At 33.7% G+C, this 115,343-nt stretch carries 112 protein-coding genes, 1 tRNA gene and 1 pseudogene; 42 read left to right on the top strand and 72 right to left on the bottom strand.

Annotated features, from left to right (window positions below):
• Positions 1 to 100 precede the first annotated feature (100 nt).
• From PSU83_RS10160 to PSU83_RS10125, 8 genes are all read left to right on the top strand, one after another.
• Positions 101 to 511, top strand: coding sequence for a BrxA/BrxB family bacilliredoxin (locus PSU83_RS10160; RefSeq protein ID WP_300589310.1), 411 nt, complete (start codon positions 101 to 103; stop codon positions 509 to 511).
• Between the two features lie 213 nt (positions 512 to 724).
• Complete coding sequence (locus PSU83_RS10155; protein ID WP_300589309.1) at positions 725 to 2,083, top strand: rhodanese-related sulfurtransferase; 1,359 nt, start codon at positions 725 to 727, stop codon at positions 2,081 to 2,083.
• 158 nt (positions 2,084 to 2,241) lie between these two features.
• Complete coding sequence (ricT, locus tag PSU83_RS10150; RefSeq protein WP_300589308.1) at positions 2,242 to 3,543, top strand: regulatory iron-sulfur-containing complex subunit RicT; 1,302 nt, start codon at positions 2,242 to 2,244, stop codon at positions 3,541 to 3,543.
• Positions 3,527 to 4,012, top strand: a complete 486-nt coding sequence (locus PSU83_RS10145) for a gliding motility lipoprotein GldH (RefSeq protein ID WP_300589307.1) — start codon at positions 3,527 to 3,529, stop codon at positions 4,010 to 4,012. Before ricT ends, PSU83_RS10145 begins: the two co-directional genes overlap by 17 nt.
• Before the next feature lie 5 nt (positions 4,013 to 4,017).
• The gene (locus tag PSU83_RS10140) at positions 4,018 to 6,327 is read left to right on the top strand and encodes a PBP1A family penicillin-binding protein (protein ID WP_300589306.1); all 2,310 of its coding nucleotides are present in this window, start codon (positions 4,018 to 4,020) and stop codon (positions 6,325 to 6,327) included.
• Positions 6,328 to 6,472: 145 nt separating this feature from the next.
• Positions 6,473 to 7,171, top strand: coding sequence for a CoA transferase subunit A (locus PSU83_RS10135; protein ID WP_300589305.1), 699 nt, complete (start codon positions 6,473 to 6,475; stop codon positions 7,169 to 7,171).
• A 66-nt stretch (positions 7,172 to 7,237) separates the two neighbouring features.
• Positions 7,238 to 7,894 carry a 3-oxoacid CoA-transferase subunit B gene (locus PSU83_RS10130; protein ID WP_300589303.1) on the top strand — a complete coding sequence of 219 codons (657 nt, stop codon included), beginning with the start codon at positions 7,238 to 7,240 and terminating at the stop codon, positions 7,892 to 7,894.
• Positions 7,895 to 7,991: 97 nt separating this feature from the next.
• On the top strand, positions 7,992 to 10,466 hold the full coding sequence (locus tag PSU83_RS10125; RefSeq protein ID WP_300589302.1) for a T9SS type A sorting domain-containing protein: 2,475 nt from the start codon (positions 7,992 to 7,994) through the stop codon (positions 10,464 to 10,466).
• Here PSU83_RS10125 and PSU83_RS10120 read toward each other — a convergent pair whose 3' ends face one another.
• Both PSU83_RS10120 and PSU83_RS10115 read right to left on the bottom strand, forming a co-directional pair.
• Positions 10,467 to 10,865 (bottom strand): hypothetical protein, encoded by a 399-nt coding sequence (locus tag PSU83_RS10120; RefSeq protein ID WP_300589301.1) that lies wholly within the window; start codon positions 10,863 to 10,865, stop codon positions 10,467 to 10,469.
• A gap of 19 nt (positions 10,866 to 10,884) precedes the next feature.
• Entirely contained in the window at positions 10,885 to 12,324 is a 1,440-nt protein-coding gene (locus tag PSU83_RS10115; protein WP_300589300.1) for a nucleoside recognition domain-containing protein, read from the bottom strand.
• A gap of 194 nt (positions 12,325 to 12,518) precedes the next feature.
• Between PSU83_RS10115 and PSU83_RS10110 the strand changes: the two genes are divergently transcribed.
• Complete coding sequence (locus PSU83_RS10110; RefSeq protein WP_300589298.1) at positions 12,519 to 15,467, top strand: S8 family serine peptidase; 2,949 nt, start codon at positions 12,519 to 12,521, stop codon at positions 15,465 to 15,467.
• Between the two features lie 54 nt (positions 15,468 to 15,521).
• Here the strand turns inward: PSU83_RS10110 and PSU83_RS10105 are convergent, their stop codons facing one another.
• The 11 genes from PSU83_RS10105 to hemA all read right to left on the bottom strand — a co-directional run bounded on the left by PSU83_RS10105 (position 15,522) and on the right by hemA (position 24,381).
• Positions 15,522 to 16,235 (bottom strand): 3'-5' exonuclease, encoded by a 714-nt coding sequence (locus PSU83_RS10105; protein WP_300589297.1) that lies wholly within the window; start codon positions 16,233 to 16,235, stop codon positions 15,522 to 15,524.
• Positions 16,236 to 16,301: 66 nt separating this feature from the next.
• A complete protein-coding gene (locus tag PSU83_RS10100; RefSeq protein WP_300589295.1) occupies positions 16,302 to 16,772 on the bottom strand; it encodes a methylated-DNA--[protein]-cysteine S-methyltransferase in 471 nt (156 codons plus the stop codon).
• Positions 16,772 to 17,149: a hypothetical protein gene (locus PSU83_RS10095; RefSeq protein ID WP_300589294.1), complete on the bottom strand. Its 378-nt coding sequence runs from the start codon at positions 17,147 to 17,149 to the stop codon at positions 16,772 to 16,774. Before PSU83_RS10095 ends, PSU83_RS10100 begins: the two co-directional genes overlap by 1 nt.
• A gap of 58 nt (positions 17,150 to 17,207) precedes the next feature.
• Positions 17,208 to 17,579, bottom strand: coding sequence for a c-type cytochrome (locus PSU83_RS10090; RefSeq protein WP_300589388.1), 372 nt, complete (start codon positions 17,577 to 17,579; stop codon positions 17,208 to 17,210).
• Between the two features lie 2 nt (positions 17,580 to 17,581).
• Positions 17,582 to 18,088, bottom strand: coding sequence for a DinB family protein (locus PSU83_RS10085; RefSeq protein ID WP_300589293.1), 507 nt, complete (start codon positions 18,086 to 18,088; stop codon positions 17,582 to 17,584).
• Positions 18,089 to 18,252: 164 nt separating this feature from the next.
• Complete coding sequence (gene hemB, locus PSU83_RS10080; RefSeq protein ID WP_300589292.1) at positions 18,253 to 19,248, bottom strand: porphobilinogen synthase; 996 nt, start codon at positions 19,246 to 19,248, stop codon at positions 18,253 to 18,255.
• A gap of 75 nt (positions 19,249 to 19,323) precedes the next feature.
• Positions 19,324 to 20,250 carry an oxygen-dependent coproporphyrinogen oxidase gene (gene hemF / locus PSU83_RS10075; protein WP_300589291.1) on the bottom strand — a complete coding sequence of 309 codons (927 nt, stop codon included), beginning with the start codon at positions 20,248 to 20,250 and terminating at the stop codon, positions 19,324 to 19,326.
• Positions 20,251 to 20,370: 120 nt separating this feature from the next.
• Complete coding sequence (hemE, locus tag PSU83_RS10070; RefSeq protein WP_300589289.1) at positions 20,371 to 21,396, bottom strand: uroporphyrinogen decarboxylase; 1,026 nt, start codon at positions 21,394 to 21,396, stop codon at positions 20,371 to 20,373.
• Positions 21,397 to 21,429: 33 nt separating this feature from the next.
• Complete coding sequence (locus tag PSU83_RS10065; RefSeq protein WP_300589288.1) at positions 21,430 to 22,089, bottom strand: uroporphyrinogen-III synthase; 660 nt, start codon at positions 22,087 to 22,089, stop codon at positions 21,430 to 21,432.
• 72 nt (positions 22,090 to 22,161) lie between these two features.
• The gene (hemC, locus tag PSU83_RS10060) at positions 22,162 to 23,088 is read right to left on the bottom strand and encodes a hydroxymethylbilane synthase (RefSeq protein ID WP_300589287.1); all 927 of its coding nucleotides are present in this window, start codon (positions 23,086 to 23,088) and stop codon (positions 22,162 to 22,164) included.
• A gap of 33 nt (positions 23,089 to 23,121) precedes the next feature.
• On the bottom strand, positions 23,122 to 24,381 hold the full coding sequence (hemA, locus tag PSU83_RS10055; RefSeq protein WP_300589286.1) for a glutamyl-tRNA reductase: 1,260 nt from the start codon (positions 24,379 to 24,381) through the stop codon (positions 23,122 to 23,124).
• A 229-nt stretch (positions 24,382 to 24,610) separates the two neighbouring features.
• Here hemA and PSU83_RS10050 point away from each other — a divergent pair, with 229 nt between their 5' ends.
• The 6 genes from PSU83_RS10050 (at position 24,611) to PSU83_RS10025 (ending at position 31,181) form a co-directional block, all read left to right on the top strand.
• A complete protein-coding gene (locus PSU83_RS10050; RefSeq protein WP_300589285.1) occupies positions 24,611 to 25,483 on the top strand; it encodes an AraC family transcriptional regulator in 873 nt (290 codons plus the stop codon).
• A gap of 102 nt (positions 25,484 to 25,585) precedes the next feature.
• Positions 25,586 to 26,602 (top strand): ferrochelatase, encoded by a 1,017-nt coding sequence (hemH, locus tag PSU83_RS10045; RefSeq protein WP_300589284.1) that lies wholly within the window; start codon positions 25,586 to 25,588, stop codon positions 26,600 to 26,602.
• A gap of 57 nt (positions 26,603 to 26,659) precedes the next feature.
• Positions 26,660 to 27,199: a CopD family protein gene (locus PSU83_RS10040; RefSeq protein ID WP_300589283.1), complete on the top strand. Its 540-nt coding sequence runs from the start codon at positions 26,660 to 26,662 to the stop codon at positions 27,197 to 27,199.
• Positions 27,200 to 27,320: 121 nt separating this feature from the next.
• A complete protein-coding gene (locus PSU83_RS10035; RefSeq protein WP_300589387.1) occupies positions 27,321 to 28,733 on the top strand; it encodes an ATP-binding protein in 1,413 nt (470 codons plus the stop codon).
• A 50-nt stretch (positions 28,734 to 28,783) separates the two neighbouring features.
• On the top strand, positions 28,784 to 29,566 hold the full coding sequence (locus tag PSU83_RS10030) for an enoyl-CoA hydratase-related protein (RefSeq protein WP_300589282.1): 783 nt from the start codon (positions 28,784 to 28,786) through the stop codon (positions 29,564 to 29,566).
• A gap of 70 nt (positions 29,567 to 29,636) precedes the next feature.
• On the top strand, positions 29,637 to 31,181 hold the full coding sequence (locus tag PSU83_RS10025) for a hypothetical protein (protein ID WP_300589281.1): 1,545 nt from the start codon (positions 29,637 to 29,639) through the stop codon (positions 31,179 to 31,181).
• A gap of 41 nt (positions 31,182 to 31,222) precedes the next feature.
• Here PSU83_RS10025 and PSU83_RS10020 read toward each other — a convergent pair whose 3' ends face one another.
• From PSU83_RS10020 to PSU83_RS10010, 3 genes are read right to left on the bottom strand one after another with little or no spacing between them, the layout of a single operon-like run.
• The gene (locus PSU83_RS10020) at positions 31,223 to 31,867 is read right to left on the bottom strand and encodes an HD domain-containing protein (protein ID WP_300589279.1); all 645 of its coding nucleotides are present in this window, start codon (positions 31,865 to 31,867) and stop codon (positions 31,223 to 31,225) included.
• A gap of 48 nt (positions 31,868 to 31,915) precedes the next feature.
• The gene (locus tag PSU83_RS10015) at positions 31,916 to 32,917 is read right to left on the bottom strand and encodes an acyl-ACP desaturase (protein ID WP_300589278.1); all 1,002 of its coding nucleotides are present in this window, start codon (positions 32,915 to 32,917) and stop codon (positions 31,916 to 31,918) included.
• Positions 32,918 to 32,927: 10 nt separating this feature from the next.
• Positions 32,928 to 33,662 (bottom strand): lysophospholipid acyltransferase family protein, encoded by a 735-nt coding sequence (locus PSU83_RS10010; protein WP_300589277.1) that lies wholly within the window; start codon positions 33,660 to 33,662, stop codon positions 32,928 to 32,930.
• 245 nt (positions 33,663 to 33,907) lie between these two features.
• Here PSU83_RS10010 and recA point away from each other — a divergent pair, with 245 nt between their 5' ends.
• The 4 genes from recA (at position 33,908) to PSU83_RS09990 (ending at position 37,680) form a co-directional block, all read left to right on the top strand.
• Positions 33,908 to 34,912 (top strand): recombinase RecA, encoded by a 1,005-nt coding sequence (recA, locus tag PSU83_RS10005; RefSeq protein WP_300589276.1) that lies wholly within the window; start codon positions 33,908 to 33,910, stop codon positions 34,910 to 34,912.
• A gap of 90 nt (positions 34,913 to 35,002) precedes the next feature.
• Positions 35,003 to 35,413: a hypothetical protein gene (locus PSU83_RS10000; RefSeq protein WP_300589275.1), complete on the top strand. Its 411-nt coding sequence runs from the start codon at positions 35,003 to 35,005 to the stop codon at positions 35,411 to 35,413.
• A gap of 21 nt (positions 35,414 to 35,434) precedes the next feature.
• On the top strand, positions 35,435 to 35,986 hold the full coding sequence (locus PSU83_RS09995) for a sigma-70 family RNA polymerase sigma factor (protein WP_300589274.1): 552 nt from the start codon (positions 35,435 to 35,437) through the stop codon (positions 35,984 to 35,986).
• Positions 35,983 to 37,680, top strand: a complete 1,698-nt coding sequence (locus PSU83_RS09990; RefSeq protein ID WP_300589273.1) for a hypothetical protein — start codon at positions 35,983 to 35,985, stop codon at positions 37,678 to 37,680. Before PSU83_RS09995 ends, PSU83_RS09990 begins: the two co-directional genes overlap by 4 nt.
• A gap of 87 nt (positions 37,681 to 37,767) precedes the next feature.
• Here the strand turns inward: PSU83_RS09990 and PSU83_RS09985 are convergent, their stop codons facing one another.
• Positions 37,768 to 38,508 carry a lysophospholipid acyltransferase family protein gene (locus tag PSU83_RS09985; RefSeq protein ID WP_300589272.1) on the bottom strand — a complete coding sequence of 247 codons (741 nt, stop codon included), beginning with the start codon at positions 38,506 to 38,508 and terminating at the stop codon, positions 37,768 to 37,770.
• 73 nt (positions 38,509 to 38,581) lie between these two features.
• Between PSU83_RS09985 and trpS the strand changes: the two genes are divergently transcribed.
• Entirely contained in the window at positions 38,582 to 39,559 is a 978-nt protein-coding gene (gene trpS, locus PSU83_RS09980) for a tryptophan--tRNA ligase (protein WP_300589271.1), read from the top strand.
• A 2-nt stretch (positions 39,560 to 39,561) separates the two neighbouring features.
• Here trpS and dprA read toward each other — a convergent pair whose 3' ends face one another.
• On the bottom strand, positions 39,562 to 40,671 hold the full coding sequence (gene dprA, locus PSU83_RS09975) for a DNA-processing protein DprA (protein ID WP_300589270.1): 1,110 nt from the start codon (positions 40,669 to 40,671) through the stop codon (positions 39,562 to 39,564).
• A gap of 102 nt (positions 40,672 to 40,773) precedes the next feature.
• Between dprA and PSU83_RS09970 the strand changes: the two genes are divergently transcribed.
• Positions 40,774 to 41,733 carry an SPOR domain-containing protein gene (locus tag PSU83_RS09970; protein ID WP_300589269.1) on the top strand — a complete coding sequence of 320 codons (960 nt, stop codon included), beginning with the start codon at positions 40,774 to 40,776 and terminating at the stop codon, positions 41,731 to 41,733.
• 57 nt (positions 41,734 to 41,790) lie between these two features.
• The gene (locus PSU83_RS09965) at positions 41,791 to 42,300 is read left to right on the top strand and encodes an acyl-CoA thioesterase (RefSeq protein WP_300589268.1); all 510 of its coding nucleotides are present in this window, start codon (positions 41,791 to 41,793) and stop codon (positions 42,298 to 42,300) included.
• A gap of 33 nt (positions 42,301 to 42,333) precedes the next feature.
• Here PSU83_RS09965 and PSU83_RS09960 read toward each other — a convergent pair whose 3' ends face one another.
• From PSU83_RS09960 to PSU83_RS09865, 20 genes are all read right to left on the bottom strand, one after another.
• Positions 42,334 to 43,599 (bottom strand): peptidoglycan DD-metalloendopeptidase family protein, encoded by a 1,266-nt coding sequence (locus PSU83_RS09960; protein WP_300589267.1) that lies wholly within the window; start codon positions 43,597 to 43,599, stop codon positions 42,334 to 42,336.
• A 21-nt stretch (positions 43,600 to 43,620) separates the two neighbouring features.
• Complete coding sequence (locus PSU83_RS09955; RefSeq protein WP_300589265.1) at positions 43,621 to 44,403, bottom strand: DUF4292 domain-containing protein; 783 nt, start codon at positions 44,401 to 44,403, stop codon at positions 43,621 to 43,623.
• Positions 44,403 to 45,758 (bottom strand): tetratricopeptide repeat protein, encoded by a 1,356-nt coding sequence (locus tag PSU83_RS09950; protein ID WP_300589263.1) that lies wholly within the window; start codon positions 45,756 to 45,758, stop codon positions 44,403 to 44,405. The genes PSU83_RS09955 and PSU83_RS09950 overlap by 1 nt, the downstream gene beginning before the upstream one ends.
• Before the next feature lie 4 nt (positions 45,759 to 45,762).
• A complete protein-coding gene (locus tag PSU83_RS09945) occupies positions 45,763 to 46,773 on the bottom strand; it encodes a sugar phosphate nucleotidyltransferase (protein WP_300589262.1) in 1,011 nt (336 codons plus the stop codon).
• A gap of 76 nt (positions 46,774 to 46,849) precedes the next feature.
• A complete protein-coding gene (gene dut, locus PSU83_RS09940; protein WP_300589261.1) occupies positions 46,850 to 47,284 on the bottom strand; it encodes a dUTP diphosphatase in 435 nt (144 codons plus the stop codon).
• Entirely contained in the window at positions 47,265 to 48,752 is a 1,488-nt protein-coding gene (locus PSU83_RS09935; protein WP_300589260.1) for a polysaccharide biosynthesis C-terminal domain-containing protein, read from the bottom strand. Before PSU83_RS09935 ends, dut begins: the two co-directional genes overlap by 20 nt.
• 42 nt (positions 48,753 to 48,794) lie before the next feature.
• Entirely contained in the window at positions 48,795 to 49,232 is a 438-nt protein-coding gene (locus PSU83_RS09930; RefSeq protein ID WP_363319887.1) for a GNAT family N-acetyltransferase, read from the bottom strand.
• Positions 49,233 to 49,307: 75 nt separating this feature from the next.
• Entirely contained in the window at positions 49,308 to 50,168 is an 861-nt protein-coding gene (gene atpG, locus PSU83_RS09925; protein ID WP_300589259.1) for an ATP synthase F1 subunit gamma, read from the bottom strand.
• Between the two features lie 84 nt (positions 50,169 to 50,252).
• Positions 50,253 to 51,827 carry a F0F1 ATP synthase subunit alpha gene (gene atpA / locus PSU83_RS09920; protein WP_300589258.1) on the bottom strand — a complete coding sequence of 525 codons (1,575 nt, stop codon included), beginning with the start codon at positions 51,825 to 51,827 and terminating at the stop codon, positions 50,253 to 50,255.
• A gap of 18 nt (positions 51,828 to 51,845) precedes the next feature.
• On the bottom strand, positions 51,846 to 52,292 hold the full coding sequence (locus PSU83_RS09915; protein ID WP_300589257.1) for a hypothetical protein: 447 nt from the start codon (positions 52,290 to 52,292) through the stop codon (positions 51,846 to 51,848).
• Between the two features lie 12 nt (positions 52,293 to 52,304).
• Complete coding sequence (gene atpH / locus PSU83_RS09910; protein ID WP_300589385.1) at positions 52,305 to 52,838, bottom strand: ATP synthase F1 subunit delta; 534 nt, start codon at positions 52,836 to 52,838, stop codon at positions 52,305 to 52,307.
• Positions 52,838 to 53,338: a F0F1 ATP synthase subunit B gene (locus PSU83_RS09905; protein ID WP_300589255.1), complete on the bottom strand. Its 501-nt coding sequence runs from the start codon at positions 53,336 to 53,338 to the stop codon at positions 52,838 to 52,840. The genes atpH and PSU83_RS09905 overlap by 1 nt, the downstream gene beginning before the upstream one ends.
• A gap of 82 nt (positions 53,339 to 53,420) precedes the next feature.
• Positions 53,421 to 53,621: an ATP synthase F0 subunit C gene (gene atpE, locus PSU83_RS09900; RefSeq protein WP_300589254.1), complete on the bottom strand. Its 201-nt coding sequence runs from the start codon at positions 53,619 to 53,621 to the stop codon at positions 53,421 to 53,423.
• 31 nt (positions 53,622 to 53,652) lie between these two features.
• Positions 53,653 to 54,804 (bottom strand): F0F1 ATP synthase subunit A, encoded by a 1,152-nt coding sequence (gene atpB, locus PSU83_RS09895; protein WP_300589252.1) that lies wholly within the window; start codon positions 54,802 to 54,804, stop codon positions 53,653 to 53,655.
• 517 nt (positions 54,805 to 55,321) lie between these two features.
• Entirely contained in the window at positions 55,322 to 55,555 is a 234-nt protein-coding gene (locus PSU83_RS09890) for an AtpZ/AtpI family protein (protein WP_300589251.1), read from the bottom strand.
• Positions 55,524 to 55,928, bottom strand: a complete 405-nt coding sequence (locus PSU83_RS09885) for a polymer-forming cytoskeletal protein (RefSeq protein ID WP_300589250.1) — start codon at positions 55,926 to 55,928, stop codon at positions 55,524 to 55,526. Before PSU83_RS09885 ends, PSU83_RS09890 begins: the two co-directional genes overlap by 32 nt.
• Before the next feature lie 5 nt (positions 55,929 to 55,933).
• Positions 55,934 to 58,780 (bottom strand): gliding motility protein, encoded by a 2,847-nt coding sequence (locus tag PSU83_RS09880; RefSeq protein WP_300589249.1) that lies wholly within the window; start codon positions 58,778 to 58,780, stop codon positions 55,934 to 55,936.
• A gap of 218 nt (positions 58,781 to 58,998) precedes the next feature.
• Positions 58,999 to 59,367 carry a PH domain-containing protein gene (locus tag PSU83_RS09875; RefSeq protein ID WP_300589248.1) on the bottom strand — a complete coding sequence of 123 codons (369 nt, stop codon included), beginning with the start codon at positions 59,365 to 59,367 and terminating at the stop codon, positions 58,999 to 59,001.
• A 35-nt stretch (positions 59,368 to 59,402) separates the two neighbouring features.
• On the bottom strand, positions 59,403 to 60,101 hold the full coding sequence (locus tag PSU83_RS09870; RefSeq protein ID WP_300589247.1) for an ABC transporter ATP-binding protein: 699 nt from the start codon (positions 60,099 to 60,101) through the stop codon (positions 59,403 to 59,405).
• A 53-nt stretch (positions 60,102 to 60,154) separates the two neighbouring features.
• Positions 60,155 to 61,624, bottom strand: coding sequence for a DUF5687 family protein (locus tag PSU83_RS09865; protein ID WP_300589246.1), 1,470 nt, complete (start codon positions 61,622 to 61,624; stop codon positions 60,155 to 60,157).
• A 118-nt stretch (positions 61,625 to 61,742) separates the two neighbouring features.
• Here PSU83_RS09865 and PSU83_RS09860 point away from each other — a divergent pair, with 118 nt between their 5' ends.
• Complete coding sequence (locus PSU83_RS09860; RefSeq protein ID WP_300589245.1) at positions 61,743 to 62,798, top strand: ferredoxin--NADP reductase; 1,056 nt, start codon at positions 61,743 to 61,745, stop codon at positions 62,796 to 62,798.
• Between the two features lie 51 nt (positions 62,799 to 62,849).
• On the top strand, positions 62,850 to 63,158 hold the full coding sequence (locus PSU83_RS09855; RefSeq protein WP_300589243.1) for a hypothetical protein: 309 nt from the start codon (positions 62,850 to 62,852) through the stop codon (positions 63,156 to 63,158).
• A gap of 134 nt (positions 63,159 to 63,292) precedes the next feature.
• On the opposite strand, the gene PSU83_RS09850 is transcribed toward PSU83_RS09855, so the two are convergent.
• A complete protein-coding gene (locus PSU83_RS09850; RefSeq protein ID WP_300589384.1) occupies positions 63,293 to 64,282 on the bottom strand; it encodes a glycosyltransferase family 9 protein in 990 nt (329 codons plus the stop codon).
• A 138-nt stretch (positions 64,283 to 64,420) separates the two neighbouring features.
• Positions 64,421 to 65,026 carry a DUF4254 domain-containing protein gene (locus PSU83_RS09845; RefSeq protein ID WP_300589242.1) on the bottom strand — a complete coding sequence of 202 codons (606 nt, stop codon included), beginning with the start codon at positions 65,024 to 65,026 and terminating at the stop codon, positions 64,421 to 64,423.
• A 98-nt stretch (positions 65,027 to 65,124) separates the two neighbouring features.
• On the opposite strand from PSU83_RS09845, the gene upp reads away from it, so the two are divergent.
• Positions 65,125 to 65,778 (top strand): uracil phosphoribosyltransferase, encoded by a 654-nt coding sequence (gene upp / locus PSU83_RS09840; protein ID WP_300589241.1) that lies wholly within the window; start codon positions 65,125 to 65,127, stop codon positions 65,776 to 65,778.
• Here the strand turns inward: upp and PSU83_RS09835 are convergent.
• Positions 65,773 to 66,702 carry a DUF6427 family protein gene (locus PSU83_RS09835; RefSeq protein WP_300589240.1) on the bottom strand — a complete coding sequence of 310 codons (930 nt, stop codon included), beginning with the start codon at positions 66,700 to 66,702 and terminating at the stop codon, positions 65,773 to 65,775. The genes upp and PSU83_RS09835 overlap by 6 nt on opposite strands.
• A gap of 45 nt (positions 66,703 to 66,747) precedes the next feature.
• On the opposite strand from PSU83_RS09835, the gene PSU83_RS09830 reads away from it, so the two are divergent.
• Positions 66,748 to 66,978, top strand: coding sequence for a uracil phosphoribosyltransferase (locus PSU83_RS09830; protein WP_300589238.1), 231 nt, complete (start codon positions 66,748 to 66,750; stop codon positions 66,976 to 66,978).
• Here the strand turns inward: PSU83_RS09830 and purD are convergent.
• Positions 66,970 to 68,244 (bottom strand): phosphoribosylamine--glycine ligase, encoded by a 1,275-nt coding sequence (gene purD, locus PSU83_RS09825; RefSeq protein ID WP_300589237.1) that lies wholly within the window; start codon positions 68,242 to 68,244, stop codon positions 66,970 to 66,972. The two genes, PSU83_RS09830 and purD, sit on opposite strands and share 9 nt — an antisense overlap.
• A 235-nt stretch (positions 68,245 to 68,479) precedes the next feature.
• Here purD and PSU83_RS09820 point away from each other — a divergent pair, with 235 nt between their 5' ends.
• The 4 genes from PSU83_RS09820 to PSU83_RS09805 are packed head-to-tail and all read left to right on the top strand — an operon-like array spanning position 68,480 to position 73,549.
• On the top strand, positions 68,480 to 69,799 hold the full coding sequence (locus tag PSU83_RS09820; protein WP_300589236.1) for a T9SS type A sorting domain-containing protein: 1,320 nt from the start codon (positions 68,480 to 68,482) through the stop codon (positions 69,797 to 69,799).
• Positions 69,800 to 69,859: 60 nt separating this feature from the next.
• Positions 69,860 to 71,173, top strand: coding sequence for a phenylacetate--CoA ligase family protein (locus tag PSU83_RS09815; protein WP_300589235.1), 1,314 nt, complete (start codon positions 69,860 to 69,862; stop codon positions 71,171 to 71,173).
• A 54-nt stretch (positions 71,174 to 71,227) separates the two neighbouring features.
• Positions 71,228 to 72,322 carry a UDP-N-acetylglucosamine 2-epimerase (non-hydrolyzing) gene (gene wecB, locus PSU83_RS09810; protein ID WP_300589234.1) on the top strand — a complete coding sequence of 365 codons (1,095 nt, stop codon included), beginning with the start codon at positions 71,228 to 71,230 and terminating at the stop codon, positions 72,320 to 72,322.
• Between the two features lie 42 nt (positions 72,323 to 72,364).
• Complete coding sequence (locus tag PSU83_RS09805) at positions 72,365 to 73,549, top strand: glycosyltransferase family 4 protein (protein ID WP_300589233.1); 1,185 nt, start codon at positions 72,365 to 72,367, stop codon at positions 73,547 to 73,549.
• Here PSU83_RS09805 and PSU83_RS09800 read toward each other — a convergent pair.
• The 22 genes from PSU83_RS09800 to PSU83_RS09695 form a co-directional block, all read right to left on the bottom strand.
• Positions 73,546 to 74,913, bottom strand: coding sequence for an undecaprenyl-phosphate glucose phosphotransferase (locus tag PSU83_RS09800; protein ID WP_300589232.1), 1,368 nt, complete (start codon positions 74,911 to 74,913; stop codon positions 73,546 to 73,548). The genes PSU83_RS09805 and PSU83_RS09800 overlap by 4 nt on opposite strands.
• Positions 74,914 to 74,920: 7 nt before the next feature.
• The gene (locus PSU83_RS09795; protein WP_300589231.1) at positions 74,921 to 75,904 is read right to left on the bottom strand and encodes a UDP-glucuronic acid decarboxylase family protein; all 984 of its coding nucleotides are present in this window, start codon (positions 75,902 to 75,904) and stop codon (positions 74,921 to 74,923) included.
• 8 nt (positions 75,905 to 75,912) lie between these two features.
• Entirely contained in the window at positions 75,913 to 77,271 is a 1,359-nt protein-coding gene (locus PSU83_RS09790; protein ID WP_300589230.1) for an O-antigen ligase family protein, read from the bottom strand.
• Complete coding sequence (locus PSU83_RS09785; protein WP_300589229.1) at positions 77,204 to 78,319, bottom strand: DUF1972 domain-containing protein; 1,116 nt, start codon at positions 78,317 to 78,319, stop codon at positions 77,204 to 77,206. Before PSU83_RS09785 ends, PSU83_RS09790 begins: the two co-directional genes overlap by 68 nt.
• Positions 78,320 to 78,528: 209 nt before the next feature.
• Positions 78,529 to 79,695: a glycosyltransferase family 4 protein gene (locus tag PSU83_RS09780; RefSeq protein ID WP_300589228.1), complete on the bottom strand. Its 1,167-nt coding sequence runs from the start codon at positions 79,693 to 79,695 to the stop codon at positions 78,529 to 78,531.
• Positions 79,696 to 80,916, bottom strand: a complete 1,221-nt coding sequence (locus PSU83_RS09775; protein ID WP_300589227.1) for a hypothetical protein — start codon at positions 80,914 to 80,916, stop codon at positions 79,696 to 79,698. It lies immediately after the preceding gene.
• Positions 80,916 to 81,593, bottom strand: coding sequence for an acyltransferase (locus tag PSU83_RS09770; protein ID WP_300589225.1), 678 nt, complete (start codon positions 81,591 to 81,593; stop codon positions 80,916 to 80,918). Before PSU83_RS09770 ends, PSU83_RS09775 begins: the two co-directional genes overlap by 1 nt.
• 41 nt (positions 81,594 to 81,634) lie before the next feature.
• Positions 81,635 to 82,900, bottom strand: coding sequence for an oligosaccharide flippase family protein (locus tag PSU83_RS09765; protein WP_300589224.1), 1,266 nt, complete (start codon positions 82,898 to 82,900; stop codon positions 81,635 to 81,637).
• Between the two features lie 87 nt (positions 82,901 to 82,987).
• Positions 82,988 to 83,533: a hypothetical protein gene (locus PSU83_RS09760; protein ID WP_300589223.1), complete on the bottom strand. Its 546-nt coding sequence runs from the start codon at positions 83,531 to 83,533 to the stop codon at positions 82,988 to 82,990.
• A 34-nt stretch (positions 83,534 to 83,567) separates the two neighbouring features.
• Positions 83,568 to 85,415, bottom strand: coding sequence for a glycosyltransferase family 39 protein (locus tag PSU83_RS09755; RefSeq protein ID WP_300589221.1), 1,848 nt, complete (start codon positions 85,413 to 85,415; stop codon positions 83,568 to 83,570).
• Positions 85,416 to 85,417: 2 nt separating this feature from the next.
• Positions 85,418 to 86,131 (bottom strand): glycosyltransferase, encoded by a 714-nt coding sequence (locus tag PSU83_RS09750; protein ID WP_300589220.1) that lies wholly within the window; start codon positions 86,129 to 86,131, stop codon positions 85,418 to 85,420.
• Positions 86,119 to 86,877: a hypothetical protein gene (locus PSU83_RS09745; protein ID WP_300589219.1), complete on the bottom strand. Its 759-nt coding sequence runs from the start codon at positions 86,875 to 86,877 to the stop codon at positions 86,119 to 86,121. Before PSU83_RS09745 ends, PSU83_RS09750 begins: the two co-directional genes overlap by 13 nt.
• A gap of 3 nt (positions 86,878 to 86,880) precedes the next feature.
• Entirely contained in the window at positions 86,881 to 87,735 is an 855-nt protein-coding gene (rfbD, locus tag PSU83_RS09740) for a dTDP-4-dehydrorhamnose reductase (protein ID WP_300589218.1), read from the bottom strand.
• Complete coding sequence (gene rfbC / locus PSU83_RS09735) at positions 87,729 to 88,280, bottom strand: dTDP-4-dehydrorhamnose 3,5-epimerase (protein ID WP_300589217.1); 552 nt, start codon at positions 88,278 to 88,280, stop codon at positions 87,729 to 87,731. The genes rfbD and rfbC overlap by 7 nt, the downstream gene beginning before the upstream one ends.
• A 68-nt stretch (positions 88,281 to 88,348) precedes the next feature.
• Complete coding sequence (rfbA, locus tag PSU83_RS09730; protein WP_300589216.1) at positions 88,349 to 89,221, bottom strand: glucose-1-phosphate thymidylyltransferase RfbA; 873 nt, start codon at positions 89,219 to 89,221, stop codon at positions 88,349 to 88,351.
• A gap of 3 nt (positions 89,222 to 89,224) precedes the next feature.
• Positions 89,225 to 90,205 carry a hypothetical protein gene (locus PSU83_RS09725; protein WP_300589215.1) on the bottom strand — a complete coding sequence of 327 codons (981 nt, stop codon included), beginning with the start codon at positions 90,203 to 90,205 and terminating at the stop codon, positions 89,225 to 89,227.
• Positions 90,206 to 90,214: 9 nt separating this feature from the next.
• Positions 90,215 to 91,909: a hypothetical protein gene (locus tag PSU83_RS09720; RefSeq protein WP_300589214.1), complete on the bottom strand. Its 1,695-nt coding sequence runs from the start codon at positions 91,907 to 91,909 to the stop codon at positions 90,215 to 90,217.
• 41 nt (positions 91,910 to 91,950) lie between these two features.
• A complete protein-coding gene (locus PSU83_RS09715; protein ID WP_300589213.1) occupies positions 91,951 to 92,814 on the bottom strand; it encodes a carboxypeptidase-like regulatory domain-containing protein in 864 nt (287 codons plus the stop codon).
• 2 nt (positions 92,815 to 92,816) lie between these two features.
• Positions 92,817 to 93,692, bottom strand: a complete 876-nt coding sequence (locus tag PSU83_RS09710; RefSeq protein ID WP_300589212.1) for a carboxypeptidase-like regulatory domain-containing protein — start codon at positions 93,690 to 93,692, stop codon at positions 92,817 to 92,819.
• Between the two features lie 21 nt (positions 93,693 to 93,713).
• On the bottom strand, positions 93,714 to 95,225 hold the full coding sequence (locus PSU83_RS09705; protein ID WP_300589211.1) for a GH3 auxin-responsive promoter family protein: 1,512 nt from the start codon (positions 95,223 to 95,225) through the stop codon (positions 93,714 to 93,716).
• A gap of 4 nt (positions 95,226 to 95,229) precedes the next feature.
• Positions 95,230 to 95,595, bottom strand: coding sequence for an SdpI family protein (locus tag PSU83_RS09700; protein ID WP_300589209.1), 366 nt, complete (start codon positions 95,593 to 95,595; stop codon positions 95,230 to 95,232).
• Positions 95,596 to 95,597: 2 nt separating this feature from the next.
• A complete protein-coding gene (locus PSU83_RS09695) occupies positions 95,598 to 96,467 on the bottom strand; it encodes a M23 family metallopeptidase (RefSeq protein WP_300589208.1) in 870 nt (289 codons plus the stop codon).
• Positions 96,468 to 96,605: 138 nt separating this feature from the next.
• On the opposite strand from PSU83_RS09695, the gene PSU83_RS09690 reads away from it, so the two are divergent.
• The gene (locus PSU83_RS09690) at positions 96,606 to 96,815 is read left to right on the top strand and encodes a twin-arginine translocase TatA/TatE family subunit (RefSeq protein ID WP_300589207.1); all 210 of its coding nucleotides are present in this window, start codon (positions 96,606 to 96,608) and stop codon (positions 96,813 to 96,815) included.
• A gap of 56 nt (positions 96,816 to 96,871) precedes the next feature.
• On the opposite strand, the pseudogene PSU83_RS09685 reads toward PSU83_RS09690, so the two are convergent.
• Positions 96,872 to 97,150 (bottom strand): annotated as a pseudogene (locus tag PSU83_RS09685) (S1 RNA-binding domain-containing protein); the annotation flags it as partial.
• A gap of 120 nt (positions 97,151 to 97,270) precedes the next feature.
• On the opposite strand from PSU83_RS09685, the gene PSU83_RS09680 reads away from it, so the two are divergent.
• From PSU83_RS09680 to PSU83_RS09670, 3 genes are read left to right on the top strand one after another with little or no spacing between them, the layout of a single operon-like run.
• Entirely contained in the window at positions 97,271 to 98,236 is a 966-nt protein-coding gene (locus PSU83_RS09680) for a hypothetical protein (RefSeq protein ID WP_300589206.1), read from the top strand.
• Positions 98,237 to 98,241: 5 nt separating this feature from the next.
• Positions 98,242 to 99,336 (top strand): sigma-70 family RNA polymerase sigma factor, encoded by a 1,095-nt coding sequence (locus PSU83_RS09675; RefSeq protein WP_300589205.1) that lies wholly within the window; start codon positions 98,242 to 98,244, stop codon positions 99,334 to 99,336.
• Positions 99,323 to 100,222: a hypothetical protein gene (locus PSU83_RS09670; RefSeq protein ID WP_300589204.1), complete on the top strand. Its 900-nt coding sequence runs from the start codon at positions 99,323 to 99,325 to the stop codon at positions 100,220 to 100,222. Before PSU83_RS09675 ends, PSU83_RS09670 begins: the two co-directional genes overlap by 14 nt.
• A gap of 3 nt (positions 100,223 to 100,225) precedes the next feature.
• Here PSU83_RS09670 and PSU83_RS09665 read toward each other — a convergent pair whose 3' ends face one another.
• From PSU83_RS09665 to rpiB, 4 genes are all read right to left on the bottom strand, one after another.
• Positions 100,226 to 102,361 (bottom strand): Tex family protein, encoded by a 2,136-nt coding sequence (locus PSU83_RS09665; protein WP_300589203.1) that lies wholly within the window; start codon positions 102,359 to 102,361, stop codon positions 100,226 to 100,228.
• Positions 102,362 to 102,370: 9 nt separating this feature from the next.
• Positions 102,371 to 103,192 carry an NAD(P)H-hydrate dehydratase gene (locus PSU83_RS09660; protein WP_300589202.1) on the bottom strand — a complete coding sequence of 274 codons (822 nt, stop codon included), beginning with the start codon at positions 103,190 to 103,192 and terminating at the stop codon, positions 102,371 to 102,373.
• A 10-nt stretch (positions 103,193 to 103,202) separates the two neighbouring features.
• Positions 103,203 to 104,105 carry a cation diffusion facilitator family transporter gene (locus PSU83_RS09655; protein WP_300589201.1) on the bottom strand — a complete coding sequence of 301 codons (903 nt, stop codon included), beginning with the start codon at positions 104,103 to 104,105 and terminating at the stop codon, positions 103,203 to 103,205.
• 336 nt (positions 104,106 to 104,441) lie between these two features.
• Positions 104,442 to 104,873 (bottom strand): ribose 5-phosphate isomerase B, encoded by a 432-nt coding sequence (rpiB, locus tag PSU83_RS09650; RefSeq protein ID WP_300589199.1) that lies wholly within the window; start codon positions 104,871 to 104,873, stop codon positions 104,442 to 104,444.
• Positions 104,874 to 105,626: 753 nt separating this feature from the next.
• Here rpiB and rnr point away from each other — a divergent pair.
• From rnr to PSU83_RS09635, 3 genes are read left to right on the top strand one after another with little or no spacing between them, the layout of a single operon-like run.
• Positions 105,627 to 107,810 (top strand): ribonuclease R, encoded by a 2,184-nt coding sequence (gene rnr, locus PSU83_RS09645; protein ID WP_300589198.1) that lies wholly within the window; start codon positions 105,627 to 105,629, stop codon positions 107,808 to 107,810.
• Positions 107,811 to 107,851: 41 nt separating this feature from the next.
• Complete coding sequence (locus tag PSU83_RS09640) at positions 107,852 to 108,517, top strand: head GIN domain-containing protein (protein ID WP_300589197.1); 666 nt, start codon at positions 107,852 to 107,854, stop codon at positions 108,515 to 108,517.
• A gap of 56 nt (positions 108,518 to 108,573) precedes the next feature.
• A complete protein-coding gene (locus PSU83_RS09635) occupies positions 108,574 to 109,269 on the top strand; it encodes a LysE family transporter (protein ID WP_300589196.1) in 696 nt (231 codons plus the stop codon).
• Between the two features lie 657 nt (positions 109,270 to 109,926).
• Here the strand turns inward: PSU83_RS09635 and PSU83_RS09630 are convergent.
• Together PSU83_RS09630 and folB are read right to left on the bottom strand one after the other, a co-directional pair.
• Positions 109,927 to 109,997 (bottom strand) — tRNA-Cys (locus PSU83_RS09630).
• Between the two features lie 126 nt (positions 109,998 to 110,123).
• Complete coding sequence (folB, locus tag PSU83_RS09625; protein WP_300589195.1) at positions 110,124 to 110,483, bottom strand: dihydroneopterin aldolase; 360 nt, start codon at positions 110,481 to 110,483, stop codon at positions 110,124 to 110,126.
• 148 nt (positions 110,484 to 110,631) lie between these two features.
• On the opposite strand from folB, the gene PSU83_RS09620 reads away from it, so the two are divergent.
• From PSU83_RS09620 to PSU83_RS09605, 4 genes are all read left to right on the top strand, one after another.
• Positions 110,632 to 112,317 (top strand): glutamine--tRNA ligase/YqeY domain fusion protein, encoded by a 1,686-nt coding sequence (locus PSU83_RS09620; RefSeq protein ID WP_300589194.1) that lies wholly within the window; start codon positions 110,632 to 110,634, stop codon positions 112,315 to 112,317.
• A 262-nt stretch (positions 112,318 to 112,579) separates the two neighbouring features.
• Positions 112,580 to 112,909: a YtxH domain-containing protein gene (locus tag PSU83_RS09615; protein WP_300589193.1), complete on the top strand. Its 330-nt coding sequence runs from the start codon at positions 112,580 to 112,582 to the stop codon at positions 112,907 to 112,909.
• Positions 112,909 to 113,259, top strand: a complete 351-nt coding sequence (locus tag PSU83_RS09610) for a competence protein (RefSeq protein WP_300589192.1) — start codon at positions 112,909 to 112,911, stop codon at positions 113,257 to 113,259. The genes PSU83_RS09615 and PSU83_RS09610 overlap by 1 nt, the downstream gene beginning before the upstream one ends.
• Before the next feature lie 2 nt (positions 113,260 to 113,261).
• Positions 113,262 to 113,516: a DUF6327 family protein gene (locus PSU83_RS09605; RefSeq protein ID WP_300589191.1), complete on the top strand. Its 255-nt coding sequence runs from the start codon at positions 113,262 to 113,264 to the stop codon at positions 113,514 to 113,516.
• 30 nt (positions 113,517 to 113,546) lie between these two features.
• Here the strand turns inward: PSU83_RS09605 and PSU83_RS09600 are convergent, their stop codons facing one another.
• On the bottom strand, positions 113,547 to 114,530 hold the full coding sequence (locus tag PSU83_RS09600) for an SPFH domain-containing protein (protein WP_300589190.1): 984 nt from the start codon (positions 114,528 to 114,530) through the stop codon (positions 113,547 to 113,549).
• 78 nt (positions 114,531 to 114,608) lie between these two features.
• Here PSU83_RS09600 and PSU83_RS09595 point away from each other — a divergent pair, with 78 nt between their 5' ends.
• Positions 114,609 to 115,253 (top strand): PorT family protein, encoded by a 645-nt coding sequence (locus tag PSU83_RS09595; RefSeq protein WP_300589189.1) that lies wholly within the window; start codon positions 114,609 to 114,611, stop codon positions 115,251 to 115,253.
• The last annotated feature ends 90 nt before the right edge of the window (positions 115,254 to 115,343 follow it).

Here is a 115,343-nt window from a genome sequence, read left to right as displayed (position 1 = left end):
TCTTTATGATTTCTTTAAAATAAAAGCTTGAAATTCTCATTACCTTTGTGTGGGATTTTTAAATCCTAATTCGTAAATCCTAATTCGTAAATTTAAAAATATGTATCCAGAAGAAATGGTATTACCAATGCGCGCTGAACTTTCAGAAGCTGGTTTTCAAGATTTATATAATGCAGAAGATGTAGAAAGCGCTATAAAAGCAGACGGTACAACACTTGTGGTTGTAAATTCCGTTTGTGGTTGTGCGGCAAGAAACGCACGTCCAGGAGCAAAAATGAGTTTAGACGGAGCAAAAAAACCGGATCATTTAGTAACCGTTTTTGCTGGTGTTGACAAAGATGCTGTTGATGCAGTACGTCAACACATGTTTCCTTTTCCTCCGTCATCACCAAGTATGGCGTTGTTCAAAAATGGAGAATTGGTTCACATGTTAGAACGCCACCACATTGAAGGTCGTCCGGCTGAAATGATTGCCGAAAACTTGAAAGACGCTTACGCAGAATTCTGTTAATCAGAAATAAGATTTTCTAAGGAAACCTTTTGGATTTAGTTCTGAAAGGTTTTTTTATTGGATATAAATTTTAGGGATAAGAGAAGAGTCAAAAGGGATAAGTAGTCTACATATCCCTTTTGCCTAATCCCTTTTAACTTATTTTATTATCTTTACACCCGAATTCTTCCATTTAGAGTTCAAAATTTATTTCTCACTTAAAACGTTTATAGCATGCAACTGTATAACACCTTAAGCGCAGAAGAAAGAGCCGAGCTTATTGACCAAGCGGGCAAGCAACGCCTTACGTTGTCTTTCTATGCGTATGCCAAAATTAAAGATCCAAAACAATTTCGCGACGATTTATTTATCGAATGGAATAAACTCGATGCCTTAGGCCGAACGTATGTTGCAAAGGAAGGGATCAACGCTCAAATAAGTATTCCTGCCGAAAATATGGAAGCTTTTCGTGAAACTTTAGAAATCTACGATTTCATGAAAAATATTCGTTTGAATGTTGCGGTAGAACACGATGATCATTCATTTTTGAAACTGACTATAAAAGTTCGTGACAAAATTGTCGCCGATGGTTTAAACGACGAAACCTTTGATGTTACTAATATCGGCGTTCATTTAAAAGCGAAAGAATTCAACCAAATTTTAGAAGATCCAAACACGATTGTAGTCGATTTTAGAAATCATTACGAAAGTGAAATTGGTCATTTTAAAGGCGCCGCAACACCTGATGTAGAAACTTTTAGAGAAAGTTTGCCGATAATCAACGAGCAATTAAAAGACTTTAAAGAAGATAAAAACTTAGTGATGTATTGCACGGGTGGAATTCGTTGCGAAAAAGCTTCGGCCTATTTCAAACATCAAGGTTTTAAAAATGTATTTCAGTTGGAAGGCGGCATTATCAATTATGCCAAACAAATTCAAGAAGAAAATATAGAAAGCAAATTCATTGGGAAAAATTTCGTTTTTGATCATCGTTTAGGCGAACGAATTACGGACGATATCGTTTCGCAATGCCATCAATGTGGTAAACCCTGTGACAATCACACCAATTGCGAAAATGAAGGCTGCCATTTATTATTCATTCAATGTGACGAATGCAAAGCCGCTATGGAAAACTGTTGTTCTGCTGAATGTCAGGAAATAATTCATATGTCATTGGTGGATCAAGTAACATTGCGTCGCGGAGTGAAAAACGGAAATATGATTTTCAGAAAAGGAAAATCGGATAAACTGTTGTTCAAACATTCGGGGGTACTTTCAGATACATCATTGGCTACAGTCGAAAAACCAAAAGATATTCGTAAAAAAATAAAAGTAAAAAAAGTCTTGATTGGAAAAGCCGAACATTATTATGTAAAAGCACAAATTGGACTTTTTAGCATCGAAAATCAAGATTTAGCTATTGGTGACAAAATACTAATTTCGGGGCCGACCACTGGAAACCAAGAAATTGTTATTGAAAAAATGTTTGTCAACGGCAGTGAAAATTCTCGTGCTAAACCCAGAGATAAAGTCACCATAAATTTGCCTTTCCGAATTCGTTTGTCCGATAAATTGTTTAAAATTATTTCGTAAAATTTTTGCTTTTTGACATAAAATTCCAATTTCGGGTGAAAAATATCACTTTGAATTTGGAGTTTTTTTATTGTAATTTATTTTTTTAAAATACTATCTTTACCAATTAATCGTTTTATGAATTATAAGTTGCTTTTCGCAACACTCTATATATAATTATGGCTTGTCAAAGTTGTTCTACATCTGATGGTGGTGCACCAAAAGGGTGCAAAAATAATGGGACTTGCGGCACCGATAGCTGCAACAAATTAACCGTTTTTGATTGGTTAGCGAACATGAGTTTACCTAATGGTGAAACTCCGTTTGACTGCGTTGAAATACGTTTCAAAAACGGAAGAAAAGAGTTTTTCCGAAACACCGAAAAACTAACATTAAGTATTGGAGATATTGTCGCTACTGAAGCTTCTCCCGGCCATGATGTTGGAATAGTCACGTTGACTGGTGAGTTGGTAAAAATCCAAATGAAGAAAAAAGGGGTAAATCATACTAGTCCAGATGTGGCTAAAATATACCGGAAAGCTTCTCAAAAAGATATTGATATTTGGAGTGAATCCCGAGATAAAGAAGAACCAATGAAGGTGAAAGCCCGTGAATTGGCAATTACTCACAAATTAGAAATGAAAATTTCGGATATCGAATATCAAGGCGATGGTTCTAAAGTGACTTTTTACTATACTGCAAACGATCGAGTGGATTTCCGACTTTTAATCAAGGATTATTCGCGTGTTTTCAATACGAGAATTGAAATGAAACAGGTTGGATTGCGTCAGGAGGCAGCGCGTTTAGGCGGAATTGGTTCTTGTGGACGTGAACTGTGTTGTTCTACTTGGTTAACGGATTTCAGAAGTGTAAATACATCGGCAGCACGGTACCAACAATTGTCTTTGAACCCACAAAAATTAGCCGGACAATGCGGAAAATTAAAGTGTTGTCTGAACTATGAATTAGACACCTACATGGATGCGTTAAAAGGTTTTCCTGATTTTGAAACCAAATTAAAAACAGAAAAAGGCGATGCGATTTGCCAGAAACAAGATATTTTCAAAGGCCTGATGTGGTTCGCTTACACTGATAATTTTGCTAATTGGCATGTGTTGAATATTGAACAAGTCAAAGAAATAATGGCGGAAAACAAACAAAGTAAAAAAGTAAGTTCTCTCGAAGATTTTGCCATTGAGACTGTTGCTGAGCCTGAAAAAGATTTTAATAATGCGATGGGCCAAGAAAGTTTGACTCGATTTGATCAACCCAAAAAGAGTAAAAATAAGAGCCGAAATAAAAGTAAAATTAAAGTCGCTACTCCAATTTCAAACCAAAATCAAGCGCAAACTCCGAACCAAAACCAAGGACAAAACCCAGCGCCAATTCAAGGACAAGTAAAGAATCCAAAACAAAATAACAAACCAAAGCCACAAGATAAAAAACCTATAATTATAAAAAAGAATGAAAATAAAGAATAGCATCCTTTTTATTTTAGTGCTGCTCTTGGTTGTTTCCTGCGATAAAAAAAGAGTTTTTGACCAATATAAATCTGTTGGAAATGCATGGCATAAAGACAGTATAGTGACTTTTGAATTGCCAAAATTGGATCCGAAAAAGTCATTCAATATGTACGTAAATGTTCGAGATAATGATGCTTATCCATTCAATAATTTGTTTTTAATTGTTTCTTTAGAGCAGCCCAATCATAAAGTTAAAGTCGATACATTGGAGTACCAAATGACGGATCCAGATGGCCAACTTCTCGGAGATGGCTTTTCAGATATTAAAGAAAGTAAGCTTTTTTATAAAGACAAAGTAAACTTCACTCAAAAAGGGATTTATAAAATTCACATCAAACAAGCAACCAGACAAACTGGAAAAATTGAAGGTGTAACTACGCTTTCTGGCATTTTAGATGTTGGTTTCAGAATAGAATCTACAGAATAAAAATTATGGCACAAAAAAATAATTCTTCAGTCAAAGACATCAACTACTACAAAAAGCAATTTTGGAAGTTGTTTTTATACGGACTTGGAATACTCATCTTGTTTTTTACCTTGGCTTCGTTCGGTTTTTTTGGAAGCATGCCTTCTTTTGAAGATTTAGAGAATCCAGAATCAAATCTGGCAACTGAAGTAATTTCTTCAGACGGTGTTACCATTGGAAAGTTTTATAACGAAAACAGAACGCCAATTAAGTATGAAGATTTACCGCCTCATTTAGTTAAAGCATTAGTCGCAACTGAAGACGAACGTTTTTACGAACATTCCGGAATTGACGCTAAAAGAACGTTTGGCGCCGCTTTGCAATTAGGTTCTAATGGTGGAGCGAGTACGTTAACACAACAATTAGCTAAATTATTATTCCACGGTGAAGGTTCCAAATTTTTTGTTTATCGTATCATCCAAAAAGTAAAAGAATGGATTATTGCAGTTAAACTAGAACGCCAGTATACTAAAAACGAAATCATTGCCATGTATCTCAATAAGGCCGATTTTGTCAATACCGCAGTTGGAATTCGATCTGCTTCTAAAGTGTATTTCGGAAAAGAACCCCGAGATTTAACCGTTGATGAAGCAGCTATGTTTGTCGGAATGCTTAAAAATCCCTCGCTTTATAATCCATTGCGTCGATTGGAAAAAGTGCGTTTACGAAGAAATACGGTTTTGGAACAAATGGTTCGTAACGGAATTTTAGACCAAGCAACTAAAGACAAACTTGGACAACAACCTATCGTTTTAGATTTTCATCCCGAAAGTCATAAAGAAGGAACGGCGACCTATTTCAGAGAATTTCTTCGGGAATACATGAAAAATTGGGCTAAAGAAAACAAAAAACCAGATGGTAGCGATTACGATATTTATAGTGATGGTTTAAAGATTTATACGACCATCGATTCCAAAATTCAGGAACATGCCGAAGAAGCAGTTGCGGCGCACATGAAAAATTTGCAAAAACAATTCTTCGCAGAACAAAAAGACAACAAAAACGCTCCGTTTTTAAAAATCACTCCTGAAGAAACTACGCGAATCTTAAACAAAGCCATGAAATCTTCGGAACGTTGGCGCGTGATGAAAGATTTAGATAAATCAGAGGAAGAGATTATTGCTTCATTTAGTGTTAAAGCCAAAATGAAAGTTTTTTCTTGGAATGGTGAAATCGACACCTTGATGACGCCTATGGATTCTATTCGGTATTACAAACATTTTCTTCAAACTGGTGTGATGTCAATGGAACCGCAAACCGGACATATCAAGGCTTGGGTTGGCGGAATTGATTATAAGTATTTCCAATACGATCACGTGGGTCAAGGGGCACGTCAGGTTGGTTCCACTTTCAAACCGTTTGTTTATGCAACAGCTATCGAACAATTAGGAATGTCGCCGTGTGATTCGATTATCGATTCTCCGTTTACTATTCCAGTAGGAAGACATCACGTTACCGCTTCTTGGACTCCAAAAAATTCAGACAATAAATACCGCGGAATGGTCACGCTTAAAAAAGCTTTGGCAAATTCCATCAATACGGTTTCAGCAAAATTAATGGACAAAGTGGGTCCGGAAGCGGTTGTTGCGTTGACCAAAAAATTAGGAGTGAAATCAGAAATTCCGGTACAGCCCTCTATTGCATTGGGTGCTGTTGAAATTACGGTTGAAGATATGGTGGCTGCGTACAGTACTTTTGCCAATCAAGGCGTTTATATCAAACCACAATTCATAAGTAGAATTGAAGATAAAAATGGTGTTATACTTTACGAACCGGTTCCAGAAACGCATGATGTTTTGAATAAAGATATTGCCTATGCCGTAATTAAACTTTTAGAAGGTGTGACCGAAGAAGGTTCTGGTGTTCGTTTGAGAACCCAAGGCGGCGGTAGCGGTGACAATCGTTGGACTGGTTATCCCTACATGTTTACTAATCCAATTGCTGGTAAAACTGGAACTTCTCAAAATCAATCCGATGGTTGGTTTATCGGGATGGTGCCCAATTTAGTGACCGGCGTTTGGGTGGGCTGTGAAGACCGTTCGGCACGTTTTAAAGGAATTACTTATGGACAAGGAGCCACTGCTGCACTACCAATTTGGGGTTATATGATGAAGAAATGTTATGAAGATAAAGATTTACTTATCTCCAAAGATCCCTTTGAAAGACCCGAAAACCTTTCCATAAAAGTAGATTGCTGGGCTCCAAGAAAGGTTGAAGTCGATTCCACTGCGGTAACGCCAGAAAACGAACAAGATCCAGAAGAATTTGGACTTTAATATTTAGAATTTCTCTTGAATTTATTTCAGGAGCTATTTCCTGCTATCCGTTGCAATCTTTTTTTAGATTGATGTGTCTTTGCTAACGCGCCGGCCAATCTAAAAAAAGGATTTCCACTACTATCAGGGCTAAAAAAATACAACTATGATTAACAAAAAAGTAAATTCCGTTCAAGAAGCACTTCAAGGTGTTGAAAATAATATGACCATCATGCTTGGTGGCTTTGGCCTTTGCGGTATTCCAGAAAATAGTATCGCTGAATTAGTAAAAAAAGATGTTCAAAACCTAACTTGTATTTCCAATAATGCAGGGGTTGATGATTTTGGTCTTGGATTGCTTTTGCAGAAAAAGCAAATCAAAAAAATGATTTCTTCCTATGTTGGAGAAAACGCTGAGTTCGAACGTCAAATGCTTTCCGGAGAATTAGATGTTGAGTTAACTCCGCAAGGAACTTTAGCTGAGAAATGTCGCGCTGCACAAGCCGGAATTCCAGCATTCTTCACTCCAGCAGGTTTTGGAACTGAAGTCGCCGAAGGAAAAGAAAGCCGCGAATTCAACGGAAAAATGCACATCATGGAATTGGCTTATAAAGCGGACTTTTCTATCGTAAAAGCATGGAAAGGTGATGAAGCTGGGAATCTTATTTTCAAAGGAACAGCGCGTAACTTCAATGCTTGCATGGCCGGTGCCGGAAAAGTTACCATTGCTGAAGTAGAAGAATTATTACCTGTTGGTTCGTTAAATCCAAATGAAATTCACATTCCCGGGATTATGGTACAACGCATATTCAAAGGGGAAAAATTTGAAAAAAGGATTGAGCAACGTACCACTAGAAAAAAGTAATCAGTGTTTAGTGTTCAGTGAAAAACTTAATGAACCTTAATTCCGTAATGGTTTAAAAAAAAAATTATGTTAGGAAAAGAAGAAATCGCAAAACGAATAGCACAAGAAATTCAAGACCGTTATTACGTAAACCTTGGAATCGGAATTCCAACTTTGGTAGCCAACTATGTTCGCAGTGATATTTCAGTTGAATTTCAAAGTGAAAATGGTGTGCTCGGAATGGGCCCATTTCCGTTTGAAGGGGAAGAAGATGCCGATATTATCAACGCAGGAAAGCAAACTATAACCACTTTGCCGGGAGCCAGTTTCTTTGATTCGGCTTTTAGTTTTGGAATGATTCGAAGTCAAAAAGTAGATTTAACGATTCTTGGCGCAATGGAAGTTGCGGAAAACGGTGATATTGCCAACTGGAAAATTCCGGGTAAAATGGTAAAAGGAATGGGTGGCGCGATGGATTTAGTAGCTTCTGCTGAAAACATTATTGTTGCCATGATGCACGTAAACAAAGCCGGCGAAAGCAAAATCCTAAAAAGATGCACTTTGCCTTTAACAGGCGTTGGTTGTGTGAAAAAAGTCGTAACCGAATTGGCTGTTTTAGAAATAACCCCAAAAGGTTTCAAATTACTAGAACGTGCTCCAGGCGTTTCTGTAGAACACATTATAGCTTCCACTGAAGCCGATTTAATTATTGAAGGTGAAATTCCAGAAATGGTTATTGATTAATAGTACTTTAAAATGTACTAAAATCATTAATTTATATCTATACTTCTGCAGTTGCGGCATTATCATTTAATAGTATCTTTACATTAAACACACTGCTATGAAAAAATTGATGATGTTGTTTTTTGTCTTTAACTTCGCTAATGGCATAGCACAGAATGCCGCAGATGTTGACACTTCTTTTGGTGAAATTCCAGGGTTTAACAGCATCATTTATGCAATGGCCAAACAGCCAGACGGAAAGATTCTTGTTGGTGGAAATTTTACAAAATATAAAGGAAAAGTTTGTAATTATTTTGTCCGGCTTCTTGCAAACGGAGATGTTGACCCAAATTTTATTCTCGAAACCAGCTTTTGGTACAAAGTAAATTCTATAGCAATTCAACCTGATGGGAAAATACTGGTTGGTGGCGGATATTCCACCCTTGTTGCTGGTTTGAAAGATGGTGTAATTCGGTTAAATAGTGATGGAAGTACTGATTATACTTTTAGCACAATAAGTGAATTTTCAGGCATTACAGGCGTAAACACTATTCTTATTCAAACAGACGGTAAAATTATTTTAACAGGAAGTTTTTCTACCTATAATTCCATAAGTAGAAAATATATTGTGAGAATTAATTCAGATGGTAGCTTAGACTCTACATTTGATCCGGGTACTGGATTTAATAATCTCGTTACAGATGTTGCACTTCAGACAGACGGTAAAATCATGGCCGTTGGCAACTTTGATAATTATAATGGATACACAAGAAATAGAATAATTAGACTTAATTCTGATGGTTCTGTTGATTTAACATTTTCTATTGGCGTTGGTTTTGGAACAGGTACTCCTAATGCCGTCATAATTCAACCTGATGGAAAAATTGTTATTGCAGGTAATTTTTCAACCTATAAAAATGTAACTCAAAACAACATCGTTCGGTTATCAACAACTGGAGATGTAGATACTTCTTTAAATATCGGAACAGGTTTTTCATACGAGGGTTATTTCGTTACTATTAATGATATAGCCATGGACAGCGCGGGTAATTTTATTATTGGTGGTGCATTTTCAAAATACAATAATATCTCGAAAACAAATTGCGTTAAAATAGGTCCAACTGGCCTATTAGACAATTCATTTACTATTATAGGAGCGCCAAGAATAAATGTTCTATTACTTCAAAATGATCAAAAAGTAATTTTAACCTCAAGTACTCCTAGTAATTCAAGTTATATCTACAATTACATTTCTAGATTCAATGCTAATAGTTCAGTTGATTACACTTTTGACTATGGATCAGGATTTAATAATCCATATGGTTATAGTAGTACAGTAAGTGCAATTCAACCAGATGGGAAAATTATTGTTGGTGGCAATTTTTCTTTATACAAATTACACACCGAACTTGGATTAATAAGATTAAATGCTGATGGGACTAAAGACCCTGCATTTAATGTTAGCTATTTGGATTATTGTCAAATTAGTAAATTATTATTGCAACCCAATGGAAAGATTATCGCTTTGGGAACTTTTCGTTATGCAGGTAGTACTGGAGGATATTTTACTTTTATACGATTTAACACCAACGGCAGTCAGGACATGACCTTCTCTCCTTCTTTCTACGGTAGTGAGATAACTTTACAAGCAGACGGAAAAATTTTAGTTTGTAACGGGAATCAAATAAAACGTCTAAATAGCAATGGAACAATTGACGCCACTTTTAATATTGGGACTGGTTTTTCTGGAAATGTTAGATACGCAGCGATTCAACCCGATGGTAAAATTATAGCGGTTGGAGATTTTACTCTTTTTAACGGTGAGCAATATCAAAGAATTGTTCGTTTATTATCGAACGGGAGCGTAGATACAACTTTCAATGTCGGGGAAGGATTTAATAATTCTACCTGGACTGTATCCTTTCAACCCGATGGGAAGATTTTAGTTGGTGGCGATTTTGGTTCTTATAATCTTATTTCATCGTGGGGAATTGTACGAATTAATACCGATGGAAGTTGTGACACAAGCTTTAATTCAGGTTTCAACATAAATACAGTAAATAGCATCGTAGTTCAATCTGACGGAAAAATAATTGCCGGAGGTTACAGAAGTTATTTTGTCAATGATTATTTAAAAAATCTGGTGCGTTTTAATCCTGATGGAAGTGTTGACACAACTTTTGATATTGGAACTGGATTTGATATGGGAAACAATAATAGTTATATCTCAAAATTAAACCTCCAGTCTGATGGCAAAATTCTTATCAGCGGAAGTTTTGAAAATTACAAATCGGTTGGTTCCTCTACTCTAATAAGATTAAATGGTGGGGATTCCACCTTGTCAAACCAAAATTTCACTACTGATAAATTAGTTTTGTATCCAAATCCAACTCATGATTACATCCACCTAAACATTCCTGGCAATCTTGACGATTTTGATTACGAGATTGCAGATTTAGCCGGAAAAAAACTAATCGGCAACAAAAATGCCAAAAACACCGCTATTGATGTCCAAGCTCTTTCTTCAGGAATTTATGTTATTAAAGTAAAAGCGCAGGATAAAGAATATGTTACAAAGTTTGCAAAAGACTAGTTAAATTTTATTCCCCGAGAGATAGTCCAATAAAACTTCAGAAGCGTTTCCGAAAGTATTGCCTTGTTTTGTGATATTCACGGCTCGCTTTTTATTCAGTTTATACATTAAATCATATTCGGTGGTGAACAATATTGCTGACATAAATGGGTTGTTGATATAAGAACCCAATTTCTCTCGAGCTTCATCAATAGTATGGATCTCAATTTGCTCTTCCTGCTGGAATTTGTATTTCAATTCCATTTTCAAAACAGCATCTTCTATAATCGGACGAACATAAATGTTCATCAAGTCGGTATTCCCAATGGTTTTGGCTAAGGTTAATTTGGCGAACGTTCCATCAGCTAAACTAGTTTTAACGTTGGTATAAAAATCGGAAAATGTTTCTGTGAATGACATTTGAAATTGTATTAAAATTTTAAAAAAACCAAGTTGCGACAAAAATTGCTGTAATCACGCAGATTAAATCCACCAAAAGCATCGTTCCTAAGGCATAACGTGTGTTCTTTATATTTACGGAACCAAAGTAAACGGCAATCACATAAAAAGTACTTTCGGCACTACATTGAAAAATACTACTCAGTCTTGCTGTTAAGGAATCGGCCCCAAACGTATTCATTGAATCAATTAAAAATCCTCTGGATCCCGCAGAACTAAAAGGACGAAGCATCGCTACTGGTAAGGCATCCGTAATTTGTTTATTCACACCCATATTCGAAAAAAAGAATGCTATCCATTCACTAATAATTTCAAATAACCCACTATTTCTAAATAAAGAAATAGCAACCAGCATTCCCATAACATAAGGAAAAATAGTAACTCCTGTTTTTACACCATTATTTGCTCCCACTACAAATGCATCAAAAACGGTAGTTTTAGCTTCGGAAAATTTCTTCTCATGCAGGAATGAAAATATCAAGGTAAAAGCAATAATTCCAATCAGTATCAAAGCAGATAAATTTGTAGTGAAATAGTTTTTACCAATTAAATCCAACTGATTTACATACATCAACATTCCAATAATTCCAGCTATTAACGCCATCAGTACGGCAACCAAAGAAGCACTTTTAAAATTAATTTTTTGTTTAACTCCAACAATTAAAAAAGCGGCAATGGTACCGATAAAAGAAGTAATGATACAGGGCAACATTACATCAGCCGGGTTGCTTGCTCCAGCAGCTGCGCGGTATCCGATAATTGAAGTAGCAATTAATGTAAGACCAGAAGCATGTAAACACATGAACATAATCTGTGCATCACTTGCCTTGTCTTTGTCGGGATTTATTTCCTGCAAACTTTCCATAGCCTTAAGTCCAAATGGAGTTGCTGCAGAGTCTAATCCTAAGAAATTAGCAGCAAAGTTTAAGGTCATATAGGATATAGAGGGATGATTTTTAGGAATACTTGGAAACACTTTTACAAAAACGGGACTCAGAACTTTCGCTAATTTTCCAGAAGCTCCAGAAATTATTAGCAATTCCATTAATCCACAAAAGAAAGCTAAATAAGCAATTAAGGGAATAATTAAATCAAGTAAGCTATTTTTACATGTTGGCAACAATCCATCCGACTTTTGGACGCCAGAATAAATTTTAACAGTCTTTGCTTTATAAACATATGTGGTATCTGCATTGAGTGAATCTCTGTTGATAATCATCGTCTGTTGAGGAGCATTTTTAATACTATCCATAACGAATTTTGGTACTTGCTCCAAATATTTTTCAGAAATTAAAATAGGATCGTCTTTCTTTCCATTCAAAACATTATCAATGGTATAGCTATTTCCAACAAACAAACTGAATAAAACAAATGCTATAGAAGAAACAAAAATAGCCAGCCAAAATCTACTTAAAACCATGAGTTGTTTTTTTGTAAATATAACATTTATCAATTTTGAAATAAAACATTGAGGTCAAATTTTATTTGTCTCATTTATAAAATCTTAAACAATGGTTAATTATTGTGATAATTTGACAATAAAACATAAAAAATATCTCAGGATTTATATATTTGCTAACTTTTATTTACATACAATATATTTTTATTAAAATTATGAAAAAGAATTTCCTATTTGTGCTTTCTGTTCTTTTTGTAGTTAGTTCAATTTCTGGACAAACTAAGGATGATATTAGAAAAATTACTAGTGGTTATGACTTGGCGCTTTTAAAACAAAAAGAAACTTTTTACAAAAAAAGAGCCCGTATAGAAAAAGAAAAAGCAGTGGCTGCTGCCCTAGCGAAAGGTTGGCCCATCCTCACAGTGAAAGAAGATGGAAGTATTTCTGAATTAATGAAACTTTCGCCGGATGGTTTTCCTATTTATTACTCAACCGAAAATGTTAATGCCGCTAAATCAACAAGAGCGAATCATTTAAACACTGGCGGTTCACTTGGACTAAACTTAAACGGTCAAGGAATGACAGCCCGCGTTTGGGATGGTGGAAACGTAAGAACAACACACAATGCTTTTGGTGGAAGAGCTACCGTAGTAGACGATCCTACTAACACTACAACTGTTGCTCATGCTACACATGTTACTGGGACAATGATTGCTGGACCTTCTCCAGCGTCGGTGAAAGGAATGGCCTTTCAGGCGAACGCAAGAACGTTCAATTGGACTGATGATGAATCTGAAGCAATCTCTGAAATACAAGACGGAATGCTACTTTCTAATCACTCGTATGGTGTTCCAATTACCAGCAACGGAACCACTTTGCCCTCATGGATCATTGGCTCTTATACCTATGATGCATATGCTTGGGATGATATTGCGTATAATGCGCCTTATTATCTTGCCGTGATGTCGGCAGGAAATGATGGTAATAATGAAAATAATACTGAACCTCTTGGGTTTGGATTAGACAAACTTGTAGCCAATAAAACAGCCAAAAATATTTTAGTTGTAGCAAGCTGTGAAGATGCCCCAGTGGCGGCTGACGGGTCAGTAAATGTATCAAACATAACTATCAGTTCTTTTAGTAGTCAAGGACCGACTGATGATTACAGAATAAAACCAGACATTACTGGAAATGGATCTAGTGTAACTTCTACGAGTAATACAACTAACTCGGCTACAACAACAATGTCTGGAACTTCGATGGCTTCTCCAAACGTGGCTGGAACTTTAATTTTACTACAACAGCACTATAAAAATGTAACCAATAATTTTATGCGCGCTGCAACTTTAAAAGGTCTGGCATGTAACACGGCTGATGACGCTGGAAATGTTGGCCCTGATCCTAATTTCGGATGGGGATTGTTAAATGCTAAAAAAGCAGCTGAAACGATAACAAACAATGGATTGTCTTCATGGGTTTCAGAAGAAAATTTAAGTAATAATCAGATTTTTACCATGACTGTTAATTCTCCTGGTGGAATTCCTTTATTAGCATCCATTTCTTGGACGGATCTTCCTGGTCAGCCCAATGGTGGTGACTTAGCTGCAAATGATCCAACGCCAGCCTTAGTAAATGATTTAGACATTCGAGTAACTAAAGTCTCAAATTCAACAACTTATTTTCCGTGGAAATTAACTGCTGATCTTACTTCTGGTGCTATACGAAATGAAGATAATAACGTAGATAATATTGAACAAGTAAAAATCGACAATCCAACTGCAGGGCAATATATTATTACGGTAAGACACAAAAGAAATCTTGTATCAGGTAGCCAAAAGTATTCTTTAGTAATAACAGGTTTAACCTCAGCATTTGCCATTACTCCAAATTCTGATGATTTAATAGTTTGTGCTAATCAAAATGCCACTTATACATTTAACTATACGCAGTCGGGAGCGGGAACAACAACATTTTCTGCTGTGGATCTACCAACTGGCGCTACTGCTACGTTTTCTCCTGCAACAATGTCAGCAAGCGGTGCTGTTACAATGATAGTATCGGGTTTAACCAACGTGATTCCTAACGAATATTTTATCGGGATTAAAGGCACAAGTTCATCGGATACAGAAACAAGGTATAGATCGTTAAGAGTCTTTAATTCAACTTTTGATTCTGTAGCTTTACAAACTCCAACTGATGGACAATCAGGCGTGTCAACTTCAGCTAATTTACTTTGGGATGAGATGCCAAATGCATTGAGTTACACTGTACAAATTTCTGAATCTCCTGTTTTTACGAGCTTTGTAACAAATCAGATTGTTTACGGAACTACAATTTATATCTCGGGTTTAAACCAAAGTTCACGTTATTATTGGAGAGTGATCCCATCAAATAATTGTGGAAACGGTAATGCTACAAGTGCTGCCGTTAATACGTTTTCAACTGGTATTTTGATATGTGATCAAACTTTCACAGCAACTGATTTTTCTGACGCAACAATCGCATCAGTATCCAATTCTGGCGCAAGCGTTCCATTAACAATCACGGGCGGTTATTCTATTGGTGATATAAATGTAAACATGAACATTACGCATACTTACGTTCAAGATATGACCATAACTTTGGAAGGTCCAGCCTCAATAGGTAGTCCAATTATAACTTTATTACAAGAACCTTGCGGCGATAATGACAATATTAACTGTACTATGGATGATGATGGCACTGCTCCTGCATGTGTCGGTGCTCCTGCTATTACGGGAAATATCGCTCCTATTGACACTTTAAGTTCGTTAAACACCTTACTTGCTGATGGCCAATGGATATTACGAGTTGACGATCCTTATAATGGTGATGGTGGAACTATAAATTCATTCAGCATTAATTTATGCAGAGTGCAAAATGTGCTGAGCGTAACTAAAAACCCAATCTTAGAGAGCAGCATTTACCCAAATCCAACGAAAGGAATTGTTAATGTTGCTATTCCTGGATTAACTGAAACTGCGACTATAAAACTATATGACTTGCAAGGAAGACAAATTCTTTCAGTGGAAACCAATCAAGTTACTACTTCGTTCGGTATTGAAAATCTTCAGGATGGCATCTATTTAGTAAATATTGAAAACGAACAAGGTTCTGTTTCTAAAAAGATTGTATTAAGAAGGTAAATGAATTTAAAAAAAGTAAAATGCCTTCTCGTTCTAGGATGAGAAGGCATTTTTTTATACATGTATAATCTCATCGTCTACCAATAAATCTTCTCTTCGCAAACGCAGAAAGATTTGAGCCACTGCAATCACATCTTTTTCGCAGTAAATTACAATGCGGTCAATATCTTTTTCTACATAAAAAACATGAGCTACTTGACTTCCGTCGATGTCGCCTTTTGGAGAGGGAATTCCCAAAATTTTAGTTAATAATTTTAACGAAGTATAGTGTTTATAATCTCCGAATTTCCATAATTCTAAAGTATCCAAATGTGGAATTTCCCAAGGTTTTTTACCAAATAAATTTAACTTACTCGGAATCGCTATTTGGTTGATAATCATTCTTCTTGCGATAAACGGAATATCAAATTCCTTAGCATTATGACCGCACAAAACATGTTGTGTCTGATTAAAATGTGCCTCTAATAAGTTAGAAAAATCCTTTAAAATCTTTTTCTCTTCTCCGAAAAAAGACGTTACTCGAAAATTTCTAATATCACTTTTATTGGAAAAATAACCGACCGAAATACAAACAATCTTTCCGAACTCGGCCCAGATTCCAGCACGGTCGTAGAATTCTTCAGGAGTAAATTCATCGCGTCTCTGGTATTGGGTTTTTTGCTCCCAAAGTTGTTTCATATCACCATCAAGAATATTGAAATTTTCTTCTTCTGGAACGGTTTCAATATCCAGAAAAAGAATGTTATTAAGATTTATCTTTTCTATCATTTTGCTAAATTTAAGAAATTACCGACTTAAAAGTAAACAATCTAAATTAAATATGAAAGAAAAAGTTTAAAAAAGTGATTGTTGCTTAGCTGGACATTCGTGTTCTAACAACCATTTCTTGCGCCATAAACCACCGGCATAACCTGTCAACGAACCATCTGTTCCAATTACACGATGACACGGAACCACAATCCAAAGCGGATTTTTTCCGTTGGCGGAAGCCACAGTCCGTATGGCTTTTACATCGCCTAGTTTTTTGGATAAATCGAGATACGAGATGGTTTTACCAAATGGAATGTTCAACAATTCTTGCCAAACTTTTTGCTGAAAATCGGTTCCATCCGGATTTAGTTTGAAAGTGAAATCCATTCGTTGTCCATCAAAATATTGTTGGAGTTGAGGAACGCATTCTTTAAGTTCATTCGGAATTTTTTTAGAAATTTCTCCTTCGCTTAAAATAGAAATTTCTGAAATCCCCTGTTCATCGCCAACAATTTTGGTGATTCCGAGTGACGACTCTATAAAAGCACTATGCATTAGCGTTCTGTTGGTTTTATTAGATATACTTTTTGAATGACTTCTTGATGAACATTCGTTGGTAAATCCCGACCGTTACAATCTTGCCTTCTCAATTCTGAAGCCATATCTTTAAGCCTTTCTGCTCTACTTGCATCGTTTGTCCAACTGTAATTTTGCGGTAATAAATTAATTTTATACGCATCAGGAAAATTTTCATATTCTAATTTTCCTAGCATTTCAATACTAGAGACAACAATTGTATCTGTTTGGGTTGGTGTAAAAAGTGTTTCCGGAATATTGTCTTTTGCACGTTTAAAAGTAGATTTTGTTTGTGAAAATCCCAACATTACAGTTCCAGCTAAAAAAAATGCCGTAAAAATATTTTTTGATTTCATAACTGATTGTATTTCTATAAAGATAAGACATTAAATAGTCCTATAAAAATGACGGTTTTTACTTTGAAAAACTATAAATATAATCTTCTAATGCTTGTAATTGTTCGTCGCTCATACTTTTGGTGATGGCGAAATTCGTTTTCATAATGTCATATTGACTTGGATCAACAATGGGCTCACTTTTCTCCTGAAGAAACAAAACAATACTTCCATTTTTCTCTTTGTAAATTTTAGCTATTTCCTCCAAACTTGGTCCAATTATTTTTTGATCGGGTTTGTGACACGCTGTGCAATTGCCTTCGCCTTCAAAAAGTTCTTTTCCAGAAACTTTTACGGCTGAGGCGTCAACTGTTTGTTCTTCCTTTTCTTTAGTGTCATTTTTACAGGAAATAGAAACTAAAAATACCAATACTAAAAGTGCTTTTTTCATCATTACCAACCTGTATATTTTGGAGGTTTTACTCCATTTAAATTCAAATATACTAAAATTTGACCGCGATGATGTGTGACATGATCTTGCAATAAATTCAAAATTTGATAGCGCGTTTTTGGGCCAGCAAAGAAATCTACGTTTTCGTTTAACTTTTTTGGATCTGTTTTATTGATTATCTCATAAACGGCATCAAATGATTTTTCAAGTTCGGCAATAATTTCAGCTTTTGATAATTTTTGGTCTACCTCTTTTTCTTTTTTTGGAGAATTTGTAAAATAAGTAGAACTCAACCAATCCATATTAGCTTTAATGTGAAGCAATTGTTTTCCAAAAGTCATTTCTCTTTCAGTGGGTTTGAAATCGTATTTATCTTCGGGCATGGCTTGTCCAACTTCAATTAAATAGTCTTTAGAATTTTTCCATTTTTCTAGAAATGTTGGAATTATTTCTTGTGCAAAAATCATATTTACAGTTATTAAAGAACATAGTAGAATTAATTTTTTCATGTGAATATGTGTTGAATTTTAGTAAAATACCTAGCCCAGATAGAAATGGAAATCCTGACATTGCGATGCAAATATTTGATGAGATTACTTCGTTCCTCGCAATGACAGATTGTAATGGATAGCTGGAAATAGCTCCTAATCCTTCGACTGCGCTCAGGATGATTTTATTTATTTAATAAAATTGCTGCTTCTTTAGCAAAATAAGTTGAAATTAGGCTTGCTCCAGCTCTTTTAATGCACATTAATTGTTCCATCATAATTTTGTCGTGATCGAGCCAACCTCTTTCGGCAGCGGCTTTAACCATGGCATATTCGCCTGAAACATGGAAAACGGTTACCGGAACATTCACGGCGTTTTTTACTTCGCGAACAATGTCTAAATAGGCAATTCCAGGTTTTACCATGACCATATCGGCACCTTCTTCGACATCCATTAAGGCTTCTTTGATGGCTTCGAGACGATTAGCATAATCCATTTGGTATGTTTTTTTGTCTTTTGGCACTTCGACGTCGGCCTCTCTTGGCGCACTGTCTAAAGCATCGCGAAAAGGTCCGTAAAATGCGGACGCGTATTTGGCAGAATAACTCATGATTCCCACATTTTGGAAACCTGCAGCATCCAAACCTTGGCGTAAACGCAAAACACGTCCGTCCATCATGTCGCTTGGTGCTACAAAATCGGCTCCAGCTTGTGCATGAGAAACGGCCATTTTTACTAAGGCTTCATTAGTTGAATCGTTTTCTACATCGCCATTTGCAATTATTCCATCGTGGCCGTAAAGTGAATAGGGATCGAGAGCTACATCTGGCATAACAATCATTTCTGGACAAGCAGCTTTAATTGCTTTGATGGCACGTTGCATTAATCCGTCTGAGTTCCAAGCTTCTTTTCCGGTGTTGTCTTTTAAGCTTTCATCGACTTTTACGTAAATGTTTACGGCGCGAATTCCTAAATCGAATAATTCTTTAACTTCTAAAACGGTTAAATCAATCGACCGACGGAAAATTCCGGGCATGGATGAAATTTCTACTTTGTAGTTTTCGCCTTCTGCAATGAACATTGGAAACATAAAGTCACTTGGACTTAATGTGGTTTCGCGCACTAAACTTCTTATGGATTCGTTGACGCGTAAACGTCTGCCTCTTTGTAATGGGAACATATTTTTTATTTTTGAACCATTAAGATATTAAGATTTATTAAGCGTTTGACTTAATTTTTCTTAATATCTTACTGGTTAATTAATCCAATCTATCGGATTTTCTAATACTTTAATTAATTTTTCTTCTTCGCTATTTGGTTCTGGATGATGATCGTAAACCCATTGCACATGCGGTGGCAAACTCATTAGAATACTTTCTATTCTTCCGTTGGTTCGCAATCCGAATAAAGTTCCTTTGTCATGAACCAAGTTAAATTCAACATAACGACCACGACGGATTTCTTGCCACGTTTTTTGTGCTTCGGTATACGGCAAATTTTTTCTTTTTTCTACTATTGGAAGATATGCTTCTAGGAAAGAATTTCCAACTTCTGAAACAAAGTTAAACCAATCGTCCATTTTCATATCATCCGTTTCCTTGCAATAATCGAAAAATAAGCCACCAATTCCGCGAGCTTCATGACGATGTGCGTTCCAAAAATAAGCATCACATTGTTTTTTATATTTTGGATAAAACTCAGAATTATGTTTGTCGCAAGCCTTTTTACACGTTTGATGAAAATGTTTAGCATCTTCTTCAAAAAGATAATACGGCGTTAAATCTTGTCCACCACCAAACCATGAATTTATGACTTTCCGTGAACCTGTGCTGAGCTCTGTCGAAGTATCGTACATTTCAAAATAACGCCAATTGGCATGAACGGTTGGGACCATCGGACTTTTTGGATGAATGACCAAACTCAATCCGCAAGCAAAGAAATCGGCTTCACCAACGTTGAACATCTTTTGCATGGCTTCGGGTAATTTTCCGTGAACTGCAGAAATGTTTACGCCACCTTTTTCAATTACTTTCCCGTTTTCAATAACACGCGTTCTTCCGCCGCCACCTTCTGGTCGTTCCCAAAGATCCTCACGGAATTTGGCTTGACCATCGACTGCTTCTAATCCTGCGACGATTTGGTCTTGAAGGTTTTGAATGTATTTTAGAAATTTATCTTTCATCTTTTTACGCTTTGCGTGAGGGATTGCAGTGGAAATCCTTTTTTTTGATTAACCGTAGCGCTAGCGAAGGTGAATTAAAAAAAAGATTGCAACGGAAAGCCCGACCCGCAGGGTCACGCCCTAATTATTATATTCCTTAACCGCTTCAATAAAGGCTTTAGCATGATCTACAGGAATGTTTGGTAAAATTCCGTGACCGAGGTTTACGATGTAATTGTCTTTTCCGAATTCGTCAATCATTTTGTGTACCATTTTTTTAATCACCGGAATTGGCGACAACAATCTTGATGGATCAAAATTTCCTTGTAACGTGATTTTTCCGCCAGTTAAATAGCGAGCATTTCTTGGTGAACAGGTCCAATCTACTCCAAGTGCTGAAGCTTTTGATTTTGCCATGTCGCCTAAAGCAAACCAACATCCTTTTCCGAAAACAATTACTTTTGTATCGTCTGCTAGTGCTTCTATAATTTGGTTAATGTATTTCCATGAGAATTCTTGGTAATCAACTGGCGATAACATGCCGCCCCAAGAATCAAAAATTTGAATGGCATTACAACCTGCTTTTACTTTTTCTTTTAAATATAAAATCGTGGTATCTGTTATTTTTTGTAATAAAGTATGCGCTGCAATTGGATTTGAAAAACAGAATCCTTTAGCGGTATCAAAACTTTTAGAGCCTTTTCCTTCTACAACATAACAGAAAATCGTCCAAGGGGAACCTGCAAATCCAATCAATGGAACCTCATCGTTCAACATTTCTTTGGTCAATTTGATGGCATCAAAAACGTACCCTAATGTTTCATGAACATCCGGAACAATCACTTGATTTACTTGTTCCATGGTGCGAATTGGCGTTGGAATTATGGGTCCCAAATTGTCTTTTAATTCGACGTGAATTCCCATTGCTCTTGGAATTACCAAAATATCTGAGAACAAAATAGCAGCATCTGGCTTTACAATTCTGATGGGTTGAACCGTAATTTCGGCCGCTAATTCTGGCGTTTCGCAACGTGTGAAAAAATCATATTTGTCTCGTAATGCTCTGAATTCTGGTAAATATCTTCCAGCTTGACGCATCATCCAAACGGGTGGACGTTCAACTATTTCATTGTTTAAGGCACGAAGGAATAAATCGTTTTTGATCATTTTTTTTTGCTTTTAGCTGCTAGCGATTAGCTTTCAGCGTTTATAATAATTTAATACTTCTTCAATCACGTCTTCAATCGAAGGTTGCTCTGCGATTACTATATTTTTTGTGATTTTGTCTAAGGCAGTCGAAGTGGTTGTTCCGATACAAAAACAAATTTCTTTCTTGATGGTATTTTCTTTTAAATAACTTTCAATGCCAGACGGACTGAAAAACAAAATGGCTTCAACAGGTGATTTTATTTTATGAGGCGTTAAAATAGTTTCGTAAACCTGGATTTCGTTAAACTTTATTTTGGCTTCTCTCAAGGCTTTTGGCAAGGTTTCTCTTCTCAAATTTCCACTAAAAAACGTAAAACTTTCTTTGGAATAAACCAACGTGATTATTTCGGCTAAATCCTCAGCATAACCCGTATAAGCAATTACATTAAATCCACTTTCTGACAAGAGAATTTTGGTCTTCAATCCGACACAAAAAATATTTTTCGCCTTTAAATCGTCTGATTTCGGATCTAATAAAAAGCTTTGAACTGCATTTTGACTTGTAAAAATCAAATTGTCGTTAATTTCATTAAATTCAAATGCTTGGCTTTTCGTTTGAATAAAATCAGCTTCAACGACATTGAAATTGGCTTTTACCAAGGCTTGCTTTTGATTGTCCAAAAGGGTTTTTGTGGAAAGAATTTGAATCATTAGAAACTTCTTATTTGGTGAATTAACTACAACGCTCTACAGATGATTTTCATTCATCATGACTAAATAAAATTACTTTTTTAAATCTTTACGAATGGTTTCCATCAAACTTGCGCCGTTATTGTTCAGCACATCTTGGGCACAATTAAATCCTAGTTTTTTCCATTCGGAAATAGGAACTATTTTTTCGATTTCTATTTTTTGCTTTCCATCGATCGATAATAAAATACCTTTAAAATCAATCGTATCTTCGTCCTCATTATATTTTGCCAAAGCTCCGATTGGCGCAGTACATCCGCCTTCGAGGGTTTTTAAAAATTGACGTTCGATATACGTACAAATCTCCGTTTCGATATCATTTAGTTGTGAAACTGCGTCAATGGTAAAATTGTCATTTTCCATTGCAACTATAACCATTGCTCCTTGTGCTGGCGCTGGAATCATCCAATCCAAATTGATAAAATCAGCTGGTTTTAGGTTGATTCGTTCTAAACCTGCTGCTGCAAAAACGGCTCCATCCCAATTGTTATCTTTTAATTTCTGCATTCGCGTGTTTACGTTTCCACGTAAATCGACAACACAATGATTTGGATACTTGTTCCACCATTGCGACTGACGTCTCAGACTTCCCGTTGCAATAATTCCACTGCTATCTAAGAAACTTAAATTCCCTTTATGCACCAGAATATCTGAGGTATTCGCACGTTCTAAAACGGCTGCTTGTACAATTCCTTTTGGCAAAGCCGTTGGGACATCCTTCATAGAATGCACGGCAATATCGACTTTACCATTTATCATAGCAATGTCTAAGGTTTTCGTAAAAATTCCTGTAATTCCAAGCTCGTAGAGCGGTTTGTCAAGAAGAATATCACCATCAGATTTAACAGCAATAATTTCGGTTTTATATCCTAAATCCTGAAGTTTTTTTTGAACGGTGTGTGCCTGCCAAAGTGCCAATTCACTATCACGCGTTCCTATGCGTATTGTTTTTTCAGTCACTTTATTTCTGTTTTTGTGTAGTAAAAGTAACTCTTAAAAGAATGATTTCTCTTGTTCAAGTTGGAATACTTTTTCAATCCATTCAATTCCTTCGTCCATCGAATCACCATCTTTTAGATGATTTACAAAATGGTTGGTAATTTTTTGGATAATTTGGCTGCTTATTAATTCGGCTTGGGCATCGTCAAAATTCGCATTTTTCTTGCGTTGTTTGCTCAACTCACCATCTTTAATTGCGTTTAATTTTTCTTTTAAGGCCTGAATAGTTGGAGCAAACTTTCTGTTTCGGGTCCAAGCCATGAATTCTTCCTTAATTTCCTCAATAATAGTTTCAGCATGAGGAATATGTTGTTTGCGTTTCTCTAAAGTTTCATCAGTCATTTGCGAAAGATGATCCAAGTGAATCAAGGTTACGCCTTCAACGTCAGTAACATTTTCATGAACATTTTTCGGAATTGATAAATCTAAAATCAACAATGGTTTTTTCAGATTTAATATCGCTTTGTCAATGGTTGGATTTAGTGCGCCAGTAGCCACTACAACAATATCAGCTTTTTGTAATTCTAATTGTAAATCGGAATAATCTTTTACGACTAAATCCAATTTTTGAGCTAGCTTTTCTGCCTTGTCTTTGGTGCGATTTATTAAGGTGATTTGCTCGTGTTTCGTATGTTTAACCAAATTTTCACAAGTATTTCTACCTATTTTTCCAGTGCCAAAAAGTAGAATATTTTTGTTGCTAATATCTGCTACATTTTTGATAATGTATTGAACAGAAGCGAATGAAACAGAGGTTGCACCAGAAGAAATATCAGTGTCGGTTTTAATTTTTTTACTAGCTTGGATCACTGAATTGATCAATCGTTCCATGAAGGAATTCACTAAGCCGTTTGATTTACTTTCGTTGAACGCTATTTTTAATTGGCTGATAATTTCGAAATCGCCTAGAATTTGGCTGTCTAAACCTGTCCCAACACGAAACATATGATTCACCGCTTCCTGATTTTTGTAGATGTAAGCCACTTCTTGAAACTCTTCAACCGTTCCCTTACTGTTTTCACAAAGTAATTTTATCAATTCATATGGATGATTGGCAAAACCATAGATTTCAGTACGGTTACATGTTGAAGTAACGATTAAGGATTCTATTCCTTCTGCTTCCGCTTGAATTAAAATTGTCGATTTAGCGGTAGCATCTAAACTAAATTTACCTCTCATTGTAGCATCCGCTTTTTTGTAACTTAAACCTAAAGCGTAAAAAGAAGTGTGCTTCGACATGTTAAAATTTTCCATATAAATACTTTAGTTATAAAGTTCAACAAAATTATTATTATCTACTTTATAAAAGTAACGCTGTAGGGACTTTTTGTGTCGCTGTGAGAATTTTTAATTCAAAATGCTATTGACAACGTAATTTCTATTAAATTTGTACTGAAATCAAGTGCTAACAAATCGATTATGTAGATTGATTCTAAATAAGATTTCGGCCAGAATTCAAAATTATGTACGTAAAAATATCGCTATGGGTTCTCAAGAAGAGATAAAAATTGAAAATGATTTTATTTTAATTCGGTTTCAGAATGACGGAAATGAAACTTTTCATGTAAAGAGACCTGTAAATCAAGGGCTTATTCAGTTTCATTTTGGAATTAAAGGAAAGGCTAAATTTGTCTTCAATGAAGGAAGTTATGCCTTAGAATTGAAAGATGAGAAATCACTTTTATTTTATAATCCACAAAAAGAGTTGCCCTTAAATTTAGAATTAGCACCCAATTCTTGGATTATTTCAGTGATAATCTCTATTCAAAAGTTCCACGGATTGTTCTCTAATGATGCCAATCATATTCCATTCTTAAGCGATGAAAATAAAGATCGTAAATATTACAAGGAGAACGATATCAGTCCGTCGATGGCGATTGTTTTAAGTCAACTATTTCATTATAATCTAAATCCGTCGATTAAAAACCTATATTATAAAGGTAAAGGTTATGAATTATTGAGTTTGTATTTCAATCGTTCTGAAGATCCTGATGCGGAGCAATGTCCGTTTTTGATTGATGAAGAAAACGTTTTGAAAATTAGAAAAGCAAAAGAAATTATCATCAATTATATGGCCGAACCGCCTGGATTGGAAGAACTCGCTGAAAAAGTTGGTTTGAGCTTGAAAAAACTAAAAATGGGTTTCAAGCAAATTTACGGCGATACGGTTTATGGTTATTTATTCGATTATAAAATGGATTATGCAAGACAATTATTAGACAGTGGATCGTACAATGTTACCGAAGTTGGACTAAAAATAGGATACAGCACCGGAAGTCATTTTATTGCAGCATTCAAAAAAAAGTTTGCCACAACTCCAAAAAAATATCTAATGTCGCTTAACCAAAATACCTAATCCAAATGATTTCGTATATCAAACAAGCACTAAATAAGTGTTAATCAAAAACTATAAAAAAGAAGTTTATTTACTTTTATAAAAAAAATTAAAATTGCCAATATGAAAGGAGTATTATTAGTAAATCTGGGTTCTCCAGAAAGTCCGACTGCAAAAGATGTCAAGCCTTATTTAGATGAATTTCTAATGGATAAATACGTAATCGACGTACCATTTTTATTGCGAGCGTTATTAGTCCGTGGAATCATTTTGCAAACCCGCCCAAAAAAATCTGCCGAAGCTTACGCTAGAATTTGGACTGATGAAGGATCGCCTTTAATTGTAATTTCTAAAAAAATGCACAAAAAGGTGCAAGGATTAGTTGATATTCCCGTAGCGTTAGCCATGCGTTATGGAACAATTACCATTATGAAAGGATTGCAAGAACTGCATGATAAAGGCGTAAACGAAGTACTGTTATTTCCTTTATATCCGCAACATGCCATGGCTTCAACCACAACTATTCTTGCTTTGGCAGAAGAATTGCGTGCGAAACACTTTCCAAAAATGAAGTTCACTATTGTTCCTGCATTTTATAACAAACCCGATTATATTCAGGCCTTGGCAAATTCTATCAAAAAGCATTTGGACACTTTTGAATATGATCATTTGTTGTTCTCCTATCATGGAATTCCAAAACGACATATTCGCAAAACGGACATTACCAAATCACATTGTAAAATGGATTTTTCGTGTTGTCATACCCCTTCACCAGCACATGAATTTTGCTATAGCCATCAATGTTATGAAACCACAAAACAAGTGGTGAAATTACTCGGCATTCCCGAAGGCAAATACAGTCAAACATTCCAGTCGAGGTTAGCTGGTGATAAATGGTTAACGCCTTATACCGATGTTGAAGTTAATAAAATGCCCGAAAAAGGGATTAAGAAACTAGCCGTTGTCACTCCAGCTTTCGTTTCAGATTGTTTAGAAACCTTAGAAGAAATTGCTATGGAAGCCAATCACGAATTTAAAGTACATGGTGGCGAAGAATTTATGGCAATTCCGTGTATGAACGACGAGGATGAATGGTGTGGCGTTGTGGCAAATTGGATTAAGGATTATGCAAAAGCTTAAATTTGTTTCAAGTTTCAAGTTAGAGCAACTTGAAACCTGAAACCTGAAACATTTAAAATGGAATTCTACAATTATATAAAATCACTGCATCTCATCTTTGTCATCACTTGGTTTGCAGGTTTGTTTTACATCGTTCGTTTGTTTGTATACCAAATTGAAGCCAACGACAAACCTTCGCCCGAGAAAGAAATTCTGCAAAAGCAATACAAAATAATGACCTATCGGTTATGGTACATCATTACTTGGCCGAGTGCTATTTTGGCGGTTATTTTCGCAATTTGGTTATTGCTTCTAATGCCCGCATGGCTACAAATGCCGTGGATGCATGTCAAATTAGGATTTGTAGTTTTACTAATTGCATACCAAATAAAATGTCATTTAATTTTTAAGGAATTACAAAATGATGTCGTCAACTATTCGTCAAATTTCATGCGATTGTGGAATGAAGGCGCAACGATTATTCTGTTTTCCGTGGTTTTTTTAGTAATTTTAAAAAATGCTTTTAACTGGATTTATGGCGTCATTGGAATTATTTTATTTTCGGTTCTGATAATGTTAGGTTTTAAGTTTTATAAAAGAATTCGTGAAAAGAAATAGGGTTCAACCGCAGTTTTCGTTTGCCATTTCTGAGACTGAGACCGAACAATGAACACTGAATAGTATGTTAAAAGGATTTAAAATGTCAATGCTTTCACTTCGTACTAGGATTTTCCTATCGATGATTATATTGATATTAATCGCTTCTGTTTTGATGGCTTCTATTTCCATTATTCAGTTTAGAAATGAAGCTAAAGATTACCATCAAAAGCGTCTCGACCAAAAAGAATTTGCCATAAAAGAACACATCAATTATGTGCTTTCCAATACCACTTATCCGTTAACAGAGCGAAATCTTCCACTGATTTTTAAGGATAAAATTCACGAATTAGCCGATATTCATAACCTAGAAATCAATATTTATGGACTGAATGGAAAACTGCTAAAATCTTCAAAAGCCTCATTTTCTGTGGATAAGGTAGCGCCTCCAATTCCGAATTATGTCTTAAAACTAGTTCAGTCTTCCGTCGAAAAAAGATATGTGGATATTAAAAGCGCCAATGGTGTAAAAAACCGTTCTTCGTACAGTCAAATCAAAGACGACAAATTCAAGCCTTTGGGAATTTTGAATATTCCATATGTTGAAGACGATAGCTTTTATCAAACTGAATTGCAACAGTTTTTACTTCGATTGAGCCAAGTGTACTCTTTTATGTTGATTATCGCCTTTGCGTTGGCTTATTTTCTTTCGACCTATATTACCAAATCACTAAAAACCATTTCTGATAAAATTAATGAAACAAGCTTAAATCAAAAAAACGAAAAAATTGTTATCGAAGCCAACAGTAAAGAAATCAATTCATTAATCAATGCGTACAACCAAATGGTTGATAAATTGGAAGATAGCGCTATGATGTTGGCGCAAAGCGAAAGAGAACAAGCTTGGCGCGAAATGGCAAAACAAGTGGCACATGAAATCAAAAATCCATTGACACCGATGCGTTTAACGGTTCAAAGTTTCCAGCGAAAATTTGATATTAATGATCCCGAATTAAAACAAAAACTCAACGATTATTCGAAAACGATGATTCAACAAATCGATACAATGAGTGCCGTCGCTTCAGCATTTTCAAACTTTGCATCTATGCCAGCCCAACAAAACGAAACACTAAATGTAGTTCAGGTCGTAGAATTAGCATTGGATATTTTTAATGAAGATTTTATTGTTTTTGAGAGCAGTAAAGAATATGTAATCTCGAAACTAGATCGAACGCAATTGATTCGGATCATTACTAATTTGGTTAAAAATGCAATTCAATCCATTCCAGATGAGCAGTTAGAAAAAACCATTTTGGTTTCCGTAAATGAGGTTGAAGATAATGTAATCATTTCGGTAAAAGATAACGGAATTGGAATTAATCCCGAAAACAGAGAACACATTTTTGAACCTAAATTTACTACCAAAACTAGCGGAATGGGATTAGGTTTAGGAATTATTAAAAATATCATAGAAAATTACAACGGAACTATTACTTTTGAATCTGAACTCGGAAACGGATCAACATTTAGTGTATCGCTTCCAATTGTTAAATAAAACAGAGATTTTACACATTATCACAAATTATTTTACTTAAAAATCAAAATATGAACTTTGAAAATATACTTGTTTCCCAAGAAAACGGCATTGGACAGATAACCATTAATCGTCCGTCAAAATTAAACGCACTTACTACTGCTACTATTCAAGAATTGCACAATGCCCTTGAAAGTCTGGAAAATGACGACACCATCAGAGCCCTAATTATAACTGGCGAAGGTGAAAAAGCATTTGTTGCTGGGGCAGATATTGCTGAATTTGCGAATTTTTCAGTACAAGAAGGAGCACAATTGGCGGTTCAAGGACATGAACTGTTATTCGATTTTATTGAAAATATGAGAACCCCAACTATTGCCGCTATTAATGGTTTTGCACTTGGTGGTGGTTTAGAATTGGCCATGGCGTGTCATTTTAGAGTTGCTTCCGATAATGCAAAAATGGGTTTACCCGAAGTATCTCTTGGTGTAATTCCAGGCTATGGCGGAACACAGCGTTTACCGCAATTAGTCGGAAAAGGCCGCGCAATGGAAATGATAATGACCGCTGGAATGATTTCTGCTGAAGAAGCTTTTCGAATGGGTTTAGTGAATCATGTTGTGCCACAAGCTGAACTTTTGAACTTTACAAAAGGTATCGCGACAAAAATTATGAGAAACTCACCTTACGCAATCGGAAGAGCTATAAAAGCGATCAATGCTAATTTCAAAGATGGCGTGAATGGTTATGAAACCGAAATTAGAAATTTTGGAAAATGTTTTGCCACGGAAGACTTTAAAGAAGGAACTACCGCATTTTTAGAAAAAAGAAAAGCGGAGTTTACAGGGAAATAAACTAAAATCTCACCTTTTATGGTGGGATTTTTTTTCTATATTCGGCGCAACAATAAAAACCAACCAAAACATGAAAAAAATTATTATTTGCTTAGCATTTGCAATGCTATCACTGCATTCTTATGCTCAAGAAATTCCCGTCAAAGTTACTAAAAGTGATGTTTTTAAAGACGAGTACAAAAATTCCTCCATTGAATTGGTTGAAGATGACGGAAATGGCGGCGTTATCATAATACGATCCTACGCTGGAGGTGTTTTTTCCTCTGGTCTTGGCTATTATTTTGAACATTATGATAGCAACTTAAAACTTATCAAAGAATATGAATATGAAGCCAAACAAAAAAAAGAAGATAAAAAAATCTATCGCAGTATTCTTGGTGTCATTCTAAATGGTCAGGAAATTAACATGATTGAATATGTTTATGATAAAAAAGATAAGTCAACTATTTGCAACGCATTAACTTCTAATATCAATAATTTTAATTTCACTTCAAAAGAACTTTTTCGATTGAATTCTAAAGATACTGAAAGCGGAAGTTCTAGTCGTTACGATAGTGATTCAGGCGCACAAATGATTATTAATGAAGACAAATCTGCATTTGCAATTACCGTAGATATTAAAGATAAAAACAACGAAACGCATAAGATTTATTTGTTTGACAAGGCACTGAATCAGAAGATTGATCACACTTTTAAAAGAGATATAAAAGACAAAAAATTTATTTATGAAAATATCGATGTTTCTAAAGATGGAAACACTTTATATCTTTTAGGAAAAGTTAGAACTGATGAAGCAAAAAAGAAAAAAGATGGCGGAAGATATCAATATGAATTGACACGCATTACCAGCACTGACGAAAAAACACAAGTTTTTGATACCGATGATCATTATGCTGCTTCGTTGAAAACAATTGTTTTTCAAGACCGACTGAATTGTATTGGTTTTTATTCCGACCGAAATGACAATCGTTTTAAAGGCATCAGTTATTTCGAATTAGACCCAACAACTCTTGCAATAAAGAAAACAAAATTCAATCCGTTTACTGAACAATTCATAATTGATAAATATGGAAAAGATAAAGACAAGGAATTGAAAAACCTTCGTTTTAAAAAACTAATCATAACAGCTCAAAATGATATAATTTTAAATGCTGAAGAATTTTATATTGTTACTACTTACATGAATACGCCTCAAGGGAGTTATACAAGAACAACCTATCATTATGACGACATTGTAAGCGCCAAAATAAATTCAAATGGAGAAATTGTTTGGGCCAGAAATATAAACAAACGTCAAGATTGGCCAAGTTATAATCCTTATTTCTCGTATACTTCAACTGCAAAAGGGAACAATGCTTATTTCTATATTAATACTGGCGAAAAGGTCAGAAAGATTAGAAAAGACAGAATTGAGTTTAAAGAAGCAAGTCCGAAACGTTCCAATTTAAACGTTATTCAGATAAATGAGAATGGAGATTTTGATTACCGTGAAGTTTTGGATGATGAAGAAAATGAAGTGCCTTTTATGGTTGCTTACGGAGAAATTAGTGGCGATTCTGTTTTCTTCTTAGGACAAAAAGGAAAGAAAAAACAAATTCTCAAATTGACATTATAATAAAGTAGAAAGTCCCGATATTTAAAACATCGGGACTTTTTTTATCGCTCGCCTTCCCATTCTGCATAAAACTGCGAAAGGTAATTTTGCATAAAAATATGTCGGGCTTCGGCTATTCTTTTCCCCGTTGGGGTATTCATTTTGTCTTTCAATAAAAGTAGTTTTTCGTAGAAATGATTGAGCGTTGGGGAATCCGAATTTTTATATTCGTCTTTGCTCATAGTAATCTTTGGCGCAATCTTAGGATGATATATAGTTCTATTTTTGAAACCTCCATAATTGAATGCTCTAGCTATACCAATGGCTCCAATGGCATCTAATCGATCCGCATCCTGCAAAATATCAAGTTCTTTGGAACTGAATTCCTTTTCAAAATTGCCGCCTTTATACGAAATATTTTCAATGATGTTGATTACATGAGCAATCGTCGGTTCATCAACATTTTCACTTTCCAAGAAAGTTCTTGCTATTCTCGGGCCTACAGTTTCATCACCACCGTTGAATTTACTATCTGCAATATCATGAAGTAACGCACCAAGCTGAACTATTGTTATATCGCACGGTTCCCCTTTAGCAATTAGTAATGCGTTTTTATACACGCGTTCAATGTGAAACCAATCGTGCCCACCTTCCGCATTTTCGAGTTTTTTTTTGACAAAAAGTATCGTATTATCTAGTAATGACATTATTTTTCGAATAAAAATCCCTTCAGTAAATGAAAGGATTTTAGTAAATTACTTTATTAAAGCAGGTTGTACCCATTTGAATAATTTTTCTTCGGTTGGAATAACCATCCGCTCTGCAACTTTAGTCATTCTACCAGGCAATTTCATCAAATAATCTCGCGCTTTTTCAGCTTCATCAGTAAGATTAGTAATTTTATCGATTTCCCATTTGACGTTCAATTTTTGAAGAATATCTACGTAATCCATTGCGGTATAAACCCCAATTCGTTGCGCTGAATCTGAAAATTTTTCAAAGGCTGATCCAATACTTTCACCTGATTCTCGAATTAAATTGGCTGGCATCGTAATGTTTTTCTTCATCATATATTGAAACGCCAACATCATTTGACTTGGATCAACACTAAAAATACGATTTACAAATTCGCTATATGCATGATGATGACGCATTTCGTCGCCCGCAATCATTTTACATATTTTTGATAATTTATTGTCGCCATATTTTTTCGCTAATTGCGCTACTCGATTATGGGAAACGTAGGTTGCGAGTTCTTGAAAACTAGTAAAAACAAAATTTTTATAGGGATCGCGGTCGGTTCCCGGATCGAAACCATCGTTTATTAAATGTTGCGTTGTAATTTCAACTTCACGCATATTGACCCGACCAGACAAATACAGATACTTATTCAATAATTCGCCATGACGATTTTCTTCACCTGTCCATTGACGCAACCATCTAGCCCAACCGTTGTCACCACCCGCTTCTGTTTTTTGGTCTACTCCTTCTACATCCATTAACCAGGATTCGTAGGTGGGTAATGCTTCTTCGGTAATGGTATCTCCAACCAAAACTACCCAAAAATCATAAGGCAAGTCTTTGGCAATTTCTCTCAACTCTTTAACTTCATCAAAGAAAGTATCTTTTTCAGAATCGGGTAAAAGATCTGAAGGTTGCCAAATCTTTTCTACTGGAATTAAATAGTCCTTGACAAAACCATCAACGCTTTTTTCCAAAAACTGCATGACTTCTAGACGTATATTTTTTTGTGACATTATATCAAATTTAAATTTTAATAGATCGGGTTACTGCTTTTTCTGTTTTCTCCATTAATTCTTCAAAAGAAAATTCATTTACTGGAATTGCTTCATGAATTATAAATTGTAAATGATTTCCTAAACCCAGAGGGAAAACACCAAATTTAACTATTTTCCACGAATTATTAATAGTTATTGGTACAACAAATGCTGATGGTGCAGATTTGCATAATATCTTTAAACCGCTTTGGGCAAATTCTTTAGGTTTACCGTTCTTACTTCTGGTTCCCTCCGGAAAAATAACTGCGGAACGTTTATACTTCTCGATGTATTCCCCTAAGCCTTTAATAATAGGAATAGCTTGTTTAGGATCGTTTCTATCAATCAGAACGGAACCTCCATGTCTTAAATTATAAGAAACACTTGGAACTCCTTTTCCGAGTTCTTTTTTACTAACAAACTTGGGATGAAATCTTCTCAAATACCAAATAATTCCAACTATGTCATACAAACTCTGATGATTGGCAACAAAAATTATAGGAACATTTATAGGAACTGTATCTCTATTTTCAAAAGAATAACGTGTTCCTAAAAGATTCGTGCATCTAGCCAAAAAAAAGTTCAAATAATCTACACTTTTTTTATGTGCCTGATAACCAAAAACATTCAAGCACACCCATTGTATTGGATGAAAAATCACCAAAAACAAGCCAAAACTGAGATAAAAAATAATTGAAATTGGATACGAAATTATCTTTTCCATAACGTACAAATAGACAACAAAAATAACAAAAAATTAGGGTAAGAAATATAAATCTGAATTAAAAACATTTATAAAATTATAAAAATGTACACTTTTTCTATACCAATTAAAAATTCAGACTTTGTACATTTAATCCATTGATAATGGATCCCGCTGGAGCGAAAGTAATTTGTTCAAAATTACTCTAATTTGTATCTGATAAAATCAAAAAAAGCAGTATTTTTATGCCACAAAATTTATAAAAAATGAGTTCAGAAAAAGAAGCAAAATTAAAAGCATTACAATTAACGCTTGATAAATTAGACAAGGTATACGGAAAAGGAACCGTAATGAAAATGGGCGATAAAGCTGTAGAAGAAGTAGAAATAATTCCCTCAGGTTCGCTCGGTTTAGATTTAGCATTAGGAGTAAATGGGTATCCAAGAGGTAGAGTAATTGAAATATACGGACCTGAATCTTCAGGAAAAACAACATTGACTTTACATGCTATTGCAGAAGCGCAAAAAGCAGGTGGAATTGCAGCTTTTATTGATGCCGAACACGCTTTCGATAGAAATTATGCTCAAAAATTAGGTGTTGATATCGAAAATTTAATCATTTCACAACCGGACAATGGGGAGCAAGCCTTGGAAATCGCTGAAAATCTAATTCGTTCTGGAGCAATAGATATCGTAGTAATTGACTCGGTAGCCGCTTTGACTCCAAAAAGTGAAATTGAAGGTGAAATGGGAGATTCTAAAATGGGATTACACGCTCGTTTGATGTCACAAGCTTTAAGAAAATTAACAGGAACCATTAGCAAAACAAATTGTACCGTTTTCTTCATAAATCAGTTGCGAGAAAAAATCGGGGTTATGTTTGGAAATCCAGAAACGACAACCGGTGGTAATGCCTTGAAATTCTATGCCTCAATTCGTTTAGATATTCGTCGTTCTTCTCAAATTAAAGACGGTGAAAATGTTATCGGAAATCGAACTAAAGTAAAAGTAGTAAAAAACAAAGTAGCACCTCCATTTAAAACTGCTGAATTTGATATTATGTACGGTGAGGGTGTTTCAAAAACGGGAGAAATCCTTGACTTGGCAGTTGAATTTGAAATCATCCGAAAAGCGGGTTCTTGGTTTAGCTATGGCGATACAAAACTTGGGCAGGGACGAGATGCTGTGAAAGTCTTAATTAAAGACAATCCAGAAATGGCAGATGAATTGGAACAAAAAATAAAACAACTCATTAAAGAGAATAATGCTTAAAACTTAAAACCCGAAAATTTTCGGGTTTTTTTATTAAATTAACGCAACCAATTTTATAAAAAAACATCCTACCTCTAAACACAATTAATCATGAAAAAAATAGCATCCCTTTTCGTCCTTTTATTCATCCTAAATTCCTGTTCTCCAAGCGACGGTGTAAATTATTCATTTGAATTAGTAAAAATTGATAGTGTTGAAATTCCAGCTGAATTTGCTTTAGGAGAAACTTATCCAATAACTGTTCACTATAAGTTACCATCTTCTTGCCACTACTTTAATAATTTATATTATGATAGAAATCTAAACGTACGAACTATCGCAATTGAAAGTGCAGTTGAAAATAGAAATAATTGCATAGAAACGCCCAATGCAATAGGTGAACACACTTTCAATTTTCTAGTAACTAGTAATGGCGGCTCCTATATTTTTAAATTTTACCAAGGAAAAAATGAATCTGGAGAAAACCAATTTTTAGAATACGAAGTACCGGTAACCAATTAAATAACAATCAATTTTCAAAAATTGGATTTAAAGCAGCTCATATATGATTGCAAACACAATGATAGAAAAGCACAAGAACAGTTGTACCGATTGTATTCGCCAAAACTGTTTGCTGTATGCTTAAAATATTCACGCAATTATACTGAGGCGCAAGACAATTTACAAGACGGTTTCCTATTGATTTTTAATAAGATTGAGCAATTTTCTTTCAAAGGTTCGTTTGATGGCTGGTTGAAAAGAGTAATGATTAATAATGTTTTACAACAATACAGAACCCAAACTTTTTTGAGTTTGGTAAACGAAGACATTCAGGATGACACTGATTTTGAAATAGATGATGAAGATATCTCACTGGACTATTTGCTAAAAATTATTCAGGAATTACCAGACCGGTATAGATTAGTTTTCAATTTATATGTAAATGATGATTTTTCGCATGCTGAAATTGCCGAAATGCTCTCGATCAACATTGGAACATCTAAATCAAATTTATCGCGCGCCCGAATGATCTTAAAAAACAAAATAGACCAATATAAAAACGAAGAAAATAAAACATTTCCTTCTGCAAAATGAGTGAAAGAAAAAAAATAGATCGGCTTTTTCAAGAAAAGTTTAAGCTTTACGAAGTAACGCCTCCGGAAGTATCTTGGGCTACTATTGAAGCTAAGCTTAATGATAAAAAGAAAAAAAGAGTCATCCCTTTTTGGTGGAAATTGTCTGGAGTTGCAGCATTATTTTTACTTGTATTTGTGGTTTCCAAATCTATTGATAATGGAACTATAAAACGTGAAAATTCTGTTGTAAATCAGCAAAAATCCAACACAAATAATGGAACAAACACTCTTGACTCCAACAAAAAAACCTTAAATATTAACGAGCAAATCAAAGCGGATGATGCAGTAGCAAATGAAAAAACTTTAAATAAAGCTCACAGTGCTGCAACGGATGAAAAAGTATTAAAATACAAAAAGATAATTAGAACTGATAATGCTGTTGTAAATGAAAACAGTTCAGGAAAAGCAGAAAATAATGCTCTAAAACAAGTGTTGAAAAATAATGCTTCCGATGCTGTTACTACAGTTAATAATAATGGTAAAAAGGATGCTATTTCCGAAAGAAAGAACAAAACTAAAAAATACAATACTACTTCTGAATCAAACGTTGCCGAAAGAAAATTACCAAAGCAACGTTCTTCAAAAAACACATTGAGTTCTGATAAAAACAATGAAAATACAACCGAAAATATTCTTGAAAAATCACAAAATACTTTAGTTCAAAATTCTAACAAGAAAAAAGAAAATAATAAATCAACTGCTGAAAAAGATATTGTACAATCGAGTAACTACAATGGTTCTAAATCATCACTTGAAACCAAAAACATCAATCTTGATGCTTTAAAAGGAGATTCTAATTCGAAAATTGTTACACAGGAAACTGTGAAAAAAGTGAACGATACTGCTGCTAAGAACAGTGTCGTTTCCAATGCGTTGGAAGAATTGCTAAATGAAAAAGAAAGCAAATCAAAGCAGGAATCTAAAAGAAACAGGTGGCAGCTAACATCAAACGTTGCGCCTGTTTTTTTAGGTTCAATTGCTAACGGGTCTCCAATTGACTCTACTCTATCTAGAAATTCTAAATCGTTCAATACCAATGTTGGTTTCGGTCTTGGTGTGAGCTATGCGGTAAATAAAAAGCTTTCAGTACGAACCGGATTGAACAAAGTTAATGTGAGTTACAATACCAATAATATTTCATTTTTCACAGCAATTGACGCAAAAAAAATGACAAATGTTAACCCTAGTGCTTCGGGTGCTAACATACAAATACAAAGCAATACTACAGCTGGTTCTCAAATAGGTTCTGAAACCACATTATTACCTTTCGAAAATTCAATTATGCTCCCTAAAAGCGGGTATATAAGACAGGAAATGGGCTATTTGGAAATGCCGGTAGAAATGACCTATAACCTTTTGGATAAGAAATTCGGCATCAAAATAATTGGCGGCTTTAGTACGCTTTTTCTACAAGACAACAACTTAGTAATTATAGCTCAAGGGCGTGACACTTTACTTGGCGAAGCCAACAACTTAAGTGATGTTCACTTTAGTACGAATCTTGGTTTGGGAATGAAATATGCATTTATGAAATCTTTCGAATTCAATGTAGAGCCCACGTTAAAATATCAGTTGAATACTTTTACTGATAACGCCGGAAATTTCAAGCCTTACATTTTTGGAATTTACAGTGGCGTCAGTTATAAATTTTAGTTTGTTACTCTTTTAAAATTAGTTAGGTTGATTGTTATTACTTTCGAGTAATAGCTAGAAAAGAGTTCCAAAATTAGGGACTCTTTTTTATGTATTGTATTTCTGAAGTTGTTTTAAAATAACCTGACGCACTTCTTCTTTAACCGTCCTTTTATAGTCTGGTTTCTGGTTTTTCGTTTCAAAAAAAGGATGAATTTTAACGCGCATTTGTCCCGGACTTCCGCTAAAAAAAGTATAGGAGAAACGTTTTTTATTATCGGCAAACGTAATGGGAACAATTGGAAGTCCGTGGTCAATTGCCAAGCGGAATGCCCCATCTTTAAATTCATCCAAAATTATTGATTCGTCTTCTGGAACGCCGCCTTCGGGAAAAATGCAAATACTATACCCTTGATTAATCTTTTTCTGTGCTCTATCAAAAACTTCTATTCTGCTTTTAGAACTAGTTCGGTCAACCAAAATACAAGTTCTTTTATAAAAAAAACCAAAAAGAGGAATTTTAGCTAATTCTGTTTTTCCAACAAAAACAAAGGGATTCTTCACGCTCGAAAGCATCAACATAATATCGGTCATTGAAGTGTGATTGCAAACAAACATATAGCTTTTACCTGCTACAATTTCTTGGTCGGATTCGACTTTCGGGAAAAAACCCATTCCGAAAAGAATGACTTTGGCCCAAATTCTTGCCATCACAAAAAAGTAAGGATACCATTTTTCTTTAAGAATGGAAATGAAAAGAAACGGAAACATAATAATAATGGGGATACCCATTAAAATATAAAACCAAATGCGATAAAGCGTCCATAAAACAATTTTCAATGCTCTCATGCCGTCAAATGTAATGAAAGCTATGCTAATTTTAATACAAAGCCTTAACTTTGCGATTAGAAAAATAATGAAGATGTCAAAAATACTTACTGGGATTCAAAGTACAGGAACACCACATTTAGGAAATTTATTAGGCGCAATATTGCCTGCAATCGAGCTCTCCAAAGATCCAAAAAACGAATCGTTTCTTTTTATTGCTGATTTACATTCGATAACTCAGATAAAAAACGGCGAAGAACTGCGACAAAACACCTACAGCACTGCTTCCGTTTGGCTTGCTTGCGGATTGGATGTAAGCAAAGTGATTTTTTACCGTCAAAGCGATGTGCCTCAAACTGCAGAATTATCTTGGTACCTAAGTTGCTTTTTTCCTTTTCAGCGATTAACATTAGCGCATTCTTTTAAAGATAAAGCCGACCGACTTGAAGACGTAAATGCTGGTTTGTTCTCGTATCCAATGCTAATGGCGGCAGATATTTTACTGTATGATGCCAATTTTGTTCCGGTTGGAAAGGACCAATTGCAACACATTGAAATCACGCGTGATGTCGCTGCTCGTTTCAATCATCAGATGGGAGAAACCTTTGTAATTCCAGAAGCCAAAATTGAAGAAGGAACGATGTATATTCCGGGAACCGATGGTCAAAAAATGAGTAAATCTCGCGGAAATCTGATCAATATATTTTTAGCAGACAAGCCCTTGCGCAAGCAAATTATGAGTATTGAAACCGATAGTACGGCACTAGAAGACCCCAAAGATCCTACTACTTGCAAAATATTTGGCCTTTATAAATTATTGGCAAATGCGGAACAGATTTCTGAAATGAGAATTAAATATACCAATGTAAATAGAGATTTTGGTTACGGTCATGCTAAGCAAGAATTGTTCGAACTAATCGTTATTAAATTCAAAAATGAGAGAGAAAAATACAATTATTACATGAGCAACTGGCCCGAAGTTGACACTTTATTAAAACAAGGAGCAGCCAAAGCAGGAGTAATTGCTGATAGTGTTTTACAAAAAGTTAGAATGAAATTGGGATTTGAATAAACTTAAACCGCTTCAAATAATTTTCCTGGTAAGGGTCGAATAACACCTTTCAATTCCATATTTAATAGAAGTGTTGAAATTCTAAAAATTGGGAAATCACATTCCAACGCAATGATATCTAATAACTGCTTTCCGTTTTTTTGAAGATAGTCGTATACTTTTTGTTCGTCGGTATCTAAAACTACAAATAATTGTTTCTGAACTGCGTTGTCGTTGCGGTTTTCAGAAGCAATTTCCCAATTCAAGATGTAAACTAAATCGGCTGCAGAAGTCATTAAGTTTGCGCGTTGCGTTTTGATTAGATTAATACAACCTTGACTGAATTTATCGGTAGTTCTTCCCGGCACGGCAAATACATCACGATTGTAATCATTAGCAATCATAGCAGTAATTAATGAACCGCCTTTTTCGGCACTTTCAATCACAATAGTAGCTTCGCTCATGCCCGCTACAATACGATTTCGCTTCACAAAATTTTCTTTTTCGGGATTGGATGTACTCCAGAATTCGGTTAGAAATCCACCATTTTGCTCTATTTTTGCCACATACTTTTTATGTGCTTTAGGATAAATTTGGTTTAATCCGTGTGCCAAAACTCCAATAGTTTGCAATCCATGATCCATCGCTGCCTGATGGGCAACAATATCAACACCATAAGCAAATCCACTAACGATAATTGGATTGAAAATAGCTAAATCTTCAACCATCGTTTTACAAAAAGCCGTTCCATATGAAGTGATTTCACGGGTTCCGACAATGCTGATGACTTTACGATTTTCAAAGTTTAGATTTCCAGATGCAAATAGAACAACTGGACCGTCAATACAATGTTTTAATCGTTCCGGATACGTTTCATCTAGATAAAAAAGAACGTTGATTTTTTCACTTTCAATAAACCGAAGTTCTCTCTCTGCCTTTTCGAAAACAGTTTTATCTTTTAATTTTTTAATCAAATTATCGCCAATTCCGTCAATGGATTTAAGATAATTAGCTTTTGCATTAAAAACACTTTCAGCTGAACCGCAATGATTTATCAGTTTTTTAGCTACAATATCGCCAATTCCTTCTACTCGTGAAAGTGCCAGAATATATAAAAGTTCTCTCTGATTCATATAGGTTATTTACTACGCAAATTAGTAAATTTTTATCGGAATTGTTAATAAATAGTGTGAATAATTTTTTGATACCATTAATGTTTATCTAATTTTGTTGACATGAAGATTGAGCAGTACATTTCCCAATTATTATATCGATATCAGTGTGTTACCGTACCTGGTTTTGGCGCGTTCCTTACTGAATTTCAATCGGCATACTTAGATGAAAACTCCCATTCGTTTTATCCTCCAAAAAAAATGATTTCTTTTAATCCGTTTATTAAAAATAATGACGGGTTATTGGCAAATCATTTGGCTGAAGCCGAAAAAATATCCTACGAAATTGCGGTAAATACTATTCAGAATGAAGTTTCTCATTGGAAGACAAAAATTCAGGAATTTGGAAACTTCTCCATCAAAAACATTGGTCAATTTTCATTAAACTCAGAGCATAATATAGTTTTTGTTCCAACGGATCAAGTCAATTATATGAAAGAATCTTTTGGTTTGAGTTCATTTGTTTCTCCTTCAGTAAAACGCGAAATTTTGCATGAGGTACGTGAGGAAGAATTTGAAGAGGCCGCAGCAGCAACTCCAATTATTTTCATACCGGAAAGAAAAAGAAATTTTTCTCCATTAAAATATGCTGCCATTTTCGCTTTATCCGCGGGAATTATTGGAGCTGCAGGAACATTTGGGTATAAATTCTATGAAAATAAAATCGCTGAAGAAACGCTTTTAGTTGAAACCAATGTTCAGAAAAAAGTAAATCAAAAAATTCAAGAAGCTACTTTTATCATTTCAAATCCATTACCTACGGTTACATTGACGGTTCCGAGTGAAAAAGAGATGCCATATCATGTGGTTGCTGGAGCTTTCAGAATTGAGAGCAATGCTGAAGGTGCCTATCAAACACTGCTTAAGCTAGGTTTTAAAGCGAAAAGGCTGGCGCCAAACAAACATGGATTGTTTCCTGTACTTTACGGAAGTTATTCCAGTTATTCCGAAGCACATCAGGCCATGAAAGACATTCAGAAATTAGACAACAAAGATGCTTGGCTTTTAGTTGAATCCTTATAAAATTATCCTGAGAAATCAGGATTTTTTGTTTTCAGTAATTACCTTTGTAAAAAAAGTATGAGCCCAAAAGCCCCATCCGAATCATTGACCATTTTAACTGATCTAGTTTTACCTAGCGAAACCAATCCATTGAATAATCTTTTTGGCGGAGAATTATTGGCACGAATGGATAGAGCGGCAAGCATCTCTGCCAGAAGACATTCCCGAAGAATTACCGTTACCGCTTCGGTAAACCACGTTGCGTTTAACCGCGCCATTCCATTGGGAAGTGTTGTTACTGTTGAGGCCAAAGTTTCTCGAGCTTTCAATACTTCAATGGAAATTTATATCGACGTGTGGTTGGAAGACAGAGAATCGGGAATCCGAACTAAAGCTAACGAAGCCATTTATACTTTTGTAGCCGTTGACGAAACCGGAAATCCTGTTCAGGTTCCGCAAATCGAGCCACAAACTGATCTAGAAAAAACGAGATTTGAAGCTGCTTTGCGGAGAAAACAACTTAGCTTAGTTTTAGCTGGGAAAATGAATCCACACGATGCAACCGAATTAAAAGCGCTATTTTTATAGCAAGAAGGCAACCAAATTGGTTTCCTTCTTCTTTTACATATTATACAACCAAGTTGCAGGATTATTGTAAGTTGAATTCTGGAGGATTAAGAATTTCAAAACAGTTTTGCCGGTATCACCATTAGTCCTGATTTTACCCAAAACCTGTTTTGTTGAAACTTTGTCTCCTACACTGACGTTTACGCTACTCAGGTTTTGATAGACTGTGAAATAATCTCCATGTTGAATAAATACCGCAATATATAAAGGAGATAACCTAAAGATTTTTGTTACTTCTCCACCAAATACAGCTCTTGCAGAAGCGCCACTTTCAGTCGTGATTTCAACTCCACTATTGTGAATCATAAGCGATTTGTAAATAGGATGCGGTTGATCGCCATAAGGCAATGAAACTGCTCCTTTTTCTACTGGCCAAGGCAATTTGCCCTTGTTAGCTTTAAAGTTATTTGCCACCAACTGACCCTCAGAAGTCAATACAATATTTGTCGAATTCTCAAGAGCTTTTGTTGACTTTGCTGTAGTAGTTTTTGGATTAGCTTTGGCCTTTGCCGCTGCCGTTTTTCTGTTCGATTCAGCAATGGCTTGACGAATTAACTTCTGAATCTGAGCATCAATTTTTCTAGTTTCTTGCTGCTTTTTCTTAATTTCAGCAGTAATTTTGCCTTTGTCTTTTTGAATTTGCATGGCTATTTTTTCTTGGACTTTCTTTTCCTTTTCAAGCTCTTCCTTTTCCTTCTCATTTTCAACAATTAGCTTTTCTTTTTCTGTTTTCTGGATAACAATTTTATTAGTGAATCCAATAAGTTGTTTGGTTTTCCCCTCAATTTCATAACCCTGCATTTTTCTATAACTTGCATATTGCTTCATGTATTGCGCACGCTTATAGGCCTGAAGAAAGTTTTCTGAAGATAGTAGAAACATAGCACGACTTTGCTCAGAACGGCTTTTGTAAGACTTCACAATCATTGCCGCGTAATCTTTTCTCAATTGGTCTAAATCAGTATTAAGTTGGTTGATTTTTACTTGATTGATGTAGATATCGTTGTTCAATAATTTAGTTTGCTTTTCAGTTGTCTTGATTAGTTTTTCTTTCAAACCGATCTTTTCCTTTTGAAGCGCCATTTCTGTTAGCACCGATTTCTCTTTGCTTCTCACAGATTTTAGCAATTGTTCTTTTTCCTGAATTTCCAACTGGATTTTAGCTTTGCGTTCTTCAAGTTGTTCTTGTGTTGGCGGCTGGCTCCACATCTGTATTGTGAAGCAAAAGAATAGCAATAAGGTTAAAATTAATTTTGACATATTTTTAATTTCTCAATTCTGTTATTTTATATAAATTCTATCATATCCACTCGGAACACTGTAAGGAAAATTCAGTTCTTCATTGAATGTCATCGAATTATAATCAATAATGATTGTCGTTTTTTGTTGTTTTTGAAAGGCATTTATCGTCAGGCTTTCAGGAAAAATTCCCAGCGGATAATCTTTAAAACTAGGATAATTTGCCTCAAAACTTCTTTCTTTTTCAGGCTGACTGACTTCTTGTTTTTTTAATAAATATTGTTGTGCTTCAAAGAAAAAAGATTTAATGGTGTTATTGTTTGTAGCATTCAATTTATAAAATTGCTCTGTTTCAGTAAAAACATATTTGTCTTTTGTCATGTCATCAATAGGTTTTCCAATTAGCATGTTCTGAATTTTGTTGAAATCCAAATCGGTTCCAAGCCATTGACTTAATGAAGCATAATCGCCTTCAAAATAATTTCCCCCAATTTTTTCGTAATATTTGACTTGTTTAGGAGTTATCAATGCTTTTGCCATTGTAATTCCAAGAAAACGTACACTAACTAATATTTCTTCGTCTTTTTTTATTTTGATTTCCGCTGAAACACTTTGCGAATCATCATCATGTTTGTACTTCGCGCTTGCTCTAATATACAATGTCGAAAAATTATTTTTGTTATCGTAATGATTTTGAATTATTTTTCCAGATGTTACTATACTATCGTTGACAACATCTAAAGGTGTTGTAGTAGTAACGAGTCCAGCTTTCGATTTGCATGAAACCAAAAATATAACCACCAAAATGTACAATACTTTTTTCATTATTTTTTTTGTTTCTTGATAAGATCATTTGCCTTCTTGAAATACTTTTCCTTCTTCGCGTTATCTCCCAAACCACTATATCCTTCTCCTAATTGAATATTGAAATTGATTTCTAAGGCTTCATCTTCAATTACGAAATCCAATCCAGCTTCTAAAAATGATACTGCCTTTTTAAATGCTTTCAGCTGATTGTTTGCTAATCCGGCGTAATAATAAAACTGTGGTTGTGTTGGAAAAAGTTGCGTCAAATTATCTGCTTTCTTAGCCAAAACATCAAATTGTTGATTTTCTGTGTAGGATTGCATCAATAAAATCTGAGTTTCTACATCATCATCAGTATTTTTTAAATGCATTTCAAAATATTTACTGGCTTGTGGCCAATTCGATTTCGAATAATAAAACTTACCGATTTCTTTGGCAACTCTTACCTCTTTATCTTTGTCAAAATAAGAAATTGCTTTGTCTAAATTGGCTTCATATTTTGGATTTGTTTTGGTGAAAATCAAAAACTCATTCAGCATTCGGTGCTTGATTTTAGAATCGATTTTTTTACTCGGAAAAACAATATTCATCGCTTTAACTGCATTATCACCGTCATTATTATTCAAATGAAATTTAAACAAACTTACTTGAGCCCAATCAGAATTTGGGATTTCCTTTTCTAATTTTTGAGCAACTTCTAAAGCTTTTTCTTCCTGATTACTTTGCGAATACATATAAATCAAAGCAATATAATTCGATTCTTCTTTTGGAAATTTCTTAATTTGGTCTAACAAGTTGAATTTTTCAGACGATTGGTATTTGGCATCTTTTAAAATATCAGCTTTATATAATTCTCGTTTGTCGGACTTCCCGTATTTTTGGTTTAATTCATTTATAAGGGTTAAAGCTTTGTCAAATTGTTGCGTATTCATATACAACGATGTCAAATCTTCTTTGTAATCTTCTTTGAATGTTACGAGTTTCTCCACTATTGGAATGGCTTTATTGAAATCTTTTGTTTCATAACAAACATCATACATCCCAACCCACGCCCATCGGTTTTTAGGATCAATTTTGGTCACTTTCTCAAAGTTAGTGAACGCTTCTGGATATTTTTTCTGCGCTAAATAATTCTTGCCCAATTCGAAATAAATCACTGGATTTTCGGGCTGAATTGCGATTCCTTTTTCCAACGCCGTTATTGCTTTGTCATAGTTTTCGATACTTCGTTGTTGAATTGCTTCGTAAAACAAATCCTCAAATCCATCGTCTAAAGTCACAACATCATTGGGTGTTTCTTTTTGAGCTACAGTGATACTGGGAAGACAGAGTATCCCAAAAAACAACAAACTAAAAACCGTAATTTTTTTCATTTTTTTATTCTAAAACCGAGTAATCTCCAATACTAATACTTGTAAAATCGCCATCAAAACTAACGTGATTTCCAATCATGGCATTATCTAAATGCGCATTTTTAATATGTGTATGTGTTTGAACCAAACTATTTTTTATGATGGTGTTAAAAACGTGCGTTCCGTCACCCAAAGAAACATTTGGTCCCACAACAGCATCAGTCAAAATTACATTTTTGCCAATATAACATGGCGGAATAATAGTTGAATTCTCTAGTTTTACGTCATAATCAACTAAATGTTCGCCATCATTATGCAAAAAGCCCAACATTCTTGAATTGGTTTCAACAGTCACATCTTTGTTTCCGCAGTCCATCCATTCATCGACTTTCCCTGGTACAAATTTCATGCCTTTTGCCATCATTTGCTTAATTCCATCATTAATTTGGTATTCGCCGCCGTGAATTATATTATTATCCAAAACCAACTGAAGTTCTTCTCTTAGAACGGAAATTTCTTTGAAATAGTATATCCCGATAACAGCAAGGTCTGACACAAATTCCTTTGGTTTTTCTACCAATTCTACTATTTCGTTTTTATTGTTTAGATGGATTACCCCAAAAGATTCTGGCTGATCGACTTGTTTTACCCAGATCACACTATCGGCAGTTTTATCCAAATCAAAATCGGCACGAATTAAGGTGTCTGCATAAGCAATTACCGCTGGACCGCTCAGTGAATCTTTAGCACACATAATGGCGTGACCCGTTCCTAACGCTTCATTTTGGTAATATATTTTTCCTTTTGCTCCTAGCTTTTCAGCAATAGCTATTAAATCTTCTTCCACTTTTTGACCAAAACTTTCGTGGATGATAAAGGCAACTTCGTCAATTTTCTGATTTAAAACTCCCGCGATATCTTCAACCAAACGGTGAACTATTGGTTTTCCGGCTACAGGAATTAATGGTTTTGGAATTGTTAATGTATGTGGGCGAAGACGTGAACCGCGTCCCGCCATTGGAACTATTATTTTCATTTTTATGTTTTTAACCGCAAAGTTCGCAAAGGGTTTTCGCAAAGTTCGCAAGGATTATATTTGTCTTTTTATAATATTATTTCACTCCTGTGCTTCCAAAACCGCCTTCTCCTCTTGATGTTTCGGATAATTCCTGAACTTCAACCCATTCAGCTCTTTCGTGTTTGGCAATGATTAGTTGGGCAATTCTTTCACCATTTTCTATGACAAAATTTTCATTGGATAAATTTACTAAAATCACACCAATTTCCCCACGATAATCCGCATCAACTGTGCCTGGAGAATTCAGAACCGTTATCCCTTTTTTGGCGGCCAATCCGCTACGAGGACGAACTTGTGCTTCGTAACCAATTGGTAATTCAATAAAAAGTCCTGTTTTCACAATGGCTCTTTCTAATGGTTTTAGTTCTATAGGCACTGTAAGATTTGCTCTTAAATCCATTCCAGCTGAGGCAATGGTTTCATAATTAGGCAACTCGTGTTGTGATTTATTAATGATTTTTATGGTCATTATATTTTGATTTTCTTTTTATGATTCGGAGTAATGTTTCCTTTTCGCTATAATAAATGAAGTATAAAAATAAGGCTAACAAAGCGAATTTTACAAAATAATTTTCTCTTAAATACGGTATATAAAATGAGATTGCAGAGAACATTATCGTCAATCCCAAATAGCTGAAAATTCTTTTAAAATCATACGGAATTGGATAGTGCTTTTGTCCGAGTTGATAGGAAATTATCATCATAGTTCCATAAGCTGAAAGGGTTGCAATAGCAGATGCATAGTAACTCATTGTCGGAATTAAAAGCCAATTAAGAATTAAGGTGATCGCAGCACCAATTAACGAAATGTATGCGCCCACTTTTGTCTTATCTATTAATTTGTACCAAACAGAAAGATTGGTGTAAATGCCCAGAAAAAAATTAGCCAAAACAATTAACGGGACAACCTTGATGGCGCTCCAATACGTAGCTTTTGGTACTAATGGAATTTTTAAAATATCTATAAAAGCGATAACAAACAAGCAGATGAATGAACCAAAAATTACAAAATATTTAGTGACTGTTGCATAAGTAGCCGGAGCGTTTTCGTTACTGGCGTGACTAAAGAAAAATGGTTCTATTCCTAAGGTATACGCTGTTCTAAACAGCACCATAAACATTCCTATTTTATAACAAGCTGAATAGGCTCCAATTTCTGATAGCGGAATATGCATCCATTGTAAAAGTATTTTGTCAAAGTGCTCGTTAACGGCAAAAGCCAGTCCAGCGATTAAAATGGGAGACCCATATTTCATCATTTTTTTCCAAAGTAGTTTGTCAAACTTCCAAGAAATGCTAGTGTAGTTTGGGAGTAAAACCAGCAATGTGGCTAAACTGGCGGCTAGAGTTGCAATAAATATATATCCAATCTGAAAGTTTTCAAAATAAATAGTGTTAAAAAAACTATCCGGATTATTGGTTGCTAATTTGGGTAAAAAGGCTAAAAAGAAAATGGTCAAGCATAAATTTACGGTAACGTTTCCAATTTTTATGACGGAATATTTTATTGGTTTCTTCTCGGCACGAAGTTTCGAAAATGGAATTATAGCTAAGGCATCCAGCGTTAATATCCAAATGGAATAGGTAATGTAATCGACGCTAATATTTGACCAAGTTGCTAAGGTATTTCGGAATAGTAATCCTAAAACTAAAAATCCAATGGAGGTCCAAAATAGCGAAATGGTTGATGTAGAAATGACACTTTTTTTGTTATCTTCTTTATTGTAGAATCGGAAAAAAGCAGTTTCCATTCCGTAAGAAAGAATCACATTGAAGAAAACCAAATAGGCAAAAATAACAGAGATTTCCCCCATTTTAGATTCATCCGGTAGATAAATAACATAAAGTGGAGTCAGAATAACGCTGATTATCCTGGGTATAACCGTTGCTAATCCGTAAATTAAGGTTTGTTTAAAAAGATTTTTATATAAACTCAAGGGGTGATTTTCTTAATGAAACAAAAATAGCGTTTTCTTTGATTACGAAAATCCATTTTCATTAATAGTTTTTATAAAATGAAATCCTCTTGGAACATAGCCCAAATTATAATAAAAACGATGTACTGGGAAATTTCCAGTGAACGCATCTAAGACAATACACGTACACTTTAACTCTTCAGCTTTGACATCGATATATTCAGAAATTATCTTGCCAATTCCCTTCTTTCTGTGATTGGGATGTACGATGAAATTGTCAATTTCGATATATTTTCCGGTCCACAATTTTGTACCAACCCAAAAGCCGGTCATCCCAAGACAAACTTCATTTTCAAATACAGCCACTTGCTTGTATCCTTTTGGAATCATATCTTCTAAAAAAGACTTATAGGTTTCTAAAGTCATGTTTGGATACAGAAAAGTAATGGTTTCAAATTGAGCCAGCAGTTCTTCTAAAGAATTGAGTTCTTTGGTTTGCATTATAATTTTATATAAATGTATAAAAAAAGAGCCAACAAAATGTTAGCTCTTTTTCAAAATATTCTGAATTAAAAATTATCCTTTCAAAGCTTCTGCTCCACCAACGATCTCTAAGATTTCATTCGTAATTGCAGCCTGACGCGCTTTGTTATATGTTAATTTTAATTGGTTTCTCAATTCGGTGGCGTTATCAGTAGCTTTATGCATGGCTGTCATACGCGCTCCGTGTTCTGAGGCAAATGAATCTCTAATTGCTTTGTACAATTGTGTTTTCAATGATTTTGGAATCAAGGTCAATACGATTTCTTCTTTTGAAGGTTCAAATATATAATCTCCTGTTGAAGCTGGGACGTCTGATGCGATTGGTGCTAACGGTAAAAACTGTTCCACTTGAACGATTTGTGTTGCAGCATTTTTAAATTGGTTATAAATCAATTCAATTTTATCGTATTCACCAGAAGTAAATTTTTCAGTTAATACTTCAGCAATTTCTGAAACTCGTTCAAAAGTAAGTTCGTCAAATATTTCGCTTTTGTTCTCAATAACGGTATTCGTTTTTCTTAAAATGTCGTTCCCTTTTTTTCCAATCGCAAAAATATCAACTTGTTTTCCCGCGTAACTATCCGCAACTTCTTTAGATCGCTTGATAACGTTGGTGTTGAATGCGCCTGCCAAACCTCTATTAGAAGTTATCGCTACAATCAAAACCTTTTTCACTTCACGTTGTGCTGTAAATTCTCCACCTGCATCACCATCTAAAGTAGCGCTTACATTCTGCAGCAGTTCAGTTAATTTTTCGGCATAAGGGCGCATCGCTGTAATAGCATCCTGAGCTTTTTTCAGCTTTGCAGCAGAAACCATTTTCATTGCCGATGTAATTTGCATCGTTGATGAAACTGAACTAATCCGATTACGTATTTCCTTTAAGTTTGCCATTTGTATTATTTTAAATTATAAATTCTGAATTATAAATTAGAGTTACCCTTTAAAATTTATAATTCAAAATTTAAAATAATTTTTTTAGTAATTCGCTGAAAGTTCTTTAGCTACTCTTTCTAAAACGTCAGTAATAGTATCATCTAATTTACCGGCTTTCAAAGCATCTAAAACATCTCTATGCTTGTTGTTTAAGTAATCGATGAAGCTTCTTTCGAATTCTTTTACTTTGTTTACAGGTACATTTCTTAACAGGTTTTTAGAACCTGCATAGATAATTGCGACCTGATCTTCAACAGTATACGGATCATTAACTGCTTGTTTCAAGATTTCAACGTTTCTTCTTCCTTTTTCAATTACGTTTAAAGTAACCGCATCCAAATCAGAACCAAATTTAGCAAATGCTTCCAATTCACGGAATTGTGCTTGGTCTAATTTTAAGGTACCTGCTACTTTTTTCATCGATTTAATCTGAGCATTTCCACCAACACGAGATACCGAAATACCTACGTTAATCGCCGGACGAACTCCTGAGTTAAACAAATCTCCATCAAGGAAAATCTGTCCGTCAGTAATCGAAATTACATTTGTTGGAATATAAGCAGATACGTCACCCGCTTGTGTTTCGATAATTGGTAACGCTGTTAATGAACCACCACCTTTTACGATACCTCTCAATGTATCTGGCAAATCGTTCATGTCTTTTGCGATATCATCATCAGCAATCACTTTACAAGCTCTTTCTAATAAACGAGAGTGCAAGTAAAAAACGTCTCCAGGATATGCCTCACGACCTGGTGGTCTTCTTAACAAAAGAGACACCTCACGGTAAGCCACCGCTTGTTTTGATAAATCATCATAAATAATCAAAGCAGGACGACCTGAATCTCTGAAATATTCACCAATTGCAGCGCCGGCCATTGGTGCATATACTTGCATTGGAGCTGGATCAGAAGCATTAGCAGCAACAATAGTTGTGTATGCCATAGCCCCTTTCTCTTCTAAATTTTTAGCAATTCCAGCAACCGTAGATGCTTTTTGTCCGATGGCTACATAGATACAATATACTGGTTTCCCAGCATCGTAAAATTCTTTTTGGTTCAAAATGGTATCGATACAAACTGTAGTTTTACCCGTTTGACGGTCACCAATAACCAACTCACGTTGACCTCTTCCAACTGGAATCATCGCATCAATAGATTTGATTCCGGTTTGCAACGGTTCAGTTACGGGCTGACGGAAGATAACTCCAGGAGCTTTTCTTTCCAATGGCATTTCGTATAATTCACCAGTAATTGGTCCTTTACCGTCGATTGGCTCTCCAAGGGTGTTTACAACACGACCTACAATTCCTTCACCTACTTTAAGAGACGCAATACGTTGGGTTCTTTTTACTGTAGACCCTTCTCTAATTCCAGTAGATGGTCCTAAAAGTACAACTCCAACATTGTCTTCTTCTAAGTTCAAAACGATAGCTTCCAATCCGTTGTCGAATTGAACTAACTCACCGTATTGAGCGTTTGATAACCCGTAAACACGAGCAATACCATCACCTACTTGAAGAACTGTTCCTACTTCTTCTAATGTTGCACCTGATTCAAAACCAGATAATTGTTTCTTCAATATTGCTGAAATTTCAGCTGGATTAATTTCTGCCATAATATATAATCTAAAAGATTAGTTTATTTTTAACTTTAAATTCTCGTTGTTGTATTTATTGATGAAAATGCTAAGTTTCTCTTCATCAATATTGTTATTCTCATCTACAAGATTAGCTTTAAAAACTGCTTTAATAATATCCTTGTCACTCATATCAGTAAATAATTCTTTCCCACTTTTTAAAAACTTGATAGTATTGACTTCCTTGTTTAAAGTAGCAGGGTAACGATAAGCCTGTGGGTTATTCTGATTGTAATGAGCAGGGTTTCTCTCTTCATATGTTGTACTCAATACAGAAATAAACTCTTCAGATTTCAAAGTAGAAAAAGTAATGTTTCTACCTTCTTTTTCGTAATTGTATGTCTCAACCTCGTCAATAAGTACTTTCTCCTTTTTCAACTTCACTTTTTGAGAAAATGATATTAAGCTAAGACCTAAAAACAAAATTGTGAAAATTCTTTTCATAAGTACTTTATTCTAATTACTAAATTCTCTTTTTAATTCCTGTAATCTGTTTGACACAGATGCATTGTATTGTTTATCGCCTATTCTCAAAATGAATCCACCAATAATAGAAGGATCAACTGTATTTTGAATAGTTATTTTCTTTGTTGAAATACTTGCTGCTTTGGCTAATATTTTTGCTTCCAATTCAGGAGTTATAGCAAACGCTGTAGTAACATTTGCAACCTCAACTCCGTTCATTTCATCAAACTGAGCATTGTATTGTGTTGCAATTGCTGCCAATATTTCAAATCTTTTATTTTCTTGTAACAATCTGAAAAGTGATTTTGTTTCGGATTGCACTGAACTAAAAATTTCGGTCAAGGCATTCATTTTCGAATCCTGAGTAATGATTGGGCTTGACAAAAATTGGTTTAAATCAGCACTAGAGTCAACCGCATTAAGAATGATTTTCATATCATCATTTACTTGGCTAGCTTTTCCGCTTGAAACCGCAGTTTCTAAAATTGCTTTCGCATATCTAATCGCAGCTCTTGACATACCGATTAATTTAATTTTACGTCACCTAACATTTTCTCAACCAATTTAGTTTGAGCTTCTTTGTTAGATAATTCGTCTTTTAATAATTTTTCAGCAATGTCTAAAGACAAAGTAGAAACCTGAGCTTTCAATTCAGCCAAAGCTGCATTTTTCTCACTTTCAATAGAAGCTTTTGCTTGCTCAATCATTTTTTGACCTGCAATTTGTGCTTCAGTTTTTGCATCAGAAATCATCTTTTCTTTAATTTCACGCGCATCTTTCATCAATGAATCACGCTCTAATCTTGCTTCAGCTAATAATTTCTCATTATCTGATCTAAGATTTTGCATGTCTCTTTTGGCAATTTCAGCAGAAAGTAAAGCATTTTTAATTCCTTCTTCTCTTTCATTAACCGCATCAAGAATAGGTTTCCAAGCAAATTTTTTCAATAAGAAAATCAATCCTATGAAAATCAAAAATTGCCAGAAGAACAATCCTAACGAAAAATCATTTATTAACTTATCCATATTATATTTTTAATTATAGTCTTTTAATGTAATGTTTAAAACAAAAGCCACAACCAACCGTTGTGGCTTTTTGTTCTTTTTTCTAGTTTTCAGAAACTGCAAATAATGCAGCAAATCCGATACCTTCAATAAGTGCAGCAGCAATAAGCATCGCTGTTTGGATTTTTCCAGATGCGTCTGGTTGACGTGCAATAGCGTCCATTGCAGATCCACCGATTCTACCGATACCGATACCAGCTCCGATAACTACTAATCCTGCTCCGATAATTCTAGGAATTGTCATAAAAATATGTATTAAAAATTAAACATTAATATTAATGGTGCGCCTCCTCATGGTGGTGCTCTTCTACTGCTGAACCAAAATATAAAGCAGATAGCATTGTAAATATATAAGCTTGCAACAAGGCAACTAATATTTCAATTAGTGAAATAGCAAATGAAAGGAAGAAAGATAACGTGCTTCCCAACCAGCTTTTAAAAATAAACATTAATCCAATCAAGCTCATCAATACGATGTGACCAGCGACAATGTTAGCATAAAGACGAATCATTAACGAAAAAGGCTTGATGAACATTCCCAACACTTCAATAGGTGCTAAAATAAATTTCATGGCTACAGGAACTCCTGGCATCCAAAAGATATGACCCCAATACGATTTTTTCGCAGTAAATGTTGTGATTAAAAAAGTAATTAATGCCAAACAAGCGGTAACAGCAATGTTTCCCGTTACATTTATTCCGAATGGTGTTAATCCGAACATGTTTAAGAACCATACAAAGAAAAAGATGGTCAATAAATAACTCATGTATTTTTTATAATGCTTTTCCCCAATGTTTGGAATAGCGATCTCGTCTCTTACATACAAAACGATTGGTTCGAAAATACGGCCAATTCCAGAAGAGATTCCCCCATTTTTAGCAAAGGATTTTCCAAGGCTTCTGAACAATAAGAACATTAGCAAGGCTACCACAAAAATCATGAATACGTTTTTGGTGATAGAAAAATCTAATGGTTTTGCATTTGTTGGATGGTGCTTATCATCAAGTGTAACATCAGCCTCAGCGTTGTCAACTTTATAAATTTTACCGTGGTGCACACGATAGAAATTTCCGTTTACTGCGGCCGTTTCTTCACCGTGGTGAAATCTTGAGGAAGAGAAAACTTGCAATCCGCCATCAATAAGAATTACGGGTAAAGGGAAACCAACATGCTCTAGTGCTCCGGCTTCGTTTTTGTATCCAAAAATATTGAAATCATAGGAATCCTGTAAGTGATGCCCAATGAATTCGTTGATTTCTGTTTTGATGTCTTTTGGCCCTGCATTTTCTTCATGAGCTTCTACCGTAACTGGAGACACCGTCTCAACTTTTACAGAGTCAACTGAAGGATTAGCAGCGCTTAATAAAGGCATACATGCAACAAAAGTTGCTATAATAAAGTGGAGTGGTTTTTTTGAAATCACCATATCTGACAATTAACTTATATTAACGTTTTTCAAATTTGGTGCAAAAGTACAATATTAATTAATATTAAAAAGTATAACTTTTGTTTTTTTCGGACGAATTGTCAATTTATTACAATTTTATTGCTTATTGTTTAAAATTCTGATGGTTAGATAGGTTTCTATTGCTAAAAAGTAAATAAAAATTACAAAAAAATTAACCTTCTCAATTGATGTTTTAGGAAGCTCGTTGGATAAGATTGGTTTAGCAAAAATAAATGCTGCGCCTATTTTTAAACTAGTTAATAGGAGAAAGGAATAGCCAACATAATCTATATTAATTTCCTTAATGTTTTGTAATCCAAAAAGTATAGCTGCTGAAAAGCAGAAAAAGAAAATGTAAAGCGTCAAAATGGAATACACAAAATTACCTTCAAACTCCCTTGAAACGAAAAAATAAAAACTCACGTTATGCAGTGCAAACCCAAGTAATGCGAAAAGTAAACTATCAAGTACTGGCTTAAATTTTGACAAACTAAACTTATTCATTATCTATTTTGTTTATTTCTTTCAGTTGTCGGTTAATATTATAAAATGCAATTGCCACACCAACTAAAGTCAGAATCTTAACATATACGTTATGTGAATTGGGGTATTTTTCGTCTAGCCATCCGCCAAGGTAAGAAAAGACAAAAATGATGGCGCCCATTTGAATTGGAATATTAATAAGCGCAAACCATTTGTTACGTTGTTTTTTCTTCTGAGGATTTTCCATCGCTAATCATACTTTTTAGGTGCGGTTTCATAACACAAGTGGCGCTGAATTCTGCTCCTGGTTCTACGGATAATTTACCACAGATTACTTCGCCGTGAATATGAGCTTTGGATTTTATGTTAAGGATTTCTTGCACCTCTATCTTTCCGTCAAATTTTCCTTCAATGTCGGCATTTTTACAGATGATATCGCCTTTGACACTTCCTCCAGGCCCAATTACAATCTTGCCTTTTGACTGAAAGTTTCCAACCAGATGTCCGTCTAAACGAAAATCTGCTGGCGATATTATATCACCAGTAAGGGTGGTTCCCTCAACAATTCTATTGGTTTTACCTAAAAGATCTGTATATGATTTTGGACTTTTCTCAAACATGATTGCTAACCTTTTTTGCCTGATTTTTCTTGTGGTGCTGGTGGCGGCCCAAATTGATCACCGTCAGATGGCGGATTATTTCCTTTGGTATTTTGCTGCAAGTCTCGCTGCTGCTCCTGATTCTTCGCTGATTGTTGCTGTTGTTGCTGTTGTTGCTGTGGTGGTGCTTCTTGTTGTGGCTGTGGTGCTTTTTCTAAAGTTCCATCCCAATTAGGTTGTGCTGCGGTCTCCGGAAGATCTCCCGTTAAATACTCTTCTAAATTCTTTTTGACCTGAACAATAGTATAATTCTCGGTAGTAATCAGTATTGCGGTTTGGGGAACTTTGTACTCTTTAAATTCTTTCAAAACAGAAGCTACTCCATTAGCTAAATCCTGAGAACTCATACCGTGGATTACCACAAAATTATCAGTCATCGTATAAATATCTAACGAAACCGTAAGCTTGGTTAAGTTTCTATCTTTAATGAACTTTTGAATGGTTTCACGAAGTTTTTTAGTAGGCACATCGTCAAAATCTTTCGTACTGTATAAAATTTTCCAATTTTTGGATGGTGCTTTAGATAATTGTAAAGCTTCCAGCTTTGGCAAATCAACAGCGATTAATTTTTCTGCTTTTTTACCTTCTTCAACATTCGGATAATTAAGCGCTACATAGTTTAATGCATTTCTATATTCTGAAAGTCCACCTAATTTACCAGATATATTCGCTTTTAACAGTTCTAGTTTTGGAACAATTTCATCACCTGTAAATCTATTTATTGCGTCTTCTGTAGCTGTTAAGACCGTTTTATATTCTCCGTTTTGATATTGTTTGTATAGATTTTGGTAAACGCTATTTGGCGAATCACTCGATTCTTCAACCTCACTCGCAGGATTTAATAGTATCTGAGCATAACGTGAATTTGGATATTGCAACACTATACTTGATTTTATCGCTTCAGCTTTTTCCTTATTTAGAATTTCATAAAGTTTGTACAAATTATACAGTGCGGGTAATACCAATCGTTCTTCTGGATTGTCTCCTAATAACTTCTCAAACCGTTCTACTCCCAATTTATATTCCTTAAATTTCTCTTTGTAGATAACACCTAATTGATAATTTGCAAAGTTTCTTTCCTTGCTTAAACTGTCAATTAAGGTCTGCGAATCCGGAATTTGCTTTGTGTAAAATTCTGGTGTATACCGTTCATCTAGTGTTGTAGCATCTTTTGAATCCTCTTTCTCTTTAGTTGTTGAATCTTTACCATCATCAATTCCTTTGTCAGAAAGTGACGCTACGCGCCAATTATCTTGTAATTTTCGTTTGCCCCAAGTTTTAGCAAATTGTATTTTACCATAAGATACGGTCGTTGAATTATAAAAGTAAAAAACACTTCCACTACCGCCTGAATTTACAGCTGATGCAGACATTTCCATCTGAGAAACTTTTGATTTTTTAGCTTCTAAATCGGAAGAAAAGCCCTCTTTTGATTCAATGTTGCCGCTATTTCTTTCTTTATTTTCTTTTATCTTAGCTTCTTTTTCAGCTAATTTTTTCTTCGCTTCATCTTCTTTTTTAAGCCTAACTATATACTTTTCAAAGTAAGCCGTTCTATCCGAAGTCGACATGCTGTATAGAGAAATGATACTGTCATTCGTTTGAGCAATAGCTTCATATTTTATTACATCATCAAGGTTTTCTCTTTTCTTTTTTATCAAATTAAATTCACGAGTTCGTGGTTTTAGATTTACCAAAGTACTGTCGTAATAATTTCCCGCTTTTACAAACTTTGATTCTATAAAATAAATGTCCGCTAAATTTCTGTAGTTGGACGCTATAAGATAACTATCTGCTGTTTTCTTTTTTAGCGACAAATTATACTCTTTTTTCGCGCCATTTAAATTGTTAGTCTTCTCTCTGAAAATAGCAAGCTGATGGTGAAGAACATCTAAATGTGGCCTGTCTTCTCTATCTTCCACTAAATCTTTATACTTTTTTAAGAAAGCTGTTGTATCTCCTTTAACATAGTCAAACTGCGCAGCTTGCCTTGCGTGAGCATGAATCACATAGGACTTCGCCGCTTTTCTGTGCATATCAATTACCGATTGATAACTCGCGTAAGCGCTATCTTTGTAACCCATTTTTTCATAAAGCTGTCCCAAAATGTAATTGTATCTTGAAACTTCTTCATTTGATTTAGTGAATTCTTTCGCAATTTTTAGTTTGGCAATCGCACTATCTTTTTCTTCCAAATTAATAAACGCTTGCGCCAAAGTTGCGTTTGCATCAGCAAAAATTTGATCTTTAAACTTAATTTCTTTTAACAGTTTTCGAAGGTTATTAACAGCTAAAGCATCATTGTCCAGACGCATGTTTGTTTTCTCTCTCCAAATTTTTACGATATAAATTTTATTGCTGTTTGGAGATTTATTTAGCACATAATTGAACGCATCTAAAGCGGGTACAAATCTCTGGTCGTAGTATCTTGCTTGTCCCAGCATCAGATAAGCTTCGTCCATCTGCGGGTTTTTTTCCGATCCGCCAATGTTCATCGAGTGCTTTTGGATAGCTTTCGTAGCCTTACCTTCTGCTCTTTCAAAATTGGCATTTTTCGCTTGACCCGGCATTAGGCTTTGGTCGGAAATCTGCATTCGCTCTACTGGAAGAATTTCCCAAAAATTGTCTTTGTTTTGTGCTTTTACCTCAACAACACCTTTGTCTAAAGCAATTCCACCATTATATAAAATGTTGTCCTTGGTGCTAAGTGCGTGCGAATTTCGGGATAGCCATGTGTTCCTTTTAGTGGAACAGGCAATCATAAGCAATAAAAATCCCGAGAAAATAATATATTTTATTGTATTGGTTTTCAAAGCAAAACGTTTAATGTTATAACGCAAAAAAGTTATCGATAGTATAACTAACTGGTAAAAATACGTTTCTTTTTGATATAGCAAAAAAAATAAGCGGTTAGTTTATATCAATAGTGAGAAATACGGTCAGGTAATGTGCAAATCAGCGCACGCTAATCAACTTGCACGAATGTATTTTAGGCAATGGCAATTTCGCATAAAATTTACTTACATTTTGATTAAGATAATTCTTGAAATTTTTTTCTGAATTCTATCGGATTTAAAATGTTCGGGAAAATTTCTCGTGTTCCGCCGGTACCAACAATTGAAATAGTGCCATAACCCAGTATTCTTCCGAATATTCCTTGATCAACATTAACACTCTCTATTTTTGAAAGATTCATTTCAAATGTTTTTCGGCTAATCAATCCTGTTTTAATGATTACGCGTCGGTTCGTTATGGCAAACTCATCCGAATATTTGTCAATTAGCGGAGCAATAAATAGCGTTAAAAGTGCTCTTAAATTGCAGAAAATTATCCAATGATAAGTAGTTTCAAATTCAACCTGTTCGTCTTTAATTAAATTATTATCTATGTAGGTTCCCATTTTTCTGTTAGGTTTTAAAATTAAAAAAGTGTTGTTTAAACTGCGAAGAATGCTTCCAATTCTTTGAGAGTTTCTGGAGATGTTTGGATGTCTTTTACAACTTCGCCCAAATGTAGCGCTACAATTCTGTTGCAAACTTCAACCGTGTGAACCAAATCGTGTGAAGAAACCAAAACTGTAACATTTGGATCTTCGGCTAATTCCTTAATGATGGCTTTTAATCGGTGTACTGTTGTTGGATCTAAATTGGCAAAAGGTTCATCTAAAATAACTACTTCAGGACTTCCAATTAAAGTAGCAATGATGCCCACTTTTTTCATATTTCCTTTAGATAAATCTCTTAAATATTTTTTGCTGTTTAGGATTTCTCCGTTGAAGAATTCTTGATGTTTTTTAAGTAATACATCAACATCTGCTTTGTTTTGTCCGCGCAAATCGCCAATAAAATAAAAATACTCTTCGGCAGTTAAATAGCCTATCAAAAAACTTTCGTCAATAAACGCAGAAGTGAATGGTTTCCATGCCTCACTCGCATCAACTTGAACGTTATTGCTTTTAATATGTCCGGTACTTGGCTGTATTAAATCCAAAAGCAAACTAAAGAACGTTGTTTTTCCGGCGCCATTATTTCCCACCAATCCAAAGCTTTGTCCTTTTGGAATATCAAGGTTTTGAATATTTAAAACTGTTCTTTCTGAAGTATATCTTTTCGTTAAATTATTTACTTGTATCATTTTAAAAATTTATGAGTTTTGTGAGTTTAAAATTTAGTTTAAAACTCTTAGTTTTAGTTTTTTTGTTTGTAGGCTGCTATGGTTGCGTATTTCTCTGTTTTATAGATTTTTTCAATTTTTTTGAAAACGTAATTTCTGAAAGCAAAGCCCAGAATTCCGGCTAAGGCGACGAAAAGAAATCCGATATTGGCAGAAAACAGCGTATATCCTATATAATATAAAAGCATTGGAACCAATAATTTTGGAATGGCAATCAACATTGTTTTTACGTTAAAAGCCTGTTTGTCTCCAAAGGCTTTATTTGCCATAGCTAGATCTATCGGTGTTTTTACAAAAGCACCACCAAGCATAACTAAATGGGAGTTGACACCAATATTATAAATCGCTCCAACTACAATCAGCATATAAATTTGCCAGCCAAAGAAAATCCAATAAAAAGAAGCGATTATGGTCGCAATCACCGTTCCAATTACCATCAACCACCATTTTGAACTGATGTATTCCCGGTATTGAATATTTTGACTCATCATCAGTTGATAGTACGCGCTGTCCCAACTCGGAATGAATTGCCCAAACGTAAACAAAAATCCACCCGAAACAAAGATTCCGGCAAATACTTGCATCATCGGACTTTTATAAGCGTCAATTGAATTGGTAAAAAACAGCAATCCGTAGAAAATAAAAAGAAAACTCATTATAACCGTTGTTCTCGAACGCTTATTTCTCTTCAATAATTTAATGTCATTTTTAAGAAAGGTTCCCAAAGTTCCAAATTGATTCAGCCAAGTGAAATTTTCTGTTCGAGCTTCGTCGCTTTTCTTCGCTAATCCAGTATCCAGATTTAGATTCTTTTTGAAATAATCAAACGAAAAGTAATACGTCGCTGCTGCTAAAAGTATCGGAAGTAAAAACAAATAGCTTGTAGCATACATTCCCTGAAAAAAAGGTTGTGTGTAAGTTGTTACGTCAAAATATCCGCAGTATTGTGCCAGTCCGAAAGCAACAACTACTGCCAGTAAAGAATAAAAAACACTATTCTTATTATTAAGCAAAACATTGATAAAATTATTAGAATAGATAAAGGCAAACATTGCTAAACTCCAAAGTAGCGCATGTAATCCGTAGCCTTTCATTAATAACACCACCGTAAAAGGAACGAAGAAAAAAACATGCAGCACATTGAAAAATGAAATAACCGTTTTACCTAATGAAAAATGCACAATCACACTTCTTTTTATAGGTAAGCCCAATAACGGCTTAATGTTGGTTACCGGCATTTTTTGGAAAAAATAGCGAATGACCAAATCACCAACTAAATAATAAATGATGTATTTATTTACGGTTACTAACGGCTCCATTCCTTCCTTTTTTAAAATAAAGAAAACGGCTGTACCCACTATAGCGAAACATGCGATAAAATATAATGCAGCTAAACCCATTAAAATTTTCAGAACAAGATTGGAGCCAAAGGATGCCGAACGGGTAAAGGCTTTCCATTCAAGAGAAATAAAGTGTTTGAACATAGGGTAATTGTTTAGGTTTGGCAATTAGTTTCTAAATGTAAATAAATGTTACACACTTTCAAAGTTTCTTTACTTTTCTAATCGTTGCTATTTCTTACCTTTGTCAAAAATTAATTTCATGTCTTCATTTTATAAATTACATATTAAAGAAGTAAAACAAGAAACTGCTAATGCGATTTCTGTTTCTTTCACTATTCCTACCGAGTTAAAAGCTGCTTACCAATTTACTGCTGGTCAATACTTAAACCTAAAATTAACTTTGGACGGAGCCGAAATTCGTCGTGCCTATTCTATTTGTTCTTCACCCAACAGCGGTGACTTGCGCGTTACCATAAAATCGGTGAAAGATGGTCATTTTTCTAAGTTTGCCAATGAAAATTTAAAAGTAGGCGATATTCTTGAAGTGGGTCAGCCCGAAGGGAAATTTACATTTGAACCCAGCGCTGAACGACTAAAAAACTATGCTGGATTTGCTGCCGGAAGTGGAATTACACCAATAATGTCAATATTGAAATCGGTTTTAGAAAACGAACCGAAAAGCACTTTTGTACTGGTGTATGGAAACAAATCACCCGAAGAAACTATTTTCTACAATGAGTTACACGATTTACAATTAAAATATGTGGGACGCTTTTTTGTGCATTATGTTTTCAGTCAGGCTAAAGCCGATGAATGTCTTTTTGGACGTATCGAGAAATCGGCTGTGAATTTTGTGCTGAACAATAAACATAAGGAAAAAGAGTTTGATAAATTCTATTTATGTGGTCCAGAAGAAATGATTAATTTGGTTTCGGATGTTTTGAAAGAACACAATGTTCCTGAAAAAAATATCAAATTTGAACTGTTTTCGACCGCGGCCACGACTGATAATCCAAGTGCTGAATCGCATACAGGTCATACCAAAATCACAGTAATGGTTGACCATGAAGAAACCACTTTTGAAATGTCGCAAAAGCAAACGGTTCTCGAAGCAGCCTTGAAACAAGGAATTGATGCACCGTATTCTTGTCAAGGTGGAATTTGTAGTTCTTGTTTGGCGCGTATTACTAACGGAACTGCCGAAATGAAAAAGAATTCTATTCTAACGGATGGTGAAATTGCCGACGGATTGATTTTAACTTGTCAAGCGCATCCAACTTCTGCAGAACTTTATATTGATTATGATGATGTTTAGAAAGTATTTAGTATTCCGTTAATTAGATTGGGTTGAAGTTGACTTTTAGTGATGAAAAACAAACTCGAAATTTTCAAAAAAGCACAAGATCTTCTTGACGAACCAGAAGTTCAAGCGCTATTGGATTATTGCGAAAAACTGGAAGATGAACTTATTGATTTGAAATTTGAAAAGGACAAAAACAAACAATTAATTATGCTTGACATGATTAAAGAAGTTGTGAAAGGCTGCAATGCTATTGAAAAAGAACAAGCCGAACATGAGCGTTTTGGCTATGAAGCACCCAACTACCAAGAAACAATTTCAAATTTAAAAAGATATATTTTGTCTCAATGTAGAGATAATCAGATTTATTTGTAAAGATTTTTAAACCATTAAGATATTAAGTTTTCTCTTAATTTTAAGATAACTCTTTTCATAGATTTTTATAAAGATATTTTAAACCATTAAGATAGTAAGTTTCATTAAGTTTTGTCTTAATTTTTCTTAATATCTTAATGGTTCAATTTTTCAACAACACTTTCAACAGAAATACTTCGCATCGCATCTTCATAACCCGCAACTTTTTTATTTCCGTAAACGGATGTTGGTAACATTGGGAATTTTTCTCTATCGGAAAGCAAACAATTTTCTAAAGGCTGATTGAAAGGTGAAAATCCCGCAAAAGGATGTGTTGCGCCCCAAAGAGTAATCACTTTTATTCCGAGCATTGCAGCAATATGTGCATTTCCAGAATCCATTGAGAGCATCACATTTAGATTGGAAATTAAGTCTAATTCCTGTGGAAGTTTGAGTTTTCCGGCCACGTTGATTACGTTTTCTTTTCCGTGTGCAGACGAATTTAGCATTTCTATTTCCTTATTTCCGCCACCAAAAAGAAAAATTTTATTGTTTTTAGCTAATGCCAATTGATCTATAACTTGCTGCATTAAATCTAGCGGATAGACTTTACTTTCGTATTGTGCGAATGGTGCGATTCCAATCCATTTGTTGTTTTCCTTTTCGCCCGTTATTGCTAGAATATCTTTAGCTAAAATTACTTTTTTTGGAAACTTTGAATTCGATAAATCAATCTCAAAACCTAATTTTTTAAACGTATCTAGATGGCGCTGAACCATAGTTTTTACTGGTTTAAAAATTTTGTTTTTGGGTCGAGTCAAGGCTTTTTTATCGGCTCTGCCTTTGTCTGTCGCAGCTATTTTTTTTCCGCTTAAAGCGAATAAGGTTCTGATGATTTGAGAACGCAACACATTGTGCAAATCGGCAACAGCATCAATATTAAGTTGCTTTAAATCGGCATACAATTTCAATAATCCGGCGAAACCTTTATGCCGTTCTTTTACATCAATTGCAAAGAAATCTACATTGGGAATGCCATCAAAAAAAGGCTTAAAAAACGGACGCGAAACGACGGTGATTTTCACATCTGGAAACTGTTCTACAAAAGCCCGAATTACGGGAACTGTCATCGCCACATCGCCCATGGCTGATAATCGAAAAACGGCGATATGTTGGATCGGATTTGACAATTTATTTGTTTTTAAAAACCAGTAAGGTATTAAGTGTTATTAAGTTTTACCTTAATTTTTCTTAATACCTTAATGGTTTAAAATATTTTTTAATTATTTTTTATTCTGATACAAAACTGGATTCAAATCATCGTCGTTGTACATTTTCATTTGCTTATACACTTTCATGAATTTGTCTCCGTTTTCAATGTCGGTAATTAAATCATCAATTGCTGTTGACAAATCCGTTCTTTGTTCAAGAAGTACATTTAACTTTACTTGGCATTTATCCCTATGTTCTTGTGAAGCTTCAGTACGAGTAGCTTCGTCATTCATATGGTAAATTTTCAAAGCCAGAATTGACAATCGGTCTAATGTCCAAGCCGGACTTTCAGAATTAATTTTGGCATTGTCTTTTACTTTAACCTCTTTATATTTCTGAAGGAAATAACTATCAATATATTCAACCATATCAGTTCGCTCCTGATTGGAAGCATCAATTCTTCTTTTTAAAACCAAAGCAGCAATCGGATCAATATTTGGGTCGCGGATGATGTCTTCAAAATGCCATTGAACGGTGTCAATCCAATTTTTAAAATACAATAAATGTTCAATTTTTTCTTTCGGATAGGGATTGTCAATGGGTTGATCAACATTGTCGTAAACGTGATAATCCTTGATACTTTGTTCAAATATAGAATAGGCAAATTTTGAAAACATAACTTTACATTTTATTTTATTTCATACAATTCGACCAAAAGGCCTCGAGTGCAAAGATAGTTTTTATACTTTTACCTAAACATACAAATTCTACATACATGCATCTTCACAATATTTCTGAAAATAATAGCATTCTTAATCATTTTTTGGCTCAAATTCGTGATATTCACATTCAGAAGGACAGCATGCGTTTCCGAAAAAACATCGAAAGAATTGGTGAAATCATGGCGTATGAATTGAGCAAAACGTTAGAATATAAAGACATTGATGTGCAAACGCCTCTGGGAATCAAACACACTACAACTATTGCTGATCATGTGGTTTTGTGTTCTATCCTTCGTGCTGGATTGGCTTTACATACGGGTTTTATGAACATTTTTGACAATGCTGAAAACGGATTTGTATCAGCGTACCGCCATCATTACAACAACGATGATGATTTTGAAATTCTGGTAGAATATCAAGCAGCTCCGTCATTTGAGAATAAAAACCTGATTTTGATTGATCCCATGTTAGCCACCGGACAATCGATTGTCGCCGTTTTGAATAAATTACATTTGGAACAAAAACCGAAAGAAATCCACATTGCCGTTGTCATTGCGGCTCCAGAAGGAATTGAATACTTACAAAAAAATCTTCCTCAAAACTGCCATCTTTGGATCGCTGCTATAGACGAAAAACTTAACGAAAAAAATTATATTGTCCCTGGTCTTGGGGATGCAGGCGATTTGGCTTACGGAAGCAAATTATAATTGGACAAAGAAGATAAATAAACTTCCAAGTAGTACTAAAGCCAACACTATTTCTTGATACATTTTATTTTGTGAATACTCAATATTAGTCGTACACATAACCGATAATGGCATGAATGTAAAAAGTAACATTCCGTTATTTTTTTCTGGAGAAATCAGAAAAACGACTAGACCAATTAAGAACGCAAAAATCATTTTTTTGTACGACGCCTGCAATATTATTGGTCGGTTTGTCAATGACAACATCATCGACAAAACAAAATACAAGGCTATTACAACATAAGCGGATAGCGCAACATTCTGATAATTATTGGTGAAATAATTTAGTTCGAAATTGGTATGAGTCTGAGACAAAATATGGTCAATCCACGCCGTGTCGAAAAGTAATGCTGCAAACAGAAAAATAACAGCTGTTGCAAAAAAAGCGACAAAAGGTAACAACCAATTTCTATAATCTCGCGAAGCATGGAATACTATTGAAATGTACACCAAAAGAATAAAAAGGATGCACCAAAAGTGGAAAAGCGCTGCTATGAAAATCCACATAGAAGCATCAAATATTTTTTCTTTTGGAGCTTTTAAAGTTTGCAGAGAAATCAACCTTCTAATTGCTAAAAGCAAAAAAAAGTTGGAAAAGAGCATGCTTAAATCACTAAAAACCGATTGAAAAAGAACAATAAATAATAAAAAAAACAAGACTGTGTAACTAGAATCCTTAGTTAATCCGTTCTTTTTTACAATAAAATTCACGAGAAAAAAAGAACTAATAAACAAGGTAATCAAAGAGGTCGCTTTTAAAATACCGTTGTTAGAATTCATTATTTCCAAATGATTTGACAGGTACAAAAAAAAGAAAACCAGTAGTGAAACTCCAATCAAGCTATAATTAACTATCGTAGATTTTTTGAAAATGCTTGTTATCATAAGGATATTTTATACATTTGTGCTGTAAATATAACATTTTATAAAATGAGAGCATTTTTTGAAGCTATACAATCACTATTTGTTGATTTTTTATTTGTACCACTAGACGCGTTACGCTCTTTAGAGTTAAGCAGTTGGTGGTTTGCTAATATTGTTAGTTGGATTGCAATTGGTACTTGTGCCTATTTTGTTGTCTACTGGTGCAAGCAATTAAAAATTCATCAAGACCAAAACGAAGAAAACCAAGATACTACGGCGCACTCTTTCTTAAAGTAAGTCAAGCCCAATATCGTTTCTAAAATACATCTTATCAAAATAGAGTTTATCTATATTTTGGTAAGATTTTTTTGTGGCTTCGTGGAAATCAGTACCATACGACGTTATTGCCAAAACCCTGCCGCCATTCGACAGTACTTTTCCATTTTCAAGTGTAGTTCCAGCGTGAAAAACCAGAGAATCTTCCGTATTTTCCAATCCAGAAATTTCATAACCTTTTGAATATTCTTCGGGATATCCGCCAGATACCAGCATTACAGTTGCAGCACTTCGGGCATCAATTTCTAACGAAACTTCGTTCAGTTTTCCATCGGCAACAGCCTGAAACAAAGAAACCAAATCAGATTTAATTCTCGGAATTACGACTTCGGTTTCGGGATCACCCATTCGAACATTATATTCAATAACGATTGGTTCTCCTTTTACAATGATCAATCCGATAAAAATAAACCCTTTATATACTATTCCGTCTTTCTGCAAACCAGTAACAGTTGGTTTAACAATTCGGTTTTCTATCTTTTCCAACAGCATCACATCCGCAAACGGAACTGGAGAAACGGCTCCCATTCCGCCCGTATTTAAACCGGTATCGCCTTCTCCTATTCTTTTATAATCTTTGGCAGTGGGCAACATTTTATAATTTTCGCCATCGGTTAAAACGAAACAACTCAATTCAATACCGTCTAAAAACTCTTCTATAACTACTTTTGCACTTGCGATTCCGAATTTTGCATGAACCAACATATTTCTTAATTCGGTTTTCGCCTCTTCCAAATCGTGTAGAATCAAAACACCTTTTCCTGCTGCTAATCCATCTGCTTTTAAAACGTAAGGTGGTTGCAGTGTTTCTAAAAATTCACACCCTTTTTCAACCGAAGCTGCTGTAAAACTATCATAAGCAGCGGTTGGGATTTTATGTTTAACAAGAAATTCTTTGGCAAATTCTTTACTGCCTTCCAATTGAGCACCGATTGCTGATGGACCAATAACGGCAATATGACTTAGCTCCAAATCATTTTTGAAAAAATCATAAATTCCAAGTACCAATGGATCTTCTGGACCCACAACTACCATGTCTATTTTTTCCTGAAGTACTAAAGTTTTTATTGCTTTAAAATCGTTTGTATCTATAGGAACATTCATTGCTATTGAAGCCGTCCCAGCATTTCCAGGCGCAACAAAAAGTTTCGTGCATTTTGAACTTTGCAGCATTTTCCATGCTAAGGCATGCTCTCTTCCGCCTGAACCTAGTAGTAAAATTGTCATTGTTGCGTTGTTTATTCTGAATTATTTCAGAATCAATAATGGTGCAAAAATAAGGTGATTCTTCTTTATTTTTTACATTATTAAAGATAAAAATCAGTAAATAAAATTTATCTTAACTCGGTTGATAATCAAGTTCTTTCTAAAAAATGAATGTTAATATTATTTTAAAACTATTATATAGTTATATTTTTTTTACCTTAGTGGCCTAAAATTTAATCGTTTAAAATAAAAAATTATGAAAAAACTATTACTTTCATTATCATTAATTGCCCTTTCATCAACTATTAATGCACAGTGGACTTCGCAATTTACTGGATTTGCAGATGACAGCAGAGGTTTAAATCAAATTAAAATTGTTGATGCCAATACCGTTTGGGCTTTAGCTTACGACGGTTCAGGTGCTGCTGCCAACGTCCAAGAGTTCACAAGAACTACAAATGGTGGTGCTTCATGGAGTGCAGGAGTTGTTGATCTAGGAAATCCAGATTTGGAAATTAATAATATTAGTGCTGTTAGCGCTACAACTGCATGGGTATCTGCCTTAGTTCCAGCTGATGGAAATGGAGTTATTTTCAAAACTACCGACGGGGGAGCTTCTTGGAACCAACAATTGTCTACAGGATTTCAAACTACTGGTGCTTCTTTCCTTAATTCAGTGTATTTCTTTAATGAAAACGTTGGTATAGCTTATGGTGATCCAACTGGCTCAGGTTTAGGGGAATTTGAAGTTTACAGAACCACTGATGGTGGTGACAACTGGACTCAGATTTCTGCTGCTGCATTACCAAACCCGTTGAGTGGCGAATATGGGTATAATAATACGCCAATTGCTGTGGGTAATACTTTATGGTTTACTACAAATAAAGGGAATTTATTGAGAACTGATGATGCGGGAATTACTTGGACTAAAGCTCAAGCTCCTTTAACTGATTTTGGTAGCGCTGCTCAAAGTGGTACAGTAATTTTCAGTAGTGAAACCAATGGATATTTACTTAAAACTGTAGGAACTACTTATACGTTCTACACTACATCAAATGGTGGTACTACTTGGTCTGCTGCTGCTGCTTTCACAGGAACACGTCGTCTTTTAACTTATATACCAGGAACTACAACAATTGTTGCTACTTCTGCTGCGGTACCAGTTGGAACTTCTGTAAGTACAGACAATGGAACTACCTGGACGGATGTTGAATCTGGAGCTCAAAGAGGCGTTTCTTCGTTTTTAAATGCAACAACAGGATGGTGTGCTGGATTTAGTGGCGCTTTAGTTGATGGTGTTTTCAAATTAACAAGTCCATTAGCTACTACTACAGTTACTGCAACGGCTAAATTTAGAATTTATCCAAATCCTGCAACCTCTACTGTTACGATTTCTGCTACTGATGTTGATTCTTACAAATTATCAGTTACAGATTTAACAGGTAAAACGGTTATGACTAAATCATTAAACGGAATGGAAAATAATGTAGATGTTTCTGCTCTTTCTTCTGGTGCTTACTTCTTTGAATTAAGCTCTGAAAACAAAAGAGAAGTAGTTAAAATTCTTAAAAATTAATTCCAAATAAAATAGTATTTTTAAGGGCTGACATTTGTTAGCCCTTTTTTTTATAGCTTTATGTTCCATCTTTTCAATTTATCGCTTCGATTAAATGGCTTTCCAATGAAGGAAGCTACTGCTGAATTGCAAAAAATACTTTCTTTTTCAGAAACTGATTTTGAAAAATACGCAGTTGAAAAACGTAATGAAATTGTTGAGTATCATTTAAAAAATAATAAATCGTATCGTGAATTTGTCGGGGAACCTTCGTTTCAAAACTGGAACGAACTTCCAATAATGACAAAAAAAGACTTTCAGAAACCTTTAGCAGAAAGACTTTCAAAAGGATTTACAACAAAAAATGTTTATGTAAACAAAACTTCAGGTTCTAGCGGCGATCCCTTCATTTTTGCCAAGGATAAATTTTGTCACGCACTGACTTGGGCAAATATAATGCATCGGTTTGGCCGGTTTGGAATCGATTTTAATGCCTCGCTACAAGCTCGTTTTTATGGAATTCCACTAGATTTTATCGGGAACAAAAAAGAAAGAATTAAAGATTTTTTAAGCAATCGCTACCGATTTACGATTTTTGATTTATCGGATGCTGTGCTGGAAAAAGTACTGATAAAATTCCGAAATAAGAAATTTGATTACATCAATGGTTATACTTCCTCAATCGTTTTATTTGCTAAATATCTGCAAAAAAAGAATGTTATTTTAACTTCGGTTTGCCCCACATTAAAATGCTGTGTGGTCACTTCTGAAATGCTTTTTGAGGATGACAAAATCTTGCTCGAAACACAATTTGGTATTCCGGTTATCAATGAATACGGTGCTTCTGAACTGGATTTAATTGCTTTCCAAAACCCAAAAGGCGAATGGCAACTGAATTCAGAAACCTTATTTGTAGAAATTCTTGATGAAAACAATACCGTTTTACCCTACGGAAAAGAAGGTCGTATCGTGATTACTTCACTTTATAATAAAGCGCATCCGTTCATTCGATATGATATTGGCGATGTTGGTATTTTGGACGAAAAAAGCACTTGTAAAAAACCAATATTAAAGAAGTTAATTGGTCGAACCAATGACATTGCTATTTTACCAAGTGGAAAAAAATCGCCCGGCCTTACCTTCTACTACGTTACGAAAAGCATTATTGAAGACGATGGAAATGTCAAAGAATTTGTGATAAAACAAACCAAAATCGATACTTTTGACATCGAATATGTAAGCGAATTAGAATTGACAGAAATTCAAATACAAAATATTTATAAAGCCACGGAAAAATATCTTGAAAGCGGACTTACTTTTTATTTTCATCGAAAAGAAAAACTAGAACGCAGCAAGAGTGGAAAATTGAAACAGTTTGTTTCTTTAGTACAATAAATAATACAGACGCTAGCACAGCGGCTACCGCAGTAAATTAAATTCAGCATAACTATGAAAATTACAATAGTTGCCGGCGCACGGCCTAACTTTATCAAAATTGCACCTATCATCAAAGCAATTGAAAAAAAGCAACAAGATGGTGCTGACGTCTCGTTTCGATTGGTTCACACGGGACAACATTATGATAAAAACCTTAGTGATACTTTTTTTGAAGAATTGAATATTCCGCATCCGAATGCGAATTTAGAAGTGAAAAGTGGCTCGCAGTCAGTTCAAACAGCAGCCATTATGATTGCTTTTGAACAGGAATTAATCCAAAATCCTTGTGATTTAGTTTTGGTTGTTGGCGATGTAAATTCGACTATGGCTTGCGCTATTGTTGCCAAAAAATTGAATATAAAAGTTACCCATGTTGAAGCGGGAATCCGATCGGGCGACATGACCATGCCTGAAGAAATTAACCGAATTGTTACCGATAGTATTACTGATTATTTCTTTACAACGTCAACTTGGGCTGGAGAAAATCTGTTGAAATATGGTGCTAATCCAGCATCAATTCACTTTGTTGGAAATGTAATGATTGATACGCTTTACCAGAATTTAGATAGAAGTTCACCACCAGTATTTTGGTCGGAATATCATCTAGAAACTGGAAATTATATTATTCTAACGTTACATCGTCCGGCAAATGTTGACGAGGAAAAATCACTGATTCATTTACTGGAAGGAATTGACAAAATGGTTGGCGATAAGAAAATTATTTTCCCTATTCATCCAAGGACTAAAGCCATTTTGGGAGAAACCAATCTCCAACTAAAAAATATTTTGTTTGTGGATCCGCAAGGGTATTTGAACTTTATGTATCTGATTAAAAATAGTTTTGCAGTGATCACGGATTCGGGTGGAATTTCAGAAGAAACAACTGTTTTGGGAATTCCGTGTTTCACCATGAGAAATAATACCGAAAGACCAGAAACGCAGACTATTGGAACAAACACTTTAGTTGGGACATCTATTGAAAATCTAGAGAAAATATTTGGTGCCTTTTTAGTTGATGGTCCTCGAAAAGCGGGAATTCCCGCACTTTGGGATGGAAAAGCTTCTGAGCGTATCATCGATATTCTGCTAAATACCTACAATCAGTAAATGCTGAAATAAATTTAAGATACTGAAATAAATTCAGCATACATGGAAGGAATATTAATCATATCGAATTATTATCCGCCAGAAAAAGGCGCGGCTGCTAATAGAATTGAGCAATTGGCGTTAAAGCTTCATCAAAACAACTACAAGGTTTCTGTTATTTGTCCATTAGGAAATTATCCTCAAGGCGCATTATTCCCTGAATATAAAGGCAAATTTTCGGTAACGGAAAATCGCGACAATATCACCGTGAACCGCCTTTGGATTTATCCAAGTGTTAGTAAGAATCTAGTGATTCGGATTCTTTCTGTTTTGTCTTTTTCACTGAGTTTATTTTTCTATTTATTGTTAAAAAAAACGCCGAATAAAGTTGTAGTGCAATCGCCTCCGTTATTGCTTTCTTTTATTTCTGTTTTTGTACTTTCTCTTAAAAACAAAAAGATTATTTTGAATGTTTCTGATTTGTGGCCCTTGGCTGCTGTTGAATTAAATGCACTGAAAAAAGATTCGTTTTCGCACAAGTTCTCGTTGTTTTTGGAGCGTTATATTTATAAAAAAGCAACGTTAATTTTAGGACAATCTAATGAAATTATAACGCACATTCATTCATTGTATCCGAATAAAAAATGTTATTTGTATCGTAATTTTCCGGATCACAATAGTCCAGAACTGGAATTAATAACAGACAAAAATCAACCCATTCAACTATTTTACGCCGGTCTTTTGGGAATTGCTCAAGGCGTTTATGAATTGTGTCAAAAAATCGATTTAAACGGACTGAATATAGAATTTCACATCTTTGGTGATGGCGCTGAAAAAACTCAAATACAAACGTTGATTTCGGCTCAAAAAGTCCAAAACATATTCTTTCACGGGATGATGGAAAGAAAAAATCTTCATGAAAAATTAAGAACATTTGATATTGCGATAGTTCCTTTAAAAACTAGGATTTTCGGTTCGGTTCCATCGAAGATTTTTGAATATGGTTCGCTTGGTTTTCCGATACTATATTTTGGTGGTGGCGAAGGCGAATCTATGGTTCGTGACAATGAACTGGGTTGGGTAGCATTGGTTGGAAACTATGTTGATTTGAATGAAAAACTTAAATCGATTTCTGCACTAGGAAAAGCAGATTTGGACACAAAAAAAAGGCAGATCTTTAAACAATCACAACTCGAATTCAATTTGGATAATCAGATGAAATTCCTAATTGAGAAAGAAGTTTTTTAATAGGCTTTCTCTTCGCCTTTGAAGATGTTGAAGACGGTTTGGAAGATGATTTTAATGTCCATGATTAATGACCAATTTTCGATATAAAAAACGTCCAATTTTATTCGATTTATCATGTCTTCTTCTGTTTCTATTTCGCCCCTGAAGCCTTTAACTTGAGCCAAACCGGTGATTCCAGGTTTTACATAATGGCGCACCATGTACTTTTTAATTTTACTAGCGTAGGCTTTATTCTGGGACCACAAGTGCGGTCTTGGACCAACAACTGACATATCACCAAGTAATACATTGAAAAATTGCGGTAATTCATCCATGCTGGTTTTACGCATGAGTTTCCCCATTTTGGTAACCCTTGGATCATTTTTAGAAGCTTCCTGTTCGGTATATCCGTTTACTTGCATCGAACGAAATTTGTAACAAAAGAATTCCTCTTCATCCATACCGGGTCTTCCTTGCTTGAAAAACACTGGCCCTTTTGATTCTAATTTTATCAAAATTGCTAAAACAGGAATTAACCACGACAATAGAAAAACGATAACCAGCAATGAAAATAAAATATCAAAAACGCGTTTAAGCCCTTTAATTATTGGGTTGTGTAATTGTGTTTTCCGAAGTGAGAGAACGGGAAATAATTCGTAGTAATCAATTTTTAAATTTTTGGAATAGATTTCCTTAGTGTCTGGAATGAATTTAATTGCTTTTTTATTATCGTCTGCAAATTCAACTAAATCCTTTAGTCTTTCATTAGATATTTCATTTAGCGAACAATAGATTTCATCTACTTTGTTGAGGACAACAAAGTCATATAAATCATCAATTTTTCCTTTTACTTCAGGATTTTGTTTTTTATCAGAGAAGTATCCCAAAAATCGATATCCGTAATCTTTTCTGGTGTCAAACACTTCCTTAAGTCTTATTGCTTCTGGAGTGTATCCAATAATTACCGCGTTTCTAAAATTACTCCCAGTTACAATTCTGTATTTTTTTAGATAAAAAAACCAGAAATATTTAAAGCTTACAATAATACAAAAACTAGTTGACATAAAAACTGCGATGACGCTTCCGCTAAAAATTGCGGTTTTTGCAAAAGGGAAAAAAGCAATAACGACCAATAAAAAGACGCTAAACTGTTTTAGCAACTTGCTTATGATTTCTACCGGTGTTGTAAAACGGTACACTTCATAAAATTTCACCAATATTGCAATCATAATCCAGGTAAACGCTTGATATGATACATAATAAAGCATATCAAGATTCAATTCTCTAAAGAAAAATGAACTTAATGCTGTTATTACAATTAGATCGAAAACAATGTTAATCGGTCTAATATATTTAGAATATCTACCTGTCTGTTGTGCAACCATATATTATTTAATGGATATATCCCTTAAAATCTTTATGTTCTTCCTTTAAAAGTTCTTCGGACGAAAGCGATTTAAAATAGGCATAGGTTAACTTCATTCCTTCTTCTCTTGACACTTTTGCTTCCCACCCCAAAATGTTTTTAGCACGAGTGGTATCGGGCTGACGCTGCATCGGATCATTAATAGGCAATGGATGATAAACCACTTTTTGATTTGTTCCAGTTAGTTTTATAATTTCATCGGCAAAATCTTTGATTGTTATTTCGTTTGGATTTCCAATATTTACAGGTTGTGAGTAATCCGAATGCAATAATCTGAAAATACCTTCTACCTGATCGGTCACATAGCAAAACGAACGTGTTTGGCTACCGTCTCCAAATATGGTCAAATCTTCGCCACGCAAAGCCTGTCCAATAAATGCCGGGATTACGCGACCGTCGTTCAGACGCATTCTTGGTCCATACGTATTGAATATTCTAACGATTCTGGTTTCAACCCCATGAAAAGTGTGATACGCCATTGTTATTGATTCTTGAAAACGTTTGGCTTCATCATAAACTCCTCGCGGACCGATGGTATTCACGTTTCCGTAATAATCTTCCGTTTGTGGATGCACCAATGGATCTCCGTAAATCTCAGATGTGGATGCAATAAGAATTCGGGCTTTTTTAACACGTGCTAATCCTAAAAGATTGTGAGTTCCAAGCGAACCTACTTTTAAGGTTTGGATCGGAATTTTTAAATAATCGATTGGGCTTGCAGGAGATGCAAAATGAAGAATATAATCGATGTTTCCTGGTACGTGAACGAATTTCGTCACATCATGGTGATAAAACTCAAAGTTTTTATCTTTAAATAAATGTTCTATATTTTTTAAGTCGCCTGTAATGAGGTTATCCATTCCGATAACAAAATAACCTTCGGCTATAAAACGATCACAGAGATGTGAGCCTAAAAACCCAGCTGCACCAGTAATTAATATTCTTTTCATATAAATTTTTATTCTGCTTTAGAACTTTTTAGAAAAATTCGGGAGTTAAATAGGCAATACATCATGGTAAAAAAAACAACGCCTCGTTGCCTCCATAAAAATGATTCTGTCAAAAATAAACTTATCATTAGAATTGCGAAAGCAAAATGTACAAAATCTTTCGATTTAATTGCATTTTTAACGTTCACAAAAAGAATAACTAGTAGTAACAAAAAGCCGAAAATTCCTAATTCAGCAAAATTCTGAACATATTGATTGTGAAAATTCTTAGACTGATATCCGCTGTCCAAATCATTTTCAACTCCCATATAAAGATTGTATTGTATCGCTTTTTCTTTGATTTTTGGATACGACGCATTGAGTCCAAAACCGGTAAGGAAAATGGTGTTTTCCTTTATTAATTCGGTGAAAATTCTGAATTGGTATACTCTAAATGATGTTCCGTTGAAATAATCATTTGGTGTAAACGTTGGATTTGTCCAGGCTTCTTTTATGCTTACATAATGAACTCCGGCCGGAACTCCTTCGATTACATTCGTACTTAAACTCTTTTCAGTATTACTTTGAAATTCAACTTTGAAACGGTCTTTTATTCTTCCTAATGAAAATAATATTCCGATCATTAATCCGAAAACAATCAAGTTTCTTAACCTTAATTTGTGTGCAGCTTTAGAAATAAAGAAAATATGTATTAGCGATAGCACAAAAACGATAAGGATGATATTTTTTGAAGACAGCAACAAAATAAATCCGAAAAGAAGCAGCGAACAAAAGTGGTCTGTCTTTGACTTTATTTCTTTGGTAAAAAAATAGAAAAACGCAATTGCAACAAAAACGGACATGTGTATCGCGTTAAGCAATTTTGGAACTAGTCCATAATCTTTATCATTTTCACCGTGATAAAAAAACATTCTCGAATCGTCATATATAAAATATCGCACTGTGGCTCTTACTAAAAAATAGAGAGCGAATGCAACAATTACATGACTGTAATACGTAATAATTTTTTTCTTTTCTTCTGCTGTGTTTGTTTTAAAAAGAAAGAATCCAAGCGGGATGATCAACAGTGGAAGTTCTTTTGAGAGCGCAGCAAGTGTTTCTTTTTGATCAATAGACCAGAAATAAGAAATCACCATCAATACATAAAGAAGTATTGGGAAAACCAACTCTTTCTGAACCTTAAAATTGGTTTTCTTAAAGGTGACTAACGCTACAACTAAAAAAATACCTAATGCTATATTATTTATGGCAAAAGATAACGGAATTGTACAAAGAACTAAAAGTATTGGCGTAAAAGAACTATTGTTTTTGTTTTCTCTTATCAGATTTTGAATAACATTCTTCGAAAAGTTGTAAATATTCACCATTTATTTTTTCCCAATTAAATTCGTTCACAATGGCATCAAAATTGTTTTGAACAAATCGCAAGTTATCATTTTTTTTGATTGTATTTAGAATATTTTTTACCTCATCTGGAGTAGAAAAATAGTAGCTGTTTCCTTTTAAAATACCTTTATTGAAATCATTATTGTGGGCGATAACAAGTGCTCTTGAAGCCATCGCTTCCAATAATGATGGATTGGTTCCTCCTACTGAATGTCCGTGAAAATACAAATTAGAAAAATAACGAAGATTATTCAAATGTTCCAGATTGTAAATTCCGCCCATGAAACGAATATTTAAGTGATCTTTGAACTTATTTTTTAAATAGTCACCATATTTAGTTTCGTGTTTTCCGATCACTAAAATGGGTGTTTTGTCTTCATTTTTTGCGACACCTTCAAGAACCATATCCAAATTATTCTCTGGTTCAAACCGCGCCATAATCATATTGTACTTTTCCTTTTCTACTCTATATTCCTTTAAAATTTCTTCATTTGAATCAGAAAAAGGGTAAGCTCCATAGGCAATATAGGTTGATTCTTTGTTGTATTTTTCTTTTAAGAATTTTTGAATTCCCAAGGAATCTGAAACCAAAAAATCACTGCTATTTGCAGCCAGTCTTTCAGCAAATTTCAAGAACTGCTGTACTGGTTTCGAATATTTAGTTCGCTTCCATTCCAAACCATCCATGTTGGTAATGATTATCGATTTTTTCGGAAGTAAATAATGCCAGATGGAATTGCTAGTGTAGCCTAATTGTAAAATAATATCAAAATCTCTTTTTCGAGAATCAATAATGCAGTTGTAATCGTAAATAAACTGCCCAAAAGTACCGTATTTGTATTCCGGATCATGTTGATGAATGATATTGACACCATGAAAAGAACTTTCTTGAAATGGATGATTGTGTGAGTTATAGCAATATACTTGATGTCCTTGTTCTACTAAATACACCGAAAAAAACTCGGCAAATTGCTCAAAACCACCGTAATAATTGGGTACACCACGCGTTCCTAGTATGGCTATTTTCATGAATGATGATTATTTTCAGACGGTAAAAGTAGAAAAAAGAAGTGTATCACAACTTATGAATTTTATAACATTATGCCTTTATTTGCTATTTCAACACTAAGCCTTTAAATTCAATGGTTGACTAATAAAAAGGTAACATGTATAAATTAGTTTTAACCTCATTTATAGTGAAATTTATTCGGTAGTCTCTTTATAGAACTAATTGTTTTTTAAATTAATTCCTGGAAAATTTTCTCAAAATGGTTGACATGGCTTTTTAAGGAAAAAGTGGTTAAAACCCTTTCATAGCCTCTTTTCCCATATTCTATTCTCAATTTTTTATCCTGAATTAATTTCTCTAAAGCTGTTGCCAAACTTTCGGCATTGTTTGGTTCAAACAAAAATCCAGTTTCGTTATGAACCAGTATTTCCGTTGGACCGCCATGGTTGGATGCAACAACTGGTTTTTTGGCTAACATAGCTTCAATAACTACCATTCCAAATGGCTCGGGTTCTGTAGAAGGAACTACCGCGATGTCGATTGCGTTCCAAAATTTAGTTATATCTTTTTGAAATGGAATAACTACAACTTTATCTTGAAGATTGTATTCTTTGATTTTATGGTGTAACTCTATTTCAAAAATTTCTTGATTTGGTGGTGCTGAACCTAAATATACCAGCTTAATATTTGTATGCGTTTTTGACAAAAGAGCAAACGCACTTAATAAGAGTTGCTGTCCTTTCCAGCTATTGATTCTTCCAACTAAGGCAATTACTATTTCATCCTCATTGGATAAAAAGAAATTTTTACGAACTTCTGCTAGTTCGTTAGCGGTAAACGTTGGTAAATTAGTAGTCTCAATTCCATTCCAAACTGCTTCTGATTTTTTAGTCAATATTTTATTACCATCAATCCAGAAATTCATTGTTGCAATAGAATCATAAACGACTTTATGATTTGATTTCCACGAAAGAATTTTTTTAAATGCAAGGTTAAAAACTTTGGGTTTTGCTATGATTTCCTGAACATGCCATAAATGCTTTATCTTTCTTTTCTTGGCAAACATAATTCCTATTAACGCCGCCAAAGTGTGAGAATAAACCAGTTTGAATTTATACTCTTCGTTAAGTTTGTCTAATGTCCTTATTCCTTCCTTATATTCTTTGAAAAATTTAATCATATTTTTAGGCGTAAACATTTTTCGGTACAATTTAAGTACCGGAGCAATTACAACCTTTATGTTATTTTTTTCTAACTCTGTTTTAAGCGGACCATCAAACGGTAAAACTATTACGGGTAGGTACTTTGTTTTATCTAATTTTGAGAGAAAATATAACATTGTTTTATCTGAACCGTATAATTCTGCAGATTGATGAATGAATAGTATGCTTTTCATTTATTTATATTTTTCTCTGTAAGCAATTAAAAACCCTAATAATATTGATTTTGTTTCAGTTAGATTATAAAAACCTAAGAATACCCAATTAGAGATAAACAGAAACACCCCAGTCCCTATAAAAAGCAACGTAATTTGATTTCCAATTCCCGTTTCGCTTTTTGGAGAATTGAAGAAATAAAAAATTGTAAATAAATAAAAGAATATTCCGAGCAATCCTGATTTCAAAAATACAATCATAAATCCGTTGTGTAGTATTGAAATAAATCTAAGATTCATATCGCCTAACCTAACTTCTTGTTTTAAATCAATTTGTGAACCCAGTCCTTTACCAAAAATAGTGGGAGTTACTCCATCTCTTGTTACTTGACGGATAGTCATAATATTTTCGTAGGAACGATAATTATCATTAAAATCTTTGTAATCTTCCCTATTGATTTTTGTTTTAAAAGGTTCGAGTGGTGCTACTTTAATTTTATATAGAAACCCTTCAACTCCTTCTGCGTCTCGCCTTGGGTTTATATACAAAACGATAGAATAACTAATTATGGATGTTATTATTATGGATGCGAAAATAAGTATTGATTTTTTGTTCAATTCAAAATATCCCTTTAAAGCTAAAAACAAAATTAAAAATTGAATAAAGTTGGTTCGTGCCAAATACATAAAAGCCGAAAATCCGACTAAAATAGTTAAGATACGTACTGTTTTTTTTGAATAATCAAGCTGAAATTTCTTGTAGAAAATTAATATGATTAACGTATAAATCTCATAATCACTAAAATATCCTGAATGAAGTCGTAAATCAGCTACCGTTCGTGCTCCGTAAATAAATATTGCACTTAGAATAACCGCTATGTGACATATTGCTATGAAAACACCAGTGGTAACGATCAATTTAAAAGCGTTATTCAAATTTTTATGACAAAGTTGGTATCCCAAAAAGAAACCTATTACAGGCTTTAACAGATAAGTAACATCTCTAATGATAAAATACTTTTGATAATCATAATTGAAACTGACAACAAAAGCGATAAGTAGAATTAAAATATAGGGAATGATAAGTTTAAACAGGGAAATAGAATAGTTATTCCTGATGGTGATTAAAAAAGTCAAACTCCATGTACCAATAGTCAGCTCAAATATATCCAAATAGGGTACGGATACGCAAAGGATGAATAAAAACTGATAAAAAATATTGTTAGGAATCGTAAGCTTCATTATTCAATACTTTTAATAATTTTTGCTGGAATTCCTCCAATTATTGAGTTGTTGGGAAATTTTCCAGTAACCACTGCACCAGCTGCAACAACTGAATTGTCTCCTACCTCACATCCGTCAAGAAAAGTAACTTTAGCACCAACCCAAATATTATTACCTAATTTTATTCCTTTATGATTTACTCCTTGTTCCCTTATGAGTTTTGATGTATCTGAAAAATTGTGGTTTTCGGCATGAAAAGAAATATAAGAACCCATAATTACGTCATTTCCAATTTCAATTCCACCTGGTGCTCCAAAGTGGGTAAAATCTCCTATGGCAGAATTTGAGCCCATAACCAACCCTTTTCCGTAATGCGAAAAATGACTCGTTGAAAGTAATTTAGAATAAGAACCAATTTTCACGCAATCGCCAAAAATAATTTTTTGAGAAGCAAAACCATCAATTTCGCAATAACTTCCAATAGTTACACTTTTTCCGAACACAATATTCTTATTGTTCAAAATTTTAGTGTTACAGCCAATGAAAACTTTTTTACCCGTTTTTAAAAACCCTCTTACCAACATCACTACTCTATTTATAAGCATGTTATAAAAAAGTTTGTTGGGAATTTTAGAATCGATGATATAAGTCTTACCCGACTTTAGTAGTAAATTTTGAACTATTTTTTTTATCATTTAGAGAATGGTTTCTACAAAGTTCAAAAATACAATAGTTTTTAACTTGACCGAATAAATAAGTCCTTTTTAACCATGAAGTAGAAAAATAAGGAAGTTATAATTTCGGTAAGAATCAAAGCAATTAAGACACCGAAAACTTTATAAATTGGCGTAATAAAAATAATCAATACAAGACTCACAACAGTAATTATCATTGTTATTTTTACATACTGTGATTGTCTATTAGATCCTAGTACTAATTGTTTTAATGGAATAGTAATGGCCTGTAAAATCGGAATTAAAACGGCCATCTTCAACAAACTAGCTATTTCGTCTATTCCTTTTGGGTTAAAGTAGGAAACCACTTTTGTCGAAAATAAGTAAATCGCGACCATTGAAAAAACTATAAAAATAAAATTCAAACCATTATACGTTTTCCAAAAATGCAACGCTTCCGTTTTGCTTTTAGCTAGTAAATAACAAACTCTTGGATAGACATAATTGAAAAAAAGTAAAATATAGGTTTTGAAAATAACTATGATTTGATCGATAATTTTGTACTGGCCCGCCATTGTATTTCCGCCAAAGAAACTGATTAATACTATTGGCGAATACATTTGTAAGGAAACAAAAATTTGTGATGAAAAAATGGAAAAATTAGCTTTCACCATCTTCAAAACATCAGCTATTTTTGTGTTTGCAAAGGAAAAAGAATACTGGTTAAGTATGTAACCAAATGAAATCAAGTTGGCTACAATCATCCCAATTCCCCAGATAAAATTACAATAGATGTAATCCGATGGTTTGTTTATAAAAATGAAAATTCCGGCCAAATAAATTAGTTTTGAGAGGATGTTTAAGATGGTAATCCATTTGAAATTTTCTATTCCTTGAAAAAACCATGTTGGATTAATGAATTGACCAACAACCATAGACAAACTTAAAAAGAATAGTTTTTTGTCTTGACTAAAATAAGGAATGAAATAGAATAGAATTGATACTATAAACAGCACAAGAAGAAGAAGTAGAAATTTAGTACTATAAGTAGTAATGAATATTTTCTCAAGTTTGGCTGTATCTTCTCGATTAACTGCTACCTGATGTACTCCGGTAATTTCTGAACCATAATCTATAAAAACCATTATAAAAAAAGCAATTGCCATTCCAACGCCAATTTTCCCATAACCTTCTTCACCGCAAATTAATACGATGTAAGGAATTACAAGTAATGGAGTAATTAGATTAAAACCTTGACCAAAACCGTATGTTACGAGGTTCGTAAATTGTTTTTGCTTTTTTAATAAAAGAAGTTTCTTTTGGAGCATTTTGGTTTTGCTTGCTTTCAAAATTAAATTAAAAAACCATAAATTGAACTTCAATTTATGGTTTTTTATAAAATAAATTATACAAGTTTATCTTGTCAATTTTATTAATTCTTCTTCTAAAGATGTTTGAGGATAAAGAGATGGAGCAGTTTCCTGATCAACTTTTAATCTTTTTAAAGTACCCGTAAGTTTATCAACGGTGGCGTTATCTTTATTATTATAAAAATAATTAAAAATTTCTGCTCCAGATGCTACGAAATTTCTATCATAATAATTAATCATAAATTTCTTAAAAATTATTTCAGTCTGCTCGACGTTTTTACCATAACCTAAATCCAATCTAAAATCTGTTGGAATTACATCTTCTGGTAATTTAAACACCACTTGTTGAACTTCATTATTTCCTTTCACTTCTGCCCATAATGATTGTTCCTCATTAAAGTTTATAGATCGATCTTGTGTATAATAAAGATGTATGTTATCATTTTTCTTCACTATTAAATCTAATGTTACTACAAAATGCTTATTTTGAATTTCAGGAGTTTCTACATTCTCTTTTGTTTCAACATCTTTTTTACACGAGATTAAAACAATAAATGGTAAAAAAAACAAGACTAGATTTTTCGATTTCATAATTTATTAATTTTTGCAAATATAATTTTTTATTTTAATTGACTGTAAAAATTTTATCAGAAACAACCAATCCTTTTTTGTTGTTTTTTTTGTCAATTATATAAATTCCAATTTTATAATTTCCTTTTTCTAAATCATTTTTATCGAAACTAGAACTGAAACCGGAATTTGAAAGATCATATTGACTTTTAAAATAAGTGGTAACGTCTTCTCTTCTGATTTTATTCCCAAAAATTACCCTACAGGTATTTTCTTTTATTACCACTAATTCTGTTTTTGAACTCTCCGTTCCTTGATCGGAAAGATAGGCCCATCCAGAAAAATTAATCTTATTATTTATAGCTTCAAACTTTTCAATATAAAAATTAATCTCATTTCCGTTGCGTTCAGCAAGAGGCAAAAACATAGAAATATCAAGTGTTTCCTTGTAATTCTTTTTTAAAGAATAATGCTTTATTAGAGCGTCAAAAAAGTCAACATTTTCATCTATGTAATAATAACTATCAATAAATTTTTGAGTTTGATTTGTTGGCATATAGCTCGGAAGATGACCATCACAATACCAAAAATTTTTTAAATTCAATGTGTCATTTTTAATGCTTGAAACGTAGTTATTAATATCGTTTTCAATTACAGGTTTATTATAATTATTTTCATCTAAATAAAACCTTAAATAAAAGTCTCCCAACTTTGATACAATAATATCATTTGGTGTCTCTTGCACCATATAATTAACCGCTTGTTTGAACTGTGTTTTGTAAAAACTTGTATAAAAAGCTTTATCAATAATTAAATTTTTGATTGAAAAAAAACAAAAAATAATTAGAATTAAAATTTTAACATTATTATTTTTAAAATTGTTGATTGCTATGGCAAGTAAAATTAAAACTGCTGGAAGAATACATATATAATATCTACTAACTACAATAGGTAATAGTAATTTTGAATATACCACAGGCAATATTACAGTGATCAATAAAATAGTAATCAAAATTCCTTCTGGTGAAATTAATGGCGAAATTCCATTTTTAACTTGTTGCTTTTTATGCTTAATAAAATACAAAATCAATCCTATTATAAATAGTGCTATTATGATGAAATTAAGAATTTGACTAAATCCGAAAAATTCTTTAAATATTGATTCAAAAGTGCTCCAAGTTGGAGGTTGTATCCAAATAGATTCTCGTTTTGGATTAAATAAAATTATTATAATTGATGGAATGTATAATACTACCGTTACAATTCCAGCAATAATAGTCATTCTCAATCTTGTCCCTCTTTCTTTTAAATCAGATTTAATAATGGTATATAAAAGGATTATATACATTGAAAATAAAACAAATACTCCAAAAAACTGACTGTAAATCATTAAGGACGATCCTATTATAAACAGAATCATTGTTTGATATGTAGATTTTTTTATGAATACGAAGAAGGAATATATTGCAATACAAGTTGTTAGAAAAAGTAAAGTATACATTCTTCCTTCTTGAGAATAGTAAATATGAAAGTAATTAACCGAAACTAAAATTGCTCCAATATAGCCAACTTGCTTGTTAACCATTTTCTTTCCTAAGTAATAAATAGAAAAGATTCCCAATACTCCGACAAGGGTTGAAAATAATTTTAGAACTAATGTGGTATAGCCAAATAATAGAAAAAAAAGATGAATTAAAAAATAGTATAACGGAGGATGTGGATCATGATCTCTTAAAAAAGTATAAATAAATCGAAAATCATTTTTAGGATTGGCAACATTCATCGAAAATAATTCATCAATCCATAAACTTTGATTATCCAACTTATAAAATCGTAAAACAGCTCCAAAAGCAACAATTGCTAAAAGTAATTTATTGTTTTTTAACCAATTAATTATCTTCATTTTTAATAATTTTTGTTTAATAAATACAATTCATTTAAAATTTTAAAAGCCGTTTTCCAGCCTAATTTTGAACCGTCAACATCTTTCCAATTGTAAACGGGGATTTCTCTTCCTTTGCTTAACAAATTTTTCTTTTTCAATCTGATAAAAATTTCAACATCAAATAACCAAGAAGTGTTAAAAGGTTTATCAAAACATTGTTTTAAAATAGCAGACGAAAATATCTTTGCTCCACATTGTGTATCATATATTCCCAACTTAAATTTTAAGTTAATCAATGTAATAATTATTCTGCCTATGATGTGCCGGTGGTATTTTCTTTTGATACCCGAATTGAGCAATAATATTCTTGAACCTATTAAAAATTCGGTTTCTTTTTTCTGAATTTCAGCGATTAACCTTATGACTTCAGTTTCTGGAGTAGAAAAATCCGCATCAAAATACCCTATATACTCGTAACTGTCTTTTTCTATCAACAAGTTTACTGCTTTAAATAGGGTTGCTGCTTTACCTTGATTCTGTTTAAAATTTAGCACAAAACACCTTTCTGCGTTATTTGAAGAAAATTCTGTTATAACCTCTAATGTTCCATCTTTACTTCCGTCATTTGCGAGATAGATATCTACGTTTGTATTTTCTATCAAATAGAATAATGAAGTTGTTTTTAATCTCTTTTCTTCATTGTAACACGGAATTATAATCGCTATTTTTTGCATAAACAATAACAAGAAAGTCCAGGAATCGTTATTCCAAGTTTTTTAAACAATAAACTAATTTTAAAATCAATGGTTAACATGGTATTAATAGCAACTGTTTTAACCTTTCCGGCTTCCCAGTTATCAATAGATTCGTCTTTATCTTTTTTAAGAAACTTATCGAGTTTTCTGAATAATAATAAAGACGTAAAGTAATATCCTTTTTCTATAATAGTAAATTCATTTTTATCTAAAACATTTTCTAACTGATTAAGAGTGTATCGTCTGTAATGACCCAATAAAACATCATGGCTCGAAAAAACAGATTGAAAAGCGGGAACTGCAAAAAAGAAATAATTATTTTCTTTAGATTGTAAATCGTTTAAGATAATTTTTTCATCTTCTAAATGTTCCAGAACATCCATACACAAATAAAGTGTTGGAACTTTTTCCTTCACTGTTACTAAATATTCTTCAAGATTTTGAAAATAAACAACTTTACTGTTATTATTATTGGTTTTTAATTGCGCAATCACCTCTGCAGTGTAGGCAGTATCTATAGCGTAATATTCTTTCGCTAAATTTTTCTCAACTAATGTATGAATTACATAAGCATCACCACTTCCAATATCAACAATTCTATCTATTGGAAACTTTATTTTCGATTGTTTTAAAAAAGTGTGCAAGACGTTTTTCCTTGAGGTTTCCCATGGATGTCTATTGTAATTGCTCTTGTCATTTAATCTTGAGAATTCTGATATATCCATTTTTTAACTTTTAATACGATGTAAACTTTCTTCCCAATTTCTAATTTTAACTCCAAAAGTACTCTTGATTTTACTCTTATCCAAAACACTATATTTTGGTCTTTTCGCCGGCGTTGGAAAGCTTGATGTTGGAATTGCTTGCAGATTTATTTTAACCCCATTAATTTCAAATATTTCTTTAGCAAAATCATACCAGCTGCATTGTCCTTCGTTACTAAAATTGTAAATGCCGAACACTTCGACAAGCTCCGTCTGACAATGCTGAATAATTTTCATCAGAACTTCTGCTAAATCAACCGCATTGGTTGGTGTTCCGATTTGGTCGTTTACTACTGAAAGTGAATCTCTTTCAGAAGCCAATCGCAACATGGTTTTCATAAAATTATTTCCAAATTGGGAATAAACCCATGAGGTTCGGATGATATAATACTTGTTAAAAACTTCCTGAATTGCTTTTTCCCCATCTAATTTAGTTTGTCCATAAACGCCTGTTGGATTCGGAATGTCGTTTTCAGTATAAGGTTTTGAAGCTGTTCCATCAAAAACAAAATCGGTAGAAATGTGAAGTAGGATTGTATTGTTTAATTTGCAAACGGTAGCCAAATTTTTTGCACCATCCACATTGATTGAATGCGCTTTCTCAAGTTCGATTTCAGCTTTATCTACTGCGGTATATGCTGCCGCATTGATGCAATAATTGGGTTTTACTTTTGCAAAAACGGTCTCGCAATTTTCTGCATTTGTAATATCTAATTCAGTGGAAGAACAAAATACAAATTGCAATTCAGGATAATTGGGTGCACTAAATTGCAAACTCTGTCCTAATTGTCCGTTGGCTCCAGTAACTAAAACTACCATGCTTTTTTGGCGTTTGCGATCGTAGGTTGCACCTTATCTTTTTCTGAAATAATCAATTCTGTTGTTGGAAATTCCCAATCAATACCAATGGTTTGATCATTAAAAATAATTCCGCCTTCTGATTCTTTATTGTAAAAATTATCACACTTATAAAAGAAAGTGGCTGTTTCACTTAATACTAAAAATCCGTGTGCAAAGCCTCTTGGAACAAAAAATTGTTTTTGGTTTTCGCCCGAAAGGTGTACGGCTTCATATTGACCAAATGTTTTCGAGTCGGGTCTGATATCCACCGCAACATCCAAAACTTCGCCTTGTAAAACGCGAACTAGTTTGGCTTGGGCATGTTCTCCCGTTTGATAATGTAAACCTCGCAAAACCCCTTTTGAAGAGAACGACTGATTATCTTGTACAAAATGAACATTTTGATTTATTCCTTCTTGAAATGTATTCTCATTAAAGCTTTCCATAAAATAACCGCGGTCATCAGTAATGATTTTTGGTTCAATAATAAAACAGCCGTCAAGTTTGGTCGCAATAAAATTCATCTTTCAATGTCAATGTCAATGTCAAAAAGCAATTTTTAAAAAATTAACTACTTGATATTGGTATGTTATTATTTCTTTTTTTCCTGTAATAAACTCATTAAATGAATTCCATAACCACTTTTAACTAAGGGTTGGGCCAATTTTTCTAACTGATTTTCATCTATGAAACCCATTCTGTAGGCCGCTTCTTCAATGGCACCAATTTTCAATCCCTGACGCTCTTCAATAACTTGTACAAATTGTCCTGCTTGCATTAACGACTGAAAGGTTCCCGTATCTAACCAAGCAGTTCCTCTATCTAGAATACTTACTTTGAGTTTTCCTCTTTTTAAATATTCCTTATTCACATCGGTAATTTCAATTTCGCCGCGATGACTTGGTTTGATATTCGCCGCAATTTCGACTACATCATTATCATAAAAATAAATTCCAGGGACCGCAAAATTTGATTTTGGATGCTCTGGCTTCTCTTCTATTGAAAGCACTTTTCCTTCAGAATCAAAATCAACAACACCATAACGTTCTGGGTCGTGTACATGGTAGGCGTAAATAATTCCACCATCCGGATTATTATTGGCTAGCAATAAATCAGACAATCCTGTTCCGTAAAAAATATTATCACCAAGAACTAAGGCAACTTTGTCGTTTCCAATAAACTCTTTTCCAATGATAAAAGCTTCAGCAAGACCATTTGGATGTTCCTGAACAGCATATTCAAAACGACAACCCAAACTTTTTCCATCGCCCAATAATTGTCGGAATAGCGGTAAATCATGAGGTGTTGATATAATCAAAATTTCATTTATTCCAGACGATATCAAAGTTGACAACGGATAGTAGATCATTGGCTTGTCATAAATCGGCATTAACTGCTTGCTAACTGCTAATGTTAATGGGTGTAATCTCGTTCCGGATCCACCAGCTAAAATAATTCCCTTCATAAATTAATTTTTTAATTTGGCCATTTGGTGATTGTAGTATGATTTCAAAAATCCAAACAATATGAACATGAAAACAAATAGTAACGGCAATACAACTTTCATTTTTCCGTTTACTGCTTGGTTGTTTTTAATATTCAATGTTGCGCTATTTTCTTTGATGATTTTGTCAAGATTAACCAATTCTATTCTGTGTGTTCCTTGCTCGTAAACCAATAAATCTTTAGTTTTGATAACATCATTTAATTGAGAATTTTCATTGTAATAAACTAACTTATCACTTTTTTGAGATCCGTTTACATTCTTTTTAAAACTGTTTAAGAAACCATCAATTTGTGAAATTATGGAATCATTTTGTACCATTTTAATTTTAATATTATTCACGTACTCTTTTTGGATAATCTTGTAATAATCAGAATCATTAAGATACTTCAAAAGAGGTAGTACTGTCTTTTCATTAGAAGTCTGAGCAAGTGTAGAAAAAGAAATACTATGGTACGGATAATTTTTACTTGTTACCGTTTCGTTGAGAACTTTTTTAACATCGCCATCTTCTGACATCAATTTAATCATCTCAAAGTTCTGATCTTTATTTTCAATGAATTTGTAAACATCATTGATTGGCATGATTTTTATTTCTTTGAACTTTTTTGGTTCCGTAATTCCAACCACATTTTTCAAAAACAATGTGTCGCCATCTACTATTTTAGAATTAATCAATTCGATTTTGGCATATAGATAATCTACTGAACCAAAATTTGGATTTACAATAATTTGATTATCATAAACTTTTACGGTTTTATCAAGGTAAAATCCTAATCCAGCTCCAAGAATAAACAATATTCCAACCCAAATACTATTTCTTTTTAAGAATAAAAATCCTTTAAAAATGGAAGTCGAGATATTTTCAAAAAAAACACCGATTTTTCTTGAAATTTGTGTCAAATCTATTTCTTGGTTGTCATTGTTTTGAGGCGTTGCACTCATAAAAATATTTTATTTTATGTTAAAAATTTGTTCTAAAATTTTAATCGTGATTAAGTACGTTGGTTTTACGCCTGTTGTCCCCAAGCCGCCAGAAGCCAATGTGCTTCCGGTTTCCAATGGATTATCTGATGCGTAATAGGCATATCTTACTTTCACATTCTGTGGAATACTTTTTCTTATTTTGGATGCGGATTGGATGGCTTTCTGATAATGGGCACCTTCCATTTCAAGACCAATTACTTCCCAAGTAGATTCGTGGAAAAATTTTAATAAGTCTCGATTTTGAAGGGACGTTCCCAATACAGTTACCATTGGTCCTGAACAAACTGGAATTCCGTTACCTTCAAACATTTCGGCAGTCAACTCATTTTCAAATGGATAATTATCAGCGGTTCCTTCATTAATGTGCGCAGACGGAATCATAATGTCGCCCTTTCCTCCTTCTAGAATTCCCGCCTTACCCATTATTGAAACCGACTCAACATTCAAGAAGGATCTATTTTTTCCTTCTTTGTACGGTTTTAATAATTCGTCAATAGTTTCAAAAGCCTGTTCTCCAAAAGCATAATCCATTACAATCAGTACTGGTGCTTCTGTACCGATGACCGCTTTTGAAAAACTTGATTTTGCCCAATCAATTTTTGACGTATCAAAAATCTGAACATCAATATTAGTTCCTGAAGCATCATCAGGAAGTGAAATCATCCCTTGTTTCAATGCAACATCTTCAACTTTATTTCGAAGATCGTTGGCACCCGACTTGCTTAATTCTTCATAAATAAAGAAATCTGATTTGTCTTTAAACTTGCTTTTCAAAACATTCGTTGCAAAAATTGAATTCATCACACTGTGCATATTCGCACTGATGATGTGGATGGGCCTTTCCAGAAGATTATTGGATTTCAAAACATTCTTGATGTTGTTTGCCCAAATTTCTCCATGAATGTGATGTCCCAATCGTTCTCTCAAAATCGGACTAAAAGTAATGGTTCTTTTGTTGTTGTTGATGACTTCATCGATGGCCAATTTTCCCAACCAATAGATGACGTGTAAAAAACGATCTGGCTTTTCTTTGGTGGCAAAATCTTCATAAATATCTAACACTTCCGAAAAACTTCTACCCAAAACATTGGCCGCATGCGAAATGGCTATTTCCTTTTCTTTCAGCGTCATTTTCTTGTTTTGCAAAACGGCATCTTCCAATTTTTCCCAATCTCGAGTAACCTCAACTTCTAGTTCATCAAGTAAAACTCTGTTTTTAATTTTATGAGATTCGATAAAAATAAACGTTAAATGCGTCAAAATATCATAGATGTCGGAACGACCGCGTGTGATTTCCACGTTCATTTGTTCGTCATCAATACGGTAACAGTTTCTTCTTCTTTTTGGCGGAACTATGGGCTGAAAATGCGATTTTGAATAGCCCTCATCAGATGTTAAATTAATAAAGCGGCATTCTTCAATACCAACCGGAAGTCGTTCTATCACATAAAGTAAACCGCTAAGCTCTACTTTTTCTTCGGCGATACTTCCGTAAATTTCTGGTCTTAGAGAAAGTAAAGCTTCTCTTAAAGTTTCTCCTGAAACACCCATTGGTTTGTAAAAACCCCTGTTAAATAAATGCCTCATGGTAATGTACAATCGTTCGATAGCTGCCGACGATTCTTGCGCTCGTGAACGCGAAATGTTCTTAATTTCTTTCATTAAATTTGTTTTCTAACCCGCAAATATAAGGTTTTTGTTTTTTAGTTGGTCAGAATTAGGTTTATGGCTGGTGTCATAATTTTATTAGTCCAAGGATGGTTACCGTTTGTGTTTGTAATATAGGACCAATACCATTTCCCGCCTCTATAATTGAAGGCGTTTCTTTCTTCAAAATAATTTACAACCAAACTTGGTTGATAATTAGGCATTGTAATTCTCTTTTTTTTGGAGTCCTGATATTTAAATTCATAATAATTTTCAGCAATAATGAGCCATTCCAAACCAATAACAACACCATTTTTAGGCATTTTTAATTTGTATTTTGAGATATCGATAACATTTTTCTTCATTCCTTTTTTAACACTTACTATAATGTCTTCCTCTATCAAATCATTAGCTGGAAGTGAATCTTGTAATTGAAAAATTCTTATTTTTAATTTCGCATTTTTAATTTCACTATCCGAATAAAAAACGATGTTCTTGATGAAAGGTGTTGCTTTATAATTTTCGTCATAGTTAAAACGCTTCGCATAAATCCATGGGTTATCACCTGACAATTGTCTGTGATGAATTTTTTTCATGCCGCCAATTTCCAACTCCTTGGTTTGCTTACTTTTTTCAATGACAACTTCCTCTAACTTAAAGACCGCTTCTTTTAAAACTACTTTTTGTTTGTCCGAAATCGTCATCCTTTTTGTTTCAAATCCCACTGCCGAAAAAACTACTGTTTTTTCACTTGAAATGTCAATTGAAAAAGTTCCGTTTTCTTGCGAGGTTGTTCCGATACTTTCATCTTCTACCCATATATTTACAAAAGAAATTGGCTTGTTGTTTTCGTCAATAACAACTCCTTTTATTTGTGCCGAAATAGAAAAAGTGAAAAATAAAAATAAAATTACTTTCATATTTAATTGGTCAGAATTAGGTTTATTGCTGGTTCATAAACAGCCATTTTATCCGCTGGATTAATTACATCTTCCTTCGTTTGCCTGGTCCATTTTCCTTTTGAAAATAAGTAGATAAAATCCCTTTCAACATAATTATACAACATAAAAGGAAAATAAGATTTTTGAATTGTTTTAATTTTAGTATTGGAATCAGTAACTTCTTTCTCGAGTTTGTTTCGCTCAATTATCAGTTTTTCAAAACCCACAAACAATCCGCTTTTAGGCATTATTAAATTAAAATCTGACACATTAAAATATGTTTTCTTAACGCCTTTTTTCACGGAAACTATAAAGTCTTTTTGCAGTAATTCTTCTCCAGGAGCACCGTCTGGATTAACACTGTAGAAGTGAATTTTAAATCCTGCATTATCTATTTGGCTATCTGCAAAAACGCTCACTTTCTGAATGAATTTTGTTTTTTTATATTTTGGTAAATAAGGAAAGAATTTAGCATCTATTCTTGGCCCGTTTTCAAATGCTTGATAGGTTTGGTTTTTGACTTTGCCGATTTCAATTTCCTTAGTTTCTATTTTTTTGGAAATGATAATTTCATTTAATTCGACAGCACTTATTTTTAATACAACTTTTTGCGCTTCCGATGCTTTAACGGTTTTCTTTTCGTATCCTAAAGCTGAAAAAATCAGGTTTTTATCAGAGGAAGAACTGATGGTAAACCTCCCATCTTCTTCAGACGTTGTGCTGTTATTTTCGTTTTCAACCCAAATATTCACATACGAAATTGGTTTGCTGAATTCATCGATAACAATTCCTTTTATTTGTGCTGAAGCGGATAAGCTAATTAGAAATAGCAGCAGTAACCCTCTTTTCTCTTTCATCTTTTTTCTATTTTCTATTTTCTATTTTCTTAGCAGTAAATCAGCAATTTTTCTATCGTTACTCAACCTTGGAATTTTATTCTGTCCGCCCAATTTTCCGATGGATTTCATATATTCCTGAAAACCATTTTTCTGAACTTTTGAAATAACCAATGTTCTCAATACTTTTCCAACAATCAAATCGTCATAATAGGCGTTTTGTTTTCGCATTGCGGCATCAATTTTTAATGCAAAATCGTTTAGATTTTCTGGTTCATTTTCAAACTCGATAAACCATTCGTGAAAAGGCAATCCCGATTCTGGCGCAATCTGTGGCGCAACCGTAAACTCGTTTACACGAATGTTAGAATCTTCCATCGCTTCTTTTAATGCGTGTTCGACTTCTTTTCCAATCACATGCTCCCCAAAAGCTGAAATATAATGTTTGATGCGACCAGAAACAATCACGCGATACGGTTTCAAACTCGTAAACTGAACGGTATCGCCAATGTTATAAGCCCAAAGTCCAGCATTGGTAGAAATTATCAGAACATAATTGACATTCAATTCAACTTCACCAATGGTATAACGTTTTGGTGCAGTACCTTCGGAATCATTGAAAAATTCACTTGATTTTACAAATTCATAAAAAATTCCAGAGTTCAAAAGCAGCAACATACCTTCCTCATTTTTGCTCCCGAAGTTTCGGGATTGGTAAGCAAAAAAACCTTCAGAGGCCGGAAAAAGTTCAATAGAATCCACTTTTCTTCCGATTAAGTTTTCGAACTTAGCGCGATACGGTTCATAATTTACACCGCCGTAAATAAACAAATTGAAGTTCTTGAAAATTTCACCAACGGGTTTGTTTCCTTTCTGTTCCAACTTTTCAAAATACATTTGTACCCACGATGGAATTCCAGAAATCACCGTCATATTTTTATTGAACGTTTCTTCTACAATCGCGTCGACTTTAGTTTCCCAATCTTCGATACAATTGGTTGCCCAACTTGGCATTCGGTTTTTTTGCAAATATTTCGGAACAAAATGTGCCACAATTCCCGAAAGTCTTCCGAGTTTGATTCCTTTCTTTTCCTCCAAAATTGGACTTCCTTGCAAGAAAATCATTTTGCCATCTACAAAATCTGTTTTCCCAGTTTCGTGAATGTAACCCAGAATGGCATTCCGCGCTGCTTCAATATGAAATGGCATCGATTCTTTTGTCAACGGAATATATTTTGCACCCGAAGTAGTGCCTGAAGTTTTGGCAAAATAAAGTGGTTTTCCTTTCCATAAAATATCAGATTCTCCTTTTACCACACGATCTACATAAGGTCGCAATTCCTCGTAATCTCTTATTGGAACTTGTTTGGCAAAATCTTCATAGGATTTGATTTTGGCAAAATTGTGGTCTTTACCAAACTGCGTTTCTTTGGCTGTAGCCAAAAGATTTTCAAAAACTGTTCGCTGTGTTTCAATGGGATGCCGAACCCATTTTTGAGTTTTTGCATGGATGATTTGAGCAAATATTTTAGCGGCAATTGATTTTACAGACATACTTTTAATGGTTTGGAAAATTCTTTTTTATTGCGCTTTCTGTAACCATAAACATATAAATACATCCTGCAATCAGTAATCCTATTCCAAGAATAGTTTCCTGTTTCTCACTGATAGTAATAACAACGTTAATGAATGAAACTGCTATCAATAGTAATCCTATTTGAAGCATCTTAATGGCAGAATACTTTTGTGAAAAATCCCAGACTTGCTGATTTTTCATAGAAGAAGGTGTTCGATAACCATATAGATAGTTAATTTTTTTGGGTGGAAAACAATATAAAATTAAAGCGGCAATCGTGAAAATAATTCCCGTTAAAAAGGAAATAATTCCAATTCTATCTGATATGTAATTTAAAATTTCTTCCATAATTATTCGAATTCAATAAAAATACTCGGATCAATTGGATAACCATCCTTCCACAGTTCAAAATGAAGGTGTACTCCAGTTGACTCTTGCCCTGTTGAACCTGCCAAAGCAATAACCTCACCCGTTCTAATTACGTCATTTTGAGCAACCGTCATGGAAGCAGCATGCTTGTAAACGGAAATAAATCCGTTATTGTGCCTTATGATGACTACGTTTCCTGTATTTGGAGTCCAATCGGCGAAAATAACTCTTCCGCTTAATATTGCTTTTATGGGTGTGTTTCTTGCCAAGGCAACATCAACTGCGTAATGTTTTTCTTTTGGATTGAATTTTTCAGTTATCAATCCCTTTACCGGAGGAAACAAAACGGTGCTGACTTTTGGTTTGGCTTTTTCAAAAAGATTGTATTTATCTTCTCGTTCTACTTCGTCCCTAAGTTTTAAATCGGCTTTGGAGGGTTTCAAATCATCTTCTGAAACCAATAGTGAAGTAGCGGCAACGATCGAATCCTTGTTGAACGTAGCATATTCTAAATCTCCTGTCAAAACTTTTTTAATGGATTGAATATAAAGATCATTTTTTTTCAAAGCAATTGTTAACGAATCCGATTTCAAAGCAAGTTCTGTAGCGTCTCTTTTTAATTGTGAAGAGGCATAACCTGGAATAAATTCGCGCAAAGGCGTAAAAGCAATAATATACGTTGTGATAAAAATGATAAACAAAGCACCAATTGTGGCAACAACAAACACATTCATTAACGTAAGTCGGAGTGAGAAAATTTCTTCAAAAGTGTCTTCATTCAAAATAACCAAGCGGTTTTTTGCAAAGAGTTTTTTTTTGATTTTTTTCCGCTTGAGCCTTTTTTCAGACATGATTTATGAATGTATTGCAAATATAGAAATAAGTTCCAAAACCATCTTGTGATTTTAACGTTCTTTATTGCCGATTATTTGCGGGTTTAATCAATTATTTTCTACATTTGCAAAATAATTATTTCTAATTTTGAAACTATGAAACTTTTAACTATATTTTTAGGTGAATTCGGCGTTAATCAAATGATTTTGGTTGCGGTTGTCGTTTTGCTGTTTTTTGGTGGTAAAAAAATTCCTGAATTAATGAAAGGATTAGGTTCTGGAGTTAACGAATTTAAAAAAGCATCTAAAGGTGAAGAAGAAGCGAATGCTGTATCTAAAAAAGAAGAAGAAGAAGCTAAAAAATAGTATTCTTTTAAATAATAAAAAATCCCAAATTCCATTAGGCTTTTGGGATTTTTTAGTTAAAGTATCATCGTAAGTTGTATGCGTTTTCGTTCTTCATCAACCTCAATAACTTTCACTTGAACGTGTTGATGTAATTTAACAACTTCATTTACATCCGAAACAAATCCTGCTTTGAGTTGCGAAATATGAACTAATCCACTTTCTTTAATTCCGATATCGACAAAACAACCGAACGCAGTAATGTTATTGACAATTCCGCGTAAAATCATTCCCGTTTTTATGTTTTTTATGGAGGTTACTGTTGGATCAAATTCGAAAACCTTGGCTGATTTTCTTTATTGTGATTCAATTGATTTTTTTAATTTGCCTTTTAAAATTTGTGATTTTTTTAATTTTTACTGCAACCTTCTAGTTTTTGTTTGTCTTAATAGTAATAACTTTAAAAAAATTATATAATGAAAAAATTATGTTCGATTTTCGCGATGGTTTTATTAACCTTTACTATTAGTTGCAACAACGATGAAAATGTAGCTAATCCAATTACTCAAAATCCAGTAGATGTTTACGTAGCTGGACAAAAAAACAATCAAGCCTGCTATTGGAAAAACAATCAATTGGTAGTGTTAGATCCTGGAAGTTTTACTGGATCTGCTGCAAAAAAAATAATTGTGTCTAATGATGATGTATATGTATTAGGAACAGCTTTTCCAACTGGAGGCAGCAACTATGGTCCAAATTTATATTGGAAAAATGGGGTTTTAACAAATCTGAATGCATTATTTTTTACTGAATCTTTAGATAATTTTCTTTACGTTAGTGACATGGACGTAGTGGGAAGTGATGTTTACTTTGTTGGTTTTACTAAAAATTTTGCGACGAATGCTTTTAGTTTAAAAACTTGGAAAAATAATGTAGCTACTGATTTAATTAACAACAACACAACAAATGCTAACGCTGAAGTTTGTAAAATAAAAGTTCAAAACAATGAAATTTATGTTACTACTCCTTCTTGGGGTGTTTTCGTTAACACTGTTTCTCAAAGTGTTCCAAGTGGTGTGGAATTAAAAGGAATTGCAGGAAACAATAATCAAATAACCATTTACGGAAGAAATTCAAACTCAAATACAGTTTATTATAAAAATTTAAGTACAAATTTAGAATCTAATTCTTCAGTTATTCAAGATGTAGAAAAATTAATGTTTGATAATAATAATTTATATTTCAGTAGTTTATTTGGGATTTATAAAAATTCTATTCTTGGTTATTCCATTCCTCAAACAGATATTATAAAAACATTTACTGTTGTAAGTGATAATTTATATACCATTGAGGGAAGTAATAGTCAAATTGTGAAAATAAACAATGTCATAACAATGACAGCAACTTCTAACGAAGTATACAATAATTTATACATTGATTAATACCTATGCAACAAACTAATTGGAATGAAATTTACACAAAACAATCCCCAAAACTTTTGGGGATTTGTCGTAGGTATATAAAAAATATTGCTACTGCTGAAGATATTGTTCAAGACTCATTTATTATTGCTATTCAAAAAGAAAACGAGTTAAAAAACAAAGAAGTTTTAAATGGTTGGTTGAGCCGAATTGTTATTAACAAAGCATTAAATTATTTGAAAAATGAAATTAAAATTAGTTTTACAAGCGCAGAAAACTTTGAATTTATTGACGAAACAACCATGATAAATACTTTAGAATTTGATAAAAAAGCTGCAATATTAGCTTTCGATTTCAGCCAAGAAAATTTGCTGGAAGCTATTGATTCGTTATCAGAAAATCATAAAGCAGTTTTTAACTTATATATAGTAGATCAGTTTTCGCATTTAGAAATCAGTAAGTTGTTGAAAATTTCTGTCGGAACTTCCAAATCAAGTCTTTCGCGAGCACGAAAGAATGTTCAAGAATATTTACTCGAAAAAATAAAAAACAACGAAAAAGATGAAAATAAAAAACAAAGAATTATTTTCTTTTTGTTTTTAGGATTTGGAAATCAAATGTTTTCCCAAAAGTTTAAAAAATCATTTTCTGATTTTGAAATTCAACCCAAAAATCAATTAGATTTATCAAGAAAAGTTGAAAGTTCAATGATTAATTTTTCTACTAAATCGCCAAATTATTTTCAATTTTTAAAAGTTGGTGCTGTTTTTATTATAGTACCTTTTTTGGTTTTTTATTATCTAAAAAAAGAGGGAACTCTTAATGGAAATGAAAAACAAACTATTAATAATAAAGAACTAATTAATGATGATTCTTCTGCTGATTTAACTAAAGTTGAAGTTGTAAAAACGGATTCTGTGACAGAAAAAAAAATAGAAAACAATTCGATAAATTCTGAAAAAGTTGTTTCAAAAAATAAGGTTGTTGTAAATTCTGTTCTAAAACAAAATACTACCTCAAGCATACAAAATAAAGATTCTATTACAAAACAAGAAACGCCAAAAGTGGTAGTTATTAAAAAACAAATTATAAAAAAAGACACGGTTTATGTTCAAAAATAAATTTCTGTGGTTTCTTTTATTCATAGGTTTTCTTGGTTTTTCACAAAACAAAAAAGTAGCTGATACTATTTATGTTTATGAAGACGTAATTGTTCATGACACCATTTTTATTGATAAACCACTAGATAAAATTAAGTTTGATAAAATTGAAATTACTCCCGAAAAAAACGGGAATAAACCTACTCTAACCTTTTTTCAAAACGATAAAAAAACAATAATTCCTGTAGATTCTTTGATTGTACTACCCAAACGGAAACCGTTTCCAAAAAACTGGGGATTTGGTGCAAAACTAATTGCTGGTTTTAGTTCTAATTCGATGTTTAAAGAATTTAATGCAAAATTTCAAATGAATTTTGGGCTTGGTGTTTTTGTTAAGAAAACACTTTTTCACCCCAATTTTGCAATTGGAACTGGTTTTGAAACGTTTCTTTCAATAAGCACTTTTAATTTTGATGCAACACAAAACAACTCTTCGTTAAATGGTTATTATTTTACACCAGACGGGAATCCGAAATTATTTAATTCCTTAACAAACAAAGGTTTTCAATATCAAATTCCGATACAATTTTATTGGAAAATTAAAAAATATACGCCTTCAATTGGTGTTTTTGGAAACATAAGCAACTATAAATCAACTTTTATTGGTTCGTCAGGAAGTTTACCATTAACTTTTGATGAAACCCAAACTTACACGGCAAAATCTTTATATTTTGGTTATTTAGTTCAATTGGATTATCAATTAACCCGAAAATGGTCGGTTGGAATAAATTATTCCAATGCAAATGCAAAAAATTTGATTTTCAAAAATAGTTCAAATGACACTTTTGCAATTTCTAAAAAGATAAATCAAAATAATTTTGGGATTAGTTTGGCCTATCAATTTTAAAAGTTATAGCACCATCGTCAACTGAATCCTCTTTCGATCTTCATCAACGGCAACAACTTTCACTTGAACGTGTTGATGTAATTTCACAACTTCATTTACATCCGAAACAAAACCAGCTTTAAGTTGCGAAATGTGAACCAATCCGCTTTCTTTAATTCCGATATCGACAAAACAACCGAACGCAGTAATGTTATTCACAATTCCGGGTAAAATCATTCCAGTTCTAACATTTTTTATGGAAGTTACGGTCGGATCAAATTCAAATACTTTAGCGGCTTTTCTTGGATCCAATCCTGGTTTTTCAAGTTCTTTTACAATATCTTTTAGTCCTAGAATTCCAATTTCTGCAGTAGCATAATTTTCGAGTTTAATCAGTTTGATTTTGTCTTTATTGGCAATCAAATCATTCGTTTTTAAACCCAAATCTTTTGCCATTTTTTCTACAATGGGATACGCTTCTGGATGTACTGCCGAATTATCCAACGGGTTTTTACCATTATGGATTCTGATGAATGCTGCTGCTTGTTGGTAGGCTTTCTCGCCTAAACGTGGTACTTTTTTAATTTGCTTTCTATCTTCAAAAGCACCGTTTTCTGAACGGTAAAGAACAATGTTTTCTGCCATTTTTTCGCCAATTCCTGAGACATAACTCAACAACGATTTACTTGCTGTATTGATATTTATGCCAACCGAATTCACGCAACGCGTTACAACCGTATCTAATTCTTCTTTCAATTTTGTCTGATCTACATCGTGCTGGTATTGTCCGACACCTATTGATTTTGGATCGATTTTTACCAATTCCGCCAACGGATCTGCCAAACGTCGTCCGATAGAAACCGATCCACGAACCGTAACATCATATTTTGGAAATTCTTCACGCGCAATTTTCGAGGCTGAATAAACAGAGGCTCCAGCTTCCGAAACTATAAAAACTTGTACGGGTTTATCGAATGCTATTTTCTTGATAAAAAATTCGGTTTCCCGACTTGCGGTTCCGTTTCCAATTGAAATGGCTTCAATATTATAGGCATTTACCATCGAACGAATTTTTTTCATCGCCATTGCACTTTCGTTCTGCGGTTGGTGCGGATAAATGGTTTCATTGTATAACAGATCGCCTTTTTCATCCAAGCAAACAATTTTGCAACCCGAACGAAATCCTGGATCGATGGCGAGAATTCGTTTTTCACCTAATGGCGGCGCGAGCAAAAGTTGTCCTAGATTATTGGCAAAAACATCGATTGCGGTTTTATCGGCTTTAGCCTTAAATTCCTGTAAAGTTTCATTTGAAATTGCGGGTTCGAGCAATCGTTTGTAACTGTCTTTTATAGCTAATTCAATATGTTCAGTCGTGTCGTTTTTGGCTTTAATTATTTCATTTTCGATAAAATCAATTGCTTCTTCTCCCGACCGCTCGGGATCAATATCGATGTTTAGCTTTATAAATCCTTCGTTTTCGGCACGAAGCATGGCTAATAATCGGTGTGATGGCGCTTTTGAAATGGGTTCTGCCCAATCAAAATACTGTTTGAATTTATGAGCTTCTTCCTCGTCTTGTTTTTTCTTTACCACTTTCGTGGACACGATGGCTTTTCGCTGAAACAATCGTCTAAGATTTTTCCGGATGAACGTGTTTTCATTAATCCATTCGGCAATGATGTCTCGAGCACCTTGTAATGCTTCATCTTCATTTTTGACATTATCATTCAAATACTGTGTCGAAATACAATCAATATCGTCTTTTCCTTGTGCAAAAATAATTTTAGCCAAAGGCTCCAATCCGTTTTCTCTGGCGACATCAGCTCTGGTTTTTTTCTTCCTTTTATAAGGCAAATACAAATCTTCTATTTCCTGTAAATCGAAACTTTCTTTGATTTTTTTTCCTAATTCGGGTGTAAGCTGACCTTGCTCGTCTATCGTTTTCAGAATCGATTCTTTTCGTTTTACGATTTCGGCATATTGTTTTGAAAGTTTTGCTATTGATTCGATTACGACTTCATCGAGATTTCCGGTTTGGTCTTTTCGGTAACGTGAAATAAACGGAATGGTGCAGTCTTCAGAAAGTAATTTTAAAGTGGCTTCAATGTTTTTTGGCGAAGTGTTTACTTGGCTTTGAATGAATTGTATGGTAGTCATTATCTAAAATTAGTTTTGAATTTTTTTGAAAGATTTTCCTAAGTTTTCGATAACGTCTGTTATCAACATGCTTTCCTCGCTTTGTGTTTCTAATGTAATGTCTGCTGCAAATCCGTGAATATAAACTCCGAGCAAAGCAGCATGTATTGGTTCATAACCTTGCGCTATAAAAGCCGTTATGATTCCGGTTAATGCGTCTCCTGAACCGCCTTTTGCCAAACCTGAATTTCCAGTTGAATTTCCAAAACTTTCTTTTCCATCTGTAACAAAGGTTTTGTGTCCTTTTAAAACAATTATGCATTGCAATTCCTTGGCTTTTGCAATTCCTTTTGCTCTTCTTTCGTCATCATTGGTATGGTTTCCAAAAAGTCTGTCAAATTCTTTTGGATGTGGCGTTAGTATTGTTTTTTGAGGAATTTTTGAAATCAGGATTTGATTTTTGGCAATTATAGTTAAAGCATCAGCATCTAAAACTATTCCTTTTTTTTTGCTTTCCAGAACTTTGAATAGTAATTTTTCTGCATTTTTTTCTACTCCAATTCCTGGTCCAATAGCTACCGCGCTATAGATATTGCAGTCGTTCTTATCATTTCTAAATTCAATCATCGCTTCAGGAATAAAATTAAAGATGGCAAGTCGTTCTTTCTTAGGAACATTTACGGTAACCAAACCTGCGCCAGTTCTAAGACAAGCTTTGGTTGCAATAACTGCGCCGCCCATTTTAGATTTGCTTCCGGCGATTATCAAAGCATGACCATGATTGCCTTTATTAGAATTGGGTAATCGTTTTTTATAGATAGATTGAATTATATGTAAATCTAGTGTAGTCATTTTTTACAATTTAATCTTGAACGATAAAATCTTTTGGATCTTCTTTTTTAAATTCGGGTTGAATGTTGGTATGATTAATTTTGAATTTTTTAAATAAAACTTGCTCAACTTCATCTAATAGAATATTGAATTCGCTCATTTTTATATCTTCTGAACAATCTAAATGGGCTTCAAGGTGCAGTTCTTCATCATTTAAATTCCAAACGTGAATATGGTGCAGTTTACTAATGCCTTTAATTTTATGTACTTCCCGAACAATTTCTTTTATATCGATGTAATCTGGCGTGAAAAGCATTAACATTTTAGTGGCTGATTTAATCAAATCATAACTTACGTAGATTAGATAAAATGCAATCAACAAAGTCATTAGACTATCAACCCAAAACCAGCCATAAAATTTCATTAACAAACCACCAACTAAAACAGCAACCGAAGCCATCATATCGGTCAATAAATGCAAATATGCCGATTTCATATTAAGGTTGTGTTCCGAATCTTTTTTTAGTAATAAAACCGAACCGCCGTTAACAATAATTCCTAAAAGCGCTAACCAAATAACCAAAGTAGATTTGATTGGTTCTGGATGGAACAATCTTGTAGAAGCTTCATAAACTAAAAATAGTGCCACAACAATTAATGTAATTGCATTTATAAAAGCGGCAATTAATTCGGCTCTTTTATAACCAAATGTATAATCTACTGAGGCTTTTCGTCTTGAAAGTTTATGCGCAAAAAGACTAAAACATAAAGAAAGTACATCTGAAAAATTATGAAGCGCATCCGAAATCAAAGCCAAACTTCCCGAAATAATTCCTCCAACTACTTGAGCAATAGTAATAAGTAGGTTTAAAAGAATCGAAATAATTAAATTTTTCCCTTTGACTTCATGTTTGTGAATGTGTATTTCTGCCATTGATTAAATATTGATAAGGCTGTAAATTGAAAATCCTATTTGTAAGTATAAATAACCAATAGGTAAATTCAATAACATTAATAAAAGTGTTACAGTAATTGCATTTCTTTCTTCTTTGTCTTTAAAGAAAAAAATAAGTAGCTTAACAAAAAGCACACTATTTAAAAGAAAAAAACTAATCATAAAAAACAAGCTGATATAAATAACACCACTATAGGACGTAACATAATATAGAGAAACAATTATTGTCCCTAGTAAAAAAGTAATCAAAGCTGTTTTTCTACTAAAAGTAATATAATCCGAAGCTGTTTTTAAATATTCAAACATGAAGTAGTATTATTTACAAGCTATTTTATCAACTCGAGTTGCGTGTCTTCCGCCTTCAAAATTCGTATTTAAAAAAGTATCAACCATTTCTACAGCTTGCTGAACAGAAGTAAATCGTGCCGGAATGCTAATGATATTAGCATCATTATGTTGTCTTGCTAAAGAAGCTATTTCTCTAGTCCAACATAAGGCGGCTCTAATTCCCTGATGCTTGTTTGCAGTCATGGCTATTCCATTTCCACTACCACAAATCACAATACCAAAAATTGCTTTTCCTGTTTCAACATCTATGGCAACATTGTGACCAAAATCCGGATAATCCACACTATCAAAAGTGTCGGTTCCGTGGTTTAAAATTTCGTGCCCTTTTTGTTTTAAAAAGTCCACAATTGCTTTCTTATATTCTGGTCCTGCATGATCGTTTCCTATTGAAATTTTCATAGTGTCGTATTTGTAATTTGTTGCACAAATTTACATAAAGATTTGGTTGTATTTTTCGTTTATTACAAGTGTTTGATTATTAAGCTGCGACACGTTTACTACATCAAAATATTTTTATAACTATTTGTAAATCATTGCATTTTATTTAATATATATGTTAAAATTATAGAATGTTAATAGTATTTCTCAAAGTATTGATACTGAGTTAATCTTAAGTTAGTACTAATTGTTAACAACTTTAGATAGAATTTTAGAAGTTTTTTAGCTTTGTCTTATTAAAAAATGTAATCAAAAACTTAGGTGGAAAAAACTAATTAAGTTTGGGTTATTTTTAGAAAAGTTATCAATACAAAAAAGGGGGTTTTCAACAGAAATTAAGGATGAAAGTTATCTACAAAAATTAACGATATTGAGTTGTGAACAACTGTTGACTAAATCTAAAAAAAGGTTTAAAATGAGTTGTTTAAATTTGAATAACTATGTTGATAAATCTATATAAAAAAGAATAACTACAAAATCTCTCTTAAAATTATAAAGTTGTTGTACAAATGAACACGCTATAATAACCATCATAAATTTAAATTTAATTAATTTTTTTTAATGTTATTTTTAATATGTGTTGATAACATTCTTTTTGTAGTGATTTCAATTTTATTTCTGTTCCTATAATGTTACATTTATATTAAAACTGAATCGTTATGATTCATTACTTGTAAGTATTTCGTAATTTTCAACATTAATTAGAAAACAAAAATGAGTAAGAAACCTACGAAGTTTGGAAAAAATGAGAAAACTTTTTCCGAAAAGATATTTAAAATATTATCTAAAAACGCAAATAAACCCTTTACATACAAACAAATAGCTGCTATTTTAGAATTGGATGATACCAAAAGCAGAAACGAAATTATAAAAGATTTAAAGATTCTGGCAGCGCAGAAATTGATTACAGAAGCTGAACCAGGAACATATTTAGTTAAAGCATCCAGTCAACAATATTATGAAGGAGTAGTGGATATGACTTCAAGAAAAACAGGATATTTTGTTTGTGATGAACTAGAAAATGATGTATTTATTCCTTTTATAAATCTGAATCATGCGTTAGATGGAGATAAGGTTAAAGCGTATGTTTATAATCGAAGAAGTTCGAGAAAACCGGAAGCAGAAGTAATTGAAATTATTGAAAGACATAAAACCGAATTCGTTGGTGTTGTTGATATCCAGAAGAATTTTGGATTTGTAACTACGGCAAATGCCAAAATGTATACTGATATTTTTATTCCAAAAAATAAATTAGGTGATGCCGAACATGGCGATGTTGTTTTGGTTCAGATGGAAGACTGGCCAGTTAAAGCTGATTCCCCTTTTGGCTCTGTAATGAAGGTACTTGGTAAACCAGGTGAACACAATACCGAAATTCATGCAATTTTAGCAGAATACGGTTTGCCCTATGATTTTCCAATTGAAGTAGAAGCATACGCTAATAAAATTGATACAACGATAACACAAATAGAAATTGATAAACGTCGTGATATGCGAAAAGTATTGACGTTTACTATAGATCCAAAAGATGCTAAAGATTTTGACGATGCGCTATCATTTCAAGTGTTAGAAAATGGAAACTATGAAATTGGTGTCCATATTGCTGATGTTTCTCATTATTTACAAGAAGGAACAATACTAGATGACGAAGCCTATAAACGAGCGACTTCTGTCTATTTAGTGGATCGTGTTGTACCCATGCTACCCGAAGTATTATCTAATTTTGCTTGTTCGCTCCGTCCACATGAAGAGAAATATACTTTTTCGGCTATTTTTCAACTGAATGCCAAAGCTGAAGTGGTAGATTCATGGTTTGGAAGAACTATTATTTATTCTGATCAACGGTTTGCTTATGAAGAAGCACAACAAATTATAGAGACAAAATCAAATCTAATTCCAGCTGAAATTTCAATAACTGGACAAGAATATAAAGTTTCTGAAGATATTGTTTCAGCAACACTTAAAATGCAAGATTTAGCAGTTATACTGCGCAGAAAAAGAATGGCGGAAGGAGCAATATCTTTTGATAAGGTTGAAGTTAAATTTAATTTAAATGAAGAATCAGAGCCCGTTGGTGTTTTCTTTAAAATTTCGAAGGATGCCAATCATTTAATTGAAGAATTTATGTTGTTGGCCAACAGGAAGGTAGCAGAATTTATTGGGAAACAAAAGAAAACTTTTATTTATCGAATTCACGATGAACCTAACGAAGATAAATTAATCAATTTGCAGACCGTTATTTCTAAATTTGGTTATACCATAAACATGAAATCAAAACAAGATATTTCTATGTCTTTAAATAAATTACTGAATGATGTAAACGGAAAGAAAGAGCAAAATTTAGTAGATACATTGACGATTCGCAGTATGAGTAAAGCTAAATATTCGACTGAGAATATTGGACATTATGGTTTAGCATTTGAATATTACAGTCATTTTACTTCACCAATTCGTCGTTATCCAGATGTAATAGCACACCGCTTATTACAATATTATTTAGATGGAGGAAAATCTGTCGATGCTGATGTGTATGAAGAAAAATGTGCACATTCTAGTGATATGGAAGGTTTGGCTGCACAAGCAGAAAGAGATTCAGTGAAATACATGCAAGTGAAGTACATGCAAGATCATAAAGATCAGGAGTTTTTAGGCGTTATTTCAGGCGTAACCGAATGGGGAATTTATGTTGAAATCGTCGAAAATAAATGCGAAGGAATGGTTCGAATTCGCGAGATAAAAGAGGATTATTATACGTTTGATGAAAAACAATATGCTTTGGTTGGTCAAGCTACGCAGAGTATTTTACAACTTGGAGATGAAGTTTTTGTAAAAGTAAAAAATGCCGATTTAGTTAAGAAACAATTGGATTTCCACTTTATCAGAAGAAATCAAGATTAGTATTTGATTTTTAGTTTTTAGTAATCAGAAAAAAAAGGTTTATGAGAAAGATAGTTTTTGGTCTATTAGCATTGAGTTCGACGGCTTTTGGACAAATTGAAAAAACACTAGGCGATTTTAATAAAGTAACCACTTTCGATAGAATTGATGTAATGTTGGTTCCCAGAAATGAAAACCGAGTTCAAATAGAAGGGAAAAATGCAGAGGACGTTGAGATCCTTACTAAAAATGGTGAATTAAAAATTAGATTACCATTATTAAAATTATTAGATGGAGATAATCTTTCGGTGACTGTTTATTATACCAATATTGATGCAGTAGAAGCGAACGAGGGTTCTAGAATTGCGTGTGGAGATAAAATTAAAGAAACCTCATTTGATATTATTGCGAAAGAAGGATCAGAAGTAAAATTGATTTTAGAAGTTGATAAATTGAAAGTAAGAACTGTAAGTGGTTCAACAGTTACCGTTGAAGGAAGTGCAAAAGTTCAAGATGTTTTAGTGAATTCGGGCAGTATTTATAATGCTGAAAAATTGGAGACACAACAAACTACAATTACCAATAATGCTGGTGGTGAAGCCGATGTTTATGCTACAGATTTGGTTGATGCCAAAGTGAGAGCTGGAGGAGAAATAATAATTCATGGTAAGCCAAAGAAAATCAATTCAAAGGTGGTTGCTGGCGGAGAAATCAAAGAAGCAAAGTAGAAATTATTTTACATTTTGAATTTTAAATTCTAAATTGCGGTGTCAAAAATTTAATAATGATTTTACTTAAAGACATTCTATCTGCCATTCCGCTTGGTTTCTTTCTAAGTTTTATGATTGGACCGGTTTTCTTTGTATTACTTGAAACAAGTGTTGTCAAAGGTTTTAGAGCTGCACTTGTATTTGATATGGGTGTAGTTTTAGCAGATATTGTTTTTATTACCATTGCTTTTTTTAGTAGTTACCGATTGATTCAAAGCATTAAAGATGATCCAGCCTTGTTTATTTTTGGAGGATTGGTAATGTTGACGTACGGAATTATTTCTTTTGTAAATAACCAAAAGGAAGCCAAAAAAGCAAAAATTGACGAAATCGATCCAAAAGAATTAGCAAAAACTAATTATTTGACTTTATTTATCAAAGGGTTTTTCTTGAATTTTATTAATATTGGTGTACTCGGATTTTGGCTAGCAATCCTTATTACTATTGGTCCACAATTAGAATTAAAAACATCTAGAATGTTGACTTTCTTTATTACTTTAATTATCGTTTATTTCGTTACCGATATTTTCAAAATATTATTAGCTAAACAATTACGAAGCAAACTAACCCAAAAAAATATTCTCTTAATCAAAAAAGTTATAAGTATAGTATTGATTATCTGCGGTACTGTTTTACTATCGCAAGCATGGATTCCAAAAGAACAGAAGATTGTTGACAAGGCAATTGAAAAGTTAGAACATCAGAAATAATTTTTTACTACTATAAAATTTAGAGGGATTTAAAAATGCTATTATCTCGGAGATCCAATTTTTCTATAGTTACTTGTATAGAAATTGTTACAGCAAGCCTTTTGAAATGCTTAAAAACTTCTTTAGTTACTTTGTAGAATTACAAATAATAACACTTCAAAAGAGAGCTTAATTAAGAGGAATCGTCTGTATTCGAAGTAGCTGAAGAAAGCAGCGGACGGTTTTGCAGTTGTCTTTAATTAATTTTTTCTAAAAATTTCACATAAAAAAAGCTCTCAAAAAGAGAGCTTAATTAAGAGGAATCGTCTGTATTCGAAGTAGCTGAAGAAAGCAGCGGACGGTTTTGCAGTTGTCTTTAATTAATTTTTTCTAAAAATTTCACATAAAAAAAGCTCTCAAAAAGAGAGCTTAATTAAGAGGAATCGTCTGTATTCGAAGTAGCTGAAGAAAGCAGCGGACGGTTTTGCAGTTGTCTTTAATTAATTTTTTCTAAAAATTTCACATAAAAAAAGCTCTCAAAAAGAGAGCTTAATTAAGAGGAATCGTCTGTATTCGAAGTAGCTGAAGAAAGCAGCGGACGGTTTTGCAGTTGTCTTTAATTAATTTTTTCTAAAAATTTCACATAAAAAAAGCTCTCAAAAAGAGAGCTTAATTAAGAGGCATCGTCCGGATTCGAACCGGAGTAGACGGTTTTGCAGACCGGTGCCTAGCCGCTCGGCCACGATGCCAATTGGACGGCAAATATACTAAAAAACTTAAAAGACAAAAGACAAAATTGAAAAACTTTTAATTGTTGTTTTTAGTTTAACGATTTTTGATTTTATTCTGCATTTTTAAATCTTAAATCTGTAATCTTAACTACGATATTCTTCCATTTCAATAGTAACTGCTTCTACATCACCGCCAATGGGTGGATTTAGTTTGGATACTGCCAATACTATTCTAGAAATTGCTGGGACTTCCTTAAAGATTCGAGATAGAATTCGTTCAGCAACATGTTCTAACAAATTAGAACGAATTGCCATTTCTTCAACAACTATTTTATTCAAAAGCACATAATCTACCGTGTCTTTGAGCTCATCAGAAAGTGACGATTTTCTCAAATCGGTTTTGATTTCTAAATCCACACGGTACTCTGAACCTATTTTCGCCTCCTCTTCAAGACAGCCATGAAAGGAGTAGGTTCTAATATTTTGAAGTTTTATAGTTCCCATAAAAAGGTAATTTGAGGATTTGGTTATGTGTTTATTTGATAAAAGTACTAAATATTTGTATTTCTACTTCTAAAAAGTAAAATATCCAAATCAACGAATTACCAAATAACCAACAAATTTGATAACTTTGTCGCTCAAAATTTTGAATATGTCAATAGAAGAGAAATCGCTAAATTTCATCGAACAAATAATAGAAGAAGATTTGAAAACAGGTTTGTCAAAGAACAAATTGCGTTTTCGTTTTCCGCCTGAACCCAATGGTTATTTACATGTTGGACACGCTAGTGCGATTTGTTTAAACTTTGGTTTAGGGATTGATTATCAAGCGCCGGTGAATTTGCGTTTTGATGATACCAATCCAGCGAAAGAAGAGCAGGAATATGTAGATGCTATAAAAAAAGATATTGAATGGCTTGGATTTGAATGGAATAACGAATGTTACGCCTCTGATTATTTTCAACAATTATACGATTGGGCAGTTGAGTTTATTAAAGCTGGTAAAGCTTATGTCGACAGTCAATCTTCAGAGGACATGGCAATCCAAAAAGGAACGCCCACAACTCCAGGAACAAATTCACCATATAGAGACCGGTCGGTTGAAGAAAATTTAGATTTGTTTACTCGAATGAAAAATGGCGAATTTCCAAACGGAACCCATATTCTTCGTGCCAAAATAAGCATGGGTGCAAACAATATGTTGATGCGTGATCCCATTATGTACCGAATTCTGCATGCACATCATCACAGAACCGGAAACGATTGGTGTATTTATCCTATGTATGATTGGGCTCATGGTGAAAGCGATTATTTAGAACAGATCTCTCATTCGTTTTGTACGCTTGAATTTTTGCCGCATAGAGAATTGTACGATTGGTTTTTAGACCAAGTTTACGATGACACTAAAGTGCGTCCGAAACAGAGAGAATTTGCCCGCAGAAATTTGTCACATACTGTAGTTTCTAAAAGAAAACTATTGCAATTAGTTGAGGATAAATATGTGAAATCTTGGGATGATCCACGAATGAGCACCATTTCTGGAATGCGTCGTCGCGGTTATCCACCAATGGCGATTCGGAACTTTGCTACTACTATCGGAATTGCAAAACGCACCAATTTAATAGATGTTTCACTGTTGGAATTTTGCGTTCGCGAAGAATTGAATAAATCTACGTCACGAGTTATGGCAGTTTTGAATCCAGTGAAGTTGGTTATTACCAACTATCCAGAAGGAAAAGAAGAAGAATTGGAAGCTGAAAATAGTCAAGAAGACGAAAGTTTAGGTTTTAGAAAGGTTCCTTTTTCTAGAGAATTATATATCGAAAGAGAAGATTTTCAGGAAGAAGCAAACAAGAAGTTTTTCCGTTTAACAGTGGGAACTGAAGTTCGTTTAAAAAACGCCTACATTATTAAAGGTGAAAGTGTTATAAAGGACGCAACGGGAAATATTACAGAAATTCATTGTACTTATGATGAAGATTCGCGCAGCGGAAGCGGATCAGAAGCGTCGCAACGAAAAGTAAAGGGAACCATTCATTGGGTTTCTATCAACTACGCTATTGAAGCTGAGGTGCGTATTTACGACCGATTATTTACTCACGAAAATCCAGATGGTGATAAAGAGGTTGATTTTAAAGAATACATCAATCCAAATTCATTAGAAGTGATTACGGGATATTTAGAACCAAGTTTGGCATCAGCCAAAAACGGAGAACGATTCCAATTTCAACGTTTAGGTTATTATTGTGTCGATAAAGACTCTTCGGCAGAAAAATTGGTTTTTAATAAAACGGTTGGCTTAAGAGATACTTGGGCCAAAGTGGAAAATAAGGAATAATCAATATAGATTTTATAAATCGAAGGCTCACTTTTTAGTGGGCCTTCTTATTATTTAAAAAACTTATGAAACTTAAAAAACATATAATTTTTAGCAATCAAAACCGACCAACATAAATCGATTTTATTGCATTTTTAAAAATTTAGTAACAAAAGACAGCATTTGGCACATAAGTCTTCAGCATTTGGCTTTAAAATAAGTTTGGGCAATTTATAAAACAATAAATAATTTTTGTAACTTTAATATTCTAAATTTTAATATTATGGCAAGTAGTAAAGGAAATAGTATTTTGGCAGTTTTAGCCGGTGCTGCAGTTGGTGTTGGAATAGGAGTTTTATTTGCTCCGGATAAGGGTTCTAGAACTAGAGAAAAAATAAAAGATGGTTTCGACGATGTGAAAGATCAAGCAAAATCTAGATTGAATATTTTTGAGAATGAAACCAAAGAAAAGTTTTCAGATGCAAAAGATGATTTAAAAGATAGGGTAGAAAGTTTTCTTTCAGATTCTAGTTACAAAGCGGAAGAAGCAATTACTTTTTTGGAAGAAAAATTAGCCGAACTTAAAAAGCAAAACTCCAAACTTCAAAAATAATGGCATTTGATGAACTAAAAGAAAATGTTGAAGGTATTCAAGAAAACACAAAAGCTTATGTAGAAAGCAGTTTGGCTTATTATAAACTTTGGGGTTTTAAATTAGCCATGAAGTCAACAACATTAATGGTTAAGTTTTTCTTGATTGCTATGTGTTTGTTGATTGTTTTATTATTCCTTTCCGTTGCGGGTGCATTAGCTTTTGGAAAATTAGTGGACAACTACGTTTTTGGATTTTTGATTGTAGCTGGAATTTATTTAGTGCTGGCGCTATTTTTATTCTTGGTAAAAGATAAAATAATAGAAGGTCCAATTTTAGAGAAATTTTCAGAAATATTTTTTAACGACTAAGCATGGAAACCAAAAAATATTCATCGTATGCTCAAATAGAGCTGGATTTAAAAATTCTAAAATTAGAAAGAGAAATCTATTACCAGAAAGTACTTTTGAATGTTGATAAAACGAAAGAAAGTATTATTCCGTTTAGGAAAATTAATAAAGTTTTAGAAACTGTTTCTGATTTTTCATCTGGACCCTATGGAATAATTATTAAGACATTAATACCAACTGCAATCAAATGGTATTTAAATAGAAAAAGAGGCAATTAAGCCTCTTTTTTAGTATAGTTTGATTATAAATTATGACTCTGATTCAGTAGTTTCATCTTCAAGATTTTTATCGTTTAGAAGATTTTTTTTCTTTGAATTTACTTTTCTCAATCCTGATTTCATTGATTCTCCTACCAAATTGCTTGCCGTGAAACTAGCAACCATATTATTCAACATATCGCTTCCCGCTTGTGGAGAATTAGGTAACAAAATCAGATTCGAATTCGTATCAGCACCAATGGCTTGTAAAGTATCGTAATGTTGTGTAACTACAATCAAAGCCGAAGCTTCTTGCGAGTTGATACCAACCCTATTCAAAACATCTACACTTTCTACCAAACCTTTGGCAATTTCTCTTCTTTGGTCGGCAATACCTTGTCCTTGTAACCGTTTGCTTTCTGCTTCTGCTTTGGCTTTAGCTACAATTCTGATTCTTGAAGCTTCTGCTTCAAATTCCGCAACTGTTTTTTCTCTATCCGCAGCGTTGATTCGGTTCATTGCATTTTTCACTTGAATATCAGGATCAATATCGGTAACCAAAGTGTTTATAATCGTATAACCATAAGTCGTCATCGCTTCATTTAATTCTCTTTTCACAGCAATAGCGATATCGTCTTTTCTTTCGAATACATCATCCAAAATCAATTTTGGTACTTCAGCACGTACTACGTCAAATACATAAGAAGTAATTTGATCATGCGGATATTCTAATTTGTAAAAGGCATCATAAACGGTATCTTTTACCACCATAAATTGTACAGAAACTTTAAGCTTAACAAATACGTTGTCTTTAGTTTTTGTTTCGATAATAACATCCAATTGTTGAATCTTTAAATTCACACGACCCGCGATTCTATCAATCATTGGAATTTTTAATTGAAGGCCCGATTGTCGGATACTTAAAAATTTTCCAAAACGTTCAACAATTACAGCAGTCTGCTGTTTGACTGTAAAAAAAGACGAGAACAATACAAAAAGGCCAAATACCAGAAAGACAATTAAAAAAACATCCATTTTTTTTTATTTAAATTGTTAATACAATGTTTATACGAAATATATGTATGTTTGTTACAAATTATAAGTCACTATTTCATGAATAAGAAAATGACAATCCTTTTACTGATGATTTCATCACTAGGATTTGCACAATACGGCTACCGAGATGGAAACCGAATCGGAATTTCAGGGGGAATTTCACAAACGACTTTGTTTACCAATAATTTTAATGCCAAGCCCGAAACTGGTTTTGCAGGAGGACTTTCTGTGAGAGGGAATTATTATAATAATTGGAGCATGATTTATGGAATGCAGTTTTTCTCTAATAATTTTTCGTTAGAATCTAATTTTAATGATAACGTAAAATACACTATTGAAGGTGTTCAGATTAGATTATTATTTAGTTACAACGTAATTCAAGACCATATTTCTCTAGATTTTGGACCCGTTTTACAGATTAATGGAAAGCTAAAGGTAAGTTCTTCAGATGAAAACAAACTAATTAAAGGAACCTTATTAAAAGCCAATCAGATTGTAGATGTTTCACCAGTAAGCGGTAACTTTTATTTAGGCGGTTCTGCCGGTGGGAAAGTAATTCGATTGGTTATTTTTTATGAATACGGATTTACCAATATCTTGAATAAACTTAATAAAGATGATAATTTAAAAGTTTTGAATAATGGCGATAGTTTTAAAGGAAATTTAGGAACTATTAATGGACAGGTTATCTTTAATTTGTAAATAATTTTTTGTTCTAATAAAAAAGCCTCTCATTAAAATAGACTGCACCCAAAAGTTTAGACAAATTTATAATTAATTTTGATAATAATG

Origin of the sequence: Flavobacterium sp., from assembly GCF_029945805.1 — a bacterium.
In the GTDB taxonomy this organism is placed as follows: domain Bacteria; phylum Bacteroidota; class Bacteroidia; order Flavobacteriales; family Flavobacteriaceae; genus Flavobacterium.
This window is presented reverse-complemented; position numbering and strand designations above follow the sequence as displayed.

Coding starts and splice junctions, on each gene's coding strand:
- PSU83_RS10160 (WP_300589310.1), top strand. CDS start 101: ATGTATCCAGAAGAAATGGTATTACCAATGCGCGCTGAACTTTCAGAA.
- PSU83_RS10155 (WP_300589309.1), top strand. CDS start 725: ATGCAACTGTATAACACCTTAAGCGCAGAAGAAAGAGCCGAGCTTATT.
- ricT (WP_300589308.1), top strand. CDS start 2,242: ATGGCTTGTCAAAGTTGTTCTACATCTGATGGTGGTGCACCAAAAGGG.
- PSU83_RS10145 (WP_300589307.1), top strand. CDS start 3,527: ATGAAAATAAAGAATAGCATCCTTTTTATTTTAGTGCTGCTCTTGGTT.
- PSU83_RS10140 (WP_300589306.1), top strand. CDS start 4,018: ATGGCACAAAAAAATAATTCTTCAGTCAAAGACATCAACTACTACAAA.
- PSU83_RS10135 (WP_300589305.1), top strand. CDS start 6,473: ATGATTAACAAAAAAGTAAATTCCGTTCAAGAAGCACTTCAAGGTGTT.
- PSU83_RS10130 (WP_300589303.1), top strand. CDS start 7,238: ATGTTAGGAAAAGAAGAAATCGCAAAACGAATAGCACAAGAAATTCAA.
- PSU83_RS10125 (WP_300589302.1), top strand. CDS start 7,992: ATGAAAAAATTGATGATGTTGTTTTTTGTCTTTAACTTCGCTAATGGC.
- PSU83_RS10120 (WP_300589301.1), bottom strand. CDS start 10,865: ATGTCATTCACAGAAACATTTTCCGATTTTTATACCAACGTTAAAACT.
- PSU83_RS10115 (WP_300589300.1), bottom strand. CDS start 12,324: ATGGTTTTAAGTAGATTTTGGCTGGCTATTTTTGTTTCTTCTATAGCA.
- PSU83_RS10110 (WP_300589298.1), top strand. CDS start 12,519: ATGAAAAAGAATTTCCTATTTGTGCTTTCTGTTCTTTTTGTAGTTAGT.
- PSU83_RS10105 (WP_300589297.1), bottom strand. CDS start 16,235: ATGATAGAAAAGATAAATCTTAATAACATTCTTTTTCTGGATATTGAA.
- PSU83_RS10100 (WP_300589295.1), bottom strand. CDS start 16,772: ATGCATAGTGCTTTTATAGAGTCGTCACTCGGAATCACCAAAATTGTT.
- PSU83_RS10095 (WP_300589294.1), bottom strand. CDS start 17,149: ATGAAATCAAAAAATATTTTTACGGCATTTTTTTTAGCTGGAACTGTA.
- PSU83_RS10090 (WP_300589388.1), bottom strand. CDS start 17,579: ATGAAAAAAGCACTTTTAGTATTGGTATTTTTAGTTTCTATTTCCTGT.
- PSU83_RS10085 (WP_300589293.1), bottom strand. CDS start 18,088: ATGAAAAAATTAATTCTACTATGTTCTTTAATAACTGTAAATATGATT.
- hemB (WP_300589292.1), bottom strand. CDS start 19,248: ATGTTCCCATTACAAAGAGGCAGACGTTTACGCGTCAACGAATCCATA.
- hemF (WP_300589291.1), bottom strand. CDS start 20,250: ATGAAAGATAAATTTCTAAAATACATTCAAAACCTTCAAGACCAAATC.
- hemE (WP_300589289.1), bottom strand. CDS start 21,396: ATGATCAAAAACGATTTATTCCTTCGTGCCTTAAACAATGAAATAGTT.
- PSU83_RS10065 (WP_300589288.1), bottom strand. CDS start 22,089: ATGATTCAAATTCTTTCCACAAAAACCCTTTTGGACAATCAAAAGCAA.
- hemA (WP_300589286.1), bottom strand. CDS start 24,381: ATGGAAAATTTTAACATGTCGAAGCACACTTCTTTTTACGCTTTAGGT.
- PSU83_RS10050 (WP_300589285.1), top strand. CDS start 24,611: ATGGGTTCTCAAGAAGAGATAAAAATTGAAAATGATTTTATTTTAATT.
- hemH (WP_300589284.1), top strand. CDS start 25,586: ATGAAAGGAGTATTATTAGTAAATCTGGGTTCTCCAGAAAGTCCGACT.
- PSU83_RS10040 (WP_300589283.1), top strand. CDS start 26,660: ATGGAATTCTACAATTATATAAAATCACTGCATCTCATCTTTGTCATC.
- PSU83_RS10035 (WP_300589387.1), top strand. CDS start 27,321: ATGATTATATTGATATTAATCGCTTCTGTTTTGATGGCTTCTATTTCC.
- PSU83_RS10030 (WP_300589282.1), top strand. CDS start 28,784: ATGAACTTTGAAAATATACTTGTTTCCCAAGAAAACGGCATTGGACAG.
- PSU83_RS10025 (WP_300589281.1), top strand. CDS start 29,637: ATGAAAAAAATTATTATTTGCTTAGCATTTGCAATGCTATCACTGCAT.
- PSU83_RS10020 (WP_300589279.1), bottom strand. CDS start 31,867: ATGTCATTACTAGATAATACGATACTTTTTGTCAAAAAAAAACTCGAA.
- PSU83_RS10015 (WP_300589278.1), bottom strand. CDS start 32,917: ATGTCACAAAAAAATATACGTCTAGAAGTCATGCAGTTTTTGGAAAAA.
- PSU83_RS10010 (WP_300589277.1), bottom strand. CDS start 33,662: ATGGAAAAGATAATTTCGTATCCAATTTCAATTATTTTTTATCTCAGT.
- recA (WP_300589276.1), top strand. CDS start 33,908: ATGAGTTCAGAAAAAGAAGCAAAATTAAAAGCATTACAATTAACGCTT.
- PSU83_RS10000 (WP_300589275.1), top strand. CDS start 35,003: ATGAAAAAAATAGCATCCCTTTTCGTCCTTTTATTCATCCTAAATTCC.
- PSU83_RS09990 (WP_300589273.1), top strand. CDS start 35,983: ATGAGTGAAAGAAAAAAAATAGATCGGCTTTTTCAAGAAAAGTTTAAG.
- PSU83_RS09985 (WP_300589272.1), bottom strand. CDS start 38,508: ATGAGAGCATTGAAAATTGTTTTATGGACGCTTTATCGCATTTGGTTT.
- trpS (WP_300589271.1), top strand. CDS start 38,582: ATGTCAAAAATACTTACTGGGATTCAAAGTACAGGAACACCACATTTA.
- dprA (WP_300589270.1), bottom strand. CDS start 40,671: ATGAATCAGAGAGAACTTTTATATATTCTGGCACTTTCACGAGTAGAA.
- PSU83_RS09970 (WP_300589269.1), top strand. CDS start 40,774: ATGAAGATTGAGCAGTACATTTCCCAATTATTATATCGATATCAGTGT.
- PSU83_RS09965 (WP_300589268.1), top strand. CDS start 41,791: ATGAGCCCAAAAGCCCCATCCGAATCATTGACCATTTTAACTGATCTA.
- PSU83_RS09960 (WP_300589267.1), bottom strand. CDS start 43,599: ATGTCAAAATTAATTTTAACCTTATTGCTATTCTTTTGCTTCACAATA.
- PSU83_RS09955 (WP_300589265.1), bottom strand. CDS start 44,403: ATGAAAAAAGTATTGTACATTTTGGTGGTTATATTTTTGGTTTCATGC.
- PSU83_RS09950 (WP_300589263.1), bottom strand. CDS start 45,758: ATGAAAAAAATTACGGTTTTTAGTTTGTTGTTTTTTGGGATACTCTGT.
- PSU83_RS09945 (WP_300589262.1), bottom strand. CDS start 46,773: ATGAAAATAATAGTTCCAATGGCGGGACGCGGTTCACGTCTTCGCCCA.
- dut (WP_300589261.1), bottom strand. CDS start 47,284: ATGACCATAAAAATCATTAATAAATCACAACACGAGTTGCCTAATTAT.
- PSU83_RS09930 (WP_363319887.1), bottom strand. CDS start 49,232: ATGCAAACCAAAGAACTCAATTCTTTAGAAGAACTGCTGGCTCAATTT.
- atpG (WP_300589259.1), bottom strand. CDS start 50,168: ATGGCAAACTTAAAGGAAATACGTAATCGGATTAGTTCAGTTTCATCA.
- atpA (WP_300589258.1), bottom strand. CDS start 51,827: ATGGCAGAAATTAATCCAGCTGAAATTTCAGCAATATTGAAGAAACAA.
- PSU83_RS09915 (WP_300589257.1), bottom strand. CDS start 52,292: ATGAAAAGAATTTTCACAATTTTGTTTTTAGGTCTTAGCTTAATATCA.
- PSU83_RS09905 (WP_300589255.1), bottom strand. CDS start 53,338: ATGGATAAGTTAATAAATGATTTTTCGTTAGGATTGTTCTTCTGGCAA.
- atpE (WP_300589254.1), bottom strand. CDS start 53,621: ATGACAATTCCTAGAATTATCGGAGCAGGATTAGTAGTTATCGGAGCT.
- atpB (WP_300589252.1), bottom strand. CDS start 54,804: ATGGTGATTTCAAAAAAACCACTCCACTTTATTATAGCAACTTTTGTT.
- PSU83_RS09890 (WP_300589251.1), bottom strand. CDS start 55,555: ATGGAAAATCCTCAGAAGAAAAAACAACGTAACAAATGGTTTGCGCTT.
- PSU83_RS09885 (WP_300589250.1), bottom strand. CDS start 55,928: ATGTTTGAGAAAAGTCCAAAATCATATACAGATCTTTTAGGTAAAACC.
- PSU83_RS09875 (WP_300589248.1), bottom strand. CDS start 59,367: ATGGGAACCTACATAGATAATAATTTAATTAAAGACGAACAGGTTGAA.
- PSU83_RS09870 (WP_300589247.1), bottom strand. CDS start 60,101: ATGATACAAGTAAATAATTTAACGAAAAGATATACTTCAGAAAGAACA.
- PSU83_RS09865 (WP_300589246.1), bottom strand. CDS start 61,624: ATGTTCAAACACTTTATTTCTCTTGAATGGAAAGCCTTTACCCGTTCG.
- PSU83_RS09860 (WP_300589245.1), top strand. CDS start 61,743: ATGTCTTCATTTTATAAATTACATATTAAAGAAGTAAAACAAGAAACT.
- PSU83_RS09855 (WP_300589243.1), top strand. CDS start 62,850: ATGAAAAACAAACTCGAAATTTTCAAAAAAGCACAAGATCTTCTTGAC.
- PSU83_RS09850 (WP_300589384.1), bottom strand. CDS start 64,282: ATGGGCGATGTGGCGATGACAGTTCCCGTAATTCGGGCTTTTGTAGAA.
- PSU83_RS09845 (WP_300589242.1), bottom strand. CDS start 65,026: ATGTTTTCAAAATTTGCCTATTCTATATTTGAACAAAGTATCAAGGAT.
- upp (WP_300589241.1), top strand. CDS start 65,125: ATGCATCTTCACAATATTTCTGAAAATAATAGCATTCTTAATCATTTT.
- PSU83_RS09835 (WP_300589240.1), bottom strand. CDS start 66,702: ATGATAACAAGCATTTTCAAAAAATCTACGATAGTTAATTATAGCTTG.
- PSU83_RS09830 (WP_300589238.1), top strand. CDS start 66,748: ATGAGAGCATTTTTTGAAGCTATACAATCACTATTTGTTGATTTTTTA.
- purD (WP_300589237.1), bottom strand. CDS start 68,244: ATGACAATTTTACTACTAGGTTCAGGCGGAAGAGAGCATGCCTTAGCA.
- PSU83_RS09820 (WP_300589236.1), top strand. CDS start 68,480: ATGAAAAAACTATTACTTTCATTATCATTAATTGCCCTTTCATCAACT.
- PSU83_RS09815 (WP_300589235.1), top strand. CDS start 69,860: ATGTTCCATCTTTTCAATTTATCGCTTCGATTAAATGGCTTTCCAATG.
- wecB (WP_300589234.1), top strand. CDS start 71,228: ATGAAAATTACAATAGTTGCCGGCGCACGGCCTAACTTTATCAAAATT.
- PSU83_RS09805 (WP_300589233.1), top strand. CDS start 72,365: ATGGAAGGAATATTAATCATATCGAATTATTATCCGCCAGAAAAAGGC.
- PSU83_RS09800 (WP_300589232.1), bottom strand. CDS start 74,913: ATGGTTGCACAACAGACAGGTAGATATTCTAAATATATTAGACCGATT.
- PSU83_RS09795 (WP_300589231.1), bottom strand. CDS start 75,904: ATGAAAAGAATATTAATTACTGGTGCAGCTGGGTTTTTAGGCTCACAT.
- PSU83_RS09790 (WP_300589230.1), bottom strand. CDS start 77,271: ATGGTGAATATTTACAACTTTTCGAAGAATGTTATTCAAAATCTGATA.
- PSU83_RS09785 (WP_300589229.1), bottom strand. CDS start 78,319: ATGAAAATAGCCATACTAGGAACGCGTGGTGTACCCAATTATTACGGT.
- PSU83_RS09780 (WP_300589228.1), bottom strand. CDS start 79,695: ATGAAAAGCATACTATTCATTCATCAATCTGCAGAATTATACGGTTCA.
- PSU83_RS09775 (WP_300589227.1), bottom strand. CDS start 80,916: ATGAAGCTTACGATTCCTAACAATATTTTTTATCAGTTTTTATTCATC.
- PSU83_RS09770 (WP_300589225.1), bottom strand. CDS start 81,593: ATGATAAAAAAAATAGTTCAAAATTTACTACTAAAGTCGGGTAAGACT.
- PSU83_RS09765 (WP_300589224.1), bottom strand. CDS start 82,900: ATGCTCCAAAAGAAACTTCTTTTATTAAAAAAGCAAAAACAATTTACG.
- PSU83_RS09760 (WP_300589223.1), bottom strand. CDS start 83,533: ATGAAATCGAAAAATCTAGTCTTGTTTTTTTTACCATTTATTGTTTTA.
- PSU83_RS09755 (WP_300589221.1), bottom strand. CDS start 85,415: ATGAAGATAATTAATTGGTTAAAAAACAATAAATTACTTTTAGCAATT.
- PSU83_RS09750 (WP_300589220.1), bottom strand. CDS start 86,131: ATGCAAAAAATAGCGATTATAATTCCGTGTTACAATGAAGAAAAGAGA.
- PSU83_RS09745 (WP_300589219.1), bottom strand. CDS start 86,877: ATGGATATATCAGAATTCTCAAGATTAAATGACAAGAGCAATTACAAT.
- rfbD (WP_300589218.1), bottom strand. CDS start 87,735: ATGGTAGTTTTAGTTACTGGAGCCAACGGACAATTAGGACAGAGTTTG.
- rfbC (WP_300589217.1), bottom strand. CDS start 88,280: ATGAATTTTATTGCGACCAAACTTGACGGCTGTTTTATTATTGAACCA.
- rfbA (WP_300589216.1), bottom strand. CDS start 89,221: ATGAAGGGAATTATTTTAGCTGGTGGATCCGGAACGAGATTACACCCA.
- PSU83_RS09725 (WP_300589215.1), bottom strand. CDS start 90,205: ATGAGTGCAACGCCTCAAAACAATGACAACCAAGAAATAGATTTGACA.
- PSU83_RS09720 (WP_300589214.1), bottom strand. CDS start 91,909: ATGAAAGAAATTAAGAACATTTCGCGTTCACGAGCGCAAGAATCGTCG.
- PSU83_RS09715 (WP_300589213.1), bottom strand. CDS start 92,814: ATGAAAGTAATTTTATTTTTATTTTTCACTTTTTCTATTTCGGCACAA.
- PSU83_RS09710 (WP_300589212.1), bottom strand. CDS start 93,692: ATGAAAGAGAAAAGAGGGTTACTGCTGCTATTTCTAATTAGCTTATCC.
- PSU83_RS09705 (WP_300589211.1), bottom strand. CDS start 95,225: ATGTCTGTAAAATCAATTGCCGCTAAAATATTTGCTCAAATCATCCAT.
- PSU83_RS09700 (WP_300589209.1), bottom strand. CDS start 95,595: ATGGAAGAAATTTTAAATTACATATCAGATAGAATTGGAATTATTTCC.
- PSU83_RS09695 (WP_300589208.1), bottom strand. CDS start 96,467: ATGTCTGAAAAAAGGCTCAAGCGGAAAAAAATCAAAAAAAAACTCTTT.
- PSU83_RS09690 (WP_300589207.1), top strand. CDS start 96,606: ATGAAACTTTTAACTATATTTTTAGGTGAATTCGGCGTTAATCAAATG.
- PSU83_RS09680 (WP_300589206.1), top strand. CDS start 97,271: ATGAAAAAATTATGTTCGATTTTCGCGATGGTTTTATTAACCTTTACT.
- PSU83_RS09675 (WP_300589205.1), top strand. CDS start 98,242: ATGCAACAAACTAATTGGAATGAAATTTACACAAAACAATCCCCAAAA.
- PSU83_RS09670 (WP_300589204.1), top strand. CDS start 99,323: ATGTTCAAAAATAAATTTCTGTGGTTTCTTTTATTCATAGGTTTTCTT.
- PSU83_RS09665 (WP_300589203.1), bottom strand. CDS start 102,361: ATGACTACCATACAATTCATTCAAAGCCAAGTAAACACTTCGCCAAAA.
- PSU83_RS09660 (WP_300589202.1), bottom strand. CDS start 103,192: ATGACTACACTAGATTTACATATAATTCAATCTATCTATAAAAAACGA.
- PSU83_RS09655 (WP_300589201.1), bottom strand. CDS start 104,105: ATGGCAGAAATACACATTCACAAACATGAAGTCAAAGGGAAAAATTTA.
- rpiB (WP_300589199.1), bottom strand. CDS start 104,873: ATGAAAATTTCAATAGGAAACGATCATGCAGGACCAGAATATAAGAAA.
- rnr (WP_300589198.1), top strand. CDS start 105,627: ATGAGTAAGAAACCTACGAAGTTTGGAAAAAATGAGAAAACTTTTTCC.
- PSU83_RS09640 (WP_300589197.1), top strand. CDS start 107,852: ATGAGAAAGATAGTTTTTGGTCTATTAGCATTGAGTTCGACGGCTTTT.
- PSU83_RS09635 (WP_300589196.1), top strand. CDS start 108,574: ATGATTTTACTTAAAGACATTCTATCTGCCATTCCGCTTGGTTTCTTT.
- folB (WP_300589195.1), bottom strand. CDS start 110,483: ATGGGAACTATAAAACTTCAAAATATTAGAACCTACTCCTTTCATGGC.
- PSU83_RS09620 (WP_300589194.1), top strand. CDS start 110,632: ATGTCAATAGAAGAGAAATCGCTAAATTTCATCGAACAAATAATAGAA.
- PSU83_RS09615 (WP_300589193.1), top strand. CDS start 112,580: ATGGCAAGTAGTAAAGGAAATAGTATTTTGGCAGTTTTAGCCGGTGCT.
- PSU83_RS09610 (WP_300589192.1), top strand. CDS start 112,909: ATGGCATTTGATGAACTAAAAGAAAATGTTGAAGGTATTCAAGAAAAC.
- PSU83_RS09605 (WP_300589191.1), top strand. CDS start 113,262: ATGGAAACCAAAAAATATTCATCGTATGCTCAAATAGAGCTGGATTTA.
- PSU83_RS09600 (WP_300589190.1), bottom strand. CDS start 114,530: ATGGATGTTTTTTTAATTGTCTTTCTGGTATTTGGCCTTTTTGTATTG.
- PSU83_RS09595 (WP_300589189.1), top strand. CDS start 114,609: ATGAATAAGAAAATGACAATCCTTTTACTGATGATTTCATCACTAGGA.